This window comes from Lentzea sp. NPDC004789 (assembly GCF_053601075.1).
Genome location: NZ_JBSGBE010000005.1, coordinates 219904 through 330244 on the forward strand (window position 1 = coordinate 219904; position 110341 = coordinate 330244).

The following is a 110341-nucleotide window of genomic DNA, read 5'->3' on the forward strand; positions in this document are numbered from 1 at the left end:
TGACGGCGGTCAGGTCCGCGGCCTGGTCGAGGTAGTGGCCGCCGCCGCGCAGGCACGCGCGAGCGATGGTCGTCGCGGACTCGGCGTAGCCGCCGATGGTGTTGATGACGACGGCCGGCCGCTCCCGTTCGACCGCCGCCGCGATGCCGTCCGCGGTGTCCGCGATGACGACCCGCAGCCCGGTGTTCTCGGCCATCTCGCGCAGGCGGTCGCCCTCCCGGCCCACCAGCACCACGGTGTCGCCTCGGTCGAGCAGGCGAGCGGTGACGGCGCGGCCGACGCGGCCCGTGGCGCCCAGAACCCAGATGCTCATGTGTTGCCCCTCAGAGTGATGTCTCAGTGTGTCGTCACCAACGCTAGCACGGTGACGACACACTGAGACATCACTGTTAGGCTTGGTCGTGGCCAGGTGGGATCCCGGAACCGAGGACCGTCTCCGGCGGGCGGCGTTGGAGCTGTACGCGGAGCACGGGTACGACAACGTGACGATCACGCAGATCGCCGAACGCGCCGGCATCACGCGCCGCTCGTACTTCCGCTACTTCCCGGACAAGCGCGAGGTCCTGTTCGCCGGGGCGGACCAGTTGCCGCCCGTGATCGTCGACGCGGTGCTCGCCTCGGGGGAGGAGGCCGCGCTGGCCGTCGCACTCGACGCGGCCCGGCACGTCGGTGGCCTGCTCGTGGCACGCGCCGAGCAGACGGCCGAACGGCGCGCGGTGATCGAGTCGAGTCCTGAACTGCGGGAACGCGAGCGCAGCAAGGCCGCGGCGATCACCGCGGCGCTCGCGGACGGTCTGGTGCGGCGCGGAGTGGCGGCCGGGGAGGCCCGGCTGGTGGCCCGGCTGGTCGCGGTCGCGTTGCACGAGGCGTTCGAGCGGTGGATCGACACGGGCGAGGACTTCGCGTCGTGCCTGGACGCGGTCGTCGCGTCGATCCGGGAGGTGCTTTATTCCCCCGAGCGGTGAGGGGGTCATTACGTTGTGCACGATTTAATCGCGCACTAGCTTTTGTGGTGTTCACCCCGGAACGCCAGGAGGAAGTCATGAAGCGCCCAGTGCTCGAGCCCGCCGCCGCCGAGTTCGCCGCCGCCACCGCCCAGCCGCCGTTCCTGTTCGAGCTCGCACCGGAGGAGGGCCGCAAGGCCGTCGACGAGGTGCAGTCGGGTGAGGTCGCCAAGCCCGCGATCGACGAGCACTGGGTCGAGCTCGACGGCTTCCGCGTCCGCGTGGTGAAGCCGGCCGGTGCCGACGGCCCGTTGCCCGTCGTGCTCTACATCCACGGCGCGGGCTGGGTCTTCGGCAACGCCCACACCCACGACCGCCTGGTCCGCGAGCTCGCCGCCGGCGCGGGCGCGGCCGTGGTCTTCCCGGAGTACTCGCTCTCACCGGAGGCCCGCTACCCGGTCGCGATCGACCAGAACTACGCCACCGCGCGGTGGATCCTCAGCCACGGCGCCGACTTCGGCCTCGACGCGACCCGCCTCGCGGTGGCCGGCGACTCGGTCGGCGGCAACATGGCGGCCGCGCTCACGTTGCAGGCCAAGGATCGCGGCGACGTCGCGCTCAAGGCGCAGGTGCTCTTCTACCCGGTGACCGACGCGTCCTTCGACACCGACTCGTACCTGCAGTTCGCCGAGGGCTACTTCCTGCGCCGCGACGGCATGCAGTGGTTCTGGGACCAGTACACGACGAACCCGTCCGAGCGCGCCGAGATCACCGCGTCCCCGCTGCGCGCCACGACCGAGCAGCTCGCCGGTCTGCCGCAGGCGCTGGTGATCACCGCCGAGGCCGACGTGCTGCGCGATGAGGGCGAGGCCTACGCGGACAAGCTGCGCGAGGCCGGGGTGCCGGTCACCGCGGTCCGGTACGCCGGTGCGATCCACGACTTCGTGATGCTGAACGCGTTGCGCGGCACGCACGCCGCCGAGGCCGCGATCGGCCAGGCGAGCGCGTTCCTGCGCAAGGCGCTCAGGGACTGATCCGCCTGGTGCTCTCGACGTGGAACGGCGTGCCCTGCTGACAGGTGGTCATCCCGCCCGGCTCGGCCCGCCCGGTCACCTCGATCTGGGCGCCGGCCACCGCGATCGCGGGGTCGGCGCCCAGCAGCAGGTACTGGGTGGTGCCGGTGTCGAGGACGACGCAGCCCGACTCGACGCCGCCCGCCACCGTGCCCCGCACCGTCATGTCACCCGTGGACGCCCGTGACAGCGTGGGGGAGGGCGTCGGGTACGAGGGAGGCTGCGGAGACGGGACGCTCGCCGTGGACGAGTGGACCGCCGTGGAGCCGGCCGGAGGAGCTTCGGGCGGTGCCTGCCGTCCCGCACAGGAAGCCAGCATCAGGCACACCAGCACGGCAGCGAACCCGCGCATCGAACGTCACCTCCGGTGGACCACCGCGACCGGGCACGGCGCGTGGTGGAGCACAGCGTGGCTGACCGAGCCCAGAATTGCACGCTTCACCGTCCCACGGCCGTGGCTGCCCACCGCGATCAGCGCCGCCCCGTCAGCCGCCTGGAGCAGTGCGCGGGCGGGTGCGTCGAACGCGACCTCCTGCGCCACGTGGACCTCCGGGTGCCGGGCCCGGTGCGGTGCGAGCTGTTCGTCCAGCAGCTTGGCGAGGTCGACGCGGATGTGGTCGAAGTCCTGCTCGGGCAGCTCGGCCCAGCCGACGTCGCTCCACGCGTGCACGGCGAGCAGTTCACGGCCGTGCCGGGACGCGAACGCGAAGGCGAACTCGATGGCGTCCGTGGAGGTCTCCGAACCGTCGACACCCACGACGACACGCCCGTCCACCGGACCGGAACGGGTCACGACGACGGGACGGCCGCCGATCGACACCAGTTCGGCGGCGGTGGAACCCAGGAACATCTCCGCGATACCGGTGCGGCCGGACGAACCGAGCACCAGCAGCTCGCCCTCCTCGGCGGCGAGCACGTCGACCGGGCGGCCCAGGCCGACGCGGGTGTCGAGCTGGAGCTCAGGCCAGCCCCGCCGCAGCTCCAGGGCCAGCTCGGCGAGGTGGTCCTCGGCGGCGTGGCGCATGGTCTCCTCGGTGACGAACTCCGGCACCGGCGTGGACATCGGGGTGAAGACGGGCTCGGGCAGGGGTGCGTGAACGGCCTGCACGACCCGCAGGGCCGCACCGCACCGGGAAGCCTCCTCGGCGCCCCACAGGGCGGCTCGCCGCGAGAGGCCGGAACCGTCGAAGCCGACCACGACCGTGGACATGAGAAACCACCTCCGGCCAGGGCATACCCGGCCGGGGGTGGTTCCAAAAGTGGCCTGGCCCGATCTAGTTGATGATGAACTGCGAGCCGGGTTCGACGAAGATGTCGCCGTCGCGCGAGTTCGTGATCGTCACGTTCGTCAGGTGCGCCGAACCGCGGGCCTGCGCCATCGCGAGGATGCCGGACCCGTTGTTCGACCTGTCGATGCGCACGTTGGTGATGGCCACGTCCGGCATTCCGCTGCCGCCGCCCTTGAACTGGATCCCGTCGTAGGTGGAGTCGTTGATCTCGGTGTCGCGGATGACGACACCGGGGATCGGCAGGTTCTGCGAGAACAGCGTGATGGCGCCGAACTCCTGCGCCTCACCCCAGAACGCGCCACCCGTGCGGTACAGGGCGTTGTTCGCGAGCAGCGTCGTGCCCGAGAACGGCAGCGGGTCGTGGTCGGTCGCCAGCATGATGCCGGGGTAGTTCGCGGTGTCGGAGACGATGTTGTTCTCGGCGCGGTTGCCGTAGCCGCCGTAGATGGCGATTCCGTTGGCACGCCACGGCAACGCGATCGTGTTGTTGAGGAACGCGTTGTCGTGCCCGATGTCGGCGTTCTGGTCCTTCACGTACTTCGACGCCCACACCGCCAGCGCGTCGTCGCCCGTGGTGCGGAACGACGAGTTGAACACGGTGGAGTTGCGCGTGCCGTTGGTGAAGTTGATGCCGTCGGCGTAGGTGTCGCGGATGCGCATGCCGCTGAACTGCAGGCCGTCGCCGGGGTTCCAGCGGTCGGGCAGGTTCGTGTAGTCGCGGCCGACCCAGACACCGACGTTGGCGTGCTCGATCCACACGTTGCTGATCTTCGTGTTCTTGCCGAAGCGGCCGTTGAGGCCGACGCCGCCCTCGGCGTTGCCGTCACCGCCGCGGATCCGGCCGGAACCGAAGATCGCGATGTCGGAGATCTGGGTGTTGTCGTCGATGTCGAACCCGAAGTTGCCCTCGTGCGGGTGGTTGATCGTGCCCGCGTCCTGCGGCTGGATCAGCGAGAACAGCTGCGAGTGCCACATGCCGGCGCCGCGGATCGTGACGTCGCGGATGCCGACCTGGTTGTAGCCGCCGGAGTTGAAGACCGTCAGGATCTTCTTCTCCTGCCGGAACCTGCCCTCCGGGATCCAGACGCACCCGATCTCGCCGTTCTGGTCGGCGGTGACCGCGCGCTGGATGGCGTCTGCGTCGTCGGTCTGGTCGTTCGCCGTGGCGCCGTACTGCGTGATCGAGACGCACTCGGCGGGCTTCTGCGCGGGCGGCGCGACCTGCTCCAGGTCGATCAGGTCGATGACGTAGAACTGTGCGGTGTCACCGGAGTCGCGCTGGAGCTTGAACCTCGTGCCGGTCGGGTAGCTGTTCGCCAGCAACGTCGAGGACTCGTCGAACAGCCTGCGGGCGTCGCCGCCCGGCCGGTTGGTGAGGCACTCCGGGTCGTCGCACGTCCCGTACAGCCAGCTGTGCCGTGACGACAGGGTCAGCTTCTGCACGAACTGGTCGTTGGCGTACAGGCTGATCGTCGCCTCCTGGCCACCACCGGCGGGCGCGTCCGGGATCGAGTTGCGGACCACGATCGAGTTCGTGCCGACCGTCGAGGTGATCTCCACGAACTGGCCCTGCGCGTCGAGCCGCACCGACCTGCGGCCGCTCGACTCGCTGGCGAAGCTGGTGTGCCCGAACGTGCGCTTCGCGTCCGCCTCCAGCAGCTGGCCCTGGTAGCGGCCGTTCTCCGCTTCGTAGGTGGTGAACGGGGCCGACGCACCGCGTCCGACCACAATGGACTGAGTAGCGGTGTTGTTGTTCTCGTTGGTCTCCGCGACCTGACCGTTCGCGTCGGCTGTCGCCGTGGCCGTGGCACCGCCGTTGGTGGCGGTCCACGTGCCGACGTTGACCGTCACGGTCTGACCGGCGTTGATGGCGGCAGTGTTGGCGGTCAACGTGCTTCCGCCGACCACGACACGTGTCACGGAAGCGCCCGCTGCCGACGTGCCTCGGTTGTTGACCTGCACCGCGAACGTCACCTGCTGACCGGCCGCCGGGGACGACGGGTTCGGTGTGATGCCGGTGATCCGCAGGTCGGGTCCGGGTGCCTGGCCGACGAGCAGGGGAGAGCCGGAGGTGAAGGTGTTGTTGCCCTCGTTGGTCTCCGGTACCTGGTTGGCCGGGTCCACCACGGCCGCGGCCGCGTAGGACCCGGCACCCCGCCGCCCGGCGTCCACGCTGACGCCGGTGGTGGCTCCGGGAGCGAGCGCGCCGACCTGGGCGGTGCCTGCGACGCTGCCGCCGAGCATGAAGTTCACGGTCGTCGCGGCGGACGCCGTGGTGCCGCCGTTGCGCACGGTGGCGGTGAGCCTGATCGCGTCCGCCTCGGTCGGGCTCGCGGGCGTCCACGTCAGGTTCGTGACGGTCAGGTCGGGCGCCGGTGCGGCCGAGCCGAAGACCTGGAGCTCGGCGACCTGGCCGCCGGGCGCGCCGGTGTTCGAGTAGAAGTGCAGCCTGACGTCCGCTGCCCGGCCGCTCACCGGGATGGTGACGGTGTTGCCGGTGGCCGGGTCGAACCGGTGGTCGGCGCGGGCCTTCAGCGTCGCGAACGCCGTGGCGCTCGACTCGCGGCCCAGCACCTCGAAGTTCTGCGTGCGCGGACCCCAGATCGGGTCCGGGTTGAGCTTCACGACGACCGACGTGACGTCCGCGTTCGAGCCCAGCTTCACGGTCAGGTGGCCGGGGAAGCCGTTGGACTCCCAGTAGGTGCCCACGTTGCCGTCGACGGCGTTGGCGGCCACGAAGTCCTGCACGTGCCCGGACTCCTCGACGGGCTTGCCCGCGGCCAGGTTGTCACCGGTCGGCGGCGGGTCGACCGGGCCCGATTCGCCGTGCACCTCGAACTCGCTGAGCTGACCCGCGGGCCAGCCGGTGTTCGCGGTGATCGTGACGCGGACGTATCTGGTGCTGGTCGCCGCGAAGTCCAGCGTGACCGTGTTGTCGGAGGCCGGTGAGAACGTCTGGCCGCGCGAACCCACGAGGTCGTTGAACTGCGAGCCGTTCTGGCTGCCCTGCACGGCGAGGGTCTGCGTGCGCTGCTCCCAGTTCGCAGGCAGCCGCAGCACGACCTCGCTGACGTCCCGCACGGCGCCGAGGTCGGCCTGGATCCACTGCGGGAACACGTTGTTCGTGCTCTCCCAATAGCTGCCCTGGTTGCCGTCACCGGCGTTTCCCGCGGTGTACGGGCCGTTGTTGCTCGACGCGGTCAGGTTCGCGGACAGCCGGACGACTGCTGCTCCTGCCGTAGGTGTCAGTCCGAACAGTGCGAGAGCGCTGACGACGGCAGCACTCACCGCACGCTTCAACAGCGTGGATTTCATGGAATTGTCCTTCACGGCAGGGAGATCAGTTGATGGTGATCGTGAAAGTGGTCGTGGTGTTCCTGATGTCCTGGAAGTTGTCGCTGAACCGGATGCCGTTGATCGTCACGGCACCGACCGCGGGGCCCTGACCGGGTTCGGGCATCTCGTTGGCCCACAGGCCGAAACCGGACTTGGCGTCGAACTGGTCGCCGCTCCTGCGCGCCCCCGAGATGCTGACGTTGGACAGCACGGTGTCCTGGAAGACGTTCTCGGCCGCGCCGTTGTACTTGGTCTGGAACATGATCCCGCTGTACGTCGGGTCGATGATCTCGACGTCGTTCACGCGGATCCCGGTGTACTTCTTGGAGGCCGAGAACATCCAGATCGCGCCGAACGTCTGCGCGCCCCAGAAATGGCCACCGGACCGCACGAGCGTGAGCCCGCTGAACGTCGTCGGCTCCGGCCCGAAGTCCTCCATCGGGTAACCGAAGTCGAGCGAGCTGATCGTCACCGCGGAGTAGGTCAGCGTGTCGGCCACGTAGATGTTGCGGAACGTGTTGTTCTTGCCGCCGTACACCGCGAGACCGGCCGCACGCCAAGGGGTCTGCACCGAGAGGTTCTCGAACACGTTGTTCTGCTGACCGGTGCCACCGGAGTCGGTGGCGGCGAACAACGCGAACGCGTCGTCACCGGTCGACCGCGCGTCGACGTTCGCGACCCGGTTGCCCGCCGACCCGTTGGTCATGTTGACGCCGTCGGCGTACATGTCGCGGATGCGGCTGTCCCGGATCGTGTTGTTGTCGACGTTGTTGCCCCAGAACAGGCACATCATGTGCTCGACCCAGATGTTCTCGATGGTCGTGTTCTGCACGCCGGCGAAGTTGAACACCTTGCCCGGCCCGTCGTTGCGCGAGGTGTAGTTGCCGAACACGGCGAACCCGCTGAACGTCGAGCCGTTCGCGGACGGCTGCGCGTCGAAGCCGATGTCGGTGTTCTCCTGGTTCGCCGGGGCCTGGAACCTGGTGAACCACGGTCCGGCGCCGACCACCCTGATCGCCTTGCCGTAGACGGTGAACTTCTGCTGCGTCTGGTAGGTGCCGGCGGGCAGGTAGACGCCGATCAGGGTGCCGGTGGTGTCCATCCGGACGCGGTCGAGCGCGTTCTGCACGTCCTGGTGGGTGAACCCGGCGGGCACGGCATAGCGTGCGGTGTCGGGGTTTCCGGTCGCGGTCACCTGTTCGAAGTTCACGAAGTCGATCGCGTAGTTCGTGGTGTTGGCCGCGTCCTTCTGCAGCTTGATCTTCGTGCCGGCCGGGAACGTCGAGTTGAGCATCACGTTGGCCTCGTCGTAGACGTGCCGGGGGCCGCCCGCGCCCGGCGAGTTGCCGGGGCTGGTCTCGTTGCCGTAGAGCCACATGTACTTCGAGGTCAGGTCGATGGCCTTGTGGAACTGGCCGTTGACGTAGACGTTCAGGTTCGCCGTGATGCCGCCGCCACCGGCGCTGTCCGGGATGGAGAAGCGGGTGACGAGCGTGTTGGTCGGGGCACCGGTCGTGAACTCGACCGACGCGCCGGTGTTGTTCAGCGTGACGGCACGACGCCCGGAGGCCTCGCCCGCCAGGTCGCCGATCGTCCTGTTCGGACCGAGGACCTGCGCGCCACCGGCGGTGACGGCGTCCTCGGCCTCGACGTGCTGCCACGGGACGCTGGCTCCGCGCCCGACGAACAACGACTGCTCGCCGGTGTTGTTGCCCTGCTTGGCCGGGATCTCGTTGCCGTCGTTCGCGATGGTCGTGCGGATCGTGTATCTGCCGTCGGCGGCCTGCCAGGTGCCGAGGTTCACCGCCGCGGTCGTGGCACCGGCGTTGATCGTGCCGTTGAAGGCACCGGTCAGCGTGCGGACGGTCTGGCCGTTGCTCAGGATCGTGAGCGTGATGCCGTGCGCGCCCGCGGCACTGTTGATCGTGCCCTGGTTCTTGATCGCGACGGTGAACGTGGTGTTCTGGCCGCTGGCGGGGTTGCTCGGCGACCACGCCGGCACCGCGACCAGGTCGGAGCTCGGCACGGGGGTCACGACGATCGGATCGGGGTGCAGCCGGGAGTTGTTGGTCTCGTTCTGCTCCGCGACCTTCTTGGTCTCGTCGACCTTCGCCGTGTACTGGTACGAGCCTTCCGGCCGGGCCGCGATCGTCGTGCTCACATCGGCCTGTGCGCCCGCCGGCAAGGCACCGACCTGGGCGGTGCCGACGGCGGTGGTGCCGAGGAAGAACGTCACGTCGGTCGCGGCGCCGGCCACCGTGCCCGCGTTGCGCACCGTGGCGTTGAGCGTGATCTGGTCGGTCTCGACCGGGCTCGCCGGCGAGAACGACGTGGCGGTGACGGTGAGGTCGGGGTTCGGGGCAGGGGTGCCGAACACCTGGATCTCCGCGACCTGGCCGCCGGGCGCGCCGGTGTTGGACGTGAACCGCAGCTGGATGTCCGCGACGCGGGCGGTGAGGCCGATCGTGACGCTGTTGCCGGTCGCCGGGTCCCAGCGGTGGTCGCGGCCGGCGACGAGGCTGGTGAAGCCGGAGGCGCTCTGCTCGCGGCCGAGCACCTCGACGTTCTGCGTGCGCGCGCCCCAGACCGGGTCTGGGTTGAGCTTCACCGCGACGGAGCCGACGTCGGCGTTGGCTCCCAGTTGGACGGTCAGCGTGCCGGGGAAGCCGCCTGACTCCCAGTAGGTTCCGACGTCGCCGTCGTTGGCGTTGGCCGCGACGAAGTTCTGCACGTTGGTGTTGGCCGTGATGGGCTTGCCCTGCGCCAGGTTCTGGCCGGTCGCGCCCTCCCGCGTCACGGAGCTGCTGGCGGCCGACTGGTTGCCCGCCGCGTCCTTCGCGATCACGTAATAGGTCACCCGCAACCCGTCGGGCTGGCTGTCGGTGTAGGTCGTGCCGGTGACCGTCGTGCGGAGCGTTCCGTTGGCGTACACGTCATAACCGGTCACGCCGACGTTGTCCGTGCTGGCGTTCCACGTCAGCCGGATCTGCCCGGCCTGCGGCTGGCTGAGCGCGAGGTTGCCCGGCGCGGTCGGGGCCTGCGTGTCCCCGCTCGTGGGCCCGTAGACCTCGAACTCGCTGACCTGACCGGCGGGCCAGCCGGTGTTCGCGGTGATCCGCAGCCGCACGTACCTGGTCGTGGCCGCGGTGAAGTCGATGGTGACGGTGTTGTTCGCGGCCGGGTTGAACTCGTAGCCCTTGCTCGCCACCAGGTCCGTGAAGTTCTGGCCGTCCGTGCCGCCCTGGACGGTCAGCGTCTGGATTCGGGTGCCCCAGTTCGCGGCCGGCAGCTTGAGCACCACCCGGTCGGTCCTGACCGCGGCCCCCAGATCGGCCTGGATCCATTGCGGGAACGCGTTGTTCGCGCTCTCCCAGTACGTGCCCTGATCGCCGTCACCGGCGTTGCCCGGCGAGTAGTTCTGGTTGCTGCTGCTCGCGCTGTAGGTGGCGCGCAGCAGCGCGTCGGCGGCGGCTTCGTGGACTTCGAGCTTGGCCGTGGTCCTGGTCGCGCGGACGTGCCGGACCAGCGTCGGGTCGACCCGGAACGTCACCTTGCCGTCGTGGAAGGCGTGTGGTGCTTCCGCGACGAGCGTGGACCAGCCTCTGCCGTCGAGGCTCGTCTGCACGGCGAAGGTCTCGGTGCCCGTGCGGGCCGCGGTGAGCGTGACCTGGTCGATGCGGGTCTGCTTGTGCAGATCGAGGCTCACAGGCGCGGCTTGCGCGGCAGGGGCTACGACGAGCGTTGCCGCCGTGAGGGCTATCGCGGTCAACGGGGCTAGCAGGGAGCGTGCGCGTGTCGTCGATGACATGGCGTGCTTGGCCCTTCTCGGTGGGGACGCGAGGGGGTGTGGCGCGCCTCACCGTAGAAGTGCCCGGCAGATTACCGCAATATGTCGACGTGATTGCGCAAATTTGCGACATAGCCCTCTGAACAGGAAAGACGTATCGCTGCTCAGGTGCCTTGCAGGTGGTCAGGCGTCCGGTCATGGAGGTTCGTGCCCGAACGGACGCAGGAAATCGAGTCGAGTTCGATGAGTTCGCTTGCGCAGCCTTGCGGCGGGCTTGCAGGCCTTGCCGCAAGGCTTGCGCAAGTTCGTCAGTGAAGCAGGTACGCGTTGATGATGGTCTGCTCGACGGTCTGCCCAGGGCCGGACGCCTTCGCGCGCAACGAGACCGACTTGGCGTTCGCCGGATGGGCCAGCAGCAGTCGGTCGTGCGTGAGCGGCGTGGGCCGCCACGTCGTGCCGCCGTCGTAGGAGACCTCGACGGACGTGATGCGCACCGAACCGGTCTGCGACTGCGTCGACACCGGCACCGCCAGCATCCGGCCCGCCGCGGCGAAACCGTCGTCGTCGAGCTGCGGGGTGTAGCGGATCACGCTGAGCGGCAACGCGGTCTGCTTCGCCGTGGTGTCACTGCGGAACGTCCAGACGCCGGACACCTCGGTGCTCAACGAGGTGTCGCGGGCGGCGGCGGTCTCGACGCGGTAGTTCGCGGCGCCCGGCTCGACGTCGAGCAGGGCCCAGCCCGCCTCGGGTGTCTCCGCCACCTTCACGTCGTTGCGGTACACCGTGGTCCGTGCGGAGCTGACCGGGCCGTAGCCCTCGTTGCCCGCGTTGTCGCCGTACAGGGGGATCGTCACGCGCATCAGGTCTCCGGTGCGGAACGTGTGCGGGGTGTCGCGGGTCTCGGGCAGGGCCGGGCCGAACACCGGGCGGTTGAGCCGTTCCACATAGGACCGGCCCGGTTTGTAGTGGCGCAGTGGCGCGACGAGAGCGCCGGTGTTGCCGGTCGGGCCGAACAGGTTGAGCCGGCGCGACCAGTCGCCGCCCTCGCCGCCGTAGTACTCGGTGCGCGGGCCCGCGGCGAGGTCGTCCAGGGAGCCGTAGCCCCAGTCGGCACGGCCTTCCGGCGCCGAGGTGTGGCCGACGGTGGCGCTCTGGCCTTCCTTCAGCGGCGGCATGTCGACCCTGACGGTCGCGAGGTCCCGCTTCAGGACGGTTCTCGTCAGGCCGTTCGGCGCGTGTCCCCGCTGGTACCAGGCGAGCCCGTAGAAGTCGGTGCCCGCGGTCCAGAAGGTGGCGGTCTTGCCGGTCACCTCGGCCGAGTCCGGGCCGAGGCTCGCGACGCCGAGCTGGTCGATCGCGCCGCCGACGGAGAAGTTGCCGATGGTGTAGGCGGTTCCGTTGACCACGCGTTCGAAACCCGTCTGCAGCAACGACAATCGTGCGGGGACGGGCAGCGTCACCTGGACCGGCTTGGCCTGCCGGGCGTCGAGGACGATCGTGGTGGCGCCGGTGACCGTCAGGTCCGGGTAGTTGATGATGTCGTGGGTGCCCGCCGACAGGACGCTGCCGCTCAGGAGGTAGCGGCCCTTGGTCACGCGCGCGACACCGGTCGCGGAGTCGGGCCAGACGCGGGCGCCGGTGTCGACGTTGATCAGGAACGCGAAGGTGGAGCTCGCGGTGGCGCCCGACCGTTCGACGCCGGTGATCCTGACGTCGTAGCTCTCCTTCTCCAGGTCGACGACCACGGCCGTGCGCAGGCCGTTCGCGACGACCGCGCCGCCGATCACACCGCCGCCGGGCTGCTTGGCGATGTCCGCGGTGACCGTGGCGGTCGCGGAACCGCCCGCGGGCACGGTGAGCCTCGCGGGGGAGACGCTGAAGATCTCGCCGGTCGTCTCGGTGGTCAGGTCGAGGGTGACCGGCTCGGCGCCTGTGTTGGTGTAGGTGATCTCCTTGGACAGCGCGGGTTCGCCGGTGTGCGGCCACCGGTGGGAGCCGAAGCTGATGCTCGTCGGCGTGGACGTCACGTTCTGCCTGATCAGCTTGGCGACGTCGACGCGGCCGGAGCCCTGTTCGAACGGCGTCAGGTTCGCGGCCGGCGTGGTGCTGCCGGTGAGGCGGGCCTTGAGCTGGGCGCCGCTGAGCTCCGGGTGCTGCTGGTGCAGCAACGCCGCCGCGCCCGCGACGTGCGGGGTGGCCATGGAGGTGCCGGAGAGCGAGGTGTAGCCGTCGGCGACCGGCGGCCCGATCCTGCCGTCGGAGTGCAGCGCGGCCACGATGCCGACGCCCGGCGCGGTGAGGTCGGGCTTGAGCGTGCCCGCCTTGACCGGGCCGCGGCTGGAGAACTCGGCGAGCCGGTCCTGGCGGTCGACGGCGCCGACGGTGAGGGCCGCGTCCGCGCTGCCCGGCGAGCCGACGGTGCCCGCGTCCGGGCCGCTGTTGCCGGCGGCGACCACGAACAGCGTGCCCTTCTCGGCGCTGAGGCGGTCGACGGCCTGTTCGAGGGGGTCGATCTCGGGGGTGTCGTAGCCGCCGAGGCTGAGGTTGACGATCTGGGCGCCCTGCTCGACGGCCCACTCCATACCGGCGATGATGCTGCTGTCCTGACCGGAACCGTTGTCCCCCAGCACCTTCACGTCCAGAATGCGCGCGTCCGGCGCGACCCCGTGGTACCTGCCGCCGCTCTTCGCGCCGGTGCCCGCGATGATCGACGCCACGTGCGTGCCGTGCCCGTGGTGGTCGCCCGCGTCCGGTGAGCCGCTGAAGTTGCGTTCGCCGATCTCGCGGTCCTTCAGGTCGGGGTGGGTCTGGTCGACGCCGGTGTCGAGGACGGCGACCGTGGTGCCCTTGCCGGTGAAGCCCGCGGCGTAGGCGGTGGGGGCGTTGATCTGCCCGACGCTGCGGTCGAGGCTCACCTTGCGCTTCGCGTCGAGCCAGATCTTCCCGGCGCTCGACAGCCCTGCGAGCGGTGTCCTGGCGGCGTCGAACGCCACGCCGTTGATGCTCCGCAATCGGAGGCCGGACTGCGCGCTGACGGTGCCCTCGGGATAGGTGGCGATCACCGGCAGTGCACCGCCGTACGTGGCGAGCTCGGTGACGTCGAACAGGCGCTCGTCGAGCCGTCCGTCCGCGATCATCCGCAGGGCGTCGTCCGGCACCACGAACTCGTGGCCCTGCGCGGTGTAGGTCGTGAACACGACGTGCTCGCGGCCCGGTGCCGGCCGGACGGCGCGCTGGCTCGTGAGCACCTGGTCGCCCGTGATGAGGGTGATCGTGGCCGCGGGTGGGGGAGAGCCATGGGCCTGGACCGGGGTGAGCAGGGCACCGGCCAGTACGACTCCGAGTAAGCGCACCTGATCCTCCGCGAGTCTGTGAGAGCGTTCTCACGGACCGTAGTGAGATGATCACCATCCAGCAAGGTCTAAACCAATTCCCGGTCCAGGCGCGTCTCGGCACGTAGGTCCGGCGGCGGCGCACTACCCTGTGCGCCATGACTGGCCTGCGTGAACGCAAGAAGGCTGCTACCAGGGCGGCGCTCGGTGACGCCGCTTGGAGCCTCTGCGTCGAGCACGGCTACGACGGCGTGACCGTCGAGCAGATCGCACGCGCGGCCGGCGTGTCCCTGCGGACGTTCTTCAACTACTTCTCCTCGAAAGAGGAAGCCGTCATGGCGGGCGACAAGCAGACCGCCGAGACCTTCGTGCGCGCGTTCGCGGCCCGCCCGCCGGAGGAGCCGGTGCTGGTCGCGCTGCGCGGGGCGCTGCAGTCGATCTATCCGCAGCACATCGACCTCGAACGCCTGCGCCAGTCCCGCGAACTGCGCCGCCACCCGGCCCTGCTGCCGCACGTGTTCGCCGCCTACTCCGCCCGCGAGCAGGAGCTGACTGCGGCGATCGCGGACCGGTGCGGCCTCGACGCCGCGGTGGACCCGTATCCGGCGGTGACGGCCTCGACGATCCTGGCGACGTTGCGCGCGGTCGTGCAGTGGTGGCTGGACACGCCGGCCGCGTCCGAGCGGTACACGGCGGCGGAGCTGGTCGCGCGGATGATCGACCAGCTCGGGGCGGGGTTCACCCGGTAGCCGGGGCGCCTCGGAGGTCGGTCCGCTGGGGCGCTGGGTTCCGTGCGGCGGGTGTGGTGGTGGGCAGGGCGGTTGGCCTGCGGGGTGTCGGCGTGCGTGTGGTGGCCGGCCCGCTCGGCACCGCGTTGCGTGCGGTGTGTGTGGTGGGTGGGCAGGTCGGCTGCGTGCTGGCTTGCGCGCGGTGGGTAGGCGGTTGGCCCGCTGGGTGTCGGGTTACGGACGGCGGGTGGTCGGCCGTTGGGGCGTCGGTTGCGTGCGGCGGGTTGGTCGTTGGCCCGCTGGGTGCCGGGGGTGCGTGCGGCGGGTGTGGTGGTTGGCCTGCGGGGTGCCGGGTTGCGTGCGTATGTGGCGGTTGGCCCGCTCGGCGTCGCGTTGCGTGTGGTGGTGGGCAGGGCGGCTGGGTGCCGGTTTGGCGCGGTGGCGGTTCGCCGGCGCGTGGGGTCGGCTTGACGCCGATGTCACCAGGCGGCGCCAGACCGGCCCGACGTGTCCGGCGGCGCCGAGCCGACCGACGCGGCCGGCTCGGCGCCTCGGTCACCAGGTGACCGGCAGCGAGTGCACGCCGTAGATGGACATGTCGGTGCGCAGCGGCACCTCGTCGGCGGGCACGGCCAGTTTCAGGGTGGGCAGCCTGCGCACCAGCTCGGTGAAGCCGACCGTCATCTCCACGCGGGCCAGCTGCTGGCCCAGGCACTGGTGGATGCCGTGCCCGAACGCCACGTGGTGGCCGCGCGGGCGGTCGATGAGCAGTTCGTGCGGGTTCGGGTACTGGGTCTCGTCGCGGTTCACCGCGGGTACGGACACCACGACGGTCTCGCCCTCGCGGATGGTGACGTCGCCGATGGTGACGTCCTCCTTGGCGTGCCTGGCGACGCCCATGCTGATGATCGACAGGTAGCGCAGCAGCTCCTCGACCGCGTTCTCGGCCAGTTCCGGGTGCTCGCGCAGCAGTGCGAACTGGTCCGGGTGCTCCAGCAGGGCGAACGTGCCCAGCGCGAGCATGTTCGCGGTCGTCTCGTGGCCCGCGATGAGCAGCAGGTTCGCGATGCCGGCCAGTTCTGCGGAGTTGAGGTCGGTGTCGCGGACCAGCCCGGACAGCAGGTCGTCGCCAGGGTCGCGCTGCTTGTCGCGGACCAGGCCGAACATGAACTTGCGCAGCTCGGTGCCGACCTCGATCTGCTCCTCGATCGTCGTCTTCAGGCTCAGCAGCTTCGCCGTGCGGTGCTGGAACTCCTCGCGGTCGCCGTAGTCGACGCCCAGCAGCTCGCAGATCACCAGTGACGGCACCGGCAGTGCGAAGTCGCGCACGAGATCGGCCGGCGGGCCCATCTCGATCATGGCGTCGAGCTGGGCGGTGACGATCTCGTGCACGCGCGGCGTCAGGTCCCGCATCCGGCGCACGGTGAACTGGCCGGTCAGCAGCCTGCGGTAGCGGGTGTGCTCGGGCGCGTCCATGAAGATGAACGACCCGGCGCGCCGCTCCGGCGGGAAGAGCTTCGCGTGCAGCTCCGGTGAGATGAGCCTGCGCGCCCGCGGGCTGTTGATGCGGTCGGAGCTCATCCGCGGGTCGGACAGCACCGCCCGCGCCTGTTCGTGGCCGGTGACGAGCCAGACGACCTCGTCGTTGTGCTCGATCCGGTGGATCTGGCCCTGCCCGCTCAACTCGGTCAGCCCGGTGGCCGGGTCGAACGGGCACTTGCCTCGCTGCGTGAGCTCGGCGGGCAGCTGCGGCCGGATGAGCTCCTGCGCGTTGCGCTGCCTTTCTGCCGTGGTCATGGTGTCCCCCTCCTCGGCTGACCCGGCGTGACCGGGTCATGGCTCGGCGTCACCCACCACGCTACTCAAACTTGCGCGTCGTGCAAGATTCTTGCCGCGACTTCAGGCCGCGAACACCTGCGAGTCGTCGGCGAAGGCCTTGAACTCCAGCGCGTTTCCGGCCGGGTCCAGCAGGAACATCGTCCACTGCTCGCCGCGCTCGCCCTTGAACCGCACGTACGGCTCGATGACGAACCTCGTGCCCGCTTCGGTGAGCTTCGCGGCCAGCTCTTCGAACTCCGGCACGGTCAGCACCAGTCCGAAGTGGGGGACCGGCACGTCGTGGCCGTCGACGGGGTTGTGCACGCGCTCGGTCCTGGGCGCGAGGTGCGTGACGAACTGGTGGCCGTGCAGGTTCCAGTCGATCCAGGTGTCCGAGCTGCGGCCCTGCTCCAGGCCGAGCGTCTCGCCGTAGAAGCGGCGGGCGGCGTCGAGGTCGTCGACCGGCATGGCGAGGTGGAAGCGTGGGATGTTCGGCATGTCGGAATGTTAACATTAGGACAACCTGTCTGCTTGTGCTCTTGTTAACATTGCGACATGACGAAGATGGGCCCAGCCCGCCGTCGTGGCCTGAGCACCGAGGTGGCCGACGAGATCCGTGCGGCGATCTTCGACGGCCGCTACCCGCCGGGCGCGGCGTTGCGCGAGGTGGAGCTGTCCGAGGCGCTGGAGGTCAGCCGCGGCCCGGTGCGCGAGGCGCTGCAGAAGCTCGAACGCGAGGGCCTCGTCCGGGCCGAGTGGCATCGGGGCACCACGGTGACGGCGTTGTCGCTGCAGGACGTGGCCGAGCTCGACAGCCTGCGCGGGGCGCTGGAGGTGCTGGCCGTGCGCCGGGTGGTGGACCGGGCGTCGGACGCGGATCTCGCCGCGATCGAGCAGGCCGCCGTCGCGATGGACCGCGCGGACACGCCGCACGAGATGGTGCGGTGCGACATCGCGTTCCACGACGCCGTGTACGCCGCCGCGCACCACACGCGGCTGGCGCAGGCGTGGGAGGCCATCCGGTCGCAGGTGCACCTGTTCCTGATCACGCGGGTCAACCTGAGCAGCGACGGCTACCTGGAGCAGATCCGGCAGGAGCACCGCGACCTGGTGGCGGCACTGCGGCTGGGCAACGCCGGAAGTGCGCTGAAGCTGTTCGCGGAGCACCGCAAGCACGCGTTCGACGTGCTGACCTCCGGCGCCTGACCGTCACAGCCAGCCGTGGTCGTGCGCCAGCTGGAAGGCCGCCGCCCGGTTGGCCACCCCGAGCTTCGCGACCGCCGCGGCCAGGTGGTTGCGCACCGTCCCCGCGGACAACGACGTGCGGGAGGCGATCTCCGCGACCGGCGTGCCGAACTCGGTCAGCCGCAGCACTTCCAGCTCGCGCTGGGTGAGCGGGCACGGGGGCGCGGCGAGCGCGTCTGCGGCCAGTGCCGGGTCGACCCAGCGCGAGCCGCCGTGCACGCGGCGGATCACGTCGGCCAGCGTGCCGCCCGGCGATCCCTTGGGCAGGAAGCCCTTCGCGCCCGCGTGCAGGGCCTGCTGCAGGTGCGGCGGCCTGCCCCGGCCGGTCAGGATCACGACCGCGCACGACGGCAGCACCCGTGCGAGCTCCTCGGTCACCTCCAGGCCGTCCAGGTCCGGCATCTGCAGGTCCACCACGGCCACGTCCGGGCGGTGCGCCCGCGCGGCCTCGACGGCGGCACGGCCGTCACCTGCGCGGGCCACGACCTCCAGGTCCGGTTCGAGGTCGAGCAGGGCCGCGAGCGCGTCGCGGATCAGCTCCTCGTCGTCGGCCAGCAGCACTCTGATCACGCGGGCACCACGACCTGCACGGTGAACTCGGTGGACGACCGCTCCACCGACACCTTTCCGCCGACCGCAGCCAGCCGCTCGCCCAGGCCCCGGATCCCGTTGCCCTCGCGCGAAGGCTCGACCGCGACACCGTCGTTCGTGACCGTCATCCGCACCTCCCCGTCGTGCTCGGCGATGTCGATCATGCACCACGTCGCGTGGCTGTGCCGCAGCACGTTCGTGCAGGCCTCCCGCAAGGCGAGCGCGAGCTGCGTGGCGCCTTCGCCGTGCACCGGGATGTCCGAGACGGTGCAGCGGATGCCGGCCTCGCGCAGCACGTTCCGCACGGCCTCCAGCTGTTCGGGCAGGTCGACCGCGCGGTAACCGTGCACGGCGTCGCGCACCTCGGCGAGCGCCGAGGAGGCCAGCCGCTGGGCCTCGAACGCCTCGGCGGCCGACCGCTCCGGGTCCGACGGCGCCAGCCGCCCGGCCAGTTCGGCCTTCAGCGCGATCACGGTCAGCCGGTGCCCGAGCAGGTCGTGGACGTCACGGGCGAACCGCAGCCGTTCCTCGCTCACCGCCAGCTCCGCCTGGGCCTCGCGACCCGCCCGCGCCTGCGCCAGCAGCCCGGCGAACCACGTCGGCAGGCCCGCCATCGCGATGATCGTCGCGCCGACCGCGGCCGCGATCATCTGGTAGGTCGTGTGGTCACGGCTCACGAAGAACCCGACCAGCCCCGACAGCACGACCGCGCCGAGCGCCGCCATCCACCGCCACACGCCGGACAGCAGCAGCGGGGCGAACCCGGCGGCACCGCCACCGATCCACGCCCACGTCGACAGCTCGTCCGGGCCGACCGGCGCCACCAGCGGGATCGACACCAGCGTGGCGACCACGAGGGCCCGCAGCCTGCCTTCCCGCACCGCCACCGCGTACGCCAGGGCCATGATCAGCACGCCCAGCACCCCGAGCCAGCGGGAGGCGGACGGCTCGCGCAGCACCGAGACCAGCGGCACGGCGAGCGTGGCCGCCCACAGCACGTGCAGGGTCCAGCGCAGCGCGGTGTGCGGAAGATCGTTCATCGCCATCAGCCTAGAACCACTTCAGCAGGATCGTGACGGCGATGACCAGGTCGAACACGCCGCAGAACTCCGAGAACCAGCGCGGCACCACGGCGTCGCGCAGGTGGTGCACGAGATCCCAGGCGGCGTGCGCGCCCCAGCCGAGAGCGATGAGCAGCACGCCGGCCCGTGGCGCGTGCGGCGTCGCGATGATCACCAGGGCGGCCAGAGCGGTGTAGGCGCTGAGCATCGCGATTTGTACGCGTGGCGCCCGCCAGCCCCACAAGAGATACGCCACTTGGCACAGCAGCAGCGTCCACACGGGAGGCACGAGCGGTGTCTCCCAGAAGTCGAACGACACCGCCAGTGCGAGGGCCATCGGCCAACGGTCGACCACGGCGCGCACCGGCGATGTCGTGTTGTCAGCTGTCTTCGAGGTCATGCCTCAAGAGTCGAAGCGACCCGCCGCAGAACCCATCCGTGCGGTGTCACGACTTTCCCGTGCGAAACGCACAGGCGAGCTATGCGTCGATCTCCGCCCACACGGTCTTGCCACCCACCATCTCGCGTGTGCCCCAGCAACGTGAGAGCTGGGCCACCAACAACAATCCACGGCCTCGCGAGTCCCCGAGCCGTGACTCACCCACGTGCGGAAGCTCAGCCGGCGTGTGGTCGTCGACCTCGACTCGTACGTAGTCAAGGTGCCGTTGCACTCGTACGGTCCGCGGTCCTTCCGCGTGTTCGTAGGCGTTGCTTGCCAGTTCGGTGCACACGAGCATGACGTCGAGCCGGATGTCCTCGGAGAGGTCTCCCAACAGAGTGCCGACCCACGCGCGCATGGCGACGAGATCGGGCTGATCTTCCGGCAGGGTGTACAGGGTCCTCGCGGAGGCGCTCAGCACCTCGGGAGCGTCCATCCAGATCCCCACCTCGTTCGCTGCTGAGGCCCTCCTGGCTGCTCAAGATGGCCGTCAGGTCGCGAAATACCACCCTGCGTGCTACCTCAAACGTGTGGACGGGTACGGCTTCAACCTCGCGCTGGTCGTGGTTCTGGTGTTGGTCAACGCGGCGTTCGCGGGCAGCGAGATGGCGTTGGTGTCGTTGCGCGAAGGCCAGCTGCGGTCGCTGGAACGGGAAGGACGGCACACGCTCGTCCGGCTCGCACGTGATCCGAACAGGTACTTCGCGACCATCCAGATCGGCATCACGCTGTCCGGGTTCCTGGCCTCGGCCACCGCGGCCGTGTCGCTCGCGCAACCGCTCGTGCCGTTGCTGGGGTTCCTCGACGGCGCCGCGAACGGGGTGGCGATCGCGCTCGTGACGATCGTCCTCACGTTTTTCACGCTCGTGTTCGGGGAACTGGCGCCCAAGCGGCTGGCGATGCAGTACGCCCTGCGCTGGGCGAAGATCATCGCGGGACCGCTGGATCTCCTGTCGGCGGTGTCCAGGCCGGTGGTGTGGTTGCTCAGCAAGGCGACCGACCTGGTCGTGCGGATCTTCGGCGGCGACCCGGACCTCGACGAGGAGCAGATGTCGCCGGAGGAGCTGCGTGATCTCGTTGAGGTGCAACAGCATCTGAACCCCGAGCAGCGCACGATCATGACCGGCGCGCTGGAGATCCACGAACGGCGGCTGCGCGAGGTGCTGGTGCCGCGGCGGCTCGTCACCGTGCTGGAGGCAGGTTTGACGACCCCCGAAGCGCGGGAAGTCCTGGCGAGGTCCGGACATTCACGGGCGCCGGTGACCAAGGACGGTCACCTGGACGACGTGATCGGCATGGTGCACCTGCGCGACCTGCTCGACGACACCGTGCCGCTGACCGAGGTGACGCGGGTGCCGATGCACCTGCCGGACTCGGTGCGCGTGACGGACGCGTTGCGGCGCATGAGGGCCGAGCACGAGCAGATGGCGCTGGTGGTGGACGAGCACGGCGCCGTCGACGGCATCGTGACGTTGGAAGACCTGCTCGAGGAGGTCGTCGGTGAGATCTACGACGAGACCGACTCGGACGTGGTGGCCGTGCGGCCGGACGCGGACGGGTCGATGCAACTGCCCGGCACGTTTCCCGTGCACGACCTGGCGGACGTCGGCGTCGAGCTGACCGGGCCGCCCGGTTCGTACGCCACGATCGCCGGTCTGGTGCTGGTGCTGCTCGGACGCATCCCGGAGGAACCGGGTGACGTCGTCGAGGTGTCCGGCTGGAAGATCGAGGTCCTGGCCGTCGAGCACCACGCGATCACGCGGGTGAGGCTGAGGTCACAGGCCGAACCGCGGAATGAAGTGGACATCTGAACCGTTACACCACGTGCAGCGGTGTTCATGGCCGCTGCTCCGCAGACGGCGGCGAGTTCGCCTGGTAGCCGGTCATCCGGCGCGAACTCGCGTCTCGCTGTCACTCCTGCCAACGGAAACGGGGGATTTGTCATGCCTGCAGATCTGAAGAACCGCGCGTCCGGGCAGCAGGACGGGGACTCGGTCGGCCAGTACCTGCGCGAGGTCGGCCGGACGCCGCTGCTGACCGCGTCCGAAGAGGTCGACCTGGCCAAGCGCATCGAGGCCGGCGTCTACGCCGCGCACCTGCTGGAGTCCGGCGACACCACGCGTGACGCCCGCCTGCTCCGTCGCATCGTCGCGCAGGGCGAGCGGGCCAAGGACCACATGATCCGCGCGAACCTGCGCCTGGTCGTGTCGGTCGCGAAGAAGCACTCGTTCCGCGGGCTGCCGTTCGGGGACGTGGTCCAGGAGGGCAACCTCGGCCTGATCCGCGCGGTCGAGAAGTTCGACTACGCCAAGGGGTACAAGTTCTCCACCTACGCGATGTGGTGGATCCGCCAGGCCATCGAACGCGGTCTGGCCGACCAGACGCGCACCGTCCGCCTGCCGGTGCACGTCGTCGAGGAGGTCAACAAGCTCAAGCGCGTCGGGCAGAAGCTGTCCGCGGCGCTGGGCCGCGACGCCACGGTCGAGGAGATCGCCGCCGAGGCCAAGACCTCGGCCACGCGCGTGCAGGACCTGCTCGACGCGTCCCGCACCTGCGTGTCGCTGGAGACGCCGATCGGGGACGACGGCGGTTCCGTGCTGGGCGACCTGATCCAGGACACCGACGGCGTGTCCGCGCCGGAACTGGTGGAGCGCCGGCAGTTCGAGGAGGGCGTCCGGTCCCTGCTGGACGTTCTGCCCGAACGGCAGGGCCGGATCATGCGCCTGCGGTACGGCCTGGAGGACGGCCGTGAGCGCACGCTGCAGGAGGTCGCCGAGGAGCTCGGGCTGACCCGCGAGCGGATCCGCCAGCTGGAGAAGCAGTCGATCGCACAGCTCAAGCAGTCCGGCCGGCCGGGAGAGCTGTTCGCGCTCGCCGGCTAGTGATCGCCGCGGCGATCACCAACGCGCCGAACGTCACGAGCTGCGCCCCGATGAACGCGTCGGGGCGCAGCGTCACGAACAGCCGCACGAACGCGTCGTGGCCCGCGTGGAACCCGACGCCGAGCCACAACGACCCGCTGACCGCGCGGCAGCACGCCAGCATCAGCCCGAACCCGACCGCCATCACCGCGTAGACCAGGCGTTGGGCGAGAGTGGTCGCGCCGCTGTGGGACACGACGTGGATCGAGCCGAAGATCAGCGAGCTCACCACGATCGTGCCGCGTGGCGACAGCCTGTCGCGCAGGTTGGCGAAGATGTAGCCGCGGAACACCAGCTCCTCGGGGAAGCCCTGCACCAGCAGCGTGCTCGCGGCGACCGAGACGACCACGACCGGCCAGGCCGGCGTGCCGGTGTCCGCGCCCCAGTCCGCGAAGCCCAGCCACACGCTCACCGCGCCTCCCAGCAGGGACACCGCGGCCGCGATCACGATGCCCAGCAGCAACAACGGCAGGGTGGTGCGGTCGACGCGCACCAGGTCCTGCGGTTTGCGGTCCACGTACCGGCGCAGCAGGTGTACCAGGCCGAACACGCTCGCCGACACCGCCACGCCGCCGATGAGCATCGGCAGCGGCAGGGGCAGCGACGCCGTCGTGAGCTGAACCGCTACGCCGACGATCAGGATCGTGGCGATGAAACCCAGTAGTGCCAATACGATTCGCATGCCTGGAGATTCTGCGAACCGCGTGCTTCGAGGACATCGAGCCGCGGACAGGCAGCCCACCATGACCGAAGTCATGGGTGCGGCACCTCTTGAGTCTGATGTGCGGCCACCGGGATCTGGCTAGCGTCAGGCCGTGCGCCCACCGTTGTTCACCGTGCTGTTCTGGGTCGTGGCACCGGCCGTGCTCGCGGTGCACCTGCTCGGCGCGCCCACCTACCCGGCGTGGCTCGGTGTCGTGCCGCTCATCGTCCTGTTGGCGGCGCTCGTCGCGTTGTGGTTCATGTTGCCGTGGGATGTCACCGCGACACGCAGATCCGTGAGCGTCGCGTTCGTGATCGTGTGTGTGGTGCTGGCCGCTGTGGACGGAAGCGGGCTTGTCGCGCCGTTGCTGCTGATCGGGCTCGGCAACGTGACACAGGTCTTCGGCACGCGGTGGGCGATGGGCACGCTCGCGGCCATAGTCGCGTTGATCCTCGTGGGTGGGATGGTGCTCTACGGCCAGGACTGGGTCAACGCGCTGCGTGAGGCCTCGGTCGTCGGTGTGCTGTGCGCGTTCGGCATCAGCGTGGCGGCGGCCGTGCGCAGGGCCGTGCTGCTGGCCGAGGAGATCCGGCGGCTGGCCGTTGCCGAGGAACGCGCGCGCATGGCCCGGGAGATGCACGACTCGCTGGGGCACTACCTGACCGTCGTCAAGATCGGGCTGGAGAACGCGGAACGGCTGCGGGAGCGGGCCGAGGAGAAGGCCTGGGACGAGGTGCGGCAGGCCAAACTGCTGACGATGGAGGCGTTGACGGAGACACGGCGGTCCGTGCGCGCGTTGCGGCCCCTCGCGTTGGAGGGGCGGCGGGGGAGCGCGGCCTTGAGCGAGCTCGCCCGCACGTTCGACGGACTGAAGGTCGACCTGGTGGTGACCGGGCCGGAACGCGAGCTCGGCCCGGACGCCGAGATCGTGCTGTACCGGGCGTTCCAGGAAGGGCTGACGAACGTGCTACGCCACGCCGGGGCCACCGCCGTGACCGCCGAGCTGAGCTTCGAAGGCCGCACGACCGTGCTGGTGATCAGCGACGACGGCGGTGGCGCAGAGTCGTTGCGGGAGGGCTTCGGGCTGGTGGCACTGGGCGAACGCGTGGCGGCGCTGGGAGGCGCGGTGAGAGCCGGGAACCGGGCGGGTGGCGGGTTCGAGCTGAGAGTCGAGCTGCCGGCGTGATCAGGGTGATGCTGGTCGACGACCAGGCGCTGATGCGGCGCGGGCTGCGGACGTTGCTCGACATCGAGGACGGGATCGAGGTCGTCGCCGAGGCCGCGCACGGCGAGGAGGCGTTGGCGCGCATCGGTTCGTGCCCGGACGTCGCTCTCGTCGACGCGCGTATGCCCGTGATGGACGGCGTGGCGCTGATCGGCGCGCTCACCGAAGGTCATCCGGCCGTGGCGTGCATCGTGCTGACGACGTTCGAGGAGGACGAGTACGTCTTCGGCGCGCTCAAGGCCGGTGCTCGCGGCTACCTGCTCAAGGACACCTCGCCCGAGGACCTGGTCGCGGCGATCCACAAGGTCGCGGCCGGGCAGACGGTCCTCGGCGGTCCGGTGGCGGCGCGGCTGGTCGCCGAGGTCGTCGGGCCCAGAGCGGCGTTTCCCGGCCAGGAGCTGTTGTCCGCGCGGGAGTCGGACGTGGCCGCGCTGGTCGGCACCGGGGCGAGCAACCGGGAGATCGCCGCGCGGCTGTACATCACCGAGGGCACGGTGAAGAACCACGTGTCGAGCGCGTTGCGCAAGCTCGGCCTGCGGGACCGCACGCAGCTCGCCCTGGTGGTCCGGGGCGGGCGGTCCTGATCTCGGTGGCACGATGGTCGGTGTGAACGTCCCCGCCGTCCTGCGCACCCTGGCCCGGCTCAGTGCCGCCGAGCAGCCGCAGAAGGTCCAGCTCGACCTGTCCAAGGCGGCGGGCCTGCTGTGGTTCGGCGAGCACGAGCCGGCGTGGCGGGCGATCACGGCGACGCAGCACGACCAGGAGTGGACGCCCATCACCTGGACCGCGCCGAGACACGCCCGCGAGCAGGTGCAGCGCCTCGCCGCGTACGACGCGCTGCATCAGGAGGACCGGCTGCTGCGGGTGGGCTGGGCGTACCTGACCGGGCCGATGGAGATCGGCGGCCAGCGGCGGCGGGTGTGCCTGCCGTTGATCTCCCGGCCGGTGCGGCTGCACCGCGGGCTGGGGTTCACCTACGCCTTCCACGTCGCCGGTGACGCCGGCCTGTTCCCGCTGATCGACGACTGGGAGGTGGTCGCGGAACGCGAGGCGGCGCTCGCGCGGACCGAGGCGTGGATCGCCGAGACGGTGCGGCAGGCGGGGCTCGGGGACGTGCCGATCGTGCCCGGCGACCCCAACTCGCGGATCCACGGCCATGAGCTGGTCGTCGCGATGGGGTGCGGGCTCAACGCCGGTGAGCCCGTCGTGACCACCGAGCAGGGTTCGGCGCTGTACCGGTGGGCGGCCGCTGCCGGTGTCGACGACACCGCCCTGGCCGCCCTCTACGGTGCCGGTGAGCCCGCTGACGACCGGGACGAGCCGATCACCTCGGCGTTGCCGTTGAGCCACAGCCAGGAACGTGCCGTCGAGCACGCGCGCCGCGCCCGGATCACCGTGGTGGGCGGCCCGCCCGGCGCGGGCAAGACGCACACCCTGGCCGCGCTGGCGCTGGACGCGGTGGCGGCGGGACGGTCGGTGCTGCTCGCCAGCCGCACGCGCAACGCCGCCGACGTGCTCGGTGCCGCGCTGCGCCGTGCGGCCGGGCCGGTTCCGGTGCTGTTCGGTGACTCCGAGCTGCGGCAGCAGATGGCGCGCGAGCTGTCCGACGGGCTGTCCGCGCTGGCGAGACCGGACGAGCTCAAGGAGCTCGACCAGGCCCGGCGGGCCGCGGCCGCGGGGGTCGCACGGGTGGAGCGCGCGGTCACCGCCGCGTTGACCGATGAGCAGCTCGCGACGGAGGCACGACGGCATCAGGCCTTGATGGCCGGACATCGGTCGGTCGCGCCCCGTGCGTTCGACGCGGGCGTTGACTTCGTTGCGCTGCACGGGCTTCTGCGGCCTCGCACAGGGTTCCTCGGTGAACTGCGCACGGCGTGGGCGGTGAAGAAGGCGCGCAGGCTGACCGGTGCCGGTGAGGTGCCGGTGGAGGACCTCTCGGCCGCGGTCGTGGCCGCCGAGCAGACGGCCGCGGCGGTGCGGCTGGCGGCCGGTGGTGGCACGACGTTCGCCGAGCTGCGGCCGTTGCTGTCCGAACAGGACAGTGCGAGCCGGGCCGCGACCGCCGCGTGGCTCAGGGAGTTCGCGGTCAGCCGGCGCGGAGCGGGCGCGCGTCGCGCGGTGGCGGCACTGGCCAAGGCGCTGCGGTCGGGACGGGCGGCGCGCCGGCGCGGCCTGGCCGAGATCGACAGCGCGGACCTGGTGGCGGCGCTGCCGTTGTGGGTCGGCACGTTGTCCGACGTGGAGGACATCCTGCCCGCCGTGCCGGGCATGTTCGACCTCGTGATCATCGACGAGGCGAGCCACGTCGACCAGCCGCTCGCCGCCCCCGCGCTGCTGCGCGGCCGGTCCGCGGTGATCGGCGGCGATCCCCGGCAGCTGCGGCACGTGTCGTTCGTGAGCGACCAGGCCGTGCAGGCGGCCGTCGACGCCGAGGGCACCGGGGACCTGCGCGACCGGCTGGACGTGCCGAAGGTGAGCCTGTTCGACGCGGCCGCCGCGACCGCGGGCGTGCACTGGCTCGACGAGCACCACCGCTGCGCGCCGCACCTGATCGGCTTCGCGGCGCGGGAGTTCTACGACGGCAAGATCGCCCTGCTCACCACGCACCCGTCGATCGCGGACGTCGACTGCATCGACACCGAACGCGTCGCCAGCGAGCGGGACGCCAAGGGCGTCAACCAGGCCGAGATCGAGGCCGTGCTCGCCCACGTGCGCAAACGGGTCGCTGCGGGCGTGCGCTCCATCGGAGTGGTGACGCCGTTCCGCGCGCAGGCCGACGCCCTGGAGGGAGCGCTGCTGTACGACCTGACGCTGGACGAGATCACCACGGGTGGCGTGCGCGTCGGCACCGTGCACGGCGTGCAGGGCAGCGAGTTCGACGAGGTGGTGATCAGCCTCGCCGCCGACTCCAGGCCGGGCGGGTGGCGGTTCGTGAACGACCGCAACCTGCTCGCGGTGCTGACCACGCGGGCGCGCCGGCTGGTGCACGTGATCACGTCGGCCGCGCAGCCGCCCGGGCTGATCGGCGAGTACCTGAAGCACGCGGACGTGCCGCCCACCGAGACGGCCGGGATCGCGCCGTCCGATCCGTGGACCGCCCGGCTGGCGGAGGAGCTCGTGGCCGCCGGGGTGGCGGTGCGGACCGGCTATCCGGTGGGGCAGTGGCGGGTCGATCTGGTGGTGGGGGAGAAGGGCAGCGCGGTGGCGGTGGAGACGCGCCCGCACCCGGACGGGGCGCGGGCGCATCTGGCTCGCTGGCGTGCGCTCAGCCACGCGGGGTGGCGCGTGCACGACGCGTTCGGCAGCCGGTTCGACCACGATCCCGCCCGCGCGGCCGTCGAACTGGCCCAGGAACTCCGCCGCTGAGGGCACGCGGGGCGCTCCCGTACCACGTGTCAGTACGAAAGGTCCCCGCGTGCTGCTTGGCGGCGGGTGGGCGTGAGTGGCGGTGTCGTTGTCGGCTGGGGCACGTGGGGCGTGCGATCAGCGGCGGGTGGGCTGGTACAGCGGTTCCGGGGCGGCGGCCGCCGTGGGCAGGAACGGGTTCGGGTTCGCCGGGCACACCGTCCCGACCGGTGGCAACGTGCCGTTGAGCAGGTATGCGTTGGTGTGGTCGGCCGCGCACTTGCTCCGCCCGTACGCCGTGTGTCCCCAACCGGCGTAAGCGAGCAACCGGCTGCCTGCGAGCTGCCGGTTCACCGCCTGGGCGCCGCGGAAGTCCGTCACGCCGTCGAAGTGGTTGCCCACCACCAGAACCGGCGCGCTGGTGCGGGTGTGCCAGGGGCCGGTGTAGCGGTCGGTGTTGACCGGCCAGTTCGCGCAGGCTGCGTTGCCCCACCACCACGCCGGACCGAACTCCGATCCCGCGGCGGCGTAGCGGGCCGTTGAGCGGTAGGCCTCGAAGGAGCGCGGGAACTCGATGTCCGCGCACACGTTGCCGTTGTAGGCGTCGAACTCGTTGTCGTAATCCGGTTCCGCAGCAACTGAGGCTGCGGCCGACGCCTTCGACAACTGGTCGAACAGCGCGGCCGCGGACGGCCAGCCGTTCGGGTTGTACATGGCGCTGATCGCGGCGTTGACCACCGCGTCGTAGGTGTAGAGCCGGTCGCCGAGCTGGATCGGCTTGGCGCGGACCGAGGCCAGCAGCGCGTTCCAGCGCTTCTCCGACTGCGGGCCGAAGACGCACTTCGCCTCGTCGCAGTTGCGGAGGAACTCGCGGAACTCCTCCTTCGTCGCGATCCGGTCGGACTCGACCTGGTGCCCGCTCGACCACAGCTCCGGGTTCAGCACGCCGTCGACCACGAGCGCGCGGATGTTGTTCGGGAACAGGTTCGCGTAGGTGGCGCCCAGGAACGTGCCGTAGGAGAAGCCCAGGTACGAGATCTTGCGGTCACCCACCGCGCGGCGCAGCAGGTCCAGGTCGCGTGCCACGTCGGCGGTGCTCATGTGCCGGGCGATGGGCTGGTCGTCCAGGCACTCCGGGCCGAGCGAGCGGTACCTGTCGTAGAACGGCCGCTCCTGCGCCGCCTGGTACGGGAAGGCCGGCACGCCCTCGAAGAACTTGGCGAGGTCCGCCTCGCTGGCGAAGCAGTGCAGCGGGTCGGACCGGCCGATGCCGCGCGGGTCGAAGCCGACGACGTCGAACCGGCCCTGCAGGTTGGCGGACAGCCGGGCGCCCGCGCTGAACGCGAAGTCCACGCCGGAGCCGCCCGGTCCGCCGGGGTTGATGAACAGCGACCCGATCCGGTGCGCCTGGTCGGTCGCGGGCTTGCGGGCCAGCGCGATCGACGTGGTGGCGCCGTGCGGGTCGTCGTAGTCCAGTGGCACCCTCACCGAGGCGCAGTCGAAGCCGGGGCGGTCCGGTCCGCACGCCTGCCAGTCGATCCGCGGCACCCCGGTGCCGGCGAAGGCGGGTGTGGTGGTGACCGTGAGCGCGATCGTCGCCGCGAGCACGATGAAACGCATCGACAAGCTCCCCTCTTGTCCGCAGAGGGGCCTTTCCTACTCGCTCGCGGGCGGGCCGTCGACCTTCGAAAGTCGCCAAAACGGCGGTCAGTCCGGCCGGCGGTGCTTCTGGCGAACTCCCAGCCGGTCGGCGATCTGGTCGTGGATGGGGGTGCTCATCACGATCGGGTTCGGTGGTGGTGCCGGTGGTGTCGGTCCGGGAGTGTCCTGGGCTTCAGGCATGCCTGGAGCGTAGGCATGATCGTTGAGCGGACAAGCACGCTGATCAAGAAATCACACTCGCCGTACCCCATGAGGTGAATCCGGATCGGCCGATTTATACCGAGGGTGGGACTTCGTGCGTACTCGGTGACCACCTGTGGGTGTGCCGATCGGGGTACGCGGATTTGCGCGGCAACGTGGAATCTCATCGGACGGACTCAGCGTTTGCGTGATCTCGCCGTGATGCTGAACGATCGGGTTCAACGCCGGACGAACGTGGAGCGCGACGTGGCCAGTGGCAAGCCGGGCATCGCCAAACGGCAGCTCATCCTGCTCACCGGAAGGGCGCACCCGGAGCTCGCGGAGTCGGTGGCGAAGCACCTCGGGGTGGCGATCACGCCGCAGGCCGCCTACGACTTCGCGAACGGCGAGATCTTCGTGCGGTTCGAGGAGTCCGTGCGCGGCGCGGACGCGTTCGTCATGCAGAGCCACAGCGCGCCGATCAACGACTGGCTGATCGAGCAGCTGCTCATGGTCGACGCGCTCAAACGCGCCTCGGCCAAGCGCATCACCGCGGTCGTGCCGTCGTTCCCGTACGCGCGGCAGGACCGCAAGTACGCCGGACGTGAACCGATCTCGGCGCGGCTCGTCGCGAACATGTTCTCCACGGCCGGCGCGGACCGGATCGTCACCGTCGACCTGCACACCGCGCAGGCCCAGGGCTTCTTCGACGGCCCGGTCGACCACCTGCACGCGATGTGGCTGCTGACCGACCACGTCCGGGCGCGGTACGCGAGCGAGGACCTGACGATCGTCTCGCCGGACGCCGGACGCACCCGGCTCGCCGAGAAGTGGGCGGACCTGCTCGGCGGGTGCCCGATCGCGTTCATCCACAAGACGCGCGATCCGTTGCGCCCCAACGAGGTCATGGCCAACCGCGTCGTCGGCGACGTCGAGGGCCGCACGTGCGTCGTGGTCGACGACATGATCGACACGGCGATGACGAGCACGGGCGCGGCGCGGCAGCTGCTGGAGCAGGGCGCGAAGGACGTCGTCCTCGTGGCCACGCACGGTGTGCTGTCCGGTGACGCGTACGACCGGCTCATCGCCAGCAAGGCCCGCGAGGTCGTCCTCACCGACACCCTGCCGATCCCGCACGAGAAGCGGTTCCCCGGCCTGACCGTGCTGAGCATCGCCCCGCTGCTGGCGCGGGCGATCCAGGAGGTCTTCGAGGACGGCTCGGTCACGAGCCTGTTCGACGGGAACGCCTGACCGGGAAGCGGAGCGGGCCGGTCCGTGTTGCCATGAGACATGGACAACGAGCAGCGTGGCCGGGTCAGGGTCGAGCACTCGGCGAAGCGGGTCCGCGCGTACTTCGGCGGCGAACTGGTCGTGGACACGACCACGCCGCGACTGGTCTGGGAGATCCCGTACTACCCGGCCTACTACCTGCCGCTCTCCTCGGTCCGCGCCGAGCTGAAGCCGACGGGGGAGACCAGGCACTCGCCGAGCAGGGGTGAGGGCCTGGTCCACGACGTCGTCACGCCCGGCGGCACCGCCGAGGGCGCGGCGCTGGTCTACCAGGACTCGCCGATCGAGGAGCTGCGGGACCTCGTGCGGTTCGAGTTCGCGGCGATGGACGAGTGGCTCGAAGAGGACGAGCCGATCTACGTGCACCCGCGTGACCCGTACAAGCGCGTTGACGTCCTGGCCAGCTCGCGGCACGTGCGCGTGGCGCTGGACGGGGTGACGCTGGCGGCGTCGGCGCAGCCGCGGATCCTGTTCGAGACCGGGCTTCCGCCGCGCTACTACCTGCCGTTGAGCGACGTCCGGTTCGATCTGCTCAGGCCGTCGGACACGCAGACGCACTGTCCGTACAAGGGCACCGCCACGTACTGGTCGGTCGAGGTCGGCGGGAAGGTCCACGACGACATCGTGTGGATCTACCGGGCGCCGCTGCCGGAGAGCCAGAAGGTCGCGGGTCTCGCGTGCTTCTACAGCGAACGGGTCGACCTGTTCGTCGACGGCGAGCTCCAGGAGAGGCCGAAGACGCCCTGGTCGTAGCGCTGCACTTCACACTCTGCAAACTTGCAGAGACTGCAAAACGATCGTGTACGCTCTCCCTGTGAACCAGCCGGGGGAGAGCCTTCGCGACCGCAAGAAGCGCCGCACGCGTGCCGCGCTCGAACGCGCGACCGTGCGCCTCGCCGCCGAGAGGGGCTACGACCAGGTCACCGTGGAGGAGATCGCCGCCGAGGCCGACGTCTCGGTGCGCACCTTCTTCAACTACTTCGCGTCCAAGGACGAGGCGCTGATCGGCGCGGACCCCGAGGCGGGGCCGCGCATGGCCGAACGCGTCCTGGCCGCGGCCGACGGGGTCACGCCGTTCGAGGCCTACCGGTCCTCGGTGCTCGCCGAGATCACCGACGAGCTGGACAGCGCCCGCGACCTGTGGCTGCTGCGCCGAGAGGTCCTGATGCAGCGGCCGGACCTGCTGGTCCGCGCGTTCGCCACCAGCGCGGAGTCCGAGCAGCTGCTCGCGAGGGCGGTGGCGGCACGGGCCGGGCTGCCCGAGTCGCACCTGTACCCGCGGCTGCTCGTCGCCGCGGGCAGTGCCGCGTTCCGCTGCGCGGTGACGCGATGGGCGCTCGACGACAACGTCACGTTGGGCGACCTCGTGGGTGAAGCGCTCGACCTGTTCGGCACCGGACTGGCTCACGTGCCGTCGCACCACGACCAAGGGGGAACGCCTTGAGCACCGAAACCGATGCTCCGACACCGGTCCACAGCAAACGCGAAGTCACGCAGGCGATGTCGGGTCTCATGCTCGGCCTGTTCGTCGCGATCCTCGCGGGCACCGTCGTCTCGAACGCGCTGCCGCGCATCGTGGCCGAGCTGAAGGGCTCGCAGTCGATCTTCGCGTGGATCGTCACCACCGAGCTGCTCGCGATGACAGCGACCGTGCCGTTGTGGGGCAAGCTCGCCGACCTCTACAGCCGCAAGCTGCTGATCCAGGCGTCGCTGGGCCTGTTCGTCGCCGGTTCCCTGATCGCGGGCTTCTCGCAGAACGTCGAGATGCTCATCGTCAGCCGCGTGGTGCAGGGCCTGGGCGCCGGTGGCGTCACGGCACTCGCGACGATCGTGATGGCCGCGATGATCCCGCCGCGCGAGCTCGGCCGCTACTCCGGCCTGTTCGGTGCCGTGTTCGGGGTCGGCACCGTGGCCGGCCCGCTGATCGGCGGCGTGCTCGTCGACACCTCGTGGCTCGGCTGGCGCTGGTGCTTCTTCATCGGGATCCCGTTCTCGCTGGCCGCGATCTGGCTGCTGCAGCGCACGTTGCACCTGCCGGTCGTGCGCAAGGAGGACACGAAGATCGACTTCCTGGGCGCGTTCCTGATCGTGTCCGGGGTCTCGACGCTGCTGATCTGGTCTTCGCTGGCCGGTGACAAGTTCGATTGGTGGTCGGGCTGGACCGCGGGCCTGGTGGCGCTGGGCGTCCTGCTGCTCGTGGCCGCCGTGCGCGTCGAAGCCACCGCGCACGACCCGATCGTGCCGCTGTCGATCTTCCGCAACCGGACCGTGGCGCTGACGATCGTCGCCAGCGCCCTGGTGGGCGTCGCGATGTTCGGCAGCACGGTGTTCCTGTCGCAGTACTTCCAGCTCTCGCTCGGCAAGACGCCGACGCAGGCCGGTCTGCTGGGACTGCCGGTGATCCTCGGCATGCTCATCTCGTCGACCGTCGCCGGTCAGCTGATCACGAAGTACGGCAGGTGGAAGGCCTACCTGGTCTCCGGCGGCGTGGTCATGGTCGGCGGCATGCTGCTGCTGTCCACGATCACCGCTCAGTCGACGGTGTTGGCGCTGTCGGCGGACATGTTCGTGCTCGGTGTCGGCGTGGGTCTGCTGATGCAGAACCTGGTGCTGGTGGCGCAGAACGACGTGCCGGCCCGCGACCTCGGCGCCACCACGTCGGCGCTGACGTTCTTCCGCTCGCTGGGCGGTGCGATCGGTGTGTCGGCGCTGGGCGCGGTGCTGGCGAGCAAGGTCTCGTCGCTGGCCGCCGAGAAGTTCGGTCCGATGGGCGGCTCCGGTGAGGCGAAGGTGCCGGACCTCTCAGTGCTGCCGCCCGAGGTCAAGGCCGTGATCGCCGACATCTACGCGACCGCCACCTCCGAGCTCTTCCTCGTCGGCGCGCCGTTCGCGGCACTGGCGTTGCTCGCCGTGCTGTTCATCAAGGAGAAGCCGCTCAAGGAGCAGAGCGGTGACGACCGGCTGGCCGCGGAGATGGCCGCGGGACACTGATGCCCGGGACGGACCCCTGACTTTCGTCGGGGGTCCGCCCTGTCTTCCGGGCCGGGTTTCTCCAGCCGGCGCTGCATACGTTGCGTGGCATGACAATCTGGGGTGCGGCTCTCACGCTGCTGGTGTCCACCTACCTGGGGCAGGCGTCGGTTCCCGGGGTCGCGGTGGCGATCACGAAGGACGACCAGGTGATCTCGGTCCAGGGGTTCGGGCACGACTCGGCCGGCGCGCCGATCACCGAACACTCGAAGATGGCGATCGCGTCGGTCAGCAAGTCGTTCACGGCGCTGGCGGTCCGGCAGCTCGCCGACGCCGGGCGCATCGACCTGGACCGGCCGGTGTTCGACTCGCGCGTCACGCCACGTCAGCTGCTCGCCCACAAGTCGGGCATCAGCGACCGGACGCTGCCGGAGAAGAGCCTGCCGCAGCCCTCCTCGCCCGCGGAGGCGGTCGAACGGGCGCGGGAGGTCCTGCGCTCGGCCGTGCCCGACGGGCAGTACCGGTACACCAACACGAACTACCACCTGGCCGCGCGGCTGGTCGAGCTGGCGTCGGGCGACGAGTTCAACTCCTACCTGAAGAAGCACGTCTTCGAGCCGTTGGGCATGACCGAGACGGCCGCGATCTCCGTGACGCCGCGCGACCTGCCGGCGGACTACCGGCGCGGACACGGGTACGCGTACGGGTTCTCGGTCGCGCTGCCCGAGCCGGAGCGGTTCGTCGGCGGTTCCGACGGGGTGATCACCACGGCCGCGGACATGGGGAAGTGGCTGGCGGCGCAGAAGAAGCTGTCGCCGGTGGACGGGATGGGCTGGGCGGCCGACGCGCAGGGACGGTTGCGGCACAACGGGATCTGGTTCACCAGCACGGCCGGGCAGCTGCTGACGCCGTCCGGCCACGGCATCGCGGTCATGTCCAACAGCGGGTTCACGCTCGGCCACGAGGGCACCTACGAGCTGGAGAACGGCATCGCGGACGTCCTCGACGGCAAGACCGCCGAGCTTTCGTCGTACCGGTTGCCGATCGACCTCGTGCTGGCGGCCTTGACTGTGTTGTCGGTGGTGCTCGGTGTGCGTGCGTTGCGACGGCCGCGCAAGCACCACAAGGCGTGGCAGGTGCTCAGGTTCGTGCCGCTCGGTGTGCTGCTGGCGTTGCCCTCGTTGCTGGGCATGCTCTACGGCGGTGGGCGGGACATCACGTTCCACCAGCTGATGTACTACTCGCTGCCGCTTGTGGTGTGGTTGGGCGTGTCGAGTGCGGTCAACATCGGTGTGGCGGTGTCGAGGTGGCGGTGATCAGGATCCTGGCGCTCGCGGCGTGCGTCGCCGTCGCGTTCGCGGTGTCGTTCCACATGGAGCACAACGTGCCACCGTGGACGGTCGCGGTGTGCGTCGTCCTGTTCGTGGCCGCGTTCCTGCTCGGCCGCCGGATGGCACCCGGCTGGCCGATGATCTTCTTCCTCGCCGCGGGTCTCATCTCGCTCGTGCCGCTCGTGGTGGTGGGGCTGTCGGTGGCGCTGCCGTGGTTCCTCGGCCGGGTCGCGCATCAGCAGGCCGCGTTGGCCGCGGCGGGGGTCGAAGCCGCGCACCTGCGGGAACGCACGCGGATCGCGCACGAGGTGCACGACACGCTGGGCCACGAGCTGAGCCTGATCGCGTTGCAGGCGGGCGCGCTGGAGATGACCCTGCCCGCCGAGCACCAGGCGACCGCCGCTGCGCTGCGGAGGGCGGCGGCCGATGCCACGGAACGGTTGGCGGACCTCGTGTTCCTGCTGCGCGACGGCGATCCGGTCCCGGTGGTGGACCTGCGCGAGCTCGTGGACCGCGCGGTGGCGTCGGGGTTGCCGGTCTCGTGCACAGTGGAGGGACGTGTTCCGTCCACTGTGGAGCGAACCGTGCACCGGATCGTCCAGGAGGCGCTGACGAACGCCGCCAAGCACGCGCCGAAGTCCCAGGTGGTGCTGAAGATCACCACGGCGGACGCCACGACGGTGGTGGAGGCGAGCAACGACCTGGGCCTGCGCCGCGGCGCGGGCAGCCGCCTGGGCCTGATCGCGCTGCGCGAACGGGTGCGGCTCGCGGGCGGTACGCTGCGCACCAGCCGCGACGACGGCCGGTTCGAACTGGTGGCCACGCTGCCGCACACGGGGGAGTCGTGATCCGCGTTCTGCTCGCCGACGACGAGGCGATGGTGCGCGCTGGGGTGCGCGCCATCCTCGGCTCCGACCCGGCCCTGTCGGTCGTGGCGGAGGCGGGTGACGGTCGCGAGGCCGTCGATCTCGCGTTGAAGCACCGGCCGGACGTGGTGCTGCTGGACATCCGGATGCCCCGCCTCGACGGCCTCGCGGCGGCGCGCGAGCTGGCCCGCCTGGGCTTCGGCGTGGCGATGCTGACGACGTTCAACGACGACGGCTACCTCGAAGAGGCCCTGGACGGCGGCGCCCGCGGGTTCCTGCTGAAGTCGGGCGACCCGCGCGAGCTGATCGCGGGCGTGCACGCGCTGGCGTCCGGCGGCGCCTACCTGGCACCCAAGGTGGCCGCGCGGATGATCACGCGGTTCCGCGGTGGCCGGGTCAGCCAGGCGCGGTCCCGGGTCGGGGCGCTGACCGCGCGGGAGCGGGACGTGCTGGCGTTGCTCGGCGAGGGCCTGTCGAACGCGCAGATCGCGCGGCGGCTGGACCTGGTGGAGGGCACGGTGAAGGGGCACGTGAGCGCCATTCTGAGCCGGCTCGGGGCGGAGAACCGGGTGCAGGCGGCGATCGTGGCGCACGAGGCGGGGTTGGTCGGGAGCTAGGAGCCGGCGCGCCCGACGTCGATGAAGGGAACCTTCCTCCACCTGGGGTGGAGGAAGGTTCCCTTCATCGAGCACTTGGCGCGCTGCGGGCGCGGTCAGAACGGGAAGTGGTTCTGCTGGCCCGCCACCGTCACCCAGCGCGTGGCCGAGAAGGCCTCGATGCCCCACCGGCCGCCGAATCGCCCGTACCCGCTGGCCTTCACACCGCCGAACGGTGCCTGCGGTTCGTCGTCCACGGTCTGGTTGCCCACGTGCACGATGCCCGTGTGGATGCGGCGCGCCAGGTTCAGGCCGCGCCGCGGGTCCTCGGTGATCACGCCGGCGGTGAGGCCGTGCTCGGTCTCGTTGGCGATGGCCACGGCCTCGTCGTCGTCCGCGACGGTGGTCACGACCACGGCCGGGCCGAAGATCTCCTCGTGGAAGATCCGCATGGCCGGCGTTACACCGTCCAGCACGGTCGCGGTGCCGTCGCCGCCCGCCCGGACCTGAGCGCCGGACTCCACCGCCTCGGCGACCAGGGTGGCGACGCGGTCGGCCGCCCGCTGGTTGATCACCGGGCCGATGGCGGTGCCGGGGTCGGCCGGGTCGCCGTGCGGCAGGGAGGAGACCTTGGCGGCCAGCTTCGCGGTGAACTCCTCGGCCACCGCCTGGTGCACGAGGATGCGGTCGGCCGACATGCAGATCTGGCCCGCGTTGTAGAACGCGGCGAAGGTGGCCGCGTTCACCGCGTAGTCGAGGTCGGCGTCGTCGAGCACCAGCAGCGAGTTCTTGCCGCCGAGCTCCAGCACGCAGGGCTTGAGGTGTTGTGCGGCAAGGGTTCCGACGACCCGGCCCACCTCGGTCGAGCCGGTGAAGTTGACCGCTCGCACGCGCGGGTCCGCGATCAGCGCCTGAGCGACCGGCGCGGCGTCGTCCGGGGCGTTCGTCACGACGTTGAGCACGCCCGCGGGCAGTCCGGCCTCGTGCAGCACCTCGGCGATGAACAGGCCGGCCGCGATCGGCGCCTCCTCGCTCGGCTTGAGCACCACGGTGTTGCCCGCGGCGATCGGCGCGGCGACCGCACGGGTGCTGAGGATGATCGGCGCGTTCCACGGCGCGAACGCCGCCACCACGCCGAGGGGTTCCCGCACCGCGAGCGACAGCTGGCCCGGTGTCTCGGTGGTCAGCACCTCGCCCACGGGCTGGGTGACCGCCGCGGCCGCCTCTCGCAGCATGTTGGCCGCCAGCATGATGTTGAAGCCGGCCCAGCCCGCGACGCCGCCGACCTCGCCGGCCATGATCGCGATGGCGTCCGGTGTCCTGGCCTCCAGGCCGTCCGCCGCGCGCAGCAGGATCCGGCGCCGCACGGACGGTGACGTCGCGGACCACTCGGCGAACGCGGCCTGCGCCGCCTCGACGGCACGCGCGACGTCCGCCGGGCCTCCGGCGGCGACGACCGCGTGCACCTCCCCGGTGAAGGGGTTCAGGTCGTCAGTAGTGCGGCCGTCCGCCGCCGGAACGCTTTCGCCGCCGATGAACAGCTCACGTGTTTTGCTTGCCACGGAGGGGATTCAAGCCCTCAGTGACGCCCGTCACCAACCCCGGTTTCCGCTGGGTGGAAACCCTGCTCCAACGTCCGCCCGATCCCGCGCGCCGCCACCTGCAACGCCGCCACCAGCCGAGCCCGCACGTTGCGCAGATCCGGCACCACGATCCCCAGCGCGGCCACGACGTGCCCGTCCACTTCGACCGGCACCGCCACGCTGCACGCTCCGAGCGTCATCTCCTCGAACGTCTGCGCGTACCCGTCCCGCCGGATCCGGTGCAGCTGCGCGCGCATCCGCTGCGGATCGGTCACCGTGTACGCCGTGAGCCGCGTCAGGCGGTGCTGCAGCACGTCCTCCTGCACCTCGGCGGGCGCGAAGGCCAGCAACACCTTCCCGACGCCGGTGGCGTGCAACGGCAACCTGCTGCCCGTCTGGCTGACGATCGGCACCGACGCGTGGCCGGACACCCGATCGAGGTACAGGACTTCGGTCCCCTCGCGCACGGCCAGGTGCACCACCGCCCTGGTCGCCGCGTGGAGGTCGTGCAGGAACGGCTCCGCGACCCGGCTGAGGTCCACCTCGCCCGCCGCGAGCAGGCCGAGCCGCCAGATCCGCCGGCCGATCACGTACTCGCCGGACTCCAGCCTGCGCACCGCGCCCCACTCGACCAGCTCGGCCAGGAGCCGGTGCACGGTGCTGATCGGCAGGCCGCTGCGGCGGGCGATGCCGCTCAGCGTCTGCCTGCGGTGCCGGGCGTCGAAGGTGCCGAGCAGCGACAGCAGCTTCGCGGACACGGTGGTGGCCATCCGCGAATTCTGCCCGCTTCACCCCGGCCCGGCCGCCGCCGTGGCGTAGATTGCGATCCACAACGGCTGATCTCAGGAGCTCCCGCGCATGACGTACCTCGGTGAGGGCTGGGACAGCCGGGCCGAGCTGGTCGAGGGCCGATGGGTGGAACGACGCCCGCGCCGTCGCGAGATCGGTCCCCAGCTGCGCCGCGAGGCCGTGGTGATGCCGTGGCTCGCGCCCCGGCTGCCGCTGCCCGTCCCGGTGCCGGTCGTCGTCTCCGACGAACCGCTGGTGGTGCGGCACGAACTGGTTCCCGGTGCCGAACTGGCCTCGCTCAACGCGGCCCAGGGCCGGCAGCTGGGCGAGTTCCTGCTGGCCCTGCACGCGGTCGACGTCGTGGAGGCCGTCGCGCGCGGCGTCGGCCCGAGACCGTTGCCCGTCGAGCGCTTCCGCGCCGAGGTGCGCGTGCCCGGCGGCGAGGAGCTGCTGGCCAAGGCGGCCGGTCTGCCCGCGGACACCCTGGTCCACGGCGACCTCGGCCCCGAGCACGTGCTGGGCGCGGACGGCGTGCTGACCGGCGTGATCGACTTCGGCGACCTGCACGTCGGCGACCGGGCGATCGACCTGGCCTGGGCGCTGCACGCCACGTCACCCGAGTTCGCGGCCGCGCTCGCCGAGACGTACGGCGTGACGGACGAGCTGCGCGAGCGCGCGTTGCTCTGGCACCGGCTCGGACCGTGGCACGAAGTGCTGTACGGCAACGACATCGGTGATCCGCAGGTGGTGGCGGAGGGGCTGGCGGGCGTGCGTGAGCGGCTGCGGATCGGGGTATCCGAAGCCGACGCCTGAAAGGAGAGTGTCGAGAATGCCCTGGGTTCGACGGCACCGTCGCAGCGCCCCGTACAGCTGGTTCCGCACCACCACGGTCCGCAGCCACTACCGCAGGCCGCCCGGTGGGTACCTCATCCCGCTGCTGGTCGCGATCGCGGTGATCGTGCTGCTCATCGCGCTGTTCTGAGGGTAGGGTCGGCGGCATGGGACAGTTGGGTGAGTTGTTCCCGGGACGCAAGCTCCGCAGCGAGGCGACGGACTCCGGCACCGGCGAGGACTTCGAGGAGACCGGTCCGCTCGACCTCACCACCGGGGCCGTGCGGCTGAGGCCGCGGCCCAAGCCCGCCCCGGAGCCCGCCCGGGAGTCCGACAACACCGAGTGATCATCGGTACTACCCTGGGCCGGTGGTCGCCGCCCTGCTGTTCGTCATCCCCGCGTCGTTCTTCCTCATCGGGATGGTGCGCGACCGCCGCAGGCTGAGCAACGCGGTCTGGCTCGGCATCACGCTGGTCATGCTGCTGCTCCTGCTGGCGCGAGCGGGCCGGGACAACCCGGTGATCAGCCTGCCGTTGCTGCTCGCGTTCGTGCTCGCGCTGCTCGGCCTGTTGCTGCTGCCGCTGGCGTTGCTGGCGAACGGCCTGGTCATGGTCCGCCGCGAGGGCCGGTCACTGGGCAACCTGCTGTCGTTGCTCGCCGGGCTCGCGCTGATCGGCGAGATGATCTATTTCGCGTGGGGCATCGGCCAGTCCAACGACTGGGTCCGCGGCAGCGCGATCGGGCTCTTCCTGGTGTCGGCGTACATCGCGTTCCTGTTCGTGAGCCTGCTGCTGTACTCCGTGGTCTACGGCCGCACCGGGCGCCGCAGCGGGTTCGACGGCATCGTGGTGCTCGGCGCGGGCCTGGTCGGGTCGCGGGTGCCGCCGTTGCTGGCGTCGCGGCTGGACCGCGCGCTGCGGCTGTACCGGCGCGACCGCGCGGCCGGGCGGACGCCGGTGATCGTCGTCTCCGGCGGGCAGGGCGCGGACGAGGAGGTCTCCGAGGCGTTCGCGATGCGCGAGTACCTGCTCGGGCACGGCGTGCCGGACGACGACGTGGTGATGGAGGACCAGGCGACCACCACCGAGGAGAACCTGCGCTACAGCAAGGAGTTGCTGGCCGGGCGCGGGCACACCGGCCGGGTCGTCGCCGTCACGAACAACTACCACGTGTTCCGCACCGCCGTGCTGTCGCGCAAGCAGGGGCTGCGGCTGCAGGTCATCGGCGCGCCGACGGCCTGGTACTTCGTGCCGAGCGCGTTCCTGCGCGAGTTCGTGGCCCTGCTGGTCCGCAACCCGGTGGTGCACGGGCTGGCGTGCGCGCTGCTGATGGCGGGCGGTCTCGCGCTGACCCAGGTCGGTTGATACCGGTACCCCCTAGGGGTATGGTCGGGCTCGACCTGAGAAGGAGGACGAGATGGACCACGCTCCCGCGAGCCTCACCAGGCAGGCGATCTCCGCGACGCTGCACTGCCTCACCGGCTGTGCGATCGGCGAGGTGCTCGGCATGGTCATCGGCACGGCGCTGGGCTGGGGCAACCTCGCCACGATCGTGTTGTCGGTGGTGCTCGCGTTCGCGTTCGGCTACTCGCTGACCATCCGCCCGGTGCTGCGGTCGGGCCTGGAGTTCAAGGCCGCCTTCGGTGTCGCGCTGGCGGCCGACACGGTGTCGATCGCGGTGATGGAGATCGTCGACAACGCGGTGGTCCTGGCCGTGCCCGGCGCCATGGACGCGGGTCTGGGGACCTTGCTGTTCTGGGGGTCGCTGCTGGCCTCGCTGGTCATCGCCTTCGTGGTGACGGTGCCGGTGAACCGCTGGATGATCGGGCGCGGCAAGGGGCACGCGGTCGTCCACCAGCACCACCACTGACCGACGGGAAGGGCCCGGGACGTCGCGACGTCCCGGGCCCTCAGCGCGTACCGCTCACTGGTCCTTGCCGGTCACCCGCGTGCCGTCGGTGCCGGCCGGAATGCCGATCTCGCGGTTGTCGACGCCGAGGTCCCGGTTCTCCACCCCGGTGACGCGCGTGCCGTCCGTGCCGGTCACCCGCGTGCCGTCGGTGCCGGCACCCTCCGCCGCTGCCGCCGTGCCCACACCGAGCACGAGCGCGGCCGCCGCGAGCACCAGTGCGCCCGCAGTCTTCTTCCCCATCACAAGACCTCCCCAGTTCGGTCTGACCGGGGTCAGTGTGCACAGTGGACCTTGCAGGAACATTGAACCGCAGGTCAGGCGGTGTGCACTCGGGTGAAGCGCATGACCCAGTTGGTCTCCCAGCTGTCCCCGCCGTCGTAGGAGAACTGCTGCTGCCACACGGGCTCGTCGCCCGCGGTCCAGTCGAAGCGGACCTTCACCTCGCGGCCGCCGACCACGTCGTCGCCGAAGAACACCCCGTGCCCGCCGGTGAACCGGCCTTCCAGCGGCGGGTCGAGCCGGCCGGGGGCGCGGGTGGACGCCCACCAGATGCGCCAGACGTCCTGCTCGGGGTCGTACTGGCGCAGGGTCAGGCCCTCCCAGCCGGCGGTGCGGAGGGTGTCCACGTTCGCCCCGCCGCCCAGGACCGGCCGGACGTCGCTCTCCGCCTCGAACTCGACCCACTCGGTGCCGCGGCCCGGGATGTCGGCGATCTTGCGGTTGGCCACGTGCCAGCGGCCGTGGAAGAAGTCGAAGTCGTGCTCGCTCATGGACGGGACGCTAGAGCGGTACCACTGACAGCCGATGTCAGTGAACGGCCGAGTCAGGAATCTGTCAGGCGCGGGTCTTAGGCTGTTGTCCGTGACCGCCCAAGACCCGCGCCTGCAGGAACTCGTCCTGCTCCGCAAGGTCCGCGACCGGATCGACCGCGAGTACCGCGAGCCGCTCGACGTGGCCGCGCTGGCCCGTGGCGTGCACCTGTCCGCGGGGCACCTCTCCCGCGCGTTCCGCGCCGCGTTCGGCGAGTCGCCCTACAGCTACCTGATGACCCGCCGCATCGAGCGGGCGATGACCCTGCTGCGGCGCGGCGACCTGTCCGTCACCGAGGTCTGCTTCGAGGTGGGCTGCACGTCGCTCGGCACGTTCAGCACGCGTTTCTCCGAGCTGGTCGGCATGTCGCCGAGCCAGTACCGCAAGGTCGCGGCCGCCGACGGCCAGGGCATCCCGAACTGCCTGGCCAAAGCCGTGATGCGACCGATCAGGAATCGAGAAGCGGCGGCCGGTCCGTCCGATTAGGTTGATCGCCATGTCAGTCATCATCGCCGCGGCGTTCCTGCCCGCAGACGACCCCGAGAAGTCCCTCGGCTTCTTCCGCGACGGGCTCGGCTTCGAGGTCCGCCAGGACGTCGGCCAGGGCACCATGCGCTGGATCACCGTCGGACCGCCCGACCAGCCCGAGACCGGCATCGTGCTGCACCCGCCCGCCGCCGACCCCGGCGTGAGCGACGAGGAGCGCCGCACGATCGCCGTCCTCATGGCGAAGGGCGTCTACACGGCCATCTCGCTCGCCTCCAAGGACCTCCAGGCCGCCTTCGACCGCGCGCGGGCGTGGGTCGAGGAGTCCGGCGCGGGTGAGGTGCTGCAGGAGCCGGAGGACCAGCCGTGGGGCGTGCGGGACTGCTCGTTCCGCGACCCGGCCGGCAACCTGGTGCGCATCAACCAGCTGTGAGCCCGATCCGGGACCGGTCCCCGGCCGCCGCGTCGGGACGGCTCGCAGGATGCCGGTGATCCACTCGGGCCGACGACCTGACGGTCACACCGTGACCGTGCTGCCCGGCGCCGCACAGGTGACCTGACCGCGGTACCGGGCCGCGGCACGGGTGACCGCGTCCTGCGGGGTGAGGAAGCGGCCCACGTGCGTGACGACCAACCGGCCCGCCCCGGCCGCGGTCGCCGTCTCGCCCGCGTCCTCCGGCGTGTGGTGGACCATGTCCGCGGTCTTCTCCGCGCTTTCCGCCTCGCACAGCAGCACGTCGGTGTCGCGGGCCAGCTCGACGAGGCGAGCACACGGCGCTGTGTCGCCCGAGTAGGTGAGAGAAGTGCCTGCCTCGACGCGAACCGCGAACGCCGGGATGCCGTGCGCGACCGCGGCCGTGGTGAGCCGCAGCGAACCGACTGAGGCCTCGAACCCGTCGTGGAGCTCGGTGATCTCGAACGCGTCCTCGACGGGACTGCGCCGCGGGCCGTTGGTGAGGAAACCGGCGAGGCGGTCGGCGATGCCGGGCGGGCCGTACAACGGGATCGGGGCGCGCGAGATGTCCGCGTACAGCAGGGCGTAGTAGGCGGTCAGCAGGTCGGCGCTGTGGTCGGCGTGCAGGTGCGAGATCCAGATCGCGTCCAGGTCGGCCAGGCGCGTGTGGCGCTGCAACGGACCGAGGGTGCCGGTGCCGGCGTCCATCCACAGGCGAGTGTCGCCGTGCGACACGAGGTAACCGGAGCACGGGTTGTCCGCGGTCGGGTACGGCGTGGCGCACCCGAGCACGGTCAGGCTGAGTCCCATCGAACGACTGTAGGTCAACGGGCGCGGGTGCCCTTGAGCTTCACCAGTTCCGACTCGTGCAGGCCCTCCACGACCTGGAGCGTGCCGGGGGTCCGCGCGTCCGGCCGGCTCATGTACGACTGGGTCGCGGACGGCCGGCCCACCAGCGAGAACCGCAGCTCGCCGGTCAGGCTCCTGGTCGAGAGCCCGTTGGTGTCGTGGAACGCGCGCAGCACCCCGTCGCGGGTGAGGTCCCTTCTGCCGCAGGCCTTTTCGAGCACGGCGACGAACGCCATCGCGACGGTGTAGCCGTGCACGGTGTTCAGCGTGCCCTCCTCGCCGGGGAAGCGCTGGTGGTAGCCGTCGCGCAGCTCGCGGACGCCGTCGGCGTCGGCGCTCCACGGTGCGACCGGCGAGGTGAGCAGGACCTGCTTGGCGAACACCGGTGCGACCGGGGACTCCATGATCGCCGGGTCGTAGCTGACGGCGCTGGACAGGATCGGCACGGACCAGCCGAGCTGCGCGGCGATGCCCACGGCGGCCGCGGTCTGCGGCGGGGTCAGGCTCAGCGCGAGCACCTTGGCGCCGGCCGCCTTCAGCGCGGTGACCTGGTCGACGAGGTTCGCCGTCGTCTCGGTGACCGCCTGCTCGGAGATCTTCATGCCCCAGTTCTCCGCGGCGAACCGGCTGCCCTCCAGCGCGTTCTCGCCGAAGCTGCCGCGCAGGTGGAGGTGGCCGATCGTGTCGCCGGCGGCGAGCGCGCCCTTGCGCCGGTAGTAGTCGAGGCCGTTGATGACGTCGAGGTCGTACGTGGTGCCGACGATCATCATGTGCGGGTTGCCGAGCAGGGAGGCCGCCCACGATCCGGGCACGGTCAGCGCCCGCGTCTGCATCAGGTCCGGTTCGATGGCGGCGGTCATCGGCTGGCCCGCCACGTCGATGAAACCGAGCACCTGCGGTTCGAGCTCGAAATAGCCGTCAAGCGCCTTCTGGACGTCGTAGGCGTGGTCCTTCTGCTTCAGTTCGATGCGGCGGCCGCACACACCACCACGTTTGTTGACAGCGTCCAGATAGAGCTCGTAGCCGCGGATCCGGAAAACCGACGATCCTTTGAACGGACCTGTCATGTCTGTCAAGACGCCGAGCGAAATCGATTCAGCGGAGACGCCGGGACCTGTGCGAACAGGTTGTGTCAGCTCGTCATGGGACGCGCACGCGGTGACCGAGCCGAGCAGCAGGGAAGCCGATAAGAATAGTTGACGAATGGACATTCCAGACCTCGTCGCAGGGGAGGTTACTCACGGGTAGCGGGAAGTATTGGGTAACAGGTCCGGTGGCGTCCAATTTTGTGGTCCTGAACACCCCGCGGGGTGATTGGTCGCCATTACCGGGCCAAAAGGCCGCCGGGTACCTTGACCAGGTGGAAGAGCCCGAATGGAACGAGTGGCGGCGGCCTGGACCGACGCGGGTCCAACGACGGCGCGACGTCGGCCTCGCCCTGCTCGTGCTGCTCTGCGCGTTCGAGGCCACCGTGCTGATCAACAGCATGGGCGCCTTCGCGTTCGGCCAGGCGCCGGATCTGCGTGAGCAGCTGGCGTGGGTGCTGCCGATGGCCCTGCCGCTCGTGGTGCGCCGCCGGTATCCGCTGGCCGTGCTGCTCGTGGTGTCGGCGTTGTTCATCGCCGCGCAGTGGCGGCAGGTCGGCGACAACCTCGTGCCGTCCGCGATCCTCTTCCTCGCGCTCTACACCGTCGGCGCGTGGGAGCGGAACCGGGTCGTGGCGCGCTGGTCGCGCATCGGTGTGATCGCGGTGATGTTCCTCTGGCTGGGCTTCGGCCTCGTGCGGGCCCTGCTCGGCCCCGAGGCGCACTTCCCGAACGCATCGGGACCTATGGATCCACTGCTGGCGTCGGTCTTCTACGGACTGGAGTTCAACGTCTTCTTCTTCGTCTTCGCCTATGCGGTGGGTGAAATGGCGTGGACGGCCGCGCGCCGCCAGGCCCAGCTGGCGTTCCAGGCGGAGGAGCTGCGCCGGTCGCAGGAGCAGAACACGCGTGGCGCCATCGCCGCCGAACGTCTGCGCATCGCCCGCGACCTGCACGACGTCGTGGCGCACCACGTGTCCGTGATGGGCATCCAGGCCGGTGCCGCGCGCCGCGTCCTGGACTCCGATCCGGCGACCGCGCGCGAGGCGTTGCAGACCGTCGAGAATACGGCGAGGACCGCGATCAACGAGCTGCGCGGGTTGCTGGGCGTGCTGCGGGCGGACGCGGAACCCCAGCTGCGCGCGGCTCCCGGCCTCGACGACCTGCCGGAGCTGTTCGAGAACGCTCGCGCCGCCGGGCTGGAGGTCTCGCACGGCGTCTACGGCACGCCACGAGAGGTGCCGTCGGCCGTCGCGCTGTCGGCGTACCGCGTGGTGCAGGAAGCACTCACGAACGTTGTGAAGCACGCGAGCGCGCAGCACGTCGACGTGCGGATGCGGTACCTGGAGAGCGCTCTGGAGGTGGAGATCGCCGACGACGGCCGCGGTCACTCCGCCGGCACCGGCGCGGGGTTCGGCCTCGTCGGGATGCGCGAACGTCTGGCCGTGCACGGCGGTTCGCTGGAGACGGGACCACGGCGTGATGCGGGTTATCTCGTGCGGGCATCGCTGCCCATGGCGTCATCGGAGGGGAAGGCGTGAGCCTGCGAGTGGTGCTGGCCGACGACCAGGACCTGGTCAGGGCCGGGTTCCGGGTCATCCTCGGCACCGAGCCGGGGGTCGAGGTGGTCGGCGAGGCGGGCGACGGCGCCGAGGCCGTGTCGCTGGTGGCGTCGCTGAAGCCGGACGTCGTGCTGATGGACGTGCAGATGCCGCGCATGGACGGCCTCGAAGCCACCCGCCGGATCCTGTCCGCGGGCCACGGCACCCGCGTGGTCATCCTGACGACGTTCGACCGCGAGGACTACCTGTTCGAGGCGCTGCGGGCGGGCGCGAGCGGGTTCCTGCTGAAGAACGCCTCACCGGAGGACCTCGTCGAGTCCGTGCGGGTGGTGGCCCGCGGCGACGCCCTGCTGTCGCCGGAGGTGACCAGGCGGGTGATCGCCCGGTTCAGCACCTCGTCGCGCGAACGGGTGCGGCCGCCGTCGCTGACCGACCGCGAGTTCGAGGTGCTGGTGGAGCTCGCCAAGGGCGCGTCGAACGCGGAGATCGCGGCCGCGTTGTTCCTGGGGGAGACGACCGTGAAGACGCACGTCTCGCGCGTGCTGACGAAGCTCGGGCTGCGCGACCGCACGCACGCGGTGGTGTTCGCCTACGAGCAGGGGATCGTGACGCCCGGCGGCTGACCCCCCGTACCGGGATTCGTTCCACCGTCTCGAATCGCCCGCCGGGATGATCGTTCTCGCTACGGTGGCCGACGAGCGTTTCCACAGCTGCACAGGGGGTTCTTGAACATGAAGCAACGACGGCTGAGCCTCGTCCTGGCGGGCGCCGCCAGCGCGGCTTTCCTCGTCGGCACTTCGGTGGCCGCACCACCGACGCCGACGGCGCCGGCGGCGGACGGGCCGACGTACGTCTACCGCGTGCCGGCCCCGCTCGGGCAGAAGGCGCAGGACCTGCTCGCGCGCGGGTTCGACGTGCTGGAGCAGCGCGACGGCGACGACCTGTTCGTGCTGGGCTCGAAGGACGTGCACGCCAAGCTCGCCGAGGCCGGGTACACCGGCACGGTCGAGTCCGTCATGGCGCCGTCCTCCGGTCTGAAGACCGAGGGTGCCGGCGTCAAGGAGACCTACTACGGCGGTTACCGCACGGTCAAGGCGCACTACGCGCACCTCGACCAGGTCGCGTTCCGGTACCCGCGGCTCGCGACCGTCGTCGACTACGGCGACTCGTGGCGCAAGACCCAGGGCGCCGGCGGCTACGACCTGAAAGCCGTCTGCATCACCAAGAAGACGTTCGGCGACTGCAGGCTGACGCCGAACTCGCGCAAGCCGCGGCTGGTCGTGTCGGGGCAGATCCACGCCCGCGAGATCACGACCGGCGACATGGCGTGGCGCTGGATCGACCACCTGACGCAGGGCTACGGCAAGGACGCCGAGGTCACGTCGTTGCTCGACACCACCGAGATCTGGGTCGTGCCGATCGCGAACCCCGACGGCGTGCAGATCGTCCAGTCCGGCGGCGACTCGCCGAAGCTGCACCGCAAGAACGCCGACTACACCAACGGTCCCAAGGACTGCGGCTCCGACCCGTACGCCCACATCGGCATCGACCTCAACCGCAACTTCGACGCGCAGTGGGGCGACAACGGCACGTCGAACGACCCGTGCAACCAGGTCTACCGCGGGCCGAAGGCCGACTCCGAGGTCGAGACCAGGGCGCTGGAGAAGCTCTTCCGCTCGCTGTTCCCGGACAAGCGCGGCCCCGGCCTGAACGACCCGGCCGACGCCGACACCCGCGGCATGGTCATCACGATGCACTCCGCGCTCAACGTCGTGCTGCTGCCGTGGGGCTACACCACCACCCCGTCGCCCAACGACGGCCCGTTGCGCGCGATGGCCGCCGAGATGGCGCGGCTCGCGGGCGGCTGGCAGTACGGGCAGCCCGGTGAGCTGCTCTACACCGCGGGCGGCTCGATCGACGACTGGGTGTACGGCGAGCTCGGGGTTCCGCACTACACCTGGGAGATCGGCAACTGGGAGGGCGACTGCGCCGGCTTCCTGCCCGCCTACTCGTGCCAGGACGGGCACTGGGCGAAGGTCGAGCCGATGCTGACCTACGCGGCGCACAAGGCCGCGCACCCGTACCGGAGCTGAGGTGCAGGCGGGCCGGTGCGCCGGCCCGCCGTCCGCGGTGTCGTGCCGTCACGCGGCTGTTTGTCCACACCCCGCAGGGGTATTCACGGGGGCGGAGGGTTCGGCTGACGGAGGCACTCGCAATGGACCGCGACCTGGATCTCGACTTCGACAGCGACTTTCTCGCGCGCCGGGTTCGGCGTTACGTGCGCGAGGTCGTCACGGGGCTCGGCCTGAGCGGTGACAGCTCGTTCGTCGAGACCGAACCGCGCGCCGCCGCCTACGTGGCACTGGACGGCCGCCTGCCCGACTTCCCCCACCACTACGTCGCGTTGCTGTGGAACGAGCTGAGCGGCTGGACCGCGGCGGTCGAGGACCGGTTCGGTGACGTCGTGGAGGTCGCGCGGCTCGGTGGAGACCCGCGGCCGCCGGCCGACGTGGTGGTGCGCTGGGTTTCGGGCCTGCTGCGCAAGGAGCGGGCGGACGAGGCCAACCGCGACTTCGCCGCGTTCGTGCCGTCGCAGCGCGGCACCGTTCTCTCCTGACTCCGCTTCGCCCGCAGCCGACCGGGTGAAAGCGTTCACACGCGCCGCACCGGGGTAGCCGTCCGGCATGAGCACCGAAGGGCGGTACGACGACGCGAGCCGCACCTCGCTGGAGGAAGCGGCAGCCGAGAACGACGAGACCACGCCGGGTCGCAGCGGGTCCGGCTCCGCCCATCCCGAACCGAACCCGACCGGCAACGTCGGCCTGTCCGACCGCTCGGTGTCCGATGACCCAGACCGAGGCTGAACGCGACCCAGTTTGCGCGGTTTCCCGCCGGGTAGCTCGTGGGCCAGGACACGACTACGAGCTGAGGAGTCGGCCGTGACCGAAAACCAGATGGGCGGGGTGCGCAGCGCGGCCCAGGACGAGGGTTCCGAGGTGGCGCAGCACGCGCGGGAAGCCGCGGGACAGGTCGGGAGCACAGTCCGCGACCAGGCCTCGCACGTGACCCACGAGACCGCCGCGCAGGCCCGCAACGTCGTCCGCGACGTGCGGGAACGTGTTGCGGCGGAAGCGGAGGACCAGGCGGTGCGGGTGTCGAAGCAGCTCGGCCGCATCGCCGACGAGCTCGGTGAGATGGCGAGCACCGCCCCGCCGAGCTCGATGACGGCGGGTGCGATCCGCGGCGCCGCCGACACGAGCAGGCAGGCCGCGCGGTTCCTCGACGAACGGGGTGCGCAGGGGCTGCTCGACTCGGCGCGGGACTACGCGCGGCGCAGGCCCGGCACGTTCCTGCTCGGTGCCGCCGTGGCGGGGTTCCTGGTCGGCAGGATCGCGAAGAGCGCGACGGGTGGAGAGCCCAGTCGGCCGCGCTCGCAGGGCGGGGTCGTGCCGGTCGCGTCGGAACGTTCTGACGTGGCAACGGGGTTCGGTGCGCCGGGTGCTGTGCCGGTGGCGTCGGAAAGCCCCGCGGTGGCGCCGGACGACGGCGCGCCGCTGACGCCGAGTGCGTCGCCTGCCGTGCCCGCGGCGGGGGTGCCGCATGTCGAGCCCTGAGGTGCCACCGTCGCGAATGGACACCGCGGACGAGTCGCTGGGCGACCTGGTCGCCGAGCTCACCGGAGACCTGTCCAAGCTGATGCGGCAGGAGCTGGAGCTCGCCAAGGCCGAGATCCGGCAGGAGGCCGTGAAGGCGGGCAAGGCGACCGGGATGCTCGCGGCCGCCGGGTTCGCGGGCTACCTGACCACCGTGCTGCTGAGCCTCGCGCTCGTGTTCGCGCTCGGCGCGGTCGTCCCGCTGGGCTGGGCCGCGCTGATCGTCGCGGTGCTCTGGGGGATCGCGGGCGCGGTCCTCTACTCGACCGGTCGCGCTCGGCTGCGCACCGTCAACCCGACCCCCGAACGCACCGTGGAAACCCTGAAGGAGGACGCGGAATGGGCGAAACACCCGACCAAATAAGGCGCGAGATCGAGGTGACCCGCGGCGAGCTGCGGGCCGACGCCAACCGGTTGGTCGACCACACGAGTCCGAAGGCCATCGCCGGCCGGCGGGTCCGCGGTGTGCGCCGGGGACTGGCCGCGATGAGGGAGCGAGTGATGGGAACCGCCACGCACACCGCGTCGTCCGTGCGCGAGCAGGGGCAGGAGACCGGGCAGGCCGTCGCCGAACGGGCGGAGCAGGCCGTGCAGGCGGTGCAGGAAGCGCCGCAACGGGTCGCTCGGCAAACGCAGGGCAGCCCGCTCGCGGCCGGCCTGATCGCGTTCGGCAGCGGCCTGCTGCTGGCGGCGGTGCTGCCCCGCACGGACGCCGAACAGCAGGCGGTGCGGCAGCTCTCCGACAGCTTCGGCGACGCGCTGGAACCGGCCAGGGAGGCGATGGCCGAGTCGGCGCAGCACCTCAAGGAGGACGTGCGGTCTTCGGTGAGCGACGCCGCGGCCGAGGTGAAGCAGGTCGCCTCCGACGCCGCGCAGACCACGGCCGAGCAGGCGAGGGAAGCGGCCCAGGACGTCGGCGGGCACGCCCGCGAGTCCGGGCAGCGGGTGGCCGGCGAAGCCACCTGACCTGACCGCTCCCGCGAGCGCGTCCCGCCGTGCGGCGAAGCTGTCCGGCACCTCGGGTGCGGGGCAGGCACGTGCCGGGACCGGTGAGCCGCCCGCTGCCTCCCGTCAGCGACACCGGGAGGCAGCAGGCGGTTCGGCCGGGCGCAGCGGGGTATGCCGCAGTCGAAGTCACTGGTGCTGAAGGAGAACGCCATGACCGAACCCAGGCGGGACGACGTGGAGGAGCAGACCGACGCGCCGATCACCCCGGCCGAGGAGGAGACGCCGAGCGGTCCCGGCGCGGGACTCGACGGCGGCGGCCGCTACGGCGACGACGACGGCTGAGCGATGCCCGTTCCCGTGCGGGATCTGAAACTGCTGCTCCGGCCAGACCGATGCCGGTGTTCGTCGCCGGCGGCTACGTGGTGACCGGAGCCGAACTGCTGGACCGCGTCGGCGGCTGGCCGGTCACCGAGAAGGACCTCGAACAGGCCGCCGCGACGCTCGCCTCCGCCGTCGACAACCGCGGCGGTTGAGCACCGGAGGAGCATTCCCATGCGCAGTCGAGTTCGTGCCGCCGGCCACGCCGTGCACCCGATCCTGATCGTGTTCCCGCTGGGCCTGCTGACCACGTCGGTCGGCTTCGACGTGCTGTACCTGGTCACGGACCGGGTGAGCTTCGGCTTCACCGCAGCCCACCTGATCGCCGCGGGCGTGCTGATGGGCCTGCTGACCGCGGCGACCGGCTGGCTGGACTGGTGGCTCGTCACGCCGCGCGGCACCCGCGCCCGCCGGATCGGATTGCTGCACGGCCTCGTCAACGCCGTCGTGCTGGTGCTGTTCGCGATGAGCTGGCTGCTGCGGCTGAGTCAGCAGGACTGGACGCCGACGTGGCCGGCGCTGGTCGCGGCCTGGCTCGGCGTGCTCGCGGGCGGTGCAGGCGGCTGGCTGGGCGGAGAACTGGTCGAGCGGCTCGGCATCAGCGTGGAGGAGGACGCGCATCCGGACGCGCCCAGCTCGTTGAGCGGTGTTGCCGCGCCACGCCGATAGCCGCGTCAGTCCGGCGGTTCGCTCGGGTCGTCGGTGGTCTCACGCGTCACGTCCGGCTCGTCGGTGTCGAGATCGTCGAGGCTCGGTGTGCCGGGGGAGTGCGGTGCTTCGGGGTTGAACGGGTCGGTCATGCCGCCCGGTTACCCGGTGCGGCCACGGGTACTCCTGGCATTCGTGCTCCGAGAGAGGCTGTTTTCATGAACACAGCAGGGAAAGCGCTCCTCGCCGCTGGCGTGGCGACCGCGGTCGCGGTGGTCAGGCGGCGGCGCGCGCCCCGTGCCGGCGACTCAGGGCGCCGGTTGGTGGTGACGGTCGACCGCGCACCGGAGGAGGTCCAGTCGTCGCTGCCCGACGACCTGGCGCGCTGGCGCGACCGGGCCGAGATCAGCATCCGCCCGGCCGCGGGCGACAAGGGCACCGAGCTGGTCGTCACGCCCATCGGCGACGTGTCACGTCAGGAGCTGCGGCTCGCGTTGCGGCGGGCGAAGGCCGTGCTGGAGGCGGGTGAGGTGGTCCGGCCCGACACGGCGCCCACGCATCCGGGTCCGATGGGCAGGGCGTTGCAGCTGGTGACGAGCCGGGCCGGGGGCGGTGGTCGGCTGTGAAGGCGTTGTGCTGGGAGGGGATCAACGACGTCCGGGTGCAGGACGTGCCCGACCCGAAGCTGCTGAACGACCAGGACATGATCCTCAAGGTCGGGCTGAGCACCGTGTGCGGTTCGGATCTGCACCTGCTGACCGGGCACATCCCGTTCATGCAGGCGGGAGACGTGATCGGGCACGAGTTCATGGGCGAGGTGGTGGAGGTCGGGTCCGGCGTCACCCGGCACCGGCCGGGCGACCGGGTCGTGGTGTGCTCGTTCATCGTGTGCGGGCGGTGCTGGTACTGCCGCAACGAGCTGTACTCGTTGTGCGACAACACCAACACCAACCCGGCGATCACCCAGCACCTGTGGGGCGCGGATCCCGGCGGCATCTTCGGCTACTCGCACGCGATGGGCGGCTTCCGCGGCAGCCACGCGGAGTACGTGCGCGTGCCGTTCGCCGATCACACCGCCATCCCGATTCCCGAGGCCGTGGACGACATGAGTGCCCTGTTCACGTCCGACTCGGCGGCGACCGGCTGGATGGGCGCGGACCTGGGCGGGGTCGAGCGGGGTGACGTCGTGGCCGTGTGGGGCGCGGGCGCGGTGGGGCAGATGGCCGCCCGCGCGGCCCAGTTGCTGGGTGCCGAACGCGTACTGGTCATCGACCGTTTCGACTACCGGTTGCGGCAGGCGGAGTCGGTGTTCGGCGTGGAGACGATCAACTACGCCGAGACCTCGGTCGGCGAGGCGTTGCTGGAGGCCACCGGTGGCCGCGGCCCGGACGTGTGCATCGAGGCGGTCGGCTGCGAAGCGCACTCGACTGGTCCGCAGTACGTCTACGACCAGGTGAAGAGCAAGCTGAAGCTGGAGATGGACCGCCCGATCGCGGTGCGCGAGGCGATCTACCACTGTCGCAAGGGCGGGTCGGTGTTCGTCCTGGGCGTCTTCACCGGGCTCGTGGACAAGTTCCCGTTGGGCGCCTTGATGAACAAGGGTCTCACCGTGCGCGGCGCGCAGCAGCACGGGCAGCGCTACATCCCGATGCTGCTGGACCGCATCGCGTCCGGCGAGCTCGTCACCAGCCACCTCGCGACGCACGTGATGCCGCTGAGCGAGGGCGCGCGGGGGTACGAGTTGTTCAAGAAGAAGGAAGACGACTGCGTGCGCTCGGTCTTCCGGCTGTAGCGCACGAACGGGTCAGGGCACCACGAGCACCGGCCAGTGCCCCGACCTGATCAGCTTCGTCGCCACCGATCCGGCGAACCGGTGTCCCGCCTGCTGCGACGCCCCGACCACCACCACGTCCGCCTGGCACCGGTCCGCCGAGTCCTTGAGGACCGTGTACGGGTCGCCGAACGTCTTCACGAACGTCACCGGCACGGCGAGCTCCTCCGCCGCGGCCCGGATCTGGCCGCTCAGCTCGGCGTGCAACCGCGCGGTCGCCTCGTGCTCGAACACCGACGCGACGGCCGGGCTGAGCGCCGCCAGGGTGGAGTGGGACGCCACGAACGCGACGACCAGCCGGGCACCCTGGCGGCGGGCCATGCCGAACGCGAAGGCGGCGGCGCGCATCGCGGTGTCGGAGCCGTCCACGCCCACCAGGACGGTGCGCGCGGACGGTTCCGGTCGTGGGCCGTAGGAGTCCACTGTGGATTCGAACGCGTTGGTCATCGCCGTCATCGCACGGTCGCCGAGTCCTTCTCCTTCTGCTCCAGGTCGATGGTGGTGCGCAGGGTGATCGGCTTGAGCAGCAGCGCCGCGATCACGCCGACCACGCCGACGGCCGCGGAGATCAGGAAGATGTGCGCGGTCGCGTCGCCGTAGACGGTGTGCACGACGGTCTGCACCTGCGGCGGCAGGGCTTTGAGGTTCAACGCGCTGGTGCTGCCGGTCGACTGACCCGCCGGGACGTGCAGCGCGGCGGAGAGGTCGGCCGTTACTCGGTTGGCCAGGACGGCGCCGAGCACCGACACGCCGATCGTGCCGCCCAGCGACCGGAAGAACGTGACGGACGCGCTGGCGGCGCCCAGTTCGCGCAGGGGCACGCTGTTCTGCACGGCCAGCACGAGGTTCTGCATGGTCATGCCGACACCGATGCCGACCACGGCCATCGCGATGCCGACCAGCCACAGGGCCGTGTCGTGGTCGATCAGGCCGAGCCCGAGAAAGCCCAGGACCAGGATGACCGTGCCGGACACGATGTAGGGCTTGACGGCGCCGGAGCGGCTGATCATGCGGCCGGAGATCGTGGACGACACGAGCACGCCCGCCATCAGCGGGATGGTCAGCAGGCCGGCCTGCGTCGGGGTGTAGCCGCGGCCGATCTGGAAGTACTGGCCGAGGAACACCGCGCCGCCGTACATCGCCATGCCGACCGCGAGCGAGGCGATGATCGCGAGCGCGGGCGTGCGCTGGACGACGATGTGCAGTGGCACCACGGGTTCGCTGACGCGCAGCTCGACCAGGACGGCCGCGCCGAGCAGCACCACACCGCCCGCGACCATGACCGCGGTCTGCCACGACAGCCAGCCGAACGAGTTGCCCACGAACGACACCCAGATCAGCAGCACGCTCACGCCCGCGGCGATCAGCGTCGCGCCCAGGTAGTCGATGCGGACGTTCTCGCGGCGCACGGTCTCCAGCTTCAGCGTGGCCTGCAGCACCACGAACGCGAGCACGGCGATCGGCACGGCGACCCAGAAGCACCAGCGCCAGCCGAGCCACGACACGTCGACGATCAGACCACCGAGCAGCGGGCCGCCGACCGTCGCGACCGCCATGACCGCGCCGAGGTAGCCGTTGTAGCGGCCGCGTTCACGCGGCGGGATGATCGCGGCGATCACGACCTGCACCAGCGCCTGCAGACCGCCGACGCCGATGCCCTGGAACGCGCGGGCGGCGATCAGCTGACCGGTGTCCTGGCTGAACCCGCTCAGCAGCGAGCCCGCCACGAAGATCACGATCGCCGCCTGGACCAGCGTCTTCTTGTTGAACAGGTCGGCGAGCCTGCCCCAGATGGGCGTCGCGGCCGTCGCCGTGAGCAGCGTGGCGGTGACCACCCACGTGTACTGCGTCTGCGTGCCGTTCAGCGAGCCGATGATGCGCGGCAGCGCGGTGGACACCACCGTGGAGCTGACCATCGCCACGAACAGCGCGAGCAGCAACCCGGACAGCGACTCGAGCACCTGGCGGTGTCCCATCGCCTGAGTTTCGATCTTCACGTCCCGCCCCTTCGTCACCCCGATTCTTGCGCGTCGTGCAAATTTGCGCAACGAGCAAGATGGGTGACGAAGGGGCCGGACCCTCAGAGCGCGTAGACCTGGCCGGTCTGCCGTCCCTCGATCGACCGGACGTACGCCTGCGCCACGTCGGCCAGCGGCACCGGCTTCATGCCGGGGAAGAAGTCGCCGTACGCGTCCATCGCCTCGGTGAACACGGTCGGGCTGACCGCGTTGATCCGCTGCGGTGCGATCTCGATAGCGGCCGCACGCACGAACGCCTCCACGGCGCCGTTCGCCAGTGACGCGGCAGCACCTGTGACGATCGCTTCGCGGGCGAGCACGCCCGTGATGAGCGTGAACGAACCGTGCGGTGCCACGTGCGTGAGGCCTTCCTTCACCAGCGTCACCTGGGACAGGGCCTTGCCGGTCACCGCGGCCTGGTAGTCCTGCACGGTCAGCTCGGTCAGCGGCTTGAACGGCACGCTGCCCGCCGCCGACGCGACGGCGTCGACCTGGCCGACGGTCTGGTACAGCTCGGCCACCTGGGCGGGGTCGGTCACGTCGTACTGCAGGTCGCCGCCGGTGCGGGAGACGGTCACGACGTCGTGCTTGCGCGCGACGAGCTCCTCGTGCACGGCGGTGCCCAGCAGTCCGGTCGCTCCTACGAGCAGAATCCTCATGCCGTCGACGTTAGGGCTGCGCGGCCGTGCGCGGAAATGCCGTTCGCGCAGCACTTATGATCGGCAGTTATGAATGTCGAGCTGCGCCATCTGCGAGCGCTCGCCGCGATCGGCGACCACCGCTCGATCACCGCGGCCGCGCAGGAGCTGCACGTCACGCAGCCCGCCCTGTCGCGCACGCTGGAGCAGCTCGAACGCCGTCTGGGCGTGCGCCTGGCCGACCGCACGACCCGGCACGTGGCGCTGACCGACACCGGCCGGCGCCTGTGGGAGCACAGCCACCGCATCCTCGCCGAGCTCGACACCGCACTGGCCGAGGCCGTCCAGCCGCAGCCGTTGCGGCTGACCTTCGCCTGGGCCGCGCTCGGCCGGTTCACGATCCCGTTCCTGCGCGAGTGGCGGGCCGAGCACCCGGACGTCCTCGTGCGCATCCGGCGCTCCGACGACCCGGAGGCGGCGTTGCGGCGCGGCGAGGCGGACGTGGCCGTGCTGCGCACCGAGCCGTCCGGTGCGGGCCTCGCCCACGTGGCGTTGATCGAGGAACCGCGCCTCGCGGCGGTCGCGGACGACCACCCGCTGGCCGGCCACGACGCGATCTCGCTCGGCGACCTCTCGGGCGAGGTCGTCTCCGTGTGCGAGACGGCCGCGACGACCACCGCCGACCTGTGGCCCGTCGGCGCGCGGCCGCGCACGGTGGACGTGCCCGGCGTGGTCGAGTGGCTGACGTCGATCGCGACCGGCGCGACGGTCGGGGTCACGGCCGCCGGCACCAGCCACCACAACCCGCACCCCGGCGTCACCTACCTGCCGCTGACCGACGCCGATCCCGTCACCGTGCATCTGGCCTGGCCGTCCCCGGCGGCGCACCCGTCGACGGAGGCGTTCGTGTCGCTGGCGCAACGACACCTGAACCGCTGACGGTCAGGTCAGCTCCCGAACGAGCGCGGCGAGCAGCTCGGTCCGCGGCACGAGCTCGGACACCAGCACGTGCTCGGTCTCCGCGTGCGCCCCGCCACCGACGGCGCCGAGCCCGTCGAGCGTCGGCGTGCCCACGCCCGCGGTGAAGTTGCCGTCGGACGCGCCACCGACCGCGGCCTGAGCCAGGTCGAGGCCGAGCCCCGCGCCCAGCCGGCGCGCCAGGTCGAACAACCCGGCGGAGGGTTCCATCGGCGGGCGGTTCGGGCCGCCGGTCACCTCGATCTTCGCCCCGTCGAGCACCGGTCGCAACGCGCGCATCACCTGGTCGACCCGCTGTTGCTCGGGGAGGTTGCGCACCCGCACGTCCACCGAGAACTTCCCTTGCGCGGCAACGGTGTTCGTGGTCGTGCCGGCGGTCAGCACGGTCGGCGTGACGGTGGTGCCCGCCGCGAGGTCGGCCAGCTGCGCCACCGCCAGCACCTGGTGCGCGGCCTCGATCGTCGCGCTCACCCCGCGTTCGGGTTCGAGACCGGCGTGGGCCGCGCGGCCGTGCAGCGTCACCTCGTACATGGACGTGCCCTTGCGCCCGGTCTTGAGCGCGCCGCCGTCCGCCGCTCCCTCGGTGACCAGCGCGGCCCGGTGCTCCCGCGCCTCGGTCTCGATCAGCCCCCGCGACGACGGCGAGCCGATCTCCTCGTCGCCGGTCACGAGAACCGTGACGCCGTCAGCGGAATCGAGCGCCGCCACGGCGTGGAAGATCATCGCCAGCCCGGTCTTCATGTCGAAGCAGCCGGGCCCGCGCAGGACGCCGTCGCGCACCTCGAACGGCATCCGCTCCAGCGACCCGATCGGCCACACGGTGTCGTGGTGTCCGAGCAGCAGCACGCGCCGCGGTCCGGAACCCAGCCGCCACCGCAGATGCGCGCACCCGTCGAGCACGATCCGTTCCGGCTGTGCGCCGAGCAGCGCGGAGCCCACCGCGGCGGTGACGTCCGCGCTGCGGGCGACCGCCGCGAGGTCGGTGGACGGCGACTCGCAGGTCACGAGCCGCTCGATGTCGTCGAGCAGGTTCATGCTCCAGATCTTGCCGCACCGCGGCCGGGGTGGAGCAGGCTCCACCTTCGGCCGGGCAGCCTGCGTGATCGTCCCGCCGCGCCGCGCTCCCTAGGTTCTTCAACGGAAGTCGTTGCTGCTTAAGGAGAACGTGATGAGGGCAGACGCGCTGTCGCTGCAGGCGGTGCGGAAGGTGTACGGGTCCGGTGGTGGCGCCGTCACGGCGCTGCACGAGGTCACCGTCGGCATCCGGCGAGGCACCTTCACCGCGGTGATGGGACCGTCCGGTTCGGGCAAGAGCACCTTCCTGCACTGCGCGTCGGGCATGGACCGGCCGACGTCCGGCCGCGTGCTGCTCGGCGACACCGACCTCGGCGCCCTGAAGGAGGCGAAGCTCACCGAGCTGCGCCGGGACCGGATCGGGTTCGTGTTCCAGGCCTACAACCTGCTGCCGTCGCTGACCGTGCGGCAGAACATCACCCTGCCGCTTCGGCTGGCCGGGCGCTCGCCCGACGGGGCCTGGTTGCGGTCGGTCGTCGACCGGGTCGGGCTGGCCGACCGGCTCGATCACCGCCCGGCCGAGCTGTCGGGCGGGCAGCAGCAACGGGTGGCGATCGCGCGGGCGCTGGTGGCGCGGCCAGAGGTGGTGCTGGCCGACGAGCCCACCGGGGCCTTGGACTCGAGGACGGCGCAGCAGGTCCTGGGGTTGTTGCGGTCCGTTGTGGACGAAATGGGGCAGACGGTGCTGATGGTCACGCACGACCCGGTTGCCGCTTCGGCGGCGCACAGCGTGCTGTTCCTGGCGGATGGGCGGTTGGCGGGGGAGCTGCACGGGCCTACGCCGGAGAAGGTGGCGGAGCGGATGACGCATCTGGGGGAGTGGTGAGCTGTGCTGACCCTTGCGTGGCAGACGGTGAAGGCCCGCACCAGCGGGTTCGTCGGGGCGTTCGTCGCCATCCTGTGCGGCACCGCGCTGGTCGCGGCCTGCGGGATCCTCATGGAGTCCGGGTTTCGCGGAGGCGTGCCGACCGAGCGCTACGCGGCCGCTGACGTGGTCGTCACCGGCGATCGGACGGTGCGCCCGCCGGGTGGTGACGTGCTGGCGTTCGAGCACGCCGCCGAGCAGCCGGCCGTTCCCGCCGCACTGGTGGCCAAGATCGCCGCGGTGCCCGGGGTGCGGGCCGCGGTGCCCGAGTGGACGTCTCCCGCCGTCGTGATCGCGCCGGACGGGCAGGCGCTCGCGGACCGGCAGTCCCTCGGGCACAACTGGGAGTCCGCCGTGCTGGCGCCGTTCACGCTCAAGGCCGGGAGGGCTCCGGCGGCGGACGACGAGGTGGTGCTCGACGCCGGGCTCGCGGCACGGGCGGGCGTGGCGCCCGGCGGTGAGGTGCGGATCATGACCCGTCAGGCGCCGGTGACCTACCGCGTCAGCGGTGTCGTGGCGGGAGGAGGCCGGCAGGCCGCCGTTTTCTTCAGCGCCGCCAGGGCGAAGGAACTCGGGCGTCCGGACCAGGTGGGCGCGATCGGCGTCCTGGCCGAGGGTGACGTCGCCAAGGGCATCGAGGCGGCCCTCGCCGCGGACCACGTCACGGTGTCGACGGGCGCGGACCGCAGTGCCGCCGAGTTCGACGACGTCAGCCAGACCAAGGCGGTCCTCGCGCTGATCGCGGGCTCGTTCGGCGGGTACGCGGTGCTGGTCGCCATCTTCGTCGTGGCCGGGACGCTCGCCCTGACCGTCGAGCAACGCCGCCGCGAGTTCGCGTTGCTGCGCGCGGTCGGTGCCACGCCGCGGCAGATCCGCAAGATGATCGGCGCCGAGACGCTCGTCGTCTCGGCGGTGGCCGGGGTGCTCGGGGGTCTGCTGGGCGTCGCGGTCAGCTACGGCCTGCGGTCGGCGTTCGCGGCCATCGGTGTGGTGCCGGCCGACTTCAGCCTCTCGGTCAGTCCGATTCCGCTCGTCGCGGCGCTGCTGATCGGCGTGGCCGCGGCACGGGTGGCCGCCTGGAGCGCGGCGCGCCGTCCGTCCTCGATCAAGCCGGTCGAGGCGCTCGGCGAAGCCGCTGTGCAGCGCCAGGACGTCGGCCGGATCAGGTTGGCCGCCGGTGGGGTCCTGCTGGCGATCGGGGCCGTCGCGACCGCGCTGCCGTTGTTCCTCAGGAGCCAGCTCGGCGCGGCGATGTCGGTGATGGCGGCGCTCGTGCTGATCATCGGTCTGGCCCTGGCCGGTCCGCGGGTGGTCGGCCGGGCGACCCGGCTGATCGCACCGGCGCTGAGCCGGATGTCGAACGCGGGCTACCTCGCGTCGGCGAACGTGCTCGCGAACTCGCGGCGACTGGCGGCGGCCGTCACGCCGTTGATGCTGGCCATCGGGTTCGCCGTGGTGAACTTCTACAGCCAGACGACGTTCACCGCCGCCGTGCGGCAGGAGACGACCAGGTCGATCACCGCCGACCAGGTGATCACCGGCGTCGCGGGCGTGCCGCCGGAGGTCGCCGGAGCCGCACGGGCGATCCCCGGCGTCACCGCGACCTCGCTGGTCCGCACGCAGGTGATCACCGCGCGCAAGACCGGCGACAGCGTCGAGGTGAACCGCGGCCCCGCCAACGGGCTGGACCCGGACGCCGGCGCCGCGGTCGACCTCGGCGTCACGGCGGGCGGTTTGAAGGACCTGAAGCCGGGCACGGTGGCGTTGAGCACCTCCTACGCCTACTGGGAGAACAAGAAGGTCGGCGACACCGCCGAGTTCTGGTTCGCCGACGGCGCACCGGCGCGCCTCGAAGTCGTGGCGCTCTACGAGCACGACCTGGCGTTCGGCGACCAGGTGCTGAACGCCGAGGACGCCCGCGCCCACACCACCGCGGGGACCGACACCGCGGTGCTGGTGAAGGGTGACGCGGCCGGCCTGACCAGCCGCTATCCGGGTCTGACCGTCACCGGTGGCGTGGCCGCGCAGGACCGGAGCGACGAACGGACGCAGTTCCTGCTCAACCTCGTCGCGGTCGGCGTGATCCTCGGCTACGTCGCGATCTCGGTGTCCAACACGCTGGTCGTGTCGACGGCGGCGAGGCGGCGTGAGTTCGCGCTGCTGCGACTGGTCGGCACGGGCGAACGCCAGGTCGTGCGGATGATGCGGGCGGAAGCGCTGGTGACCGTGGGCCTCGCCGCACTGCTCGGCACGGCGGTGGCGGTACTTCCGCTGACCCTGCTGGCGGTCGGCTTCACCGGGGTCCCGCTGCCCGCCGGACCGTTCTGGGTCTACCTGGCGGTCCTCGGCGGAGCGGCCGCGCTGGGTGTCGTGTCGATCGCGGTCGCCACCCGGTTGTCGTTGCGCGCCAAGCCCATCGACGCGATAGGCATCCGCGAGTGAAACGCCGGAAAGGCCACCCCACGGCAGCGGGGTGGTCTTTCCGGCGTTTCAGGATCAGCCGGCGGGCGGCGGCGTCATCTCGAACCAGTTGTAGCCCTCGACGAGCTGCGTGGTCGGCGCGGTCGAGCCCGGCGTGGTGAGCTGCCAGCGGGTCACCGTGCGGAACGTGCCCGGCACCGCGATCTCGCCCAGGTCGTTGTCCGGGTTGCTCTTGGTCGGGATGTACTCGACGATCGTCCTCTTCGTCAGGGTCGCGTTGAGCGTCGCGTACTGCGACTGCGTCTTGAGGTAGTCGCCCTCGCCGTGGTCCGCGGCGCGGCCGGGGTCCATGTAGCGGACCTGCAGCGTGTCACCGCCGAAGGAACCGTCGACCGCGACCACCGTCACGATGTGCCCGCCCCCGCGCTTCAGGCTGTTGTTCGGACCGGCCGAGTAGCGGCCGTAGACCATCTGCACGGGACCGCGGGCGAGCTTGCGGGCCAGGTCGCCGCCGAAGTCCGCGGCGCCGTCGGTGCTGTTGCGGTCGGTGGTCGTGGCCCAGCCGGCGTCACGGGCGGGCTTGGTCGCGATCTTCCACGCGGTCCGCAGGTCGGCGAGGTTCGTGCCGCCGTCGTACTGGGCGTCCTCACCGATCCGCCAGATCGAGTTGGTGATCACGTTGTAGTCGGCCGGGTCCATCGGGTCGAGGTCGGCGACCTTCGTGGTCAGCCAGCCGGCCGGGGCCTTCCTCTCGTGCGACCAGTAGTGCAGCACGTTGTACAGCGACGCCGGGCCGCAGTAGGCGTTGCCGTCGTTCTCCAGACCCGCGCGGAACTGGTCGACGTCGCTGACACCGCACTGCTTCACGGAGAAGTCGGGGCCCGCCAGGTCGGTGACCTTCACGCACTGCGACGGCTGCCCGATGACCGGGTCGGCGACCGCGACGGCCGGGAGCGCGATGGTCGAGAGGGTGGCGGCGGCGATGACAGCCTTGCGGATCATGGTCCTTACCTTCCGTTCGCTGGTTGCGTTGGTAGGTGAAGACTCTTCGAGCGAGCACGCGAAGGCATGAGGGATGGTCCCTCAACCCGGACCGCGCGAAGTTGGGTGTATCAGGCCGCCCCCCACCCGGCTCCGTTACAGATCCGGCTCGATCGGGCTGGTGTGGCTGCCCAGGTGGATCGGCAGCGAGTGCAGCCCGTAGACGATGGAGAGCTTGCGGAACGACAGCGCGCCCGGCTCGACCGCCAGACGCATCTCCGGGAACCGGCGGACCAGCGCCGGGTAGGCGATCCGCAGCTCCATCTTGGCCAGCTCGGCGCCGATGCAGCGGTGCGCGCCGTGGCCGAACGCCAGGTGCTGCCCGGCGGCCCGGTCCGGGCGGATCTCGTCGGGCGAGGAGTAGACGCTCGGGTCGCGGTTGGCCTGCGACAGCGAGCACGCCACGATGTCGCCCGCGCGCACCTTCGTCCCGGCGACCACCACGTCCTTGCGCGCGATCCGGAGGAACGCCACCTGCACGACGGACTGGTGGCGCAGCAGTTCGTCGACCACCCCGCCGATGGCCTCGTCGTCGTCGCGCACGCGGGCGAACAGGCCGGGGGAGCGCAGCATCGCGAGCGTGCCCAGCGAGATCATGCTGGCCGTCGTCTCGAACCCGCCGGTGAGCAGCCCGTCCGCCAGACCGGCCAGCTCGTCGTCGTCCAGCTCGTCACCGTGCTTGCGGATGAGCTCGCCGAGCAGGCCGTCGTTCGGGGCCTCGCGCAGGGTGCGCACCAGCTCGCGGAAGTACGCGACGGACTCCGACACCGCGGACAGCGACGCCGTGGCGGCACCACCCAGGTCGAACCGGGCGACGCTGCGACGCTGGAACTCCTCGCGTTCGCTCGCGGGCACGCCCAGCAGCTCGCAGATCGTGAGCGCCGGCACCCGCATGGCGAAGTCCTCGACCAGGTCGACCGGAGCGTCCTTCATGGACATCAGGTCGAGCTGGTCGGCCACGATGGCCTCGATCCGCGGCACCAGCCGCGACAGCCGCCGCATGGTGAACTCGGGCGTCAGCACCTTGCGCAACCGCGTGTGCTCGGGCGGGTCGCTGAACCCGAGCCCGCCGGGCGCCTCGTCCGCGAACAGGCCCAGCTCCTTGAGGTGGCCGAAGTCGTTGCTGAACGACTCGCTGTCCACGAGCACGCTCTTCGACGCCTCGTAGCCGGTCACCAGCCACACCGTCACCGGCAGCGGCAGCCGCGTGATCGGTCCGTGCGCCTGCATCCGCGCCAGCTCCGGCACCGGGTCCAACCCGTTGCGCCGCAGCGGTGCCAGCACGCGCGAGGGCACGAACCAGGACGACTCCAGGTCGAACCCGGTCTTGCTGAGGTGCGCGAGGAACCTGCGCCCCATCCACCCGGTCACTCTGGACCGGACGTCGGTCGCTGACTGCAGAACGTCCCTCATGAGGTGGCTGTCCCTTCGGCGGAAAGGGTGAGGTGATCGCTGATGACCACAGGACCGGACAATAACGACGTCGCCGCTCGCGCGTCGTCATACCCAGGCCTAACGCGCCGTCATACTTTGGTCCAGATGTCGATCAGCACCAGTGCGGGCGGTGCGGAGATCGGCCGTCGCGGCCGCCCGCGCGTTGTGCGCCCGGACGTGTCCTGCCCTGATCAGGATGCTCGGCGTGGTGCCGCCGAGGTGGACCGAACCCAGGTCGCGCACGCCGAACGAGAGGTCCCGGACGGACAGCAGGTGCCGTTCGCGCGGAACGCGCCCTGGCCACGTTCGATCGTCAAGTGGCGCGTGCAGGTGGCGGTGGACCGTTGACGAGATCGAGCGATTTGGGGATGGTCGGCGAGGTGACGGACGTGGACCACTTCGACCGCTGGTACGCCGACCGGGTCTCCTCGCCCGCGGCCGACGGGTACACCCGCCGCATGCTCGCCCTGCCACCGGACCTGGAGTCCACGAGCCTGCTGAACGGGGCCGGGCTGGACGAGATCGTGGAGCTGCTCGGCCTGCGCCCCGGCCAGGTGCTGCTGGACCTGGCGTGCGGCCGCGGCGGCTACGGCCTGGAGATCGTCCGGCGCACCGGGTGCCGGCTCGTCGGCGTGGACTTCTCCGCCGTCGCGATCTCCCAGGCCGCTCGCCGTGCCGAGGAGCTGGCGATCCCGGCCGAGTTCGGAGTGGGGGAGCTGACCGCCACCGGGCTGGGCACGGCGTCGGCCGACGCGGTGATGATCGTCGACGCCTACCAGTTCGCCGAACCGAAGCGCGACGCGCTGCGGGAGTGCCTGCGCGTGCTGCGGCCCGGCGGACGCCTCGTCATCACCTGCTGGGAGCCCGCCGACGTCACCGACGAAGGGCTACCGGTCCGGTTGCGGCAGATCGACCTGGCCGCGCAGCTGCCGGAAGCGGGGTTCACGGACGTCGTGGTCACCGGCAAACCGGAGTGGTGGGCGATCGAGCGCCGGTACTGGCAGGAGTCGCTCACCCTCGACGCGGGTGACGACCTCGCGGTGCGGTCGATGCAGGAGGAGGCACAGCACGTGCTGAAGACCTTCGACGGTCGCCGCCGCGTGCTCGCGACGGCGACCGCGCCGCGCTGATCAGGGAGTGGACCCCTCCAGCAGCTCGCCGTCCTCCAGGCGCAGCCACCGGTCGATCCGCACCTCGCTCAGGAACCGCTCGTCGTGGCTGACGACCACGAACGCGCCCTGATAGGAGTTCAGCGCGCTCTCCAGCTGCCCGGCGCTGATCAGGTCGAGGTTGTTCGTGGGCTCGTCGAGCAGCAGCAGGTGCGGCGCGGGCTCGGCGAACAGCACGCACGCCAGCGTGGCCCGCAGCCGTTCGCCGCCGGACAGCACACCGACCGGCAGGTGGGCTCGTGCGCCGCGGAAGAGGAAGCGCGCCAACAGGTTCATCCGCTCGGCCGGTGGCATGGCCGGGGCGGCCGCGGCCAGGTTCTCGGCCACCGTGCGGGCGTCGTCGAGCAGGTCGAGCCGTTGTGACAGGTGCGCGACGCGGCCGTCGGCGCGTTTCACCTCACCGCTGTCCGGTGCCAGCGAGCCGTGGATCACCCGCAGCAGCGTGGACTTGCCCGCGCCGTTCGGGGCGGCCAGCGCGATGCGTTCGGGGCCGCGGATGGCGAGGTCCACGCCGTCGAACAGGTCCCGGACCCGGATGCCCGTGCCGAGGAACAACGTGCGGCCCGCGGGTACGGCGGTCTGCGGCAGTTCCAGGCTGATCCGCTGCTCGTCCTTCAACGCCCGTCCGGCCTGGTCCAGCCGGGTCTTCGCGGCGCTGAGCCGAGCCGCGTGCGTGCCGTCGGCCTTGGCGGCGGACACCTCGGCGTTGCGCTTCATGTTGCCCGCGAAGATCCGCGGCAGACCGGCGTTCGAGAGGTTGCGCTGGGCGTTGCTCGCGCGGCGGGCGGCCCGTTCGCGGGCCTGCTGCAGCTCCCGCTTCTCGCGTTTGACCTCCTGCTCGGCGCTGCGGATGTTCTTCTCCGCCACCTCGCGCTCGGCCGCGACCGCCTCGGTGTACTCGGTGAAGTTGCCGCCGTGGAACCGGATCTCGCCGCCGTCGAGCTCGGCGATGCGGTCCATCCGGTCGAGCAGCGCGCGGTCGTGGCTCACCACGAGCAGGCAGCCGCGCCAGTCGTCGAGCACCGCGTACAACCGGTGCCGCGCCGCCAGGTCGAGGTTGTTGGTCGGCTCGTCGAGCAGCAGCACGTCGGGCCGGCGCAGCAACTGCGCCGCGAGGCCGAGCGAGACGATCTGGCCGCCGCTCAGCGTGTCGAGCCGCCGGTCCAGCGCGAGGTCGCCCAGGCCCAGCCGGTCGAGCTGGGCGCGGGTGCGTTCCTCCAGGTCCCAGTCGGTGCCGATGACGGTGAAGTGCTCCTCACCGGCGTCGCCGGACTCGACGGCCGCGATCGCGCGCAGGACGTCGGCGACCCCGAGCACCTCGGCCACGCTCAGCCCGGCGGTCAACGGCAGGTCCTGCGGCAGGTAGCCGAGCACGCCGTCGACGGACACGCTGCCCTCCGCGGGGGTCAGCGCTCCGGCGATGAGCTTGAGCAGGGTGGACTTCCCGGCACCGTTCGGGGCGACGAGACCGGTGCGGCCGCCGGGCACCGTGACGGACAGGCCGTCGAACACCGGGGTGTCGTCGGGCCAGGAGAAGGACAGGGCGGACACGACGACGCAGGCGTCGGACATGGGTGAGACCTCGAGGAGTGCTGCGCGCGAACTCCAGTCGCGCGAGAGGAACAAGGGGACGACGAAACGGCCATCTCGGGCTCACCCGGAGATGTCGTCTTCACCCACCAGCAGCACGTCGAGCTCCTCTTCGAGACCTTGATCCCCACGGTAGCAGTCCCGCGCAATTCGATGGCGGACGAGCAGCGCCTGGCGGTTCACTCAGCGGCGTGACCAGGATCCAAGCCGTGTGGCGGCGTGCCGGTGAGCTGCCGCTGTCGTTGCCGCAGCCGTCGGTGGACCTGCTGGTGTTCGCGGACGGCACGCTGTGGCTGAGCGGCCCGGAGACCACGGCCAGGACGGGGACGCTGACCCAGCCGGTGACGGGGTTGCGCCTGAGCCCGGGGACGTGCGCGGAGGTGCTGGGCATCGCCGCGGACGAGGTGCCGTTGCAGGGCATGCGGATCCCCGGTTCGGGCCTCGCGGACGGGCTGCGGGCGTTGCGGGCACCGGCCCGTGCGGCCGACCGGGCGGTGAGCGAGGTGCTCAAGGGCGTGCACGCGGCTCCCGGCGCACCGGTGTCGTCGCACGTCACCGGACTGTCCGAACGGCAGCTGCGGCGGCGGTTCCAGGTCGCGGTCGGCCTGAGTCCCAAGGCTTACGCACGGGTGGTGCGGTTGCACCGGGCGATGGCGCTGGCGCGGGCGGCCGGGGTGCCGGACTGGGCCGAGATCGCCGTGCGGGCCGGGTACTACGACCAGCCGCACCTGCTGGCGGAGTTCCGGCGGGCGGTCGGGATGTCGTGTGTCCGTTTCTTCCAAGCGACGACGGCCGTGGCGTAGCAAGCTCGGCGCGTGTCGCTTGCAGAGATCTTCGCCGCGCCCGAGGCAGGACCCGTGCGGTTCGCGTCGTTCGGCGCGTGGCTGGTCACCCGTCACTCCGATGTGGACAGAGTGCTGACCGACCACGAGGTGTTCTCGTCGGACGAGCTGCGGTACAGCACCCAGCCGATCCCGCACCGGGACAACCCGTTGCTGCGCAGCCTGTCCGCGACCGATCCGCCACGGCACCACGCGTTGCGGCGGATCGTCAGCCAGGTGTTCACGCCACGGGCCGTGGCCGCGCTGGAACCGCTGATCACCGCACGGGTCGAGGCGCTGATCGGGGGCGAGAGGCTCGACCTGGTCCGCGAGGTCGCGTACCCGTTGTCCGTGCACACGATCGCCGGCCTGCTCGGGGTGCCGCCGTCGCCGGACTTCCTGCGCTGGACCGAGGCCGTCACGTCGTTCTTCGGCACGTTCGCCGCGGACGACACCGAGTTCCGCCTGGCGCTGAAGGAGATGAGCGCGTTCTTCCGCGAGGAGCGCCCGAGCGGCGTCATCGCGACCCTCCAGGCCTCGGGCCTCACCGACGACGAACTGATCAGCTTCTGCGCGCTGCTGCTGATCAACGGCCACGAGACCACCAAGACCCTGCTGGTCAACGCGATGCTGTGCCTGGTCTCCCGCCCGAGGCCCGCCGACCTCGCCCTGGCCGTCGAGGAGGTGCTCCGCTACCTGCCGCCGACGGGCGGCACCGACCGGTTCGTCACCAGACCCACCACGCTCGGCGGCGTGGAGCTCCAGCCGGGCCAACGGGTCGTCGCGATGATCTCCGCGGCCAACCGCGACCCCGCGGTGTTCACCGATCCGCACACGTTCGACCCGGACCGGACGGTCAACCCGCACCTGTCGTTCGGGCACGGCATCCACTTCTGCCTGGGCGCGCACCTGGCGCGGACGGAGGTCCGGATCGCGCTCGCGTCGCTTTTGGACCGGCGGTGGCGGATCGAGCACCTGGACACCCGCCGCACGCCGGTCGGCACCGACGTCCTGGAGCTGACGCTGAGGAGATCGGAATAAGCTGCGGTGTGACCGTTCTGGAGTTGCTGCGGGAACGCAGGAGGCAGGGGAGCACCCCGGGGCAGCGGACCGACGACGCGCGCCTGGTGCTGCTGATCGAGGGCGGCAGCTCGCGCGGCGCCTACTCCAGCGGCATGACCGTCGCCGTCGAACGGCTCGGCCTGCTGCCGCTGTTCGACGCCGTCTACGGCAGCTCGGCGGGGTCGCTGAACGGCGCCTGGCTGCTGTGCGGACGCGCCGACCGGACCAAACACGCGTGGTGGGACCCGCGAGTCATGCGCACGACCATCAACCCGATGCGCGCGTTCAGCCGGCAACCGGTCGTGGACACCAAGCACCTCGTCCACACCATCTACACGCAAGTCATGCCGATGGGGTTCCAGGACATCCTGGACAACCCCGTCGAGTTCCACCCGATCGCCACCGACGCCCTCACCGGCGACTCGGCCGACCTGCACGGCAAGATCCACGACGTGCCGAGCCTGCAGACCGCGCTGCGGGCGTCCACCGCGATGCCGCTGCTCGCCGGCGAACCGGTCGTGCTCGACGGCCGCCCGTACGTCGACGCCGGGCTGAGCGAGATGGTCGGCGTGCGGTCGGCGCTCGCGCAGCAGGCCACGCACATCGTCGCGTTGCGCACCACCACGGCGGACGAGCAGCCCGTGGCGCCGACGCGCGGCGAACGGGTCGTGCTGTCGCGCTGGTTCGCCCGCCACGCGCCGGGCGTCGTGCAGACGTGGCTGCGCCGCAAGGAACTCCGCGTCGAGGAGGAGGAGCTGCTCGCGACGCATCCCGCGTGCCTGCAGATCCGGCCACCGCTCGGGAGTCTGCGGGTCGGGCGGACCGAACGGCGTCCGGAGGTGCTGAAGGCCGTCGTCGACATCGGCATCCGGGTCGCGGTGGACGAACTCGGGGCGGTCTGCGGGGCGGCCGAGCGGTTACCTTGATCGGATGGACTTCGACGAGTACCGCGAACACGACGCCACGGGCCTGGCGCAGCTGGTGGCCGCGAAGCAGGTCTCCGCGGCGGAACTGCTGGCCGTGGCACGGCAGCGGGCCGCGGAGGTGAACCCGCGGATCAACGCGATCGTCCGGGAGATCCCCGTCGAGCCGTCGGAGGACGCGACCGGACCGTTCGCCGGGGTGCCGTTCCTGATCAAGGACCTCGGTCAGGACTACGCGGGCCTGCCCACGTCGAACGGCTCGCGGTCGCTCAAGGCGCACCCGGTCGCCGAGCACTCGACGGTCGTGCGGCGGTGGCTCGACGCGGGTCTGGTGATCTTCGGCAAGACCAACCTGCCGGAGTTCGGCGCGAAGGCCATCAGCGAGTCGCTCGCCTGGGGCCCCGCGCGCAACCCGTGGGACCTGTCGCGCACGCCCGGTGGCTCGTCGGGCGGGTCGGCCGCCGCGGTCGCCGCCGGCATCGTGCCGTGCGCCGGGGCGAACGACGGCGGTGGCTCGACGCGGATCCCGGCGGCCTGCTGCGGTCTCGTCGGGCTGAAGCCGGGCCGCGGGCTCACCCCGTTCGGCCCGGAGACCGCCGAGATGATGCACGGCGCCGCGGTGCAGGGCGTCGTATCACGGACCGTGCGGGACACCGCGGCGATGCTCGACGTCATCTGCGGTGGCGAGTTCTCCGGGCCGTATTCGCCCGCGCTGCCGTCGTCGTCGTTCACGTCGTGCGTGGGCGAGAACCCCGGGAAGCTGCGGATCGGCGTGCGGGTGCCGTCCGCGATCAACGCCCGGCCGCACGCCGAGGCGTACGCGGCCGTCGAGAACGCCGTGCGGGTGCTCACCGACCTCGGCCACCACGTCGAGGAGCTGCCGGAGGCACCGTTCGACGACGCCGCCCTGGCCCGGGACTTCCTGCTGACGTGGTTCGTGAACCTCGCGTGGAAGGTCGCCGACGCCCAGCGCCTGACCGGGGCGCCGGACGCCGCGTTCGAGCGCGACACGTTGCTGATGGCCGCGCTCGGCCGCGCCACGAGCTCCGTCGACTACGTGGACGCCGTGCAGCGGCGGCACGAGCACACCCGCCGGCTCAGCACGTTCTTCGAGTCGTACGACCTGCTGCTGACGCCGACCCTGGCGACCCCGCCGCCGCAGGTCGGGGCGTTCGACCTGCCGCCGTCGTTGCAACGGGCGACCGACGTGCTGCTCAAGACCCGCACGGCACGGTTGTTGCGCTACACGTCGATCCTCGACGACATGATCTCCGACAACCTCGGCTGGGTGCCGTACACGCAGCTCGCGAACATCACCGGTCGTCCGGCGATCTCGTTGCCGCTGCACTGGACGGCGGACGGGCTGCCGCTGGGCGTCCAGTTCGTCGCGCCGCTCGCGGGGGAGTCGTTGCTGATCAAGCTCGCGTCCCAGCTCGAAGAGGCGCTGCCGTGGGCGGACCGGATGGCCGTCATTCGCTGAGGAAGCGCAGCAGCTCCGCGGCGACGAACCGGGGGTTCTCCTCGACCAGCCAGTGTCCTGCGTGCGGAACGTCCACCGCGCGCACGATGTTCGTCAGCCGCGGAGCCGCGGTGTCCTTGACCGCCTCGGCCTGGCCCTGGGCGGCCATGATCAGGGCCGGGACCCCGGCCGGTGCCGCGGCCTCGTTGTCCCGCACGTCCTTCTCCAGCGCGCGGTACAGGTCGAAGCCGCCCTTGAGCGCCTCGGGCCTGCGGTAGGTCCGCGCGTACTCGTCGATCTCGGCGTCGGTGAACGGGGATCGCGTGTTCGTACCGCCGAACGCCCTGCCGTTGAAGGAGACCTGCGGGTAGAAGAGCCTGAGGTACTCGCGGACGTCGTTGCCCACCACGGCTTCCGGCACCTCCGGCTGGGAGTGGAACGCGATGTGCCAGCTCAGGTTCCGGTACGCGGCGGCGCTGACCCGCGGTCCCGGCAGCGGCAGGTCGAGGTAGCCCAGACGGCCGGTGTCGCGCGGGAACTGGCTCGCGTACTGGAACGCGACCGCCGCGCCGAGGTCGTGGCCGACGATCGCGGGGCGTCGCAGGCCGAGCTTCGTGGTCAGCGCGTGGACGTACCGCGCCAGCGTGGCCTTGTCGTAGCCGCTCGCCGCGCCGGTGCTGTCGCCGAGGCCGGGCAGGTCGATCGCGTAGACGGTGTGGCGTTCGGCGAGCGCGGGCATGATCGGCCACCAGCCGTACCAGGTCTGCGGCCAGCCGTGGACCAGCACGACCGGGGTGCCGCTGCCGCCGGTCACGTAGTGCATCCGGGCGCCGTCGACGTCGGCGAACTCGTGCCGGAAACCGTCGAGGTCCGCGGGCGCCGAGCAGGCGGTGATCAGCAGCAGGAAGGCGAACAGCAGGCGTTTCATGGTTTCAGCGTGATCGGCAGGGCGGTGATCTGGCACGGAAACTTGCCGTCCTGGCAAGATGCGGCGCCGTGAACCGCGAAACCGAAGAGGTGCTCGACGGGGTGGGACCGAGGCTGCGCGCGTTGCGGCGTCACCGCGGCATCACGCTGGCCGACCTGGCGACGACGACCGGCATCTCGGAGAGCACGCTGTCCAGGCTGGAGAGCGGGCAGCGCCGCGCGACCCTGGAGCTGCTGCTTCCGTTGGCGCGCACCTACGACGTGCCGCTGGACGACCTCGTCGGCGCCCCGCGCACCGGTGATCCGCGCATCCACCTGAAGCCGATCCACCGGTTCGGCATGACGTTCGTGCCGTTGTCGCGGCGGCCGGGCGGGGTGCAGTCGTTCAAGATGCTCATCCCGGCGTCGGGGGAACCGCTGGAGCCGACTCCGCAGACGCACGACGGGTTCGAGTGGCTGTACGTCCTCAACGGACGGTTGCGGCTGGTGCTCGGCGACCTCGACCTGGTCGTGCCGCCGGGTGAGGCCGCCGAGTTCGACACGTCCTCGCCCCACTGGCTGGGAAGCGCGGACGGCGGCGCGGTCGAGCTGCTGGTCCTGTTCGACCCGAAGGGCGTGCGCGCGCACGTCCACGCCGACCCGCACCCGAGGCCTACCGCCTGACGCCGGCCGTGGCGAGCACTCCGGTCAGTGCCACGATCGCCGTGACGGCACCGAATCCGGCCGCCGTCGCGGCAGCGCCCACGACGCCGATGACCAGGCCCGCGACGACCGCGGAGACACCCATCGCGAGGTAGCCGACGAGGTAGATCGCGGTGAACAGGCCCGCGCGCTGGTGCGGGGCGACCTCGGGCACGAGGCCGCGGGTGGTGCCGGCGAACCCGGCGCCGATCCCGGCGCCACCGATCAGCGCACCCGCCCACAACAGGGGCAGCGCGTGGGCGCCGATCGCTCCGGCGAACAGGATCGCGCCGGCGGCCTGCCCGCTCGCCCCGGCGAGCCGCAGCAGGTGCGGCCGCACGGCGCTGGTGGTCGCGGAGACCGCCGCGCCGATCGTGAACATCGCGAACGCGGCCAGCGCCCCGACGACGGGACCGGTCACGTGGAACACCGCCCGGAGGATCACCGGGACCAGTCCCATGTAGAGCGCCATCAGCATGAAGGCGCCGACCACACCGGGCATCGCGGACCAGAACAGGCGGCGCACCTGAACGGGCACGGACACGTGCGGGATCAGTGACGCCAGCGCGCCGGGCTTGCGGGTCGCGGTCTCCGGCGTGAACGCCGCGAAGGCCGTGCCGAGCGCCATGATCACGGCGAGCACGAGCCACACCGCGAAAGCCGCGTCGGACGCGTACTGGGCGAGGACGCCGGAGAACAGCGCACCGATGCCCAGGCCCGCGAGCGGCGCCATGCTGGTCATCTGCGCGCCGAGCTTCTTGTGCCGCTCCGGCGCGAGCTCGACGACGGCCGCGCTGAGCGAGCTCGACGCCGCCGCGGTCGCGACGCCCTGCACGATGCGGGCCGCGATGAGCCAGCCGATCGACGTCGCGGACAGGAACACCAGCATCGCCACGAGGTCGAGCGCGAGCGAGCCGATCATCAGCGGCCTCCGCCCGATGTGGTCCGACAGCGACCCGACCACCGGGATCGCGGCCAGCAGGGCGAACGCGTAGACGCCGAACGCCAAGGTCAGCATCGACGGCGGGAAGCCCCACTGCGCCTGGTAGATCGGCAGCAGCGGGGTGGGGGCGCCGGCCGCGACGAGGATCGCGACCATCGCCGCCGAGATGCCGGCGAAGCCGGCGGTCCGGGACAGGTAGGGCCGGCGCGACGGTGTCGTCGTGGCGGTGGTGGGTCGGTCGAGGACTGCGGTCATGGCGACGACGCTAACGAGCGCACTTCGTTTTTGCAAGTAAACTTTGTTTTAGGCAGTTGGCGTGCTTGAGGCAAGCTTGCTATGGTTGTGGGGTGAAGCGACGTGACTTCGGTCAGTACTGCGGTGTCGCCAGGGCGCTGGAGCTCGTGGGCGAGCGCTGGGCGCTGCTGATCGTGCGCGACCTGCTGGTGCGCCCGCGCCGCTACACGGACCTGCAGGAGAACCTGTCGGGCATCCCGACGAACGTGCTGGCCACGCGCCTGAAGGAGCTGGAGCAGGCGGGTGTCGTCGAACGGCGGGTCGCTCCGGCGCCGCAACGGGGCGTCGTCTACGCGCTGACCGCGGACGGCCAGGCCCTGGAACCCGCGGTCCTCGCGCTCGGCCGCTGGGGAGCGATGCACCTCGGCGAGCCGCAGCCGGGCGACCGGACCAGCGTCGAAGGCGTGACCCTGAACCTCCGCGCGTCGTTCCAGCCCGCCGAGGCCGCCGGGGTGACGGCGTCGTTCGAGATCCACGCCCGCGACACGGTGCTGCACGCCATCGTCGCGGACGGTGAGCTGGTCACCGGCGTCGGTCCGGCGCCGGGCGAGCCCGACCTCACGATCACCGCGCACTTCGCGGACGACGAGCTGGCGTCCTACCGGGCGATCATGCGGGCGGTGCGGGACGGGCGGGCCGAGCTCACCGGCCGTCGCAAGCTGGTCGACACGTTCCTGCGGCTGTTCGTGGTGTTGCAGCCCGCCTGACCGGTGGCTGTTCACGGTTTGGCGGCCGGCAGGTCGTGCGGAACCGTGAGTCCTGCCACCGCCAAGCCCAGCGCGTTGCCCTGACGAGCGCCGACCGGCGCACCGAGGCGTGCGCGGCGAACATGGGTGTTGCCACGGATGGACACCGGGTGGCTTCGCCCGCCAGTCTGCGCAGGCGTGGCGGGAAGCGATCACGGAGAGGCGGGCGCGCGTGTCGTTGTTCGGGCGGATCTTCCTGCTCAACGCCCTGGTCCTGGTGGCGGCGGCCGCGTTGCTGGTGTTCGGGCCGGTGACCGTCTCCACCCCAGCGCTGCTGGGCGAGGTGCTGGTGCTCGCGGCCGGGCTCGTGGTGATGCTGATCGCGAACGCCGTGCTCATCCGCGTGGGCCTGGCGCCGCTCGGCCGGCTGACCCGTGCGATGACGACCATCGACCTGCTCAAGCCGGGGCCTCGGCTCACCGCGCGGGGGCACGGCGAGATCGCGGAGCTGATCACCACGTTCAACGGCATGATCGACCGCCTGGAGGCCGAACGCGGCCACAGCGCGGCGCGGGCGTTGTCGGCGCAGGAGGCCGAACGCCGCCGGGTCGCGCAGGAGCTGCACGACGAGGTCGGGCAGTCGCTGACCGCGGTGCTGCTGGGGCTCAAGCGGGTCGCGGACCAGTCGCCGGAGCCGGTGCGCGAGGAGCTGCGGCAGGTGCAGGAGACGACACGCTCCACTTTGGACGAGATCCGGCGGATCGCGCGGCGGCTGCGGCCGGGTGTGCTGGAGGAGCTCGGTCTGGTCAGCGCGTTGAAGGCGCTGGTGGCGGAGATCTCCGAACCCGCCGGCCTCACCGTGCGGCGCTCGTTCGCCAAGGACCTGCCCGCGCTGGACGCCGAGACCGAGCTGGTCGTCTACCGCGTCGCGCAGGAAGGGCTCACGAACACGGTCCGGCACGCCGGTGCCGACACGATCGACCTCTCGTTGCGCGGCCTGGAGTCCGAGGTGGAGCTGTGTGTGCGCGACAACGGCCGGGGGATCGGCTCGTCGGCGGAGGGCGCGGGGATCCGGGGCATGCGGGAACGCGCGCTGCTCGTCGGCGCCGAGCTGACGGTCGGCGCGGCTCCCACCGGTGGCACGGAGGTCCGGCTCGTGGTGGAGGCCCGCGGATGACCGTGCGCATTCTCCTCGCCGACGACCACGCGCTGGTGCGTCGCGGCGTCCGGCTGATCCTGGACAACGAGCCCGATCTGACCGTGGTGGCGGAGGCGGGCGACGGGGCCGAGGCGGTCGCCAAGGCCCGTGCCGAGCGGCCCGACCTGGCGATCCTCGACATCGCGATGCCGCGGATGACGGGACTGCAGGCCGCGCGGGAGCTGTCGAGGCTGATGCCGGACCTGCGGATGCTGATCCTGACGATGTACGACAACGAGCAGTACTTCTTCGAGGCGCTGAAGGCCGGCGCGTCCGGTTACGTGCTGAAGTCCGTCGCCGACCGGGACCTCGTCGAGGCGTGCCGGGCGGCGATGCGCGGTGAGCCGATCCTCCACCCCGGCGCCGTGAACTCGTTGATCCGCCACCACCTCGACCACGCGCGTGCGATCACCGACCGCGAGGAGGAGATCCTCAAGCTCGTGGCGGAGGGCCACTCGTCCAAGGAGATCGCCGACCTGCTGGTGATCAGCGTCAAGACCGTGGAGCGCCACCGGGCCAACCTGCTGCAGAAGCTCGGTCTCAAGGACCGGCTCGAACTCACCCGGTACGCGATCCGCGCCGGGCTCATCGAACCCTAGGAACCCCAGCGTGAACGTCGAAGTGACGCCCCTGCCCGGCATAGGGGTCAGGCAGGACTTCTCCCTGCGCTCCGGCCGCCGGGTCGGCGTGATCTCCTACCGCGACGGCAGGTTCGAGCTGATCCTGTCCAAACAGGACGACCCGGACGCCACCGCCGCGTCGATCCCGCTCGGGCCGGAGGAGGCGGGCACGCTCGCCGGGCTGCTCGGCGCACCCCAGCTGGTCACGCAGCTGGCGCGGCAGCACCGCGACATCACCGGCATCACGACCCGGCAGCTGCCGGTCACCGCGTTCGCGCGGCGGACTTTAGGCGACACGGCACTGCGCACCCGCACCGGTGCGTCCATCGTCGCCGTGCTGCGCGCGGGCACGGCCCACCCGTCGCCGGGCCCTGACTTCGTGTTCGAGAACGGCGACCTCGCGGTCGTCGTCGGCACCGAGGCGGGCCTCGACGCCGCCGCCGACATCCTGACGGGCGGCTGAGACGGTGCACGAGACCACGATCGCGCTGATCCAGCTGGGTGCGGTCTTCTTCGGCCTCGGCCTGCTCGGCCGCCTCGCCTGGCGGTTCGGCATCTCGCCGATCCCGCTGTACCTGGTGGGCGGCCTCGCGTTCGGCTCGGGCGGGCTCGTGCCGTTGCACGGCATCTCCGAGTTCGCGCACCTGGCGAGCGAGATCGGCGTCGTGCTGCTGTTGTTGCTGCTCGGCCTGGAGTACTCGGCCTCGGAACTGACCACCGGGCTGCGCAGGTCGTGGATGGCCGGGGTGCTGGACATCGTGCTGAACGCCGCGCCGGGTGCGGTCGTCGCGGTGCTGCTCGGCTGGGGGCCGGTCGGGGCGCTGGCGATGGCCGGTGTCACCTACATCTCGTCGTCCGGGATCGTCGCGAAGGTGCTGGGCGACCTCGGCCGGCTGGGCAACCGCGAGACGCCCGTGGTGTTGTCGGTGCTGGTGTTCGAGGACCTGGCGATGGCGGTCTACCTGCCGGTGCTGACCGCCGTGCTGGCCGGGGTGAGCTTCCTCGGTGGGGTGACCTCGGTCGGGATCTCGCTGCTGGCCATCACGGTGGTGCTGGTGGTGGCGCTGAAGTACGGGCGGGTGATCTCGGCCGTGGTGGACAGTCCGGACCACGAGGTGTTCCTGCTCAAGCTCCTCGGCTCGGCGTTGCTGGTCGCCGGGATCGCCTCGGAGCTCCAGGTCTCCGCGGCCGTGGGCGCGTTCCTGCTCGGCATCGCGATCTCCGGGTCGACCGCGGAGAACGCGACCCGGTTGCTGGAACCGTTGCGCGACCTGTTCGCGGCCATGTTCTTCGTGGTGTTCGGGCTCAACACCGACCCGCGGACGATTCCGCCGGTGTTGCTGATGGCGGTGCTGCTCGCGGTGATCACGACCTTGACCAAGCTCGCCACGGGCTGGTGGGCGGCTCGCCGGCAGGGGATCGGGGCGATGGGCCGGGCACGTGCGGGGGCCGCGCTGGTGGCGCGCGGCGAGTTCTCGATCGTGATCGCCGGGCTGGCCGTCGCGTCCGGGCACGTGAGCGCGCAGCTGGCCGCTCTGGCCACGGCTTACGTGCTGCTGATGGCGATCATCGGGCCGATCGCGGCTCGGTACGTGGAACCGGTGGGGGAGTTCTTCCTGCGCAGGCGGGCGTCGGCTTCGTGAGGTGGTCCGGGGTCCTGCTCGCGTTGCTGCTGGTGTTCGTCGGCGGCAGCGCGCGTCAGGACGTCACCGGCTCGGGCTCGGGCTCCGGGCTGAGCGCCTCGGTCTCCGCGGTGCACGTGCTCTCCGTGCCGTCACCGGACGCCTGCTGGGCCTTGTGCCGGACGGGGGAGTGGCCGCGTCCGCCGCACGTCCGGACCTCGCGCGACGCCGGTGGCGAGAGTGCCCCTGAGGTCATCGCCTCAGGTCGGGGATCGATCCGCGCGCCGCCAGGCGGTGCGATCACCGGTTCTGTCGAATCCCCGACCTGAGGACTTCCGCATGTCGATTCTCGTGATGGTGTTGCTGGTCGCGTCCGTCGTCTTCGGCGCCGGCGCGCTGGGAGCGATGGTGGTGAGGAAGGAGCCGTTCTACGGCGTCATCGGCCTCGTCACCATCTGTCTCCCGAGCACGCTGCTGGCGTTCGCCTACATGGCCGTCGCCTGACCGGAGCGGGTGGTGGTCAGCGCAGGTCGACCACCACCCGCCGGCCGGCGTGGACGACCCGGCTGGACCCGTCGGCCTGGTGCACGACGACCGTCCAGTCCCTTGTGGACCGTTTGGTGGGCTGCACCACCAGAATCCCGTCGCGCTGGGTGAGCCGCGTCCGGCCACCGTCCTCGTACAGCGTGAAATCGGCACGAGCCCCCGCGGTCACGTGCACGGTCAACGCGTCCGACGAGCCCGGTGCGCTGCGTTCGACGAGCATTCCGCCCGCGCGCAGGAACACCGGCATGGTGTCCCAGCCCGCGCTCACCGTCGCCCAGGTGTTGCCCTGGTGGACCTCGCCGGTGAAGTAGTCGGTCCACTGCCCCGGCGGGAACCACACCCGCGTCGACCCGGTCTCGCCGGGCGTCGTGATCGGCGCCACCAGCACGTCCGGGCCGAGCAGGAACTGGCTGTCCACAGTGGAGTAAGCCTCCGGGCTCGACGGGTGGTCCAGGTAGGCCGGGCGCACCACGGGCACACCGGTGCGGTTCGCCTGCTCCGCCAACGTGTAGAGGTACGGCACCAGCCGTTCGCGCAGGTTCAGGAACTTCGTCGCCGAGGCCTGCGCGGCCGGACCGTACTGCCACGGCAGGCGGTCGCTGTGGTTGCTGTGCAGCCGGGTGATCGGCTGGAACACGCCCAGCTGCACCCACCGCGCGTAGAGGTCGTCCGGCAGCTTGGTCGTGTGGCGGACCTGGCCGTTGTCCAGGTAGGTCTCCGAGCCGCGCAGGCCGGTGGTGTCGTTGTGCCCGCCGATGTCGTGGCTGATCGCGGACATCCCGGTCGACGCCGCCTCGGCCGAGGTGTAGCCGATGGTGCCCTTCAGCGCACCCCAGGTGGACGACGTGTCACCGGTGAAGTGCAGGGTGGTGCGCTTCTCCGCCCACGGTCCGGTCGGCAGTGGGCCGGAGCCGCTGTACCCGCCCGCCTGCAGCGAGCCGAAGCCGCGCGAGAACGCGAAACCGCCGAGCTTCGCGTACTGCTCGTTGATCCACGAGTCCGGGGTGACGCCGCGCAACGACGAGCCGGAGCCGTCGCAGCACCAGTCGAGCCACCAGAAGTCGGTCGGCAGGCCGCGGTGCAGCTCCAGGTACGCGCGCAGCTGGTCCGGGTCGCCCCAGTCGAACACGTAGCAGTCGGTGCAGGAACCCTTGGCGAGCTTGCCGCGAGCGATGCTCTGCGCCTTCGGGAAGTCCGGGTCGCTGCCCTGGATGCTCGGGTGGATGTTGAGCGTGGTGTGCAGGCCCTCGCGGTGCGCCCAGTCCAGGAAGCCCTGCGGGTCGGGGAACTTGGCGGTGTCGAACTGCCACCCGTTCCACGTGTTGCGCGCCTTGAAGTCGGTGTCGACGACCAGGACGTCCAGCGGCACACCGTGTTCGCGGAACGCGGGCAGGATCCGGTCGCGGTAGTCGGCCGCGGTCCGGTCGATGTACTCGGAGTACCAGACGCCGTACGCCCACTGCGGCAACAACTTCGGGCCGCCGGTCAGCCGGGCGAGATCACCCAGGGCGGCCTTGAGGTCCTGGCCGTACCCGAACACGTACCCGTCCTGGTAGGGCCGCGCGCCCCGGTCCGGCCGCGGGGTGACGTTGCTTCCGTTGTACAAAGCGGAAACCGTGTCGTCCAGCAGGTACCAGCCGTCGCGGTGCAGCAGGCCCGGGAAGAGCCGGGGATCGCCGGACGTGCCGGTGTAGCCGTCCAGCGAACGCCGGTAGCCGCCCAGCGCCAGGTGTTGCTGTCCCGAGCTGATCCCGATGGTGTCGAGGTTGACGTGGCAGCCGCCGTCCGGGCACGTCACCACGAGGTCGGAAGTGCCTGCGGGCAAGGGGAGCTGGACCGTCGTGGTGGCCCACGTCGTCCAGTCCGCCGTCACCGGCACCGTGATCGCCTGCCCGTTCAGCAGCACGGTGCGCGGCTCGTGCTTGCCGTCACCGCCGACACCGTTGGCATAGCGCAGGGTCACCGGATAGGCGCCCGCCGCCGGCACGCCGGTGATCCGCTGGCTGAGCCGCGTGCCGCCGACCAGTTCCGCGACGAACCCGGTCCCCGCGAACCCGGCGTGCTCGTCGGCGATCGTGGCGGCCCCGGTGAGCGCGCCGTTCTCGGCCTCGCAGGTGGTGCCGAACCGGCAGTCGTCGACCGCGCGTTGCGGCGTACCGGGAAAGGCCTGGCCAGGAGCGAGCAGTGCAATGCTGTCAACGTTGACATTGCCCGAGTCGGCCGCGCTCTTCACCAGTGCGACGCGGTGCTCTCCGGCAGTCAGGTCGACCTCGGTCTCGACGAGCTTCCAGTCGCGCCAGTCCGCGGTCGCGGGCACCGTGATCTGCCGCGCCCGCCCGTCGACGCCGAGGCTCAGCGTCCGGCTCTCGTGCTTGCCGTCGCCACCCTGCCCGTTGGCGTACCTGACGACCACGCGATGCCTGCCCGCGCTGGTGGCGTTGACCGTCGCGGTGATCCCGTTGCCGGTGGCCGAGAATCCGGCGACGAAGCCCGCACCGGTGTGGCCGGGGTGCTCGGCCGCGACGAGCACCCCTTCCCGTTGCTGGTCTTCGGCTTCGCAGAGCTGCCCGGTCGCGCAGACCACCCGCCGCCACGGGGACGCGGTCGTGTCACGGGTCCTCAGTTCGAGGTTGTCCGCGCGGAACGGGCCGGAACCCACGCGGTAGCGCAGGGTCAGGGCGGACGTCGTGATGACCAGCCATCCGTCCTGGACCCGCGAACTGTAGGCCGTGCGGGGGAACGATCGATTTACAACGTTGTAAGTGGAGGCGTTCTCGAACCCGCCGTCGCCGGCGTACTCGGTGCGCACCAAGGTGGGGGAGAGAACCTGGAACCTGGCCTGTCCGGACACGACCGTGCCGGTCGGCCCGGCCGTCGCCGGAACCGGGAGGACCAGGCTGAACAAAGCCAGCAGGGGTATGAGTGTCTTGCGCATCCATGCTCCTCGTCTGACGCCATCGGCTGCCGAGGTGGTGCTTTCAGATACCTGAACCATTCCGGGCTGTGGTGGAGCGATCAAGAGACCATTTGCCGCACACCGCTCACTCGTCAGGCAGCAGCGGCACGGAGATGCCCGGGTCACGGCCCAGCAGCACGGCCCGCGTCACCGACGTTGCGCCGTACCGGTTTTTCAACCGGTCCAAAGTGGCGTCGAGCGCGCCGGGTGGCTGCTCGTCGAACGGCAGCATGAGCTGGATCGTGTCCTCGTCGCTCAGATTCGCCAGGGACACGCCGAGCAACGTGATGCCGCGCGCGGTGATCTCCGGCGTGGCGGTGGCGAGAAGCCGCCGCGCGGTCGTCAGCAGCAGCGCGGTGTCCGCGCTCGGGTGGAGCAACGTGTGCGAGCGCGTCGCGCGGGTGAAGTCGGCGAAACGCAGGCGCAGCACGACGGTCCGGCACGCGCGGTGCGCGGTGCGCAGGCGCCGGGACACGCCGTCGACCAACGACACCAGGACGGCGTCCAGGTCGTCCGGCGCACGGCCGAGCGCGCGTTGGGAGCCGATCGACCGGCGGCGGCGCCCCACCTGCACCGGGCGCGGGTCGCGGTTGTGCGCCAACGCGTGCAGGTGCCGGCCCGCGGCCTTGCCCAGGATCGAGACGAGGTCGCCCTCGTCGAGCCGCGCGACCTGCCCGACCGTGCGCAGGCCCAGCGCGTGCAGCTTGGCCGCGGTCACCTTGCCGACACCCCACAGCCGTTCGACCGGCAACGGGTGCAGGAACTCGAGTTCGGCGTCCGCGGGCACGACGAGCAGACCGTCCGGTTTGGCCACCGCGCTCGCGACCTTGGCGAGGAACTTCGTCCGCGCCACCCCGACCGTGATCGGCAGCCCGACCTGGTCGAGCACGCGTGCGCGCAACCGCCGCGCGATGACCTCCGGTGGTCCGGAAATCCGGTGCAGGCCACCGACGTCCAGGAACGCTTCGTCGATCGACAAACCCTCGACCAGCGGTGTGGTGTCGCGGAAGATCTCGAACACGGCCTTGCTCGCCGCGGTGTAGGCCGACATCCGCGGCGGTACGACGGTCGCGTTCGGACAGAGCCGCAACGCCCGTGCGCCGCCCATCGCCGTGCGGACGCCGAAAGCCTTGGCCTCGTAGCTCGCGGCCAGCACCACCCCGCCGCCCACGATCACAGGACGACCGCGCAGCCGCGGGTCGTCGCGCTGCTCGACCGACGCGTAGAACGCGTCCAGGTCGGCGTGCAGGATCGGCGTCGAACTCACGAACACATGTTCGCATCCATCACTCGTTCAGCACAGTGCCGTTGCCGCTGCCACCTCGTTCGCGCTCGGTCCAGGTAGTGACTTGCCGACGAGCCGCCGGTATAACTTGTTCTCATACGGCAAGAGTGAGGAAGATCACATGAACCACACAACGAGGTGTGACAACGGTTTCAAGGGTCCCTCCCGACGCTCATTCCTGACTGGAACTGGTTCTATTATTGGTGCCGTCGCCCTCGGCGGCCTGAGTTCTCCGGCCCGGGCGGCCGCGCCCGAGGCCATCGCCGACGCCGCCACCGTCCCGGCTCTCGTGATCGGCACCGGTTACGGCGGGTGCGTCGCCGCGCTGCGGCTGGCCCAGGCCGGTGTGGACGTCCACATGATCGAGATGGGCATGGCCTGGGACACCCCCGGCGCGGACGGCAAGATCTTCGCCACCACGACGTCCCCCGACCAGCGGTCCTACTGGCTGCGCACCAAGACCAAGCAGCCGCTGAGCAACTTCCTCGGGTTCCCGATCGACCGGGCGATCCCGCGCTACACCGGGGTGCTCGACGCGGAGGAGTTCGCCGGCATCACCGTCTACCAGGGCCGCGGCGTCGGCGGCGGCTCGCTCGTCAACGGCGGCATGGCGGTCACGCCGCGCCGCGAGTACTTCGGCGGGATCCTCCCGTCGGTGAACCCCGACGAGATGTACGGCGTCTACTACCCGCGCGCCAACGCCGAGCTCGGCGCGAGCCTCATCGACCCCGCGTGGTTCGAGAGCACCGACTGGTACCAGTTCGCGCGGGTGGGCAGGAAACAGGCGCAGCGGTCGGATTTCCCGTTCGTCTTCGTGCCCACGGTGTACGACTGGGACTACATGGAGCAGGAGGCGGCGGGGACCGTCCCGAAGTCGGCGCTGGCCGGGGAGATCCTGTACGGCAACAACTACGGAAAGAAGTCCCTGCAGAAGACCTACCTGCCGAAGATCAGGGCGACCGGGCGTGTGACCATCTCACCGCTGCACCGCGTCACTTCGGTCGAACCGACGTCCGGCGGCTACACGGTCACGATGGAACAGCTCAACACCAGCGGCGACACGGTGGCCACCAAGCAGGTGACCGCGGCCAGGGTGTTCTTCGCGGCCGGCAGCGTCGGCACCAGCAAGCTGCTGGTCAAGCTGAAGTCCACCGGTGCGCTGCCGAACCTCAACGGCGAGGTCGGCAAGGGCTGGGGCGACAACGGCAACGTCATGTGCGGCCGTGCCAACCACATGTGGGACCCCACCGGCGCGTCGCAGTCGACCATCCCCACGCTCGGTATCGACAACTGGGTCAACGGCGGCGCGTTCGCGGAAGTCGCGCCGCTGCCGACCGGCATCGAGACCTACGCGTCGTTCTACCTGTCCATCACCAGGACGCCGAACCGCGGCGAGTTCAGCTGGAACGCCGCCACCGGCAAGGCGGACCTGAGCTGGCAGACGGCGTGGAAGCAGACGTCCATCGACGCCGCGAAGTCCATCTTCGACAAGATCAACGCGAAGGAGGGGACGATCTACCGGACCGACCTCTTCGGCGTGTACAAGGTCTGGGGCGACCAGCTGACCTACCACCCGCTCGGCGGCGTGGTCCTCAACCGCGCCACCGACAACTACGGGCGCCTGCGCGGTTATCCCGGCCTGTACGTCATCGACGGATCGCTGATTCCCGGCAGCACGGCGGTGAACCCGTTCGTCACGATCACGGCGCTGGCCGAGCGCAACATCGAGAACATCATCGCCACCGACCTGTAGCGTCCTCTGTGGACGCGGCTCAGAACTTCGGCAGCACGCACCGGGAGTCCAGGCCCAGCACGTGGTTCAGCCTGCCGAACGCGAGCCAGGAGCCGATGCACATGCTCAGCTCCGCGATCTCCACCTGGCTGTAGTGCGCGGTCATGCGGGACCAGAACTCCTCGTCGAGACCGTGGTGATCCAGTGCGTACCGCTCGGCGTACTCCGCGGCCAGCCTGGCGCGGTCGTCGAGGGCGTCGGTGGTGCGCCACTGGGTCACCGCGTCGAGGAACGTCTCCTCGACCTTGCGCCCGTCCCGTTCGGTGCGCCAGTCCAGGCAGAACAGGCACCCGTTGATCTGCGCGACCCGCAGCCGGGCCGCCTCGAACTCGCGCAGCCCGAGCGTGGTGTGGGAGTACACCGCCAGTGAGAGGTTCGCGGCGGCGACACCGATGCCGGGCACCATCTCGCCCCACACGTAGGCGATCGGGTCCTTGCCGTCAGGTACGTCGATGTTCATCGTGCCCTCCTCCCGAGCTTGCCGGCGGCGGGGCGCAGCGGCACGTCGAGCGCGTCGTAGAGCCCTGGCCCTGCCTCGACCAGCCAGTCGATCGCGTTGACCAGCCGGCCGACCGCGGTCGCGTTGCCGCCGGCGGAACGGTTCTCGCCCTCGTCGGTGGCCTCGACGGAGACCTCGATGCGCGGCCGTCCCTCGATGATCACCTTGTGCGCGCCGTCGCCGGACGGCGGCATCGGCCAGTCCGTCGCGCACGACGCGTGAATGCGCGTGACGTGTTCGATGACGATGAGCGGTTCACCGCCGACGATGCCCTGGACTTCGAACCGGATCGCACCCTGGGTGCCGGCCTCGAACTCGCCCATGGTCCGCGTCGTCACGCTTGCGTCGAGCGCACGCCGGTCGACGGTCTCGCGGATCTCCTCGACCTCGACGCCCAGCGCCCTCGCCATCAGCCGGATCTGCCCGCCCCACACCATCGTCGGCACCGTCGGCATCAGCATGGGCGCCTGGTAGTCGAGCGGTTGCCCCATGCCGATCAGCCACCGCACGGCGTCGGGCTGGTCGTAGGTGGAGTAGTCGAAGATCTCCTGGCAGCGGATCGCGTCGATCTCGCTGCCCAGGCCGCTGACCAGCAACGGCAGCACGTCGTTGCCCCAGCCCGGGTCGACGCCCGAGACGAACAGCGAGCCACCGCCCTCCTTGATGGCTGCTAGAACCGGTTCTCGCAACTCCGGCGGTGCGCTGCGGTGGTCGTAGAGCGCGTACAGCGAGGGCGTGACGACCGCCGCCCCGGCCCTGATCGCCGTGGTGATGTCGGCGAGCGCGTCGTCCGGGCGGATGTCGCCGGACGCCGCGTACACCACCGCGCCGGGGCTCGTGGCGAGCACCGCGTCGACGTCATCGGTCGCCGTGATCCCGAGTTCGACGTCGAGACCGGCGAGGGCGCCCGCGTCGCGCCCGACCTTCTCGGGGTTGTGGACGACCACCGCCGCCAGCTTCAGCCCCGGATGCGCTTCGACGGCCCGGATCGCCGCCCGGCCGACGTTGCCAGTGCCCCACACCACTGTGGCGATCATGTCGGGTAGCATAACTAGAACACGTTTCAGTTGTATAGCCTCCGGTTCGGGGTGCCGGAGCCCGCCGAGTGTGGTCAGGTGACCGGTGTGACCACCGAGCAACCGCACTGGGTGGCGGTCGAGCACCGCTTCCTGGGCCTGGACCGGCGGACGTTCCGGCCCGCCCTGATCGCGTTCGCCATCGCGGTGTTGCTGGCCTACGGCCTGCCCGCGCTCAACGCGGCGATCCCGTGGCACAACGAGATCAAAGCCGGAGACGTGCTCGATCTCGGTGACGGCGCGACCGCGGTGCCGCCGGTGGGCTGGGAGCTCGAGAACGGCACGCTGACGGGAGCGGCGCCGAAGAGCCTGCTGATCGAGCTCGCGACGGGCGGCGCGACGATCTCCCTGCGCGGCGCGGCGTTCACCGGCGGCGCGGACGCCTTCCTCGACCAGGTGCTGCGGTCGCAGGGCGGTTCCGGGGTGGCGGCCGCGCGCGGCACCGTGACCACGGACGGCGGACTGGCCGGGGTCGCCCAGAGCAGCAGTGCGCCCGGCGGTGACGTGCTGCAGGCCGCCTTCAAGATGTCGCCCGACACCGCGCTCCTGGTGCGCGTGCGGACCGCGCCGGGCCAGTTCGAGCGCTACCAGGACACCGTCGGGGCGTTCCTGCGCTCCATCACGCCGGGAGCGGGCCGATGACCGCCGCGAAGACCGCCCAGCTCGTGGCGATCGAGCAGTCCGGGTGGGGTCAGCCGTTCCGGTTCTTCCAGCCGCAGAACCTCGCGTTCTGGGTGTACGCGGCCGGGGTCGGCGGCGGGGCGCTCGCGATGTTGCGCTACTTCGGGCCCGGCGCCGCCTTCTACCGTCCCGCGCTGACCGGCGGCGTGCTGCTGTTCGGCCTCTACCTGCTGCCGTGGCTCGTACTTCTGCGCCGGCAGAACCGCTACACCGCGCAACCCGGCGGGCTGCTCGCGGCGGCGTTCTGCTGGGGCGGGGTGGCCGCGACGTTCTGGATCGCGCTGCCGGCGAACTCCGCGCTGCTGGAGATCTGGGCGAAGGCGGGCGGAACCCACTTCGCCGCCGACTGGGGCGCCGGGCTGACCGCGCCGGTCAACGAGGAGATCGGCAAGGCGCTCGGCCTGGTGCTGCTGATCGGGCTGGCGCCGCGGCTGGTGCGCGGCGCGTACGACGGGTTCATCATCGGCGCGTTCATCGGCCTGGGGTTCCAGGTCTTCGAGGACGTGCTGTACGTCTACAACGGCGCCGCGCAGACGTTCGGCGTCGACCAGATCGGCGCGTCGCTGCAGATCTTCGTGATCCGCGGCGCGACCGGGATCGTGTCGCACGCCCTGTTCAGCGCCATTTTCTGCGCCGGTCTCATGTGGGTGCTCAGCAGGACGCCCGGTGAGCGCAACGTGCCGCGCGGCCTGCTCACGATGCTGGCCGCCATGTTCTTCCACTTCGCGTGGGACGACATGGGCGCCATCGGCGGCGGCAGGGCGGTGATGGCGGTCGTGCTGCCGTTCGTGATCGCGGCGGTCGAGCTGTGGACGCTGTTCTACGTCTTGCGGCACGCCGCCCGGCAGGAACGGATCTGGATCCGCGGACTGCTCGCGCCGGAGGCCGAGACGGGCGTGGTGGACCCGGCGCTGCTCAGCGCCGTCAGCGGGCTGCGCCGGGACCGCAAGGCGTTCCGCAGGCTCGTGCGCAACCGGCGCAGGGCGCGCCACCTGGTCGAGGCCGCCGGCGACCTGGCGCGGGAACTGGCACTGGCCGGTGCTCACGAGACCGAACGCGTCGCCTACGCCAGGGCCGAACTCCTCCGGCTGCGGGGAGCGTGACAACCGAACGACAGGGCACCCCCGTTCCATGAGTGTGATCACCGCTCGCGAGCTGCCGAGGACGACCGTCGCGCCCACTGTGCACGGTCAGTGGACGGTCGTGGTCGTGCTGCTCGTGCAGATGGCGATCGCGATGGTCACGGCGGCCGTGCAGCAGACGCCGACGATCGACGAACCGGTCTACGTCGGCGCGGCGGTGGTCCAGGCGCAGCAGCACAGCCTGCGCTACAACCCTGAGCACCCGCCGCTCGGCAAGCTGATCATGGCGACCGGGCTGGCGTTCGCGGACGTCCGTCTCGACCCCGCGTTCACCGGCGACCAGACCGAGCTCGGACGGCACGTGCTGTACGAGTCGGGCAACGACCCGGCGCAGCTGTTGTTGCTGGCCCGGCTGCCGATGATCGTGCTGACGCTGCTGTTCGGGCTGGTCGTGTTCCTGTTCGCCAGAGACCTGTCCGGACCTGTCGGCGGGATGGTCGCGCTCGCGCTGTACGCGCTCTCACCGGACGTGATCGCGCACGGTTCGTTGGCCACGCTCGACGTTCCCGCGGCGGGGTTCCTGCTGACCTCGGCCTGGTTGCTGTGGCGGGCTCGGCAACGGGCGATCCACCTGCCCCTGGCGGGACTCGCGCTGGGAGCCGCGCTGGCGACGAAGATGAGCGCGCTGGCCGCGGTTCCCGTGTTGCTCGTGCTGGCCGCTCTGTCGGTCGAGCGCGCACGGCTCAAGGCCGCTGCCGTGGTCGCGCTGGTCGCGGTCGCGGTGGTGTGGATGTCCTACCTCGCCGTGGACCCGTTCCTGCACTGGGACACCGACGTGCCGCCCGTGTCCGGTGTGCGAGCTGTCGCCGACTGGTTGCCGTTCCCCGAGCCCTACCGGGACGGGATGCACGTGCAGTTCGGCCTGGAGGACCGGGTGTGGGGCGGGTACCTGTTCGGCACGCACTACGAGGGTTCCCGCTGGTACTACCTGCCGGTCGCGCTGCTGGTGAAGACCCCGCTGGGCGCGCTGGCGCTGTGGGGCGCCGGTGCCGCGGTGATGGCGCGCCGCCCGGCCGCGCCCTACGTGCTCGCTCCCGCGGCCGCGCTGCTCGCCGCGGCGATGACCGGCAGCCGCGACCTCGGGGTGCGGTACGCGATCTTCGTGCCGATGTTCCTGGCGGTCGCGGCCGGTGCGGTGGTCGCCGTGCGCCGACGGTGGGCCCATCTCGCGGTGGCAGGTCTCGTCGCGTTGGTCGCCGTCAGTTCGTTGCGCGCGTTCCCCTACTACCTGCCGTACTCCAACGAGGCGTTCGGCGGCTCGGAGGAGACTCATCTGCGGTTGCACGATTCCAACGTGGACTGGGGCCAGGACCTCGGCCGGTTGGCCGACCGGCTGCGGGACCGTTATCCGGGCGAGCGGATCTGGCTCGTCTACAAGGGAGCGGGCGTGCCGTCGTACTACGGCATCAACGCGGCCGACCCCCGCGTCGCGCCGCCGCACCGGGTGCGGGGACTGCTCGTCGTCTCGGACTCCGCCGTCGCCAAGGCGGACGACCGGCTCAAGGCGCTGATCGCGAGCAGCACGCGCATCGACGAGGTCGGCCACTCGATCACGATCTACCGCCGCCCTGCACGAGCCCGTTGACGTGGGCGTACGCCACGGCGTGCACCCGGTCGCGCAACCCCAGCTTGGCCAGCACGCGCGACACGTGCGTCTTCACGGTCTCGTCGCCGACGTGCAGCTGGGCGGCGATCTCGGCGTTGCTGCGGGCCTGGGCGACGAGTTGCAGCACCTCGCGTTCCCGCGCGGTGAGCAGGGCGAGCTCCGGCGGCGTCGGCGGAGGGGCGAGGCTGACCGCGAACCGGGCGATCAGCCGTTGCGTGACGGACGGGTCGATCAGCGCGTCGCCGCGGGCCGCCACCCGGACCGCGGAGATCAGTTCCTCCGGCGGCAGGGACTTCAGCAGGAACCCGCTGGCACCGGCGTTGAGCGCGCGGTAGACGTACTCGTCGCTGTCGTAGGTGGTGAGCAGGACGACCTTGGTGCGGTTGGCCGGGTCGGCGAGGATCATCTCGGTCGCGCCGAGGCCGTCCAGCTTCGGCATGCGGATGTCCAGCACGGCCACGTCCGGCCGCAGCCGGGCCACCTCGGCCACCGCCGCCCTGCCGTCGGCGACCTCGGCGACGCAGTGCAGGTCGGACTGCGTCTCGAAGATCGCGCGCAGGCCCGAGCGCAGCATCGCGTGGTCGTCGGCCAGCAGCACCGTCAGGGTCATGACGCCTCCAGCGGGAAGGTGACGACGGTCCGCCAGGTCCGCCCGTCCGGTTCGAGCCCGTACCGCGTGGTGCCGGCGAACATGCCCGCGCGGTTGCGCATCCCGACCAGGCCGCGGCGCACCGAACCGGAGTGGCCGTCACCGGCGCCCGCCGTGTTGGCCGCGGTGATCGTGAGCGAGTCCGGCGCGTACTCCAGCGTCACCGTCACGCCCGACGCGTCGCCGTGCCGCAGGGCGTTCGTGAGCATCTCCTGGATGATCCGGTAGACCGTGATGTCCAACGACTCCGGCACGTCGCGTGGCCTCCCGCGCACCTCCAGCCGGGCCGGTGTGCCGGCCGCGCGCACCCCGTCGAACAGCTCGTCGAGGTTGTCGAGGCCGGGTTGCCGGGCGCCCTCGGACGTGTCGCCGTGCAGCAGGTCGAGCAGGTGCCGCAGGTCCACCATGGCCGCGCGGCTGGACGTCTCCACCGACCGCAACGAGGTGGCCAGCTTCAGGTCGCCGTTCGGCAGGCTCAGCCTGGCGGCGCCCGCGTGCAGACCGATCGCGCTGACGTGGTGCACGATCACGTCGTGCAGGTCGCGGGCGATCGCGCTGCGCTCCTCGCTGATCGCCTTGGTGACCGCCGCCTCCGCGTCCGCCTTCTCCACGGCGGACCGCTTCTCGAGCTCGGCCAGGTAGGCCCGGCGGGCCGTGGTGTACCGGCCGACGAGCCACGGCAGCAACGCGATCTTGGCGACCACGAGCGACGTCCGCACCGGGTCCGAGCCCATCACCAGCGAGCAGGTGGCGCCGCTGGCCGCGAGCACGCCGAGCGAGGCCCACGCCGGTGCGCCGCGCAACCAGGCGCCCGCGCGGTAACCGGCGATCAGCAGGCCCGCCTCGTTGGCGTAGATCCGGCCGCCCGCGGTGAACAGCAGGAGCACCGGGACGGCCGCCTGCACCGCCGCGACCCAGCCCGCCGACCTCGGGGGACCGGCCAGCAGCGCGTCCACCGCGAGCGTCAGCACGAGCACGGCCGCGATCTGCCACGGCGGGCAGCGGGAGAACAGCACGAAGCCGCCGTCCGCGACCATGCAGGTGGCCGCGACCAGCCGCGACTGGTGCTTCAGTGACAGCTTGATCGGGTACATCGCGGCAAATCCTGCCGCATCCCGACCCTGAGAACGTCCTTCTTCGCAGGGGTCGGACGTCCCCCGCGCGGGGGAGGAGGTTTCCGACCTCGCAGTGACGCGGCCGACCGGCCTTGATCGCTACCTTCGGCCACGATGAAGCGAAGCGTTGCGATGCTGCTGCTGACGCTGGCCGCGGTCCTCGGGATCGCGGCACCGGCGCTGGCCGACGGCGCCCAGTCCGGTGCGGACCTCCACGTCGCCCAGACCCTCGGCGACCGCGACCTCACGGTGATCATCCGGCGGGTCGCGGAGGTGCCCGGTCCCGTGCACGTCGACGTGGTGACGCACGCCGGGACACCGCCGGGCGAGATCACGCTGACCGCGCGGGCGGCCGGTGCCGCGACGAGCACGGCGAAGGTCGTGCTCGGTGCCGCGCCCGGCTTCTACCCGGGGGTGGTCCAGGTGGACCGGCCGGGGCCGTGGGAGCTGGCGGTCGGCGAGGCGACGATCCCGTTCGTCGTTCCGGCGCTCGTGTCGTCACCGTGGGAGAACGCCACCTACGGCGGGTTCATCGCGGCGGGGCTGTTCCTGTTCGCGGCACTGCTGTGCGCGGTGCTCGGCAGGCCCCGTCTGGCGCTCGTGCCCACGGCCGGCATGGTCGCCGGGGTCGCCGTCGCGATGACGGCGGCGCTGCTGTCGCCCAGCATCCCGCCGGTCGCGGCTCCCGGCACGCAGCTGGACCCGACGTTCGACAGCGTCAGTGACTCCTATCAGCGAACGTCCACAGTGGACTTCTCGCGGCCGCCGGTGAACCTGGTGCCGAGCATGCGGGGCGACGACCTCGTGCTCGGCCTGACCGACGGGTCGTCCGGCCGGCCCGTGGACGACCTGCTGGTGCACGACAGCGCGTTCATGCACCTCGTGGTCGTGTCACCGTCCGGGCACCTTCAGCACCTGCACCCGATCCGCACGGCTCCCGGCGAGTACCGCGCCCGGCTGCGGGCGTCCGAACGGGGCACGCACGCGATCGCCGCCGAGATCGCCCGGCGCGGCGGGGGAGTGCAGCTGCTGCGTTCGAGCATCGACGTGTCCGGGGGCGCCGCCGCGCCGAACGACGGAAAAGCCGATCTGACAACGGACATCCGGGAGGCGGGCCGGCCGAGCACGATCACCGCCGGCTTCGGCCGGCGGGACCTGCAGCCGTGGCTGGGCATGCTCGGGCACATGATCGTCGTCGGCCCGGTCTCCGGCAGCCCGGTGACCGCGCCGATCTGGGCGCACGTGCACGCCATGATCCCGCCGACGCCCGGCATGCCCGACCGGCCGGACGAGAGCGTCGCCGCGTACGGGCCGGACGTGCCGTTCACCTACTCGTTCCCGTTGCCGGGCAAGTACCTCGTGTGGATTCAGGTCGAACGGGACTACTCGGTCGTCACGGTGCCGACGGTGGTCGAGGTGCCCGCGGGGAAGGGGGTCACGGAGAAGTGAAGCGTTCCGTGGTGCTCGCCGTGGCCGTGGTCGTCGCCGTCGCCGGTGCGTTGATCGTGCTGTGGCCTCGCGGTGTGGAGGCCCAGCCGCACCTGGCCGAAAGCGCGCGGCTGCGGTTCGCGCTGACGCCCGCGAGCACGAAGAGCGGCGTGAACTCGTTCGACCTGCGGATCACCGATCGCGCGGGGAATCCCGCGCAGGGCGGCGAAGTCGTCGTCGAACCGGCCATGCCGCAGATGGGCCACGCGATCGCCCCGATCACCGCGGGGCCGCTCGAACCCGGTCACTACCGGGTCGCCGACGTCGGCCTGTTCATGGCGGGCCAATGGGAAATCACCGTGTCACTCAGCGCGGAGCGGGTGGTCATCCCGCTGCTGCTCACCTGAAGGGGGATCACCAATGGACATCACGGCGGTGGCGCCGTCGTCGAGGACCGTCCCGAGGGGGTCGGTGCCGGCGGGCCTGGTGCTCGGGGGCACCCTGATCTCGCTCGTCGGCCTGACGTGGGACATCCAGTGGCACTCCGACGTCGGACCGGACACGTTCTTCACGCTGCCGCACCTGTTCCTGTACGCGGGCAGCGCGATCTCCGGACTCGCGAGCCTCGTCGTCGTGCTGCTGACGACCGCGGACACCAAGCGCTCCCGGGAGGTCGACCCGATCGTCGGCGGCCGCGCGGTCGGCGTCTTCGGCCGCACGTTCGCCGCGCCCGTCGGCTACCTGATCTCCGGCACCGGCGCGGCCCTGTTCCTCCTGTACGGCCTGTGGGACCAGTGGTGGCACGGCCTGTACGGCTTCGACGCCGTGATCGACTCGCCACCGCACATCGGCCTGCTGCTGTCCATCTCGATCACCATGGTCGGCACGGTCATGATCTTCGCGGTCGCCCGCGAGCAGCGCTGGGGAACGTACGGCGCGGTCGTGGGCGCTGCGGCGCTGCTCGTGTTCAGCATGGTGACGTCGCTCGGCCTGCGCGCGGTGCCCGGCACGCTGGTCAACCCGGTGTCCGTGGGCACGGCGTTCTTCTCGGTGATGATCCTGGTGATGGCCGCCCACGCGCTGGACCGGCGCGGCGGCGCGCTGGCCGTCGGCGTGACGGTCGCGGTGCTGCAGGCGGTGTTCTGGTGGTTCTCGCCGTGGGCCGCCGAGGTCTACGCGGACGCCACCGGCCTGCCGCTGCGCGACTACACCGACGGCATCCCCGGCATGCCGAACATGATCCCGATGTGCCTGGTCGTCGTCGCGGTGGCGGTGGAACTGCTGCACCGGCTGCCCATCTGGGTCCCGGGCGCGGCCGGCGGCGCGCTCATCGCGGCCTGCGCGCCGTTGCAGCGCCTCGTCACCTACGGCGTGCCCTTCCACGTCACCAGCCGCTACCTCGCCACCATCGTCGTCGCCGCGGCGTTCGGCGCCCTCGCCGCACTGCTCGGCCGCCGCTTCGGGCACATGCTGCGCCTCCTCGCACCAGCAAAGGAAAACCGCCATGCGTAAGACGTTGCTGGGACTGCTCGGCACGGCCGCCCTCCTGCTCGGCCTCGCCGCGCCGGCGCTCGCCTTCGAGCCGGTGAACGTCGTCCACACCGAGAAGGTGCAGGCGGGACCGTACGAGCTGACCGTCGGCTTCAGCACGTGGCCGCTGAAAGCCATGCAGTCGCTGGACTTCACGTTCGCGCCCGAGGGCGGCGTCGCGGACAAGAAGGGCACCCTGACGATGCTCTACGGCCAGAAGCCGGTCGAGGACGAACCGTTGGCGCGCCATCCGCGCAAGCGCGAGGTCTGGGGGCTGGACGTGCGGGCGCTGCCCCAGCAGGGGACGTGGACGTTCAAGTTCGACCTCGACGGCCCGGCCGGTCCCGCCACCGGTGAGCTGAAGGACCTCCAGGTGATGCGGCAGCCCGGCCCGCCGATGGGGTTGTCGTGGGCCATCAGCACGATCCCGCTGTTCGGCCTGATCGCGTTCATCGTGATCGCGTGGCGGCGGACCCGGACCGCCTGAGCTCAGGCCGGGACGAGCACGACCCGGCCGCGGGTGGTGCCGGCGGACTGACGTTGCCAGGCAGCGGTGACCTCGTCCAGCGGCACCACCTCGTGGTCCACGCCGAGCCGGCCCTGCGCGGCCAGGTGCGCGACGGCCGAGATGGCCTCGGCACGTTGCTGGGGGCTGAGCTCGTTGTTGGTGTAGCCGGACAGCCGCAGTGATCGGCTCCGCAGGGTGGAGGACGTGATCGGGCACGTCTCGCCCGCGGAGCCGCCCAGGTTCACCCACCGCCCGCCGGGACGCAGGGCCTGGGCGGCGGCCGCGGCCGGTGGCCCGAACAGCGGGTCGAGCAGGAGGTCCGCGGCGGGGAACTGCGCCGCGAGGTCGTCGGTGTCCAGTGCGATCACCGTGTCGGCGCCCGCGCGCTCGGCCCGTTCGCGGGCCGCCGCGGACCGTGCGGCCACGACCACGCGTCCGGCACCGGCGATGCGGGCGAGCTGGATCGCGGCCTGTCCGACCGCGCCGCAACCGAGCACGATGACGCACTCGCCCGGCTTGAGCTCGCCGCGCCACGTCAGCGCCATGTGCGCGGCGACGGCGGACAGCCCGAGCGCGGCCATGGCGACCGGTGCGACGTCGTCCGGCAGGAACACCAGATCTTCCTGCCGCACCAACGCCTTCTCCGCCATGCTGCCGTCGCCCGCGGCCATTCCGGCGGAGGTGGGAAACCACACCGCCCGGCCGCCGATCGTCCCGATCCCCTGCACGCCGGGCACATAGGGCGTGGCGGGCGCGCCGAGGTACGAGGTTCCGCTGGCGCACAACAGGTCCAGCGGCGTGATGGGAGCGGCCAGGACGTCGACCACGACGTGGTCCGCCGTTGCGACGGGATCGTCCAGGTCGGCCGCCTCAGGTGGCCGGCCGGGCTCCGGGATCACTCCGGCACGCACGGCTGCAACACGAAGTCGTAGCGAGCTTCCAGCCATGGCACGTCGGAGGTGCCACCGTCCGGCGTGGGACCGGGCTCGCGCGGTTCGAAGGCGACCACCAGCTCCTGCTTGGTGCCGAACACGACATCGCTGTCGAGGTACTCGGCGCCCTCCTGGAACAGGTGCGTGATCAGCGGCTCGTGGCCGACGGCGGTGACCAGGAAGTGGACGTGCGCCGGGCGGAAGTGGCTGATCTCGGTCTGGCCGATCAGAGCGCCGACCGGCCCGTCCATCGGGATCGAGTAGCCCTTGGGCGCGATCGTGCGCACGCAGTAGGAGCCGTCTTCCAGCGAGGCGTGGTACTTGGCGCGCAGCCGGGCCTCGTCGACCTCGGGGAGCTGGGCCTCGTACGCGCCGTCGGCGTCGGCCTGCCACACGTCGAGGTCGGCGGGCAGCGGGGTGCCGTCGAGCGAGCGCACGGCCCCCGTGATGTAGAGCGGGGTTCCGGGGACGCCGTCGGACATGTCGCCGCCGAAGTCCAGCACAGGCGAGCCGTCGATGTGGAACGGGCCGAGCACCGTGGCCGGCGTCGCGTCCGGGTCGAAGCGGTGGTTCATCTGCACGACCAGCATGCTCAGCCCGAGCACGTCCGAGGCGAGGATGAACTCCTCGCGCTTGGCGTCGCTGATCTGCCCGGTCGCGGTGAGCCACCGGATCGCGGCCATCCACTCGGCCTCGGTGAGCCGGACCTCGCGGGCGAAGGCGTGCAGGTGCCGGACCAGTGCGGTGAGGAGCTCGGCGGTGCGCGGGTCCTTGGCGGTGGCCCAGCGCTGCCGCGCCAGCTCGGTGATGTTCTCCTCGGTGACGAGCTGCATTGCTCATTCCTCCAGCGGCGCGACGGACCGCGTGTTCGAGTCCACGGACAGGAAGATCTGGTTGGCGACGGGATGACGCAGCTCCTCGGCGAGCTGGCCGATCAACCCGGCGGTGCGGGCGAGCAGCGCGAAGCCGCGCAGCAGTTCCAGCGGCAGGCCGAGGTCCGCCAGCACCGCGCCGCACGTCCCGGCACCGTTGAGCGGCAAGGTCTTGCCGAGCACCCGCGGGTGCACGCGCCCGATCGCGGCGAACAACGACAGGTGCGGCCCGACGAGGTTCTCCTCCTCCGCGATCTGGAACAGACGGGGCGTGCGCGGGTCGCCGTTCTTGTGCACGTGGTGGCCGAGGCCGGGGATGCGGGCTTTACCTTGCTGTCGCAGGGTTTCCAGCGCGAGTGCGTCCCAGTCGTCCACGGGTTTTCCGGCTTGGCTCACCACGCCGTTGAGGAACCGGCCGCAGTCCTCGGTGACGCCGAGGAACCGCGAGCCGCCGCCGAGCAGGCCCGCCGCGAGCGCGCCCTGCACCGAGTCCGGCGCGGACAGGTAGGTGAGGCGGCTGACGATCGCGGTCGGGGTGAAGCCGTGGTCGGCCAGTGCGGCCAGGACGGCCTCGAACAGCCGGGTCTCGCCCGGGCTCGGGCGGCGCTGGGAGGCGAGCCAGAACGCGAGCTCGCCGAACCCGACGGTGCCCATGACGTCGCGGGCGAGGTCCTTGCCCAGCAGGGTGATGGTGTCGGCGGTGGACGCGCCGAGTGCGGTCTCGTAGTGCGCCTCAGCCACTGGCATCTCCCTTCAGCCACGCGCGCAACTCGTCGCCGTGCTCGTCCAGCCCCGGCGGCGGCAGCTCGTACACCGCGGGAGTCCGCGAGAACCGGATGGGATGCCGGGTCGTGGGCACGTCCCCGACCACCACGACGGGGTCGAGCCCGAACCGCTCGGCCATCGCGAACCCGCCGTCGATGGTGTTGATCGGCCCGCACGGCACCCCGGCCGCGACGAGCAGGTCGAACCACTCGACGGCGCCGCGGGTGCGCAGCCGGGAGACCAGGACCGGCCGCAGCTCCTCGCGGTTGCGGGTGCGGTCGGCGTTGCGCGCGAACCGCGGGTCGTCCGGGACGTCCGGCAGTTCGAGCACCTCGCACAGGCGGCGGAACTGGCCGTCGTTCGCGGCCGCGACGATCAGGTCGTTGTCGGCGGTGGGCAGCGGCTCGTAGGGGAACACGCTCGGGTGCGCGTTGCCCATCCGGAACGGGACGACGCCGCCCGCGACGAACGCCGAGCTGTGGTTCACCAGGCCCGTCAGCGCCGACGACAGCAGGTTCACCTCGACGAGCTGGCCCTCGCCGGTGGCGTCGCGGTGCCGCAGCGCCGCGAGGATGCCGATCACCGCGTGGTTGCCCGCCATGACGTCGAACACGGAGATGCCCGCGCGGTACGGCGGGCCGTCCGGATCGCCGGTGAGGCTCATCAGGCCGGAGATCGCCTGCACCATCAGGTCGTAGCCGGGCACGTGCGAGCCGAGACCCGACCCGAACCCGGTGATCGACGCGTAGATCACCCGCGGGTTCGCGTCGGCGACGGACTTGTGGTCGAGGCCGTACTTGGCCAGGCCGCCCGGTTTGAAGTTCTCGATCAGCACGTCCGCGCGCCGGGCGAGCTCGCGGGCCAGCCGGACATCGGTCTCGTCACGCAGGTCCAGCGCGATGGATCGCTTGCCGCGGTTGACGCCGAGGTAGTAGGTCGAGACGTCCTCGCGCACGGGCGGCATCCACGTGCGCGTCTCGTCTCCTTGCGGCCCTTCGACCTTGACGACCGACGCACCCATGTCGGCCAGCAGCATGGTCGCGTACGGGCCCGCCAGCACGCGGGAGAAGTCGGCGACGAGCAGGCCTCCCAGCGGACCCATCAGACGGACGTCCTGGTGTCGCTGCGGTAGTCGGTGTAGGTGTAGGGGTTGTCCAGCACCTTCGCGGTCGGGATGTCCGGGTTCATGCCCTTCTCCCACGCCTCGTCGCCGAGCTGCGCGCGCAGGTGCTCGACGGTCTGCTCGACCTTGCCGCGGATCCGTTGCAGGTCGACGCCGACGAGCCGGTGGTCGCGCTTGACGATGCGGCCGTCGACGATCACCGTGTCCACATCGGACCGCTGGGCCTGGAACGCCACGTGCCCGTACGGGTTGAGGATCGGGAACATCGCGGGCGAGTTCTCGTTGCGCAGCAGGACGAGGTCGGCCTTCTTGCCGACCTCGATGCTGCCGAGGTCGTCCCGTCCCAAGGCTTTCGCACCGCCCAGGGTCGCCCACTCGACGACGTGCTCGGCGCGCAACGACGAGTGCGTGACGGTGTCGTTGCGGGCGTGTGCGGCCATGTGTTCGCGGGCACGGTCGGCGCCCAGTGTGGTGCGCATGGCGGAGAACAGGTCACCGCTCCACCACACCGAGGTGTCCATCGACAGCGACACCGGGATGCCGTGTGCGCGGATCGCCCAGGTGGGCGGGTAGCCCTGGCCCGCGCTCTGCTCGCTCTCGGTCGACACGGAGATCGAGCCACCGGTCGCGGCGATGCGGTGGTAGGAGTCGGCGGACAGCGTCGCGGCGTGCACGTAGATCGACTGGGGTGTCATGAATCCGTTGTCGTACATGAGCTTGATGCCGTCGTCGTTCGTCGCGCCCCACACGCCGGCGTGCGTCGTGACGGCGACGCCGAGCTCACGGGCGACCTCGAACGCGGGCTTCTCCGGGAACGCCGGGTCGCCGGTGACGTCGAACGCGAGCTGGAAGCCGAGCATGTCGTCGCCGGTGAAGTTGCGGCGCACGAAGTCGAGGAACTCGGGCTTCGCCGTCCAGGACGCGGGGGAGTCCTGGATGTTGCCGTAGGCCAGCACGAACCGGCCGGGTACCGCGCGCAACGCGTCGATCGCGGCGTGGGCGTGGTCGGTCGTCTGCAGGCCGTGCGACCAGTCGACCGTCGTGGTGACCCCCGCGTCGAGCGCCTCGGCCGCGGCGAGGAGGTTGCCCGCGTGGACGTCCTCCGGCCGGAAGACCTTGCCCCACTCCAGGTAGTACCAGACGAAGTACTGCGCGAGCGTCCAGTCGGCGCCGTACCCGCGCATGGCCGTCTGCCACATGTGCCGGTGCGTGTCGATCATGCCCGGCATGACGATGCCGCGCGACGCGTCGATCTCCTCGGTGCCCGCCGGCACGGCCAGCGCCGGTCCGATCGCGGCGATCCGGTCGTCCACGACGAGGACGTCGTGATCGGTGAGGATCTTCTTGGCGCCGTCCATCGTCAGAACGGTGCCGTTTCTCAGGACAACAGGACGTTCACCCGCCATTGGGGACCTCCTCGACCGGCATGCGGACAAGTGTCCGTTGAATCGTCAACCTTCGCCGGTCGCGCGTCAACCCCGCTCAGGCGACGACGACGTGGGGCACCGTGCCGAGCCGGGCGAAGTCGGCGCTGATGTCCCCGGCGGTCTGCAGCAACAGCGGCAGGTGGTGCTCGACCATGCGCTCGATCGACGTCTCCGACGCGTGGCAGTTGACGTTGATGCCCGCGATCACCGCGCCGTTGCCGTCCCGCAGCGGTGCCGCGATCGACCGGATCCCCGGCGCCAGCTGCTGGTCGGTCAACGCCCACCCGCGGGCCCGCACGTCCCTCAGCTCGGCGTCGCGCTCGGCCCGGTCCGGCTGCCACCGCGGCGTGAGCCCCGAGCGCGTCGGCTGCGCGAGCACGACCTCCAGCTCGTCGGCGGGCAGCGCGGCGAGCTGGACCTTCCCGAGCGAGGTCGGCAGCGCCGGGAACTTCGTGCCGATCTGCACGGACAGCGTGACGATCTTGGGCACCGCGACCCGTGCCACGTAGACGATGTCCGACCCGTCGAGCTGGGCGATCGACACCGACTCGTTGGTGCGTGCGCCCAGCCGTTCCATGTGCGGCCGCGCCACCTCCCACAACCCGGTCGACCGCACGTAGGCGACCCCCAGTTCGAGCACGCGCGGCGTGAGCGCGAACCCGCTCTCGTCCTGCCGCGCGTACCCCAGCTCCACCAGCGTGAGCAGGATCCGCCGAGCGGTGGGCCGCGCCAGCCCGGTGGCCGCCGCGACCTCGCTCAGCGCCATCACCGGCCGCCGGGGCTGGAACGCGCGGATCACGTCCAGCCCGCGGGCGAGCGCCTCGATGAAGTCGGGGCCGGTGTCGGGACGGGGCATGACCTCAGATTAGCGGACACCTGTCCGAATCACGGCCGTGACGGTGATGTCGACATACGCGCCGATCATGAACCGCGGCGCCCGAATGCCCAGCTTCCGGCGGTCGAGCCGCGCGGTCGCCGTCAGCACCGGCTCGCCCTCCACGGTGGACAGCTGAACGGTTCCGCCGAGCTCCACCGAAGTGCCGCGAGCGGCAAGCGTCCCGGTGACCGCCCACCCGCCCGCGACCGGCGACGCCGACGTGGCGGTGAAGGTCATCGTGGGATGCCGGTCCAGGTCGAGCAGACCGGGTTTGCGCAGGTCCAGGTCCCGCTTGGCGATCCCGGTGTCGATCGCGCCCAGGTCCAGCGTCCCGTGCACCGCGAGCAGCGTCCCGTCGGCCCCGATCTCCACGGTCCCGCCCGTGACGGGCACGGTCCCGCGCGCCTTGCGCCCCAGGTTGCCGACCACGAACGACGCGGTGGACCGCGTGAGATCGGCCTGCCACACCCCGGCGGCCAACACGCCGACGGCGGTCACGACCGCACCTCGCCGTGCTCGAAGACCTCGTGCACGGAGCAGATCTCGACCCGGTCGGCGCCGGTCAGCAACGCCGGGTCCTCACCGGGCAGCAACTTCGAGCTCATGATCGCCTTCTGGGTGTCGAGCAGCGCCTGCTCGGTCTCGGCGATCGACACGACGACCGCCGAGCCGTCGTCCCGCCGCAGCGAGTACGTCCTGATGTTGCCCGGAACCGACTCCGCCGCCGGCTTGATCCGGTGCTCGACGGCGAAGTCCTCCGCGGCCAGCTGCTCGGGGCTGCGGGGGCGGTCGAAGTAGGTGAGCTGTGCGTACATGGTCTGCCTCCCTGTGTCGTGAGATGAGTCTTGGCCGGGCGGGCGGAAGGCGGATCAGTGCCAGTACGCAGTGCGGTACTGAACGGGCACCGGGCGGCCGTCGGCTTCGGTGGTGATCGCGAGGTGGCCGGGCAGCGGGGGTGCCGGGCGGCGGGCAGCTTCCGCGGTGATCGCGGTGTGGCCGTCCCGCGCGCGGCACTGGTCCGGCGTCGTGCAGCGGCGCCGGGCAGCTTCCGTGGTGATCGCGATGTGGCCGTCCCGCGCGCGGCACTGGTCCGGCGTCGTGCAGCGGCACCGGGCAGCCACCGGGCCTCGCTGCCTGCCGTACTGAACGGGCACCGGGCGGCGATACTGCTCAGGTGGAGGTCCCGATCCTCGGCCGCGACCGCGAACTGGCCGAACTGCGCGCGGCCCTGGTGGCGGCGACGGGCCGGCTGGTGCTCATCGGCGGCGACGCCGGCATCGGCAAGACACGGCTGGCGAGCGCCGCGATGGCGATGGCCGCCGAGTACGGCATCCCGGCGGTGCGCGGCCAGGCGGTCGACGACCCCGGCATGCCGCCGTTGTGGCCGTGGCGCCGGCTGGCCCGGGACCTGCCACGGCTGGAGCGGGTGCTGGCCGGTTCGCACTTCGACCCGGCCGACGCGACGTCGCGGTTCGCGATGGTCGCCGACGCCACCGACGCCCTGATCGCCGAAGCGGGCGAGAACGGCCTGCTGGTCGTCCTGGAGGACGTGCACTGGGCGGACCGGACGTCGTTGCGCCTGCTCACCCACCTGGCGGGCGAGCTCGGCACGGCCCGGCTCGTCGTCATCGCCACCTACCGCGCCGAACCGCCGCCCGAGCTGTTGCGCGCACCGGCGGCGCACGTGCTGCGGCTCGGCGGGCTGACCCGCGCGGACCTGGCGGGCTGGGTCCGCCGCGTCACCACCGTCGCCGACGCCGACGCCCTGGCCGCGCGGCTGACCAGCGACACCGGCGGCAACCCGCTCTACGTCCGGATGCTGCTCGACCGCATCGAAGCCGACGGTGAGATCACCGTCCACCCGGAGCTGCACCGGCTCGTCCTGTCGGGTCTCGACGGCCTGAGCCCGCGTGCCCGCGAGGTGCTGGCGGCGGCGAGCGTGCTGGGTGAGCCGATCGAGCCGGCACTGCTCGCGGACATCACCGGCGTCTGCGAGCTCGGGCCGCCGCTCGACGAGGCGGTCGCCGCACGGGTGCTGGAACCCAGCTCCACGGCCTTCACCCACGCCCTGGTCCGCGACGCGATCTACCAGGACCTGCCTCCGTCGGCACGGCTGGACCTGCACCGGCGGTGCGCGGAGGCCCTCGCCTCCCGAGAAGGCCCTCCTGGGCGCATCGCCACGCACTGGCACCGCGCGGACGTGCCGGACGAGTGCACCCGCTGGGCCACCGAGGCCGCGCGCGCCGCCACCGCCGACCTGGCCTACGACGACGCTCGCCGCTTCGCCGCGCTGGCGTTGTCGTCCGCCCAACGGACATCTGCCCGTGAACGCGCCGTGCTGACGCTCGACCTGGCCAGGGCCGAGTTCCTGTCCGGCGAGGTCGGCAGCAGCCTCGACCACTGCCGGACCGCCGCCCGGCTGGCCCAGGACGCGGGCGAGCCCGACCTGATGGCCGAGGCCGCCCTGGTGATCACCGGGCTCGGCGACCCGGAGCTGCTCACGGCGGCCGACCACCTTTGCGTGCAGGCGCTTCGGCAGCAGCCGTCGGACGTCCTGCGCGCCAGGCTGCTGGCCCGCCGCGCGATGGCCGCCACCACGACGGGGTCCGGCGAGCTGGCCAGAACGCTCTCCGCCACGGCGCTGGAGCTCGCGTCCCGCAGTGGCGACCCGGACGCCGAACTGGACGGCATCCACGCCCGGCACCTGGCGTTGTGCGCTCCGCAGTTCCGCGCCGAACGCGTGGAGCTGGCCCGTCGCGCGGTGGAGCTGGCCGCGACCGCACGCCAGCCCCACGCCGCCTTGTGGGGGCACGTCTGGCTGGTGGACGCGGCGTTCCAGGCGGGCGACCTCGTCACCGTCGACCACGAGCTGGCCCTGATCGAACAGTTCGCCGCGGCTCGCCGGCACCCCATCGCGTGGTGGCACCTGCACCGCCTCAGCGCGACCCGTGCGGCGCTGGTCGGCCAGTTCGCCGTTGCGGCGGAACACAACGAGACCGCCCGCGCTCTCGCGGAACGCATCGGCCCCACCGCGGCGAAGGGCATGTACTACGCCTTCCAGAACTGGATGGCCTACCTCCACGGCACGATCGACGCCGAGTCCGCCGACGAGGCCTTGGCGGCCCTGAAAGCAGCCCCCGAGGTGCCGCTGGTCCGCGTCTTCGCCCCGCTCCTGCACGCGCTGCGCGGCGACCTGGAGCAGGCGCGCGCCACGTTCGAGGAGTTCCGCACGATGCCCGCCACCATGGAGGTCGGGCCGCTGTGGGCGCCTCTGGTCAGCATGATCGGCCTGGTCGCGGTCATGCTCGACGACACCGGGACCGCGGACCTCGTGCACCGCACACTGTCCACAGTGGAGCCCGGCTTCTCCGCGGACGGCTCCGGCACGGTGTTCTGCAGCGGCGCCTCACCGCAGTTGCTCGGCGACCTCGCCATGACGTGCGGCCGGATCGAGGTCGCCGTCGAGCACTACCGCCTCGCCGCCGAGATGAACGCGCGCATCGGCGCCCGCCCGTTCCTCGCGCTGAGCCGGCTCGGCCTGGCCCAGGCGCTCGTGGAACTGGGCGACCTCGCCGAGGCGCGGACCCTGGCCGCGCAGGCGGCCGCCGAGTTCCGCGCGCTCGGCCTTCCCGTGCGCCTGGCCGCCGCCGACCGCCTGCTGCGCCGCATCGGCACGGCCGAGCAGGCCGCGAACCCGTTGTCGCCGCGGGAGTCCGAGGTGGTCGAGCTGATCGCGCGGGCGCTGACCAACCGGCAGATCGCGACCCGGCTCGTGCTGTCCGAGCGGACCGTCGAGACGCACGTGCGCAGCGTGCTGGCCAAGCTGGGGCTGCGCACCAGGACCGAGATCGCGGCCTGGTCGTTGCGCGACAAACCGTGACCGCCGAGTGTCAGGCCTGGACTTCCGGGAAACGTGCCAGCCCGACCGCCAGCGTCAGCTCCAGCACCCGGCGCGGCGAGGCGAGGTCCGGGAACAGGTCGCGCAGCTGCGACATCCGGTACCGCACGGTCTGCGGGTGCACGAACAACGCCGTCGCCACCTCCTCCCGCCTGCCGTGGTGCAGCAGCCACGCCCGCAACGTCTCCTCCAGCCGCCGGGCGGTGCCGGAGGGCAGCGTGCGCAACGGCGCGAGCGCGCGCGCCCGCAGGTCGGCGTAGGCGTCGACGTCGGCGCTCAGCACGAGCTCCGGCAGGTGGTCCTCGGTGTCGCGGATGTCGGGGGAGAGCGAACGTGCGCGCACGGCCCGTGCGTACGAGGCGGACGCACGGGTCCACGGGCGGGCCGGACCGACCACGGCGGCGCGGCCGGTGAGCTGGCGCTGCAGGTGGGCGCGGTCGGCGTCGGGCACCAGCAGCACGCCGAGGGTGTCCGGCAGGTCGTCGAGGACCAGGGTGCCGGGGTCGAGCAGGCGGTACGCGGGGCGGGCCTGGGCGGCGGGCAGCAGCACCGCGGTGAGCGTGCTCGGCGGTTGCCAGCCCGCCCGTTGCGCGGCGGCGAGCAGCACGTCGGCGGCCGCGCCCGCGAGCAGGTCGCGGGCCAGCTGTTCCAGGTGACGCTCGTGGGCCAGGCCGCGCGCGGCCAGTTCGTCGGCGTGGCCGGCGGCGCTCGCGGCGGACAGCTCGTCGATGTAGGCGAACGTCAGCTCGGCGAACTTCGCCACCTCCGCGGCCGGCAGCCCCGCCGGCACGGCCCCCGCGGCCAGGCCGCGCCAGGCCACCCGCGCACCGACGCGGTAGGCGCTGAGCAGGGCGTCCATCGAGCGCCCGTCCCGCACCTCGCCGCGGCCCAGCTCGTATGCTGCGTCACTGGCGTCGCCGCCGGTGGCCTTGCCGCCCGCCAGGTCCAGGTAGTGGCCGAGGGCGGTGCGGACGGCGCGGCGGATGGTGCCGCCCATGCGCCCGGAAAGTGCGTTGGCGTACGACGGCACTTCGTCGATGATCGCCTGGACGACCTCGTCCGCGGTCGTCTTCAGCACCGCGCGCAACGCGGTGACGGTCCTCTCGTCCAGGGCCAGTTCGGTGGCCCTCCGGATTGCGTGGCTCACGTTTTGTTCCCTGCGAACAATTCAGTCGACCAGATTCACGTCCTGCGGACAGGACTTTACGCCCTGCGGCGCATCAAGCTGGAGTCATGACGAGTACCGCCCTTCGCAGCAGGGCGTGGCAACTGCTGGAGATGGTCACGACGCCGCTGCTGCCGTCGGACTACCTGGACCTGTTCAGCCCCCTCCGCGCGGGTGCTGACCTGCGAGGACGCATCGAGGCCGTGCACCGGGAGACCCCCGACGCCGCGACCATCGTGATCAGGCCGGGCAAGGGCTGGAGAGGCCATCGAGCCGGCCAGTACGTCCGGATCGGCGTCGACGTGGACGGCGTGCGCCTGTGGCGGGCCTACTCGGTGACCTCGCCGACGAGCCGCCAGGACGGCCGCATCACCATCACCGTGAAGGCCATCCCGGACGGCAAGGTGAGCAACCACCTGGTCCGCAGGGCGAAGCCGGGCACGGTGATCCAGCTCGACCAGGCGACCGGCGACTTCGTGCTGCCGGCGACGAAGCCCGCGAAGGTGCTCTACCTGACCGCGGGCAGCGGCATCACCCCCGCGATGGGCATGCTGCGCGACGCCGACCTCGACGACGTCGTGATGGTCCACTCCGCCCCGCGCGAGGAAGACGTGATCTTCCGCAACGACCTGCACGACCTGGTCGCGGACAAGAAACTTCGCCTCGTCGAGCTGCACACCGACACCGACGGCATGCTCGACATCGCCCGCCTCGGCGAGCTCGTGCCCGACTGGGCCGAGCGCGAGACGTGGGCCTGCGGTCCCGCGGGCCTGCTCGACGCCGCCGAAGAGCACTGGGCGACGCACGGACTGTCCGAACTGCTGCACACCGAGCGCTTCCGCCCGTCCGTCGTCGTGGTCGGCGACGGCGGCGAGGTCACCTTCGGCACCACCGGCAAGACCGTCGACGCGGACGGTGCCACGCCGTTGCTGGACGTCGGCGAGCAGGCGGGCGTGCTCATGCCGTCCGGGTGCCGCATGGGCATCTGCTTCGGCTGCAGCACCCCGCTCAAGGCAGGCGCCGTCCGCGACCTGCGCACCGGCGAGATCACCGAGGCAGAGCCCGGTGTCCTGGTGCAGACCTGCGTGTCCGCCGCGGCGGGCCCCTGCGAACTCGAACGCTGACCCTCCCCGCGAAGTGGCCCACCCCCCAGCCACTGCACCCCCGAAAGCGAGCTGCATGACCGCCATCGACCCCACCGCCCACCTGACCGCGGAGCAGATCGAGGAGCTCGGCCGCGAGCTCGACGCGATCCGCGACGAGGTGATCGCGAGCCGCGGCGAGAAAGACGCCGCCTACATCCGCAAGGTCATCTCGGCGCAGCGCAAGCTGGAGCTGGCCAGCAGGGCGGTGCTGCTGTTCTCGATCTTCCCGCCCGCGTGGCTGATCGGGACCGCCGGTCTGTCGGTCGCGAAGATCATGGACAACATGGAGATCGGTCACAACATCCTGCACGGCCAGTGGGACTGGATGCGCGACCCGAAGATCCACTCCTCCACCTGGGACTGGGACCACGTCTCGCCGGCCGACCAGTGGAAGCACTCGCACAACGAGCTGCACCACAAGTACACCAACGTGATCGGCAAGGACAACGACCTCGGCTACGGCATCATGCGCGTCGACGAGGACCAGAAGTGGCACCCGATCCACCTCGGCCAGCCGCTGTGGAACTTCATCAACGCCTGCTTCTTCGAGTACGGCATCGCCGCGTACGACCTGGAGCTCGGCAAGAACCTGCACAAGCGCCGCCGCAAGAACCCCGAGTTCCGCGCGCGGGCCAAGGCGGTCGGCCGCAAGATCCGCAAGCAGGTCCTCAAGGACTACGTGATCCACCCGCTGCTGTCGGGCCCGTCGTTCCTGACCACGCTCGCCGCCACGTTCACCGCGAACCTGATCCGCAACCTGTGGTCGCACTCGGTGATCATGTGCGGGCACTTCCCCGAGGGCGTGCAGGTCTTCGAGCGCCGGTCCATCTCCGGTGAGACGCGCGGCCAGTGGTACCTGCGGCAGATGATGGGCTCGGCGAACATCAGCGGCAGCAAGGCCATGCACTTCATGACCGGCAACCTGTCGCACCAGATCGAGCACCACCTGTTCCCGGACCTGCCGAGCAACCGCTACGCCGAGGTCGCGGTCAAGGTGCGCGCGCTGTTCGAGAAGTACGAGCTGGAGTACGTGACCGGGCCGCTGCCCAAGCAGGTGTTCTCGGCCTGGCGCAAGGTCTTCCGGCTCTCGCTGCCGAACCGCAAGCCCAAGGTCAAGACGCCGGACCGCGAGAAGGAGCTCGTCGCGGCCTGACACCACTCAGAACTGGCCGTGCCGGCCGGCGCCGTCCGTGAACCGGGCGGCGCCGGCCGCGCCTTCACGTTGCACGACCGGGATTCCGGCCGCGCCCTCCGCCCGGAGCGCCGCCGCGGTAGGCAGGTCGAGAGCGGCATAGGTCGAGGCGCGGTCCGCGAGCACGCATTCGAACGGGAACGACGCGATCTGCTCGGCCAGTTGGAGCGCGGCGGCCACCGCCTGACCGGGTTCGACCACGCGGTTGGCCAGTCCGATCGCGAGCGCCTCCTCCGCGCCCACCGGGCGGCCGGTGAGGATCAGGTCCAGCGCCCGCCCCAGCCCTACGATCCTGGGCAGCCGGACCGTGCCGCCGTCGATCAGCGGCACGCCCCAGCGCCGGCAGAACACGCCGAACACCGCGTCGCGCTCGACCACCCGCAGGTCGGCGAGCAACGCCAGTTCCAGCCCGCCCGCGACCGCGTGGCCGCTGACGGCCGCGATCAGCGGCTTGCTCAGCTGCAACCTCGTCGGACCCATCGGTCCGGTGCCGTCGGGGTCGAGCTCGTTGCGGCGGGCGGGATCGCCGACGGAGGTCAGGTCGGCGCCCGAGCAGAACGTGCCGCCCGCTCCCGCGAGCACCGCCACGCGCTGGCCGTCGTCCTCCTCGAACGCCAGGAAGGCGTCGCGCAGCTGCGCGGCCATCGGGCCGTCGACCGCGTTGCGCCGCTCCGGGCGGTTCAGCCAGATCACCGTGGTGGTTCCGGTGATCTCGACACGCACGTCCATCCGACCTCCGTTTCCGCGCACAGGCTAGCGAGGCGTGCGCTTTCCGGGTTCGTGCTGTAGTACTGCACCTCATGGCCATCGTCTCTCCCGGCTTCACCGGGCGGCGTCAGTCACCGGACGTGCAGCTGCCGCCGGGGCAGTACCTCACCGAGGACTTTCCGGTGCTCACCGCCGGCCCGACGCCGCGCGTGCCGACCGACCGGTGGGAGCTCACCATCGGCACCGAGGCCGGCCAGAAGCACACGTGGTCGTGGCAGCAGCTGATCGAGCTGCCCGCCGAGAAGATCACGACCGACATCCACTGCGTCACCAAGTGGTCCAAGCTCGGCACCCGGTGGAAGGGCGTCTCGCTGGACGTGCTGCTGGAGGACGTGGAGACGGCGGCGGA

At 71.2% G+C, this 110341-nt stretch carries 113 protein-coding genes (2 of these 113 running past the window's edge); 64 read left to right on the top strand and 49 right to left on the bottom strand.

The window, feature by feature from the left end; translation table 11 throughout:
* On the bottom strand, positions 1 to 313 hold the 5' end (the start) of the coding sequence (locus ACWEIJ_RS13900; RefSeq protein WP_449837514.1) for a saccharopine dehydrogenase NADP-binding domain-containing protein. It extends 740 nt beyond the left edge of the window; only the first 313 of its 1053 coding nucleotides appear in the window; it begins with the start codon at positions 311 to 313; its stop codon lies off the left edge, out of view.
* An 88-nt stretch (positions 314 to 401) separates the two neighbouring features.
* On the opposite strand from ACWEIJ_RS13900, the gene ACWEIJ_RS13905 reads away from it, so the two are divergent.
* Positions 402 to 965, top strand: a complete 564-nt coding sequence (locus ACWEIJ_RS13905) for a helix-turn-helix domain-containing protein (protein WP_449837515.1) — start codon at positions 402 to 404, stop codon at positions 963 to 965.
* Positions 966 to 1042: 77 nt separating this feature from the next.
* On the top strand, positions 1043 to 1978 hold the full coding sequence (locus ACWEIJ_RS13910) for an alpha/beta hydrolase (protein ID WP_449837516.1): 936 nt from the start codon (positions 1043 to 1045) through the stop codon (positions 1976 to 1978).
* Here ACWEIJ_RS13910 and ACWEIJ_RS13915 read toward each other — a convergent pair.
* The 5 genes from ACWEIJ_RS13915 to ACWEIJ_RS13935 form a co-directional block, all read right to left on the bottom strand.
* Positions 1968 to 2369 (bottom strand): hypothetical protein, encoded by a 402-nt coding sequence (locus tag ACWEIJ_RS13915; RefSeq protein WP_449837517.1) that lies wholly within the window; start codon positions 2367 to 2369, stop codon positions 1968 to 1970. The two genes, ACWEIJ_RS13910 and ACWEIJ_RS13915, sit on opposite strands and share 11 nt — an antisense overlap.
* A gap of 6 nt (positions 2370 to 2375) precedes the next feature.
* On the bottom strand, positions 2376 to 3227 hold the full coding sequence (locus ACWEIJ_RS13920; protein ID WP_449837518.1) for a universal stress protein: 852 nt from the start codon (positions 3225 to 3227) through the stop codon (positions 2376 to 2378).
* Positions 3228 to 3291: 64 nt separating this feature from the next.
* A complete protein-coding gene (locus ACWEIJ_RS13925) occupies positions 3292 to 6621 on the bottom strand; it encodes a CARDB domain-containing protein (protein ID WP_449837519.1) in 3330 nt (1109 codons plus the stop codon).
* Positions 6622 to 6646: 25 nt separating this feature from the next.
* Positions 6647 to 10348, bottom strand: coding sequence for a discoidin domain-containing protein (locus tag ACWEIJ_RS13930; protein WP_449837520.1), 3702 nt, complete (start codon positions 10346 to 10348; stop codon positions 6647 to 6649).
* Positions 10349 to 10737: 389 nt separating this feature from the next.
* Positions 10738 to 13782: a S8 family peptidase gene (locus ACWEIJ_RS13935; RefSeq protein WP_449837521.1), complete on the bottom strand. Its 3045-nt coding sequence runs from the start codon at positions 13780 to 13782 to the stop codon at positions 10738 to 10740.
* A gap of 137 nt (positions 13783 to 13919) precedes the next feature.
* Between ACWEIJ_RS13935 and ACWEIJ_RS13940 the strand changes: the two genes are divergently transcribed.
* Entirely contained in the window at positions 13920 to 14510 is a 591-nt protein-coding gene (locus tag ACWEIJ_RS13940) for a TetR/AcrR family transcriptional regulator (protein WP_449837522.1), read from the top strand.
* A gap of 534 nt (positions 14511 to 15044) precedes the next feature.
* On the opposite strand, the gene ACWEIJ_RS13945 is transcribed toward ACWEIJ_RS13940, so the two are convergent.
* Both ACWEIJ_RS13945 and ACWEIJ_RS13950 read right to left on the bottom strand, forming a co-directional pair.
* Positions 15045 to 16286 (bottom strand): cytochrome P450, encoded by a 1242-nt coding sequence (locus ACWEIJ_RS13945; RefSeq protein ID WP_449837523.1) that lies wholly within the window; start codon positions 16284 to 16286, stop codon positions 15045 to 15047.
* A gap of 102 nt (positions 16287 to 16388) precedes the next feature.
* Positions 16389 to 16805 (bottom strand): VOC family protein, encoded by a 417-nt coding sequence (locus tag ACWEIJ_RS13950; RefSeq protein WP_449837524.1) that lies wholly within the window; start codon positions 16803 to 16805, stop codon positions 16389 to 16391.
* A gap of 57 nt (positions 16806 to 16862) precedes the next feature.
* On the opposite strand from ACWEIJ_RS13950, the gene ACWEIJ_RS13955 reads away from it, so the two are divergent.
* Positions 16863 to 17513 carry a GntR family transcriptional regulator gene (locus ACWEIJ_RS13955; RefSeq protein ID WP_449837525.1) on the top strand — a complete coding sequence of 217 codons (651 nt, stop codon included), beginning with the start codon at positions 16863 to 16865 and terminating at the stop codon, positions 17511 to 17513.
* A 3-nt stretch (positions 17514 to 17516) separates the two neighbouring features.
* Here ACWEIJ_RS13955 and ACWEIJ_RS13960 read toward each other — a convergent pair whose 3' ends face one another.
* From ACWEIJ_RS13960 to ACWEIJ_RS13975, 4 genes are all read right to left on the bottom strand, one after another.
* Positions 17517 to 18122: a response regulator transcription factor gene (locus ACWEIJ_RS13960; RefSeq protein ID WP_449837526.1), complete on the bottom strand. Its 606-nt coding sequence runs from the start codon at positions 18120 to 18122 to the stop codon at positions 17517 to 17519.
* A complete protein-coding gene (locus ACWEIJ_RS13965) occupies positions 18119 to 19183 on the bottom strand; it encodes a sensor histidine kinase (RefSeq protein ID WP_449837527.1) in 1065 nt (354 codons plus the stop codon). Before ACWEIJ_RS13965 ends, ACWEIJ_RS13960 begins: the two co-directional genes overlap by 4 nt.
* A gap of 10 nt (positions 19184 to 19193) precedes the next feature.
* Positions 19194 to 19604 (bottom strand): hypothetical protein, encoded by a 411-nt coding sequence (locus ACWEIJ_RS13970; protein ID WP_449837528.1) that lies wholly within the window; start codon positions 19602 to 19604, stop codon positions 19194 to 19196.
* Positions 19605 to 19683: 79 nt separating this feature from the next.
* A complete protein-coding gene (locus ACWEIJ_RS13975; RefSeq protein WP_449837529.1) occupies positions 19684 to 20079 on the bottom strand; it encodes an ATP-binding protein in 396 nt (131 codons plus the stop codon).
* A 94-nt stretch (positions 20080 to 20173) separates the two neighbouring features.
* Between ACWEIJ_RS13975 and ACWEIJ_RS13980 the strand changes: the two genes are divergently transcribed.
* Positions 20174 to 21454, top strand: coding sequence for a hemolysin family protein (locus ACWEIJ_RS13980; protein WP_449837530.1), 1281 nt, complete (start codon positions 20174 to 20176; stop codon positions 21452 to 21454).
* A 132-nt stretch (positions 21455 to 21586) separates the two neighbouring features.
* The gene (locus ACWEIJ_RS13985; protein WP_449837531.1) at positions 21587 to 22525 is read left to right on the top strand and encodes a sigma-70 family RNA polymerase sigma factor; all 939 of its coding nucleotides are present in this window, start codon (positions 21587 to 21589) and stop codon (positions 22523 to 22525) included.
* Here ACWEIJ_RS13985 and ACWEIJ_RS13990 read toward each other — a convergent pair.
* On the bottom strand, positions 22479 to 23246 hold the full coding sequence (locus tag ACWEIJ_RS13990) for a CPBP family intramembrane glutamic endopeptidase (RefSeq protein ID WP_449837532.1): 768 nt from the start codon (positions 23244 to 23246) through the stop codon (positions 22479 to 22481). The genes ACWEIJ_RS13985 and ACWEIJ_RS13990 overlap by 47 nt on opposite strands.
* 133 nt (positions 23247 to 23379) lie before the next feature.
* On the opposite strand from ACWEIJ_RS13990, the gene ACWEIJ_RS13995 reads away from it, so the two are divergent.
* The 3 genes from ACWEIJ_RS13995 to ACWEIJ_RS14005 are packed head-to-tail and all read left to right on the top strand — an operon-like array spanning position 23380 to position 27858.
* Positions 23380 to 24453 carry a sensor histidine kinase gene (locus tag ACWEIJ_RS13995; protein WP_449837533.1) on the top strand — a complete coding sequence of 358 codons (1074 nt, stop codon included), beginning with the start codon at positions 23380 to 23382 and terminating at the stop codon, positions 24451 to 24453.
* Positions 24450 to 25076, top strand: coding sequence for a response regulator (locus ACWEIJ_RS14000; RefSeq protein WP_449837534.1), 627 nt, complete (start codon positions 24450 to 24452; stop codon positions 25074 to 25076). Before ACWEIJ_RS13995 ends, ACWEIJ_RS14000 begins: the two co-directional genes overlap by 4 nt.
* Positions 25077 to 25098: 22 nt before the next feature.
* Positions 25099 to 27858 (top strand): AAA domain-containing protein, encoded by a 2760-nt coding sequence (locus ACWEIJ_RS14005; RefSeq protein ID WP_449837535.1) that lies wholly within the window; start codon positions 25099 to 25101, stop codon positions 27856 to 27858.
* A gap of 117 nt (positions 27859 to 27975) precedes the next feature.
* Here the strand turns inward: ACWEIJ_RS14005 and ACWEIJ_RS14010 are convergent, their stop codons facing one another.
* Both ACWEIJ_RS14010 and ACWEIJ_RS14015 read right to left on the bottom strand, forming a co-directional pair.
* The gene (locus ACWEIJ_RS14010; RefSeq protein ID WP_449837536.1) at positions 27976 to 29457 is read right to left on the bottom strand and encodes an alpha/beta hydrolase; all 1482 of its coding nucleotides are present in this window, start codon (positions 29455 to 29457) and stop codon (positions 27976 to 27978) included.
* Positions 29458 to 29544: 87 nt separating this feature from the next.
* The gene (locus tag ACWEIJ_RS14015) at positions 29545 to 29679 is read right to left on the bottom strand and encodes a hypothetical protein (RefSeq protein WP_449837537.1); all 135 of its coding nucleotides are present in this window, start codon (positions 29677 to 29679) and stop codon (positions 29545 to 29547) included.
* Positions 29680 to 29946: 267 nt separating this feature from the next.
* On the opposite strand from ACWEIJ_RS14015, the gene ACWEIJ_RS14020 reads away from it, so the two are divergent.
* From ACWEIJ_RS14020 to ACWEIJ_RS14050, 7 genes are all read left to right on the top strand, one after another.
* On the top strand, positions 29947 to 30930 hold the full coding sequence (locus ACWEIJ_RS14020) for a ribose-phosphate diphosphokinase (RefSeq protein WP_449837538.1): 984 nt from the start codon (positions 29947 to 29949) through the stop codon (positions 30928 to 30930).
* A gap of 39 nt (positions 30931 to 30969) precedes the next feature.
* Positions 30970 to 31722: a DUF427 domain-containing protein gene (locus tag ACWEIJ_RS14025; protein ID WP_449837539.1), complete on the top strand. Its 753-nt coding sequence runs from the start codon at positions 30970 to 30972 to the stop codon at positions 31720 to 31722.
* Positions 31723 to 31783: 61 nt separating this feature from the next.
* Entirely contained in the window at positions 31784 to 32413 is a 630-nt protein-coding gene (locus tag ACWEIJ_RS14030; RefSeq protein WP_449837540.1) for a TetR/AcrR family transcriptional regulator, read from the top strand.
* A 56-nt stretch (positions 32414 to 32469) separates the two neighbouring features.
* The gene (locus ACWEIJ_RS14035) at positions 32470 to 33960 is read left to right on the top strand and encodes an MDR family MFS transporter (RefSeq protein ID WP_449837771.1); all 1491 of its coding nucleotides are present in this window, start codon (positions 32470 to 32472) and stop codon (positions 33958 to 33960) included.
* An 89-nt stretch (positions 33961 to 34049) separates the two neighbouring features.
* The gene (locus ACWEIJ_RS14040) at positions 34050 to 35255 is read left to right on the top strand and encodes a serine hydrolase domain-containing protein (protein WP_449837541.1); all 1206 of its coding nucleotides are present in this window, start codon (positions 34050 to 34052) and stop codon (positions 35253 to 35255) included.
* A complete protein-coding gene (locus tag ACWEIJ_RS14045; protein ID WP_449837542.1) occupies positions 35252 to 36118 on the top strand; it encodes a sensor histidine kinase in 867 nt (288 codons plus the stop codon). The genes ACWEIJ_RS14040 and ACWEIJ_RS14045 overlap by 4 nt, the downstream gene beginning before the upstream one ends.
* The gene (locus tag ACWEIJ_RS14050) at positions 36115 to 36753 is read left to right on the top strand and encodes a response regulator (RefSeq protein WP_449837543.1); all 639 of its coding nucleotides are present in this window, start codon (positions 36115 to 36117) and stop codon (positions 36751 to 36753) included. The genes ACWEIJ_RS14045 and ACWEIJ_RS14050 overlap by 4 nt, the downstream gene beginning before the upstream one ends.
* 95 nt (positions 36754 to 36848) lie before the next feature.
* On the opposite strand, the gene ACWEIJ_RS14055 is transcribed toward ACWEIJ_RS14050, so the two are convergent.
* Both ACWEIJ_RS14055 and ACWEIJ_RS14060 read right to left on the bottom strand, forming a co-directional pair.
* On the bottom strand, positions 36849 to 38294 hold the full coding sequence (locus tag ACWEIJ_RS14055) for an aldehyde dehydrogenase family protein (RefSeq protein WP_449837544.1): 1446 nt from the start codon (positions 38292 to 38294) through the stop codon (positions 36849 to 36851).
* A 17-nt stretch (positions 38295 to 38311) separates the two neighbouring features.
* Complete coding sequence (locus ACWEIJ_RS14060; protein ID WP_449837545.1) at positions 38312 to 39085, bottom strand: IclR family transcriptional regulator; 774 nt, start codon at positions 39083 to 39085, stop codon at positions 38312 to 38314.
* Positions 39086 to 39173: 88 nt separating this feature from the next.
* On the opposite strand from ACWEIJ_RS14060, the gene ACWEIJ_RS14065 reads away from it, so the two are divergent.
* The 5 genes from ACWEIJ_RS14065 to ACWEIJ_RS14085 are packed head-to-tail and all read left to right on the top strand — an operon-like array spanning position 39174 to position 41805.
* Entirely contained in the window at positions 39174 to 39917 is a 744-nt protein-coding gene (locus tag ACWEIJ_RS14065) for a phosphotransferase (RefSeq protein ID WP_449837546.1), read from the top strand.
* A 16-nt stretch (positions 39918 to 39933) separates the two neighbouring features.
* Positions 39934 to 40086 carry a hypothetical protein gene (locus ACWEIJ_RS14070; protein ID WP_449837547.1) on the top strand — a complete coding sequence of 51 codons (153 nt, stop codon included), beginning with the start codon at positions 39934 to 39936 and terminating at the stop codon, positions 40084 to 40086.
* 16 nt (positions 40087 to 40102) lie between these two features.
* Positions 40103 to 40282, top strand: a complete 180-nt coding sequence (locus ACWEIJ_RS14075) for a hypothetical protein (protein ID WP_449837548.1) — start codon at positions 40103 to 40105, stop codon at positions 40280 to 40282.
* 22 nt (positions 40283 to 40304) lie between these two features.
* A complete protein-coding gene (locus tag ACWEIJ_RS14080; RefSeq protein ID WP_449837549.1) occupies positions 40305 to 41300 on the top strand; it encodes a YdcF family protein in 996 nt (331 codons plus the stop codon).
* Between the two features lie 52 nt (positions 41301 to 41352).
* Complete coding sequence (locus ACWEIJ_RS14085; protein ID WP_449837550.1) at positions 41353 to 41805, top strand: DUF4396 domain-containing protein; 453 nt, start codon at positions 41353 to 41355, stop codon at positions 41803 to 41805.
* A gap of 54 nt (positions 41806 to 41859) precedes the next feature.
* Here ACWEIJ_RS14085 and ACWEIJ_RS14090 read toward each other — a convergent pair whose 3' ends face one another.
* A complete protein-coding gene (locus tag ACWEIJ_RS14090) occupies positions 41860 to 42087 on the bottom strand; it encodes a hypothetical protein (RefSeq protein ID WP_449837551.1) in 228 nt (75 codons plus the stop codon).
* A gap of 74 nt (positions 42088 to 42161) precedes the next feature.
* Entirely contained in the window at positions 42162 to 42617 is a 456-nt protein-coding gene (locus ACWEIJ_RS14095) for a hypothetical protein (protein WP_449837552.1), read from the bottom strand.
* 82 nt (positions 42618 to 42699) lie between these two features.
* Here ACWEIJ_RS14095 and ACWEIJ_RS14100 point away from each other — a divergent pair, with 82 nt between their 5' ends.
* Together ACWEIJ_RS14100 and ACWEIJ_RS14105 are read left to right on the top strand one after the other, a co-directional pair.
* Positions 42700 to 43143: a helix-turn-helix transcriptional regulator gene (locus ACWEIJ_RS14100; RefSeq protein WP_449837772.1), complete on the top strand. Its 444-nt coding sequence runs from the start codon at positions 42700 to 42702 to the stop codon at positions 43141 to 43143.
* Between the two features lie 10 nt (positions 43144 to 43153).
* Positions 43154 to 43576 carry a VOC family protein gene (locus ACWEIJ_RS14105; protein ID WP_355437894.1) on the top strand — a complete coding sequence of 141 codons (423 nt, stop codon included), beginning with the start codon at positions 43154 to 43156 and terminating at the stop codon, positions 43574 to 43576.
* Between the two features lie 84 nt (positions 43577 to 43660).
* On the opposite strand, the gene ACWEIJ_RS14110 is transcribed toward ACWEIJ_RS14105, so the two are convergent.
* Together ACWEIJ_RS14110 and ACWEIJ_RS14115 are read right to left on the bottom strand one after the other, a co-directional pair.
* Positions 43661 to 44407 (bottom strand): MBL fold metallo-hydrolase, encoded by a 747-nt coding sequence (locus ACWEIJ_RS14110; RefSeq protein ID WP_449837553.1) that lies wholly within the window; start codon positions 44405 to 44407, stop codon positions 43661 to 43663.
* 14 nt (positions 44408 to 44421) lie between these two features.
* On the bottom strand, positions 44422 to 45657 hold the full coding sequence (locus ACWEIJ_RS14115; protein WP_449837554.1) for an ABC transporter substrate-binding protein: 1236 nt from the start codon (positions 45655 to 45657) through the stop codon (positions 44422 to 44424).
* 149 nt (positions 45658 to 45806) lie between these two features.
* On the opposite strand from ACWEIJ_RS14115, the gene ACWEIJ_RS14120 reads away from it, so the two are divergent.
* The 11 genes from ACWEIJ_RS14120 to ACWEIJ_RS14170 all read left to right on the top strand — a co-directional run bounded on the left by ACWEIJ_RS14120 (position 45807) and on the right by ACWEIJ_RS14170 (position 52741).
* Positions 45807 to 47072 carry a sensor histidine kinase gene (locus tag ACWEIJ_RS14120; RefSeq protein WP_449837555.1) on the top strand — a complete coding sequence of 422 codons (1266 nt, stop codon included), beginning with the start codon at positions 45807 to 45809 and terminating at the stop codon, positions 47070 to 47072.
* A complete protein-coding gene (locus tag ACWEIJ_RS14125) occupies positions 47069 to 47716 on the top strand; it encodes a response regulator (RefSeq protein WP_449837556.1) in 648 nt (215 codons plus the stop codon). Before ACWEIJ_RS14120 ends, ACWEIJ_RS14125 begins: the two co-directional genes overlap by 4 nt.
* A gap of 108 nt (positions 47717 to 47824) precedes the next feature.
* On the top strand, positions 47825 to 49186 hold the full coding sequence (locus ACWEIJ_RS14130; protein ID WP_449837557.1) for a M14 family zinc carboxypeptidase: 1362 nt from the start codon (positions 47825 to 47827) through the stop codon (positions 49184 to 49186).
* 122 nt (positions 49187 to 49308) lie between these two features.
* Entirely contained in the window at positions 49309 to 49710 is a 402-nt protein-coding gene (locus tag ACWEIJ_RS14135) for a DUF6292 family protein (protein WP_449837558.1), read from the top strand.
* Between the two features lie 67 nt (positions 49711 to 49777).
* Positions 49778 to 49957, top strand: a complete 180-nt coding sequence (locus tag ACWEIJ_RS14140) for a hypothetical protein (RefSeq protein ID WP_449837559.1) — start codon at positions 49778 to 49780, stop codon at positions 49955 to 49957.
* 75 nt (positions 49958 to 50032) lie between these two features.
* Complete coding sequence (locus ACWEIJ_RS14145) at positions 50033 to 50707, top strand: hypothetical protein (RefSeq protein ID WP_449837560.1); 675 nt, start codon at positions 50033 to 50035, stop codon at positions 50705 to 50707.
* Between the two features lie 16 nt (positions 50708 to 50723).
* Positions 50724 to 51110 (top strand): phage holin family protein, encoded by a 387-nt coding sequence (locus ACWEIJ_RS14150; RefSeq protein WP_449837561.1) that lies wholly within the window; start codon positions 50724 to 50726, stop codon positions 51108 to 51110.
* Positions 51086 to 51712 (top strand): DUF3618 domain-containing protein, encoded by a 627-nt coding sequence (locus ACWEIJ_RS14155; RefSeq protein WP_449837562.1) that lies wholly within the window; start codon positions 51086 to 51088, stop codon positions 51710 to 51712. The genes ACWEIJ_RS14150 and ACWEIJ_RS14155 overlap by 25 nt, the downstream gene beginning before the upstream one ends.
* Before the next feature lie 192 nt (positions 51713 to 51904).
* Positions 51905 to 52036 (top strand): hypothetical protein, encoded by a 132-nt coding sequence (locus ACWEIJ_RS14160; protein ID WP_449837563.1) that lies wholly within the window; start codon positions 51905 to 51907, stop codon positions 52034 to 52036.
* A 50-nt stretch (positions 52037 to 52086) separates the two neighbouring features.
* Positions 52087 to 52227: a hypothetical protein gene (locus ACWEIJ_RS14165; RefSeq protein WP_449837564.1), complete on the top strand. Its 141-nt coding sequence runs from the start codon at positions 52087 to 52089 to the stop codon at positions 52225 to 52227.
* A 19-nt stretch (positions 52228 to 52246) separates the two neighbouring features.
* The gene (locus ACWEIJ_RS14170) at positions 52247 to 52741 is read left to right on the top strand and encodes a DUF2231 domain-containing protein (protein ID WP_449837565.1); all 495 of its coding nucleotides are present in this window, start codon (positions 52247 to 52249) and stop codon (positions 52739 to 52741) included.
* Between the two features lie 5 nt (positions 52742 to 52746).
* Here the strand turns inward: ACWEIJ_RS14170 and ACWEIJ_RS14175 are convergent, their stop codons facing one another.
* A complete protein-coding gene (locus ACWEIJ_RS14175) occupies positions 52747 to 52872 on the bottom strand; it encodes a hypothetical protein (protein ID WP_449837566.1) in 126 nt (41 codons plus the stop codon).
* A gap of 66 nt (positions 52873 to 52938) precedes the next feature.
* On the opposite strand from ACWEIJ_RS14175, the gene ACWEIJ_RS14180 reads away from it, so the two are divergent.
* Together ACWEIJ_RS14180 and ACWEIJ_RS14185 are read left to right on the top strand one after the other, a co-directional pair.
* On the top strand, positions 52939 to 53346 hold the full coding sequence (locus ACWEIJ_RS14180; RefSeq protein ID WP_449837567.1) for a hypothetical protein: 408 nt from the start codon (positions 52939 to 52941) through the stop codon (positions 53344 to 53346).
* A complete protein-coding gene (locus ACWEIJ_RS14185) occupies positions 53343 to 54512 on the top strand; it encodes a zinc-dependent alcohol dehydrogenase (protein ID WP_449837568.1) in 1170 nt (389 codons plus the stop codon). Before ACWEIJ_RS14180 ends, ACWEIJ_RS14185 begins: the two co-directional genes overlap by 4 nt.
* 12 nt (positions 54513 to 54524) lie before the next feature.
* Here the strand turns inward: ACWEIJ_RS14185 and ACWEIJ_RS14190 are convergent, their stop codons facing one another.
* The 3 genes from ACWEIJ_RS14190 to ACWEIJ_RS14200 form a co-directional block, all read right to left on the bottom strand.
* Positions 54525 to 54998: a universal stress protein gene (locus tag ACWEIJ_RS14190; RefSeq protein WP_449837569.1), complete on the bottom strand. Its 474-nt coding sequence runs from the start codon at positions 54996 to 54998 to the stop codon at positions 54525 to 54527.
* A gap of 5 nt (positions 54999 to 55003) precedes the next feature.
* Positions 55004 to 56527 (bottom strand): MDR family MFS transporter, encoded by a 1524-nt coding sequence (locus ACWEIJ_RS14195; RefSeq protein ID WP_449837773.1) that lies wholly within the window; start codon positions 56525 to 56527, stop codon positions 55004 to 55006.
* 104 nt (positions 56528 to 56631) lie between these two features.
* Entirely contained in the window at positions 56632 to 57228 is a 597-nt protein-coding gene (locus tag ACWEIJ_RS14200; RefSeq protein ID WP_449837570.1) for a short chain dehydrogenase, read from the bottom strand.
* 69 nt (positions 57229 to 57297) lie between these two features.
* On the opposite strand from ACWEIJ_RS14200, the gene ACWEIJ_RS14205 reads away from it, so the two are divergent.
* Positions 57298 to 58146: a LysR substrate-binding domain-containing protein gene (locus tag ACWEIJ_RS14205; protein ID WP_449837571.1), complete on the top strand. Its 849-nt coding sequence runs from the start codon at positions 57298 to 57300 to the stop codon at positions 58144 to 58146.
* Positions 58147 to 58149: 3 nt separating this feature from the next.
* Here ACWEIJ_RS14205 and ACWEIJ_RS14210 read toward each other — a convergent pair whose 3' ends face one another.
* On the bottom strand, positions 58150 to 59220 hold the full coding sequence (locus ACWEIJ_RS14210) for a M20 family metallopeptidase (RefSeq protein WP_449837572.1): 1071 nt from the start codon (positions 59218 to 59220) through the stop codon (positions 58150 to 58152).
* A gap of 133 nt (positions 59221 to 59353) precedes the next feature.
* On the opposite strand from ACWEIJ_RS14210, the gene ACWEIJ_RS14215 reads away from it, so the two are divergent.
* The gene (locus tag ACWEIJ_RS14215) at positions 59354 to 60085 is read left to right on the top strand and encodes an ABC transporter ATP-binding protein (protein ID WP_449837573.1); all 732 of its coding nucleotides are present in this window, start codon (positions 59354 to 59356) and stop codon (positions 60083 to 60085) included.
* Positions 60086 to 60088: 3 nt separating this feature from the next.
* Positions 60089 to 62566 carry an FtsX-like permease family protein gene (locus ACWEIJ_RS14220; protein WP_449837574.1) on the top strand — a complete coding sequence of 826 codons (2478 nt, stop codon included), beginning with the start codon at positions 60089 to 60091 and terminating at the stop codon, positions 62564 to 62566.
* Between the two features lie 54 nt (positions 62567 to 62620).
* Here the strand turns inward: ACWEIJ_RS14220 and ACWEIJ_RS14225 are convergent, their stop codons facing one another.
* The gene (locus ACWEIJ_RS14225; protein ID WP_449837575.1) at positions 62621 to 63547 is read right to left on the bottom strand and encodes a hypothetical protein; all 927 of its coding nucleotides are present in this window, start codon (positions 63545 to 63547) and stop codon (positions 62621 to 62623) included.
* A 135-nt stretch (positions 63548 to 63682) separates the two neighbouring features.
* Positions 63683 to 64999, bottom strand: a complete 1317-nt coding sequence (locus ACWEIJ_RS14230) for a cytochrome P450 (RefSeq protein WP_449837576.1) — start codon at positions 64997 to 64999, stop codon at positions 63683 to 63685.
* A gap of 126 nt (positions 65000 to 65125) precedes the next feature.
* Here ACWEIJ_RS14230 and ACWEIJ_RS14235 point away from each other — a divergent pair, with 126 nt between their 5' ends.
* Positions 65126 to 65368: a hypothetical protein gene (locus tag ACWEIJ_RS14235; RefSeq protein WP_449837577.1), complete on the top strand. Its 243-nt coding sequence runs from the start codon at positions 65126 to 65128 to the stop codon at positions 65366 to 65368.
* 32 nt (positions 65369 to 65400) lie between these two features.
* Positions 65401 to 66150, top strand: coding sequence for a class I SAM-dependent methyltransferase (locus ACWEIJ_RS14240; RefSeq protein ID WP_449837578.1), 750 nt, complete (start codon positions 65401 to 65403; stop codon positions 66148 to 66150).
* Here ACWEIJ_RS14240 and ACWEIJ_RS14245 read toward each other — a convergent pair whose 3' ends face one another.
* Entirely contained in the window at positions 66151 to 67761 is a 1611-nt protein-coding gene (locus ACWEIJ_RS14245) for an ABC-F family ATP-binding cassette domain-containing protein (protein WP_449837579.1), read from the bottom strand.
* Between the two features lie 209 nt (positions 67762 to 67970).
* On the opposite strand from ACWEIJ_RS14245, the gene ACWEIJ_RS14250 reads away from it, so the two are divergent.
* From ACWEIJ_RS14250 to ACWEIJ_RS14265, 4 genes are read left to right on the top strand one after another with little or no spacing between them, the layout of a single operon-like run.
* Complete coding sequence (locus ACWEIJ_RS14250; protein ID WP_449837580.1) at positions 67971 to 68582, top strand: helix-turn-helix transcriptional regulator; 612 nt, start codon at positions 67971 to 67973, stop codon at positions 68580 to 68582.
* A 12-nt stretch (positions 68583 to 68594) separates the two neighbouring features.
* Positions 68595 to 69641, top strand: coding sequence for a cytochrome P450 (locus ACWEIJ_RS14255; RefSeq protein WP_449837581.1), 1047 nt, complete (start codon positions 68595 to 68597; stop codon positions 69639 to 69641).
* 8 nt (positions 69642 to 69649) lie between these two features.
* Positions 69650 to 70588 carry a patatin-like phospholipase family protein gene (locus ACWEIJ_RS14260; protein WP_449837582.1) on the top strand — a complete coding sequence of 313 codons (939 nt, stop codon included), beginning with the start codon at positions 69650 to 69652 and terminating at the stop codon, positions 70586 to 70588.
* Between the two features lie 4 nt (positions 70589 to 70592).
* Positions 70593 to 72065 carry an amidase gene (locus ACWEIJ_RS14265; RefSeq protein ID WP_449837583.1) on the top strand — a complete coding sequence of 491 codons (1473 nt, stop codon included), beginning with the start codon at positions 70593 to 70595 and terminating at the stop codon, positions 72063 to 72065.
* Here ACWEIJ_RS14265 and ACWEIJ_RS14270 read toward each other — a convergent pair.
* Positions 72055 to 72972: an alpha/beta fold hydrolase gene (locus ACWEIJ_RS14270; RefSeq protein ID WP_449837584.1), complete on the bottom strand. Its 918-nt coding sequence runs from the start codon at positions 72970 to 72972 to the stop codon at positions 72055 to 72057. The genes ACWEIJ_RS14265 and ACWEIJ_RS14270 overlap by 11 nt on opposite strands.
* A gap of 68 nt (positions 72973 to 73040) precedes the next feature.
* On the opposite strand from ACWEIJ_RS14270, the gene ACWEIJ_RS14275 reads away from it, so the two are divergent.
* A complete protein-coding gene (locus tag ACWEIJ_RS14275; RefSeq protein ID WP_449837585.1) occupies positions 73041 to 73634 on the top strand; it encodes a helix-turn-helix domain-containing protein in 594 nt (197 codons plus the stop codon).
* Here ACWEIJ_RS14275 and ACWEIJ_RS14280 read toward each other — a convergent pair.
* On the bottom strand, positions 73624 to 74850 hold the full coding sequence (locus ACWEIJ_RS14280; RefSeq protein WP_449837586.1) for an MFS transporter: 1227 nt from the start codon (positions 74848 to 74850) through the stop codon (positions 73624 to 73626). The two genes, ACWEIJ_RS14275 and ACWEIJ_RS14280, sit on opposite strands and share 11 nt — an antisense overlap.
* Before the next feature lie 92 nt (positions 74851 to 74942).
* Between ACWEIJ_RS14280 and ACWEIJ_RS14285 the strand changes: the two genes are divergently transcribed.
* From ACWEIJ_RS14285 to ACWEIJ_RS14305, 5 genes are all read left to right on the top strand, one after another.
* Complete coding sequence (locus tag ACWEIJ_RS14285; protein ID WP_449837587.1) at positions 74943 to 75596, top strand: winged helix-turn-helix transcriptional regulator; 654 nt, start codon at positions 74943 to 74945, stop codon at positions 75594 to 75596.
* Between the two features lie 211 nt (positions 75597 to 75807).
* Complete coding sequence (locus ACWEIJ_RS14290) at positions 75808 to 76752, top strand: HAMP domain-containing sensor histidine kinase (RefSeq protein WP_449837588.1); 945 nt, start codon at positions 75808 to 75810, stop codon at positions 76750 to 76752.
* The gene (locus ACWEIJ_RS14295) at positions 76749 to 77372 is read left to right on the top strand and encodes a response regulator (RefSeq protein WP_449837589.1); all 624 of its coding nucleotides are present in this window, start codon (positions 76749 to 76751) and stop codon (positions 77370 to 77372) included. The genes ACWEIJ_RS14290 and ACWEIJ_RS14295 overlap by 4 nt, the downstream gene beginning before the upstream one ends.
* 10 nt (positions 77373 to 77382) lie before the next feature.
* Entirely contained in the window at positions 77383 to 77856 is a 474-nt protein-coding gene (locus tag ACWEIJ_RS14300; protein WP_449837590.1) for a cation:proton antiporter regulatory subunit, read from the top strand.
* Between the two features lie 4 nt (positions 77857 to 77860).
* A complete protein-coding gene (locus tag ACWEIJ_RS14305) occupies positions 77861 to 79036 on the top strand; it encodes a cation:proton antiporter (RefSeq protein ID WP_449837591.1) in 1176 nt (391 codons plus the stop codon).
* A 55-nt stretch (positions 79037 to 79091) separates the two neighbouring features.
* Here the strand turns inward: ACWEIJ_RS14305 and ACWEIJ_RS14310 are convergent, their stop codons facing one another.
* Positions 79092 to 79271 carry a hypothetical protein gene (locus ACWEIJ_RS14310; protein ID WP_449837592.1) on the bottom strand — a complete coding sequence of 60 codons (180 nt, stop codon included), beginning with the start codon at positions 79269 to 79271 and terminating at the stop codon, positions 79092 to 79094.
* A gap of 83 nt (positions 79272 to 79354) precedes the next feature.
* Here ACWEIJ_RS14310 and ACWEIJ_RS14315 point away from each other — a divergent pair, with 83 nt between their 5' ends.
* Positions 79355 to 79519 (top strand): hypothetical protein, encoded by a 165-nt coding sequence (locus ACWEIJ_RS14315; protein ID WP_449837593.1) that lies wholly within the window; start codon positions 79355 to 79357, stop codon positions 79517 to 79519.
* A gap of 16 nt (positions 79520 to 79535) precedes the next feature.
* On the opposite strand, the gene ACWEIJ_RS14320 is transcribed toward ACWEIJ_RS14315, so the two are convergent.
* Both ACWEIJ_RS14320 and dinB read right to left on the bottom strand, forming a co-directional pair.
* Complete coding sequence (locus ACWEIJ_RS14320) at positions 79536 to 82496, bottom strand: TIM-barrel domain-containing protein (RefSeq protein WP_449837594.1); 2961 nt, start codon at positions 82494 to 82496, stop codon at positions 79536 to 79538.
* Between the two features lie 106 nt (positions 82497 to 82602).
* Positions 82603 to 83790, bottom strand: a complete 1188-nt coding sequence (dinB, locus tag ACWEIJ_RS14325; protein ID WP_449837595.1) for a DNA polymerase IV — start codon at positions 83788 to 83790, stop codon at positions 82603 to 82605.
* Positions 83791 to 83923: 133 nt separating this feature from the next.
* Here dinB and ACWEIJ_RS14330 point away from each other — a divergent pair, with 133 nt between their 5' ends.
* Positions 83924 to 85555, top strand: coding sequence for a GMC oxidoreductase (locus tag ACWEIJ_RS14330; protein ID WP_449837596.1), 1632 nt, complete (start codon positions 83924 to 83926; stop codon positions 85553 to 85555).
* 19 nt (positions 85556 to 85574) lie between these two features.
* Here the strand turns inward: ACWEIJ_RS14330 and ACWEIJ_RS14335 are convergent, their stop codons facing one another.
* Both ACWEIJ_RS14335 and ACWEIJ_RS14340 read right to left on the bottom strand, forming a co-directional pair.
* A complete protein-coding gene (locus ACWEIJ_RS14335) occupies positions 85575 to 86054 on the bottom strand; it encodes a carboxymuconolactone decarboxylase family protein (RefSeq protein WP_449837597.1) in 480 nt (159 codons plus the stop codon).
* A complete protein-coding gene (locus ACWEIJ_RS14340; RefSeq protein WP_449837598.1) occupies positions 86051 to 87130 on the bottom strand; it encodes an NAD(P)H-dependent amine dehydrogenase family protein in 1080 nt (359 codons plus the stop codon). Before ACWEIJ_RS14340 ends, ACWEIJ_RS14335 begins: the two co-directional genes overlap by 4 nt.
* Before the next feature lie 87 nt (positions 87131 to 87217).
* On the opposite strand from ACWEIJ_RS14340, the gene ACWEIJ_RS14345 reads away from it, so the two are divergent.
* The 3 genes from ACWEIJ_RS14345 to ACWEIJ_RS14355 are packed head-to-tail and all read left to right on the top strand — an operon-like array spanning position 87218 to position 90577.
* Positions 87218 to 87811 carry a hypothetical protein gene (locus ACWEIJ_RS14345; RefSeq protein WP_449837599.1) on the top strand — a complete coding sequence of 198 codons (594 nt, stop codon included), beginning with the start codon at positions 87218 to 87220 and terminating at the stop codon, positions 87809 to 87811.
* Positions 87808 to 88953 carry a PrsW family intramembrane metalloprotease gene (locus ACWEIJ_RS14350; RefSeq protein ID WP_449837600.1) on the top strand — a complete coding sequence of 382 codons (1146 nt, stop codon included), beginning with the start codon at positions 87808 to 87810 and terminating at the stop codon, positions 88951 to 88953. Before ACWEIJ_RS14345 ends, ACWEIJ_RS14350 begins: the two co-directional genes overlap by 4 nt.
* A 28-nt stretch (positions 88954 to 88981) precedes the next feature.
* Positions 88982 to 90577 carry a phospholipid carrier-dependent glycosyltransferase gene (locus ACWEIJ_RS14355; protein WP_449837601.1) on the top strand — a complete coding sequence of 532 codons (1596 nt, stop codon included), beginning with the start codon at positions 88982 to 88984 and terminating at the stop codon, positions 90575 to 90577.
* On the opposite strand, the gene ACWEIJ_RS14360 is transcribed toward ACWEIJ_RS14355, so the two are convergent.
* Complete coding sequence (locus ACWEIJ_RS14360; RefSeq protein WP_449837602.1) at positions 90543 to 91208, bottom strand: response regulator; 666 nt, start codon at positions 91206 to 91208, stop codon at positions 90543 to 90545. The genes ACWEIJ_RS14355 and ACWEIJ_RS14360 overlap by 35 nt on opposite strands.
* Positions 91205 to 92341: a sensor histidine kinase gene (locus ACWEIJ_RS14365; protein ID WP_449837603.1), complete on the bottom strand. Its 1137-nt coding sequence runs from the start codon at positions 92339 to 92341 to the stop codon at positions 91205 to 91207. The genes ACWEIJ_RS14360 and ACWEIJ_RS14365 overlap by 4 nt, the downstream gene beginning before the upstream one ends.
* A 135-nt stretch (positions 92342 to 92476) precedes the next feature.
* On the opposite strand from ACWEIJ_RS14365, the gene ACWEIJ_RS14370 reads away from it, so the two are divergent.
* Genes ACWEIJ_RS14370 through ACWEIJ_RS14385 form a run of 4 tightly spaced genes read left to right on the top strand, consistent with a single transcriptional unit; the run spans position 92477 to position 95807 of the window.
* Complete coding sequence (locus ACWEIJ_RS14370) at positions 92477 to 93811, top strand: hypothetical protein (protein WP_449837604.1); 1335 nt, start codon at positions 92477 to 92479, stop codon at positions 93809 to 93811.
* Positions 93808 to 94197, top strand: coding sequence for a FixH family protein (locus ACWEIJ_RS14375; RefSeq protein ID WP_449837605.1), 390 nt, complete (start codon positions 93808 to 93810; stop codon positions 94195 to 94197). Before ACWEIJ_RS14370 ends, ACWEIJ_RS14375 begins: the two co-directional genes overlap by 4 nt.
* Before the next feature lie 13 nt (positions 94198 to 94210).
* Positions 94211 to 95302, top strand: a complete 1092-nt coding sequence (locus ACWEIJ_RS14380; RefSeq protein WP_449837606.1) for a hypothetical protein — start codon at positions 94211 to 94213, stop codon at positions 95300 to 95302.
* Positions 95295 to 95807 carry a hypothetical protein gene (locus ACWEIJ_RS14385; protein ID WP_449837607.1) on the top strand — a complete coding sequence of 171 codons (513 nt, stop codon included), beginning with the start codon at positions 95295 to 95297 and terminating at the stop codon, positions 95805 to 95807. Before ACWEIJ_RS14380 ends, ACWEIJ_RS14385 begins: the two co-directional genes overlap by 8 nt.
* A gap of 2 nt (positions 95808 to 95809) precedes the next feature.
* Here the strand turns inward: ACWEIJ_RS14385 and ACWEIJ_RS14390 are convergent, their stop codons facing one another.
* From ACWEIJ_RS14390 to ACWEIJ_RS14430, 9 genes are all read right to left on the bottom strand, one after another.
* Positions 95810 to 96739, bottom strand: a complete 930-nt coding sequence (locus ACWEIJ_RS14390) for a quinone oxidoreductase family protein (protein WP_449837608.1) — start codon at positions 96737 to 96739, stop codon at positions 95810 to 95812.
* Entirely contained in the window at positions 96724 to 97593 is an 870-nt protein-coding gene (locus ACWEIJ_RS14395; RefSeq protein WP_449837609.1) for a dioxygenase family protein, read from the bottom strand. The genes ACWEIJ_RS14390 and ACWEIJ_RS14395 overlap by 16 nt, the downstream gene beginning before the upstream one ends.
* A gap of 3 nt (positions 97594 to 97596) precedes the next feature.
* Positions 97597 to 98373, bottom strand: a complete 777-nt coding sequence (locus tag ACWEIJ_RS14400) for a citryl-CoA lyase (protein WP_449837610.1) — start codon at positions 98371 to 98373, stop codon at positions 97597 to 97599.
* Positions 98366 to 99499: a CaiB/BaiF CoA transferase family protein gene (locus tag ACWEIJ_RS14405; protein ID WP_449837611.1), complete on the bottom strand. Its 1134-nt coding sequence runs from the start codon at positions 99497 to 99499 to the stop codon at positions 98366 to 98368. Before ACWEIJ_RS14405 ends, ACWEIJ_RS14400 begins: the two co-directional genes overlap by 8 nt.
* Positions 99499 to 100878 carry an amidohydrolase family protein gene (locus ACWEIJ_RS14410; protein WP_449837612.1) on the bottom strand — a complete coding sequence of 460 codons (1380 nt, stop codon included), beginning with the start codon at positions 100876 to 100878 and terminating at the stop codon, positions 99499 to 99501. Before ACWEIJ_RS14410 ends, ACWEIJ_RS14405 begins: the two co-directional genes overlap by 1 nt.
* A 124-nt stretch (positions 100879 to 101002) precedes the next feature.
* Positions 101003 to 101803: an IclR family transcriptional regulator domain-containing protein gene (locus tag ACWEIJ_RS14415; RefSeq protein ID WP_449837613.1), complete on the bottom strand. Its 801-nt coding sequence runs from the start codon at positions 101801 to 101803 to the stop codon at positions 101003 to 101005.
* Between the two features lie 9 nt (positions 101804 to 101812).
* The gene (locus ACWEIJ_RS14420; protein ID WP_449837614.1) at positions 101813 to 102322 is read right to left on the bottom strand and encodes a YceI family protein; all 510 of its coding nucleotides are present in this window, start codon (positions 102320 to 102322) and stop codon (positions 101813 to 101815) included.
* On the bottom strand, positions 102319 to 102639 hold the full coding sequence (locus ACWEIJ_RS14425) for a hypothetical protein (RefSeq protein WP_449837615.1): 321 nt from the start codon (positions 102637 to 102639) through the stop codon (positions 102319 to 102321). The genes ACWEIJ_RS14420 and ACWEIJ_RS14425 overlap by 4 nt, the downstream gene beginning before the upstream one ends.
* 54 nt (positions 102640 to 102693) lie before the next feature.
* Complete coding sequence (locus tag ACWEIJ_RS14430; protein WP_449837616.1) at positions 102694 to 102978, bottom strand: hypothetical protein; 285 nt, start codon at positions 102976 to 102978, stop codon at positions 102694 to 102696.
* A gap of 20 nt (positions 102979 to 102998) precedes the next feature.
* Here ACWEIJ_RS14430 and ACWEIJ_RS14435 point away from each other — a divergent pair, with 20 nt between their 5' ends.
* A complete protein-coding gene (locus ACWEIJ_RS14435) occupies positions 102999 to 105704 on the top strand; it encodes an ATP-binding protein (RefSeq protein WP_449837617.1) in 2706 nt (901 codons plus the stop codon).
* Between the two features lie 10 nt (positions 105705 to 105714).
* Here ACWEIJ_RS14435 and ACWEIJ_RS14440 read toward each other — a convergent pair whose 3' ends face one another.
* Entirely contained in the window at positions 105715 to 106869 is a 1155-nt protein-coding gene (locus ACWEIJ_RS14440; RefSeq protein ID WP_449837618.1) for a helix-turn-helix domain-containing protein, read from the bottom strand.
* An 86-nt stretch (positions 106870 to 106955) separates the two neighbouring features.
* Between ACWEIJ_RS14440 and ACWEIJ_RS14445 the strand changes: the two genes are divergently transcribed.
* Positions 106956 to 108011: a ferredoxin reductase gene (locus ACWEIJ_RS14445; RefSeq protein ID WP_449837619.1), complete on the top strand. Its 1056-nt coding sequence runs from the start codon at positions 106956 to 106958 to the stop codon at positions 108009 to 108011.
* Positions 108012 to 108066: 55 nt separating this feature from the next.
* On the top strand, positions 108067 to 109185 hold the full coding sequence (locus tag ACWEIJ_RS14450; RefSeq protein WP_449837620.1) for a fatty acid desaturase family protein: 1119 nt from the start codon (positions 108067 to 108069) through the stop codon (positions 109183 to 109185).
* Positions 109186 to 109191: 6 nt separating this feature from the next.
* Here the strand turns inward: ACWEIJ_RS14450 and ACWEIJ_RS14455 are convergent, their stop codons facing one another.
* The gene (locus tag ACWEIJ_RS14455) at positions 109192 to 109953 is read right to left on the bottom strand and encodes a crotonase/enoyl-CoA hydratase family protein (RefSeq protein ID WP_449837621.1); all 762 of its coding nucleotides are present in this window, start codon (positions 109951 to 109953) and stop codon (positions 109192 to 109194) included.
* 71 nt (positions 109954 to 110024) lie between these two features.
* On the opposite strand from ACWEIJ_RS14455, the gene ACWEIJ_RS14460 reads away from it, so the two are divergent.
* Positions 110025 to 110341, top strand: partial view of a sulfite oxidase-like oxidoreductase gene (locus ACWEIJ_RS14460; RefSeq protein ID WP_449837622.1) — the 5' portion only. It continues 283 nt past the right edge of the window; the window shows 317 of its 600 coding nt (coding positions 1–317); it begins with the start codon at positions 110025 to 110027; its stop codon lies beyond the right edge, outside the window.

What these genes read in the sequence shown, in the direction of transcription:
- ACWEIJ_RS13910 (WP_449837516.1), top strand. Translation starts at nt 1,043, where the DNA reads ATGAAGCGCCCAGTGCTCGAGCCCGCCGCCGCCGAGTTCGCCGCCGCC.
- ACWEIJ_RS13915 (WP_449837517.1), bottom strand. Translation starts at nt 2,369, where the DNA reads ATGCGCGGGTTCGCTGCCGTGCTGGTGTGCCTGATGCTGGCTTCCTGT.
- ACWEIJ_RS13920 (WP_449837518.1), bottom strand. Translation starts at nt 3,227, where the DNA reads ATGTCCACGGTCGTGGTCGGCTTCGACGGTTCCGGCCTCTCGCGGCGA.
- ACWEIJ_RS13925 (WP_449837519.1), bottom strand. Translation starts at nt 6,621, where the DNA reads ATGAAATCCACGCTGTTGAAGCGTGCGGTGAGTGCTGCCGTCGTCAGC.
- ACWEIJ_RS13940 (WP_449837522.1), top strand. Translation starts at nt 13,920, where the DNA reads ATGACTGGCCTGCGTGAACGCAAGAAGGCTGCTACCAGGGCGGCGCTC.
- ACWEIJ_RS13945 (WP_449837523.1), bottom strand. Translation starts at nt 16,286, where the DNA reads ATGACCACGGCAGAAAGGCAGCGCAACGCGCAGGAGCTCATCCGGCCG.
- ACWEIJ_RS13950 (WP_449837524.1), bottom strand. Translation starts at nt 16,805, where the DNA reads ATGCCGAACATCCCACGCTTCCACCTCGCCATGCCGGTCGACGACCTC.
- ACWEIJ_RS13955 (WP_449837525.1), top strand. Translation starts at nt 16,863, where the DNA reads ATGACGAAGATGGGCCCAGCCCGCCGTCGTGGCCTGAGCACCGAGGTG.
- ACWEIJ_RS13965 (WP_449837527.1), bottom strand. Translation starts at nt 19,183, where the DNA reads ATGAACGATCTTCCGCACACCGCGCTGCGCTGGACCCTGCACGTGCTG.
- ACWEIJ_RS13970 (WP_449837528.1), bottom strand. Translation starts at nt 19,604, where the DNA reads ATGACCTCGAAGACAGCTGACAACACGACATCGCCGGTGCGCGCCGTG.
- ACWEIJ_RS13975 (WP_449837529.1), bottom strand. Translation starts at nt 20,079, where the DNA reads ATGGACGCTCCCGAGGTGCTGAGCGCCTCCGCGAGGACCCTGTACACC.
- ACWEIJ_RS13985 (WP_449837531.1), top strand. Translation starts at nt 21,587, where the DNA reads ATGCCTGCAGATCTGAAGAACCGCGCGTCCGGGCAGCAGGACGGGGAC.
- ACWEIJ_RS13990 (WP_449837532.1), bottom strand. Translation starts at nt 23,246, where the DNA reads ATGCGAATCGTATTGGCACTACTGGGTTTCATCGCCACGATCCTGATC.
- ACWEIJ_RS14010 (WP_449837536.1), bottom strand. Translation starts at nt 29,457, where the DNA reads ATGCGTTTCATCGTGCTCGCGGCGACGATCGCGCTCACGGTCACCACC.
- ACWEIJ_RS14015 (WP_449837537.1), bottom strand. Translation starts at nt 29,679, where the DNA reads ATGCCTGAAGCCCAGGACACTCCCGGACCGACACCACCGGCACCACCA.
- ACWEIJ_RS14025 (WP_449837539.1), top strand. Translation starts at nt 30,970, where the DNA reads ATGGACAACGAGCAGCGTGGCCGGGTCAGGGTCGAGCACTCGGCGAAG.
- ACWEIJ_RS14035 (WP_449837771.1), top strand. Translation starts at nt 32,470, where the DNA reads ATGTCGGGTCTCATGCTCGGCCTGTTCGTCGCGATCCTCGCGGGCACC.
- ACWEIJ_RS14040 (WP_449837541.1), top strand. Translation starts at nt 34,050, where the DNA reads ATGACAATCTGGGGTGCGGCTCTCACGCTGCTGGTGTCCACCTACCTG.
- ACWEIJ_RS14060 (WP_449837545.1), bottom strand. Translation starts at nt 39,085, where the DNA reads ATGGCCACCACCGTGTCCGCGAAGCTGCTGTCGCTGCTCGGCACCTTC.
- ACWEIJ_RS14065 (WP_449837546.1), top strand. Translation starts at nt 39,174, where the DNA reads ATGACGTACCTCGGTGAGGGCTGGGACAGCCGGGCCGAGCTGGTCGAG.
- ACWEIJ_RS14070 (WP_449837547.1), top strand. Translation starts at nt 39,934, where the DNA reads ATGCCCTGGGTTCGACGGCACCGTCGCAGCGCCCCGTACAGCTGGTTC.
- ACWEIJ_RS14075 (WP_449837548.1), top strand. Translation starts at nt 40,103, where the DNA reads ATGGGACAGTTGGGTGAGTTGTTCCCGGGACGCAAGCTCCGCAGCGAG.
- ACWEIJ_RS14085 (WP_449837550.1), top strand. Translation starts at nt 41,353, where the DNA reads ATGGACCACGCTCCCGCGAGCCTCACCAGGCAGGCGATCTCCGCGACG.
- ACWEIJ_RS14090 (WP_449837551.1), bottom strand. Translation starts at nt 42,087, where the DNA reads ATGGGGAAGAAGACTGCGGGCGCACTGGTGCTCGCGGCGGCCGCGCTC.
- ACWEIJ_RS14095 (WP_449837552.1), bottom strand. Translation starts at nt 42,617, where the DNA reads ATGAGCGAGCACGACTTCGACTTCTTCCACGGCCGCTGGCACGTGGCC.
- ACWEIJ_RS14105 (WP_355437894.1), top strand. Translation starts at nt 43,154, where the DNA reads ATGTCAGTCATCATCGCCGCGGCGTTCCTGCCCGCAGACGACCCCGAG.
- ACWEIJ_RS14110 (WP_449837553.1), bottom strand. Translation starts at nt 44,407, where the DNA reads ATGGGACTCAGCCTGACCGTGCTCGGGTGCGCCACGCCGTACCCGACC.
- ACWEIJ_RS14115 (WP_449837554.1), bottom strand. Translation starts at nt 45,657, where the DNA reads ATGTCCATTCGTCAACTATTCTTATCGGCTTCCCTGCTGCTCGGCTCG.
- ACWEIJ_RS14130 (WP_449837557.1), top strand. Translation starts at nt 47,825, where the DNA reads ATGAAGCAACGACGGCTGAGCCTCGTCCTGGCGGGCGCCGCCAGCGCG.
- ACWEIJ_RS14135 (WP_449837558.1), top strand. Translation starts at nt 49,309, where the DNA reads ATGGACCGCGACCTGGATCTCGACTTCGACAGCGACTTTCTCGCGCGC.
- ACWEIJ_RS14140 (WP_449837559.1), top strand. Translation starts at nt 49,778, where the DNA reads ATGAGCACCGAAGGGCGGTACGACGACGCGAGCCGCACCTCGCTGGAG.
- ACWEIJ_RS14150 (WP_449837561.1), top strand. Translation starts at nt 50,724, where the DNA reads ATGGACACCGCGGACGAGTCGCTGGGCGACCTGGTCGCCGAGCTCACC.
- ACWEIJ_RS14155 (WP_449837562.1), top strand. Translation starts at nt 51,086, where the DNA reads ATGGGCGAAACACCCGACCAAATAAGGCGCGAGATCGAGGTGACCCGC.
- ACWEIJ_RS14160 (WP_449837563.1), top strand. Translation starts at nt 51,905, where the DNA reads ATGACCGAACCCAGGCGGGACGACGTGGAGGAGCAGACCGACGCGCCG.
- ACWEIJ_RS14165 (WP_449837564.1), top strand. Translation starts at nt 52,087, where the DNA reads ATGCCGGTGTTCGTCGCCGGCGGCTACGTGGTGACCGGAGCCGAACTG.
- ACWEIJ_RS14170 (WP_449837565.1), top strand. Translation starts at nt 52,247, where the DNA reads ATGCGCAGTCGAGTTCGTGCCGCCGGCCACGCCGTGCACCCGATCCTG.
- ACWEIJ_RS14175 (WP_449837566.1), bottom strand. Translation starts at nt 52,872, where the DNA reads ATGACCGACCCGTTCAACCCCGAAGCACCGCACTCCCCCGGCACACCG.
- ACWEIJ_RS14180 (WP_449837567.1), top strand. Translation starts at nt 52,939, where the DNA reads ATGAACACAGCAGGGAAAGCGCTCCTCGCCGCTGGCGTGGCGACCGCG.
- ACWEIJ_RS14190 (WP_449837569.1), bottom strand. Translation starts at nt 54,998, where the DNA reads ATGACCAACGCGTTCGAATCCACAGTGGACTCCTACGGCCCACGACCG.
- ACWEIJ_RS14195 (WP_449837773.1), bottom strand. Translation starts at nt 56,527, where the DNA reads ATGGGACACCGCCAGGTGCTCGAGTCGCTGTCCGGGTTGCTGCTCGCG.
- ACWEIJ_RS14200 (WP_449837570.1), bottom strand. Translation starts at nt 57,228, where the DNA reads ATGAGGATTCTGCTCGTAGGAGCGACCGGACTGCTGGGCACCGCCGTG.
- ACWEIJ_RS14205 (WP_449837571.1), top strand. Translation starts at nt 57,298, where the DNA reads ATGAATGTCGAGCTGCGCCATCTGCGAGCGCTCGCCGCGATCGGCGAC.
- ACWEIJ_RS14210 (WP_449837572.1), bottom strand. Translation starts at nt 59,220, where the DNA reads ATGAACCTGCTCGACGACATCGAGCGGCTCGTGACCTGCGAGTCGCCG.
- ACWEIJ_RS14215 (WP_449837573.1), top strand. Translation starts at nt 59,354, where the DNA reads ATGAGGGCAGACGCGCTGTCGCTGCAGGCGGTGCGGAAGGTGTACGGG.
- ACWEIJ_RS14225 (WP_449837575.1), bottom strand. Translation starts at nt 63,547, where the DNA reads ATGATCCGCAAGGCTGTCATCGCCGCCGCCACCCTCTCGACCATCGCG.
- ACWEIJ_RS14230 (WP_449837576.1), bottom strand. Translation starts at nt 64,999, where the DNA reads ATGAGGGACGTTCTGCAGTCAGCGACCGACGTCCGGTCCAGAGTGACC.
- ACWEIJ_RS14235 (WP_449837577.1), top strand. Translation starts at nt 65,126, where the DNA reads ATGTCGATCAGCACCAGTGCGGGCGGTGCGGAGATCGGCCGTCGCGGC.
- ACWEIJ_RS14245 (WP_449837579.1), bottom strand. Translation starts at nt 67,761, where the DNA reads ATGTCCGACGCCTGCGTCGTCGTGTCCGCCCTGTCCTTCTCCTGGCCC.
- ACWEIJ_RS14265 (WP_449837583.1), top strand. Translation starts at nt 70,593, where the DNA reads ATGGACTTCGACGAGTACCGCGAACACGACGCCACGGGCCTGGCGCAG.
- ACWEIJ_RS14270 (WP_449837584.1), bottom strand. Translation starts at nt 72,972, where the DNA reads ATGAAACGCCTGCTGTTCGCCTTCCTGCTGCTGATCACCGCCTGCTCG.
- ACWEIJ_RS14280 (WP_449837586.1), bottom strand. Translation starts at nt 74,850, where the DNA reads ATGACCGCAGTCCTCGACCGACCCACCACCGCCACGACGACACCGTCG.
- ACWEIJ_RS14295 (WP_449837589.1), top strand. Translation starts at nt 76,749, where the DNA reads ATGACCGTGCGCATTCTCCTCGCCGACGACCACGCGCTGGTGCGTCGC.
- ACWEIJ_RS14310 (WP_449837592.1), bottom strand. Translation starts at nt 79,271, where the DNA reads ATGACCTCAGGGGCACTCTCGCCACCGGCGTCGCGCGAGGTCCGGACG.
- ACWEIJ_RS14315 (WP_449837593.1), top strand. Translation starts at nt 79,355, where the DNA reads ATGTCGATTCTCGTGATGGTGTTGCTGGTCGCGTCCGTCGTCTTCGGC.
- ACWEIJ_RS14320 (WP_449837594.1), bottom strand. Translation starts at nt 82,496, where the DNA reads ATGCGCAAGACACTCATACCCCTGCTGGCTTTGTTCAGCCTGGTCCTC.
- ACWEIJ_RS14330 (WP_449837596.1), top strand. Translation starts at nt 83,924, where the DNA reads ATGAACCACACAACGAGGTGTGACAACGGTTTCAAGGGTCCCTCCCGA.
- ACWEIJ_RS14335 (WP_449837597.1), bottom strand. Translation starts at nt 86,054, where the DNA reads ATGAACATCGACGTACCTGACGGCAAGGACCCGATCGCCTACGTGTGG.
- ACWEIJ_RS14340 (WP_449837598.1), bottom strand. Translation starts at nt 87,130, where the DNA reads ATGATCGCCACAGTGGTGTGGGGCACTGGCAACGTCGGCCGGGCGGCG.
- ACWEIJ_RS14350 (WP_449837600.1), top strand. Translation starts at nt 87,808, where the DNA reads ATGACCGCCGCGAAGACCGCCCAGCTCGTGGCGATCGAGCAGTCCGGG.
- ACWEIJ_RS14355 (WP_449837601.1), top strand. Translation starts at nt 88,982, where the DNA reads ATGAGTGTGATCACCGCTCGCGAGCTGCCGAGGACGACCGTCGCGCCC.
- ACWEIJ_RS14360 (WP_449837602.1), bottom strand. Translation starts at nt 91,208, where the DNA reads ATGACCCTGACGGTGCTGCTGGCCGACGACCACGCGATGCTGCGCTCG.
- ACWEIJ_RS14365 (WP_449837603.1), bottom strand. Translation starts at nt 92,341, where the DNA reads ATGTACCCGATCAAGCTGTCACTGAAGCACCAGTCGCGGCTGGTCGCG.
- ACWEIJ_RS14370 (WP_449837604.1), top strand. Translation starts at nt 92,477, where the DNA reads ATGAAGCGAAGCGTTGCGATGCTGCTGCTGACGCTGGCCGCGGTCCTC.
- ACWEIJ_RS14380 (WP_449837606.1), top strand. Translation starts at nt 94,211, where the DNA reads ATGGACATCACGGCGGTGGCGCCGTCGTCGAGGACCGTCCCGAGGGGG.
- ACWEIJ_RS14385 (WP_449837607.1), top strand. Translation starts at nt 95,295, where the DNA reads ATGCGTAAGACGTTGCTGGGACTGCTCGGCACGGCCGCCCTCCTGCTC.
- ACWEIJ_RS14395 (WP_449837609.1), bottom strand. Translation starts at nt 97,593, where the DNA reads ATGCAGCTCGTCACCGAGGAGAACATCACCGAGCTGGCGCGGCAGCGC.
- ACWEIJ_RS14405 (WP_449837611.1), bottom strand. Translation starts at nt 99,499, where the DNA reads ATGGGTCCGCTGGGAGGCCTGCTCGTCGCCGACTTCTCCCGCGTGCTG.
- ACWEIJ_RS14410 (WP_449837612.1), bottom strand. Translation starts at nt 100,878, where the DNA reads ATGGACGGCGCCAAGAAGATCCTCACCGATCACGACGTCCTCGTCGTG.
- ACWEIJ_RS14415 (WP_449837613.1), bottom strand. Translation starts at nt 101,803, where the DNA reads ATGCCCCGTCCCGACACCGGCCCCGACTTCATCGAGGCGCTCGCCCGC.
- ACWEIJ_RS14425 (WP_449837615.1), bottom strand. Translation starts at nt 102,639, where the DNA reads ATGTACGCACAGCTCACCTACTTCGACCGCCCCCGCAGCCCCGAGCAG.
- ACWEIJ_RS14445 (WP_449837619.1), top strand. Translation starts at nt 106,956, where the DNA reads ATGACGAGTACCGCCCTTCGCAGCAGGGCGTGGCAACTGCTGGAGATG.
- ACWEIJ_RS14450 (WP_449837620.1), top strand. Translation starts at nt 108,067, where the DNA reads ATGACCGCCATCGACCCCACCGCCCACCTGACCGCGGAGCAGATCGAG.
- ACWEIJ_RS14455 (WP_449837621.1), bottom strand. Translation starts at nt 109,953, where the DNA reads ATGGACGTGCGTGTCGAGATCACCGGAACCACCACGGTGATCTGGCTG.